This window comes from Flavobacterium sp. AG291 (genome assembly GCF_003350375.1).
Taxonomy (GTDB): Bacteria; Bacteroidota; Bacteroidia; order Flavobacteriales; family Flavobacteriaceae; genus Flavobacterium; species Flavobacterium suzhouense.
In genome coordinates this window covers 1-113306 of sequence record NZ_QQAR01000006.1, presented here as the reverse complement: position 1 = coordinate 113306, position 113306 = coordinate 1, and the positions used below count along the sequence as shown (strand labels likewise).

The following is a 113306-nucleotide window of genomic DNA, read 5'->3' as shown; positions in this document are numbered from 1 at the left end:
ATGTTCTGCACAACGAGCTCGAAGGTATTTATAACGCTGTGGCACCCCATCCGGTTACAAATCATACTTTAGTGGAGCTTGCAGCTAAAGTAATGGACAAGCCTTTTTTCCTGCCGAATGTGCCAAAATTAGTAATGGAACTTATTTTGGGCGAAATGCATACATTGTTATTTGACAGTCAGAATGTCAGCGCAAAAAAAATTATAAGTGAAGGCTATCAGTTTAAATACCTTTCTCTCGAAAAGGCGCTTCAGGTTGAATTGAAATCTTAAGGTATTCCTGAAATGCAGAGACTATATCTATTATTTGATATTTCTCTTTGCAGTTACACTAACTTTTAATTCAATATTGTCATCTATGTATTGATCGCCAAGATTTTCAATAGCACTTTTAGAATTATAGTTTATATTCCACAAAGTTCTGTTTATCTTAAAACTCTCACTATTTAGAATTACAGTTGAGTCATTTACACTAACAAAAGCCGGAAAGATGATGTTTTTTGTGATCTCCTTTATAGTGAGATTGCCTTCAATTAAAGTTTGATTGTTGGCTTTAGCTATATTGGTAATTTCAAATGTGCCTATAGGGTATTTGGTTACATTAAAAAAATGATCCTCGTTAGTTTTGTCTCCCAGTCCTTTTAAATGATTCTCAAGGTTTGTTCTGTTTTTGTCTTCTTTCGGATCGGTCACGGTAATACTATTCATATCAATTGTGAATTTTCCGCTTTCAAGCTCATATTCTTTTATAAAAAATACTCCATCTTTCAGTTTTATTGTTCCGGAGTGACTTCCGGTAGGCTTTGTGCCGATCCAGTTAATATTGGAAACCAAAGTGTCGGCAATATATTTTTGGGAGGCTGGTGCCACGGGTTTTGTTAATTCGGCTTCGGTAATTATTGCTTCGCCCGAAGTGGTTTCTTTTCGGCATGAGGTGGCAAAAAGTATAACTGTTGCTGCCACAAAAAGTTGTTTTTTCATGGTTTTAGTTTAGACTAGGATTGTACTATCTTTTAAAATTAATAAAAATAGCCGTGACAATTTGACATTTTACAGATTTTGGCAATACTTTTGCGTTTCGCTAAAGCGAACGAAAACAAAATAATGTTTAAGAAATTATTTAAGAATATGAGCCAGGAGAATTCTGAAAACGTAGAGAAAGACTTAAATCAGGACGGAGTAATAAATGAGAACCAAGCTACTGAACAACATGAAGGTGTGGCATCTGCTGAAGAATTGTCAGCCGAAGAAAAGCTGAGTGAGGAACTTGCCAAAGAGAAAGATAAGTTTTTAAGACTGTTTGCTGAATTTGAAAACTATAAAAAAAGGACATCTAAAGAAAGATTAGATTTGTTTAAAACAGCTAATCAGGAAGTGCTGCAGGCTATGCTTCCGGTTCTTGATGATTTTGACAGGGCTATGGTTCAGATATCAAAATCTGAAGATGAAGTTTTGCTTAAAGGAGTAGAACTTATACATAATAAGCTTAAAGATACACTTGTTTCTAAAGGACTTGAGCAGGTTGAAATTAAAGCAGGAGATGCATTTGACGCTGATTTTGCGGAAGCTATCACTCAAATCCCTGCACCGTCGGATGATCTTAAAGGCAAGATTGTAGACGTGATTGAAAAAGGATACAAACTGGGAGATAAAATTATCCGTTTCCCTAAAGTTGTTATTGGTAACTAATTTAAAACTGTTAGCATTACAGTAAGATGAAGAAAGATTTTTACGAAATATTAGGCATTGATAAAAGCGCTACTGCGGACCAGATTAAAAAGGCATACCGTAAGAAGGCTATTGAGTACCACCCTGACAAAAACCCGGGTAATAAAGAAGCTGAAGAGAAATTTAAGGCTGCTGCCGAAGCTTATGAAATATTAAGTGATCCGGATAAGAAAGCGCGTTATGACCAGTATGGATCAGCGGCGTTTGACGGTACAGGCGGTTTTAACGGCGGTGGTATGAACATGGACGATATCTTCAGTCAGTTTGGAGATATTTTCGGAGGCGCATTTGGTGGCGGCTTTGGTGGTTTCGGAGGCGGAGGCGGCCAGCGCAGGATGAAAGGAAGTAACCTGCGTATTAAGGTAAAGCTTACTCTTGACGAAATTGCTAACGGTGTCGAGAAAAAAGTAAAAGTAAAACGTAAGGTACAGGCTAAAGGCGTTAGCTTTAAAACGTGTCCTACGTGTAATGGTGCCGGTCAGGTAATGAAGGTAACCAACACGATACTTGGAAGGATGCAAACCGCTGCAACCTGTCATACCTGTGGAGGTACGGGGCAGATCATAGAATCTAAGCCTAACAATGCCGATGCTCAGGGTATGATAATGGAGGATGAAACAGTATCAATCAAAATACCTGCAGGTGTAGTAGACGGTATGCAGCTAAAAGTTGCAGGAAAAGGTAATGATGCACCGGGTAATAACAGCATTCCGGGTGATTTGATCGTTGCAATAGAAGAAGTTGAGCACGAAACACTTAAACGTGAAGGTGAGAATCTTCACTATGATTTATATATAAGCTTTGCCGAAGCTGCACTTGGAACATCTAAAGATATCGAGGCTGTAAATGGAAAAGTTAGGATAAAACTTGAAGAGGGTATACAGTCAGGTAAAATATTGCGACTGAAAGGTAAAGGTATTCCGAGTCTTAATTCTTACGGTAGTGGTGATTTGTTAGTGCATGTAAATGTTTGGACACCAAAGACTTTGACAAAAGAACAACGTCAGTTTTTCGAGAAATCACTTACGGATGAAAACTTTATTCCGCACCCTGAAAAGTCGGATAAATCTTTTTTTGAAAAAGTTAAGGATATGTTTTCATAATTTAAGAAAAAATTATATATTTGAAATTCACTATGTAAATAGTGAATTTTTCTTTTTCATAGCAATTTTTCCCATCTTTATGCAAATAAAGGTGGGTTTTTTTATTTACGAGGTTTTAATACCTGCTAATTATCCGTCATTATTCTTTATTTTTACATTCTCAATCAAATTTGAATGGAACCAATTCTTGAAGTAAAGAATGTTGTTAAGCAATATGGCAATTATACTGCCCTTAACAGCGTTTCACTACAGGTGCCGAGAGGCAGTATATATGGACTTTTAGGTCCTAACGGAGCAGGAAAGACTTCCCTTATCCGAATTATTAACCAAATTACAATGCCCGACAGCGGTGAAGTTTACCTTGATGGTGAAAAGCTCAATCCAAGTCATATTGCCAATATTGGCTATATGCCCGAAGAGCGAGGATTGTATAAAACCATGAAAGTAGGCGAGCAGGCATTGTATCTTGCCCAGCTTAAAGGGCTTACCAAGAAGCAGGCTAAAGATCAGCTGGAGTATTGGTTTGACCGCCTTGAGATAAAAGGATGGTGGGATAAAAAGATCCAGGAGTTGTCGAAAGGGATGGCGCAAAAAATACAATTTGTGGTAACGGTACTACACCAACCCAAACTGCTTATTTTTGATGAGCCTTTCAGTGGTTTTGACCCTGTAAATGCCAATCTTATAAAAGATGAAATACTTGCGCTTCGTGATAAAGGAACTACAATTATTTTCTCTACCCACAGGATGGAAAGCGTAGAGGAAATGTGTGACCATATTGCACTTATCCATAAATCTAACAAACTTATCGAAGGCGAACTTAATGATGTTAAGAAGCAATACCGTACCAATACCTTTGAAGTAGGTATACTGTCAGGGAATAACCATCAGGTCACGGGAGAACTTAGCCAAAAGTACCAGGTGGCTCCGGCAAGTTTTAAAACCCTTGATGATGAACTTAAGCTTCAGATTACCCTGCCGGAAGGTGTTACTTCGAGACAGCTGTTAAGTGACCTTGTACAAAAGGGCGATGTAACTTACTTTGTTGAGAAGATACCAAGCGTAAACGATATATTTATTCAAACTGTAAGCAAACGATAATTATGAGCCTATCCTTAATTGTAAAAAGAGAGTTTGTAGCCAAGGTGCGCAACAAATCTTTCATCGTGATGACTTTTTTGAGTCCGTTATTGTTTACAGCTATGGCGATGCTGGTGGGTTATCTTGCCAGTGTAAATGATGATGAAGTAATAAAAATTGCGATCCATGACGAATCAGGAATGCTGGAGCCGGATTTTAAAGACACTAAGAAAATAGAATATGTAAACTTATCGGAGATGCCATTGGCAGTAGCCAAAGAAAAAGCTGCTAAAAGTTATGAGGGTCTTATATATGTACCAAAGGTTGCCACGCCTCTCGAATTGGAGAAGAAAGTAGAATATATCTCTGACGAAAGCCCATCAATGGATTTTATTGATGGCGTGCAGGATGTTATAAACGATAAGCTTTTCAGGTATAACCTTGAACAGAAAAATATTAATTATGACGAGATAGGTAAGGCAAAAGCTGAATCTGAAATTCATTTGAGCAAATTCTCAGGGGAGGAAAGCCTGAAATGGTTTAATGAAATTAAGATAGGTATTGGTTTTGCTTTTGGTTATCTCATCATGATGTTCATCATCATTTACGGAAACATGGTTATGCGCAGCGTAATCGAAGAAAAGACTAATCGTATCATCGAAATCATTATTTCATCGGTTAAGCCATTTAAATTGATGATGGGTAAAATTATCGGGACGTCTATGGCGGGAATTTTGCAATTCCTTATATGGACTGTTCTTGGATCGGGTCTAATGCTTATTGCAGCTAATTTTTTAGGAATTAATTTAACCGAAGTAGGTGCCGGAGCGCAGTTGAAGGAAGCTTCAGAAAATATATCAAACTGGATGATTTACATTCCGGAAGTTTTATCCTTGCCGTGGGCTACTATGCTAATCTCATTCCTTGTGTTTTTTATTGGAGGTTTCTTTTTATACAGCTCAATTTATGCATCGATAGGTGCAGCAGTAGACAGCGAAACCGATTCACAGCAATTCTTATTGCCTATTATCCTTCCTCTTATGCTGGGAGTGTATGTAGGGTTCTTTACGGTAATCAATGATCCGCACGGTACAGTAGCAACAGTATTCTCAATGATACCGCTTACATCGCCTATCGTAATGATGATGCGTATACCGTTTGGTGTACCGGTATGGCAAATTATAGTTTCGGTAGTATTGTTATTCGCTACATTCTTCCTTGTAGTATGGTTTGCAGCTAAGATTTACCGAATCGGTATTCTTATGTATGGTAAGAAACCAACGTATAAGGAAATATTCAAATGGCTTAAGTACTAGTATGCAGTTTTCAGTCGCAGTATGCAGTACGTTAAAAAATAGCATGGATTTTGTTAATCATAAATAGTAAGCTTTATAAGATTAATATATTTAGCGAACACTCAAAGAATCCATGAATCTAACAATCTAGAAAAGAATGTCCAAAATATTAATAATAGAAGACGAGGCTGCAATCCGCAGGGTATTGGGAAAGATACTTTCGGAGGAAAGCGATACCTATAAAGTTGAAGAGGCCGAAGACGGCCTTGCAGGGCTTGAAAAAATAAAGAACGAGGATTACGACCTGGTGCTTTGTGATATTAAGATGCCAAAAATGGATGGTGTTGAGGTACTGGAAGCGGTAAAGAAGATAAAACCGGAAATTCCGTTTGTGATGATTTCGGGTCATGGCGATCTGGAAACAGCCATCAATACAATGCGTCTTGGGGCATTTGATTACATATCAAAACCACCGGATCTGAACCGTTTGCTAAATACTGTTCGCAATGCGTTGGACAGAAAAGTACTGGTGGTTGAGAACAAGATGCTGAAAAAGAAAGTCAGCAAGAGTTATGAGATGGTAGGTGACAGTGAGCCTATCAATCACATAAAAGAAATTATAGAAAAAGTAGCGCCTACTGATGCCCGCGTATTGATTACCGGCCCTAACGGAACCGGTAAGGAACTTGTGGCACACTGGCTTCACGAAAAGAGCGAGCGCGCTGCTGCGCCTTTTATTGAGGTGAACTGTGCTGCGATACCATCGGAACTGATAGAAAGTGAATTGTTCGGTCACGTAAAAGGTGCTTTTACCAGTGCGGTGAAAGATCGTGCCGGTAAGTTTGAAGCTGCCGATAAAGGAACTATTTTCCTTGATGAGATAGGGGATATGAGTATGCCCGCTCAGGCAAAAGTACTTCGTGCACTTCAGGAGAACATGATTCAGAGAGTAGGAGCCGAAAAAGATATTAAAGTAGATGTTCGCGTTGTTGCAGCAACGAATAAAGACCTGAAAAAGGAAATAGCCGAAGGGCGTTTCCGTGAGGATTTATACCACCGTTTGGCAGTTATTCTTGTAAAAGTACCTGCGCTGAACGACAGAAGGGATGATATACCAACACTTGTAAACCACTTTGCGGAGAAGATAGCTTCAGAGCAGGGCTCGGCTACCAAGAAGTTTTCGGCAGAAGCCATTAAACTATTGCAGGAATATGACTGGACGGGTAATATCCGTGAGCTACGCAATGTAGTAGAGCGCCTTATAATATTAGGAGGCGCCGAAATAAGCGAGACCGATGTAAAGCTTTTTGCAAGTAAATAAAATTTATCACTGTCCCGATAGCTATCGGGAACATAAAGAAACCTCAGAGATTCTCTGAGGTTTTTTATTTTTCTTTTCGTTACTTTGTGGTCTCTTTCAACAATACAGAATTTAAGAGCGCACAAAGTAGTAATTCTCTGTGAATCTTTGTGCTTCTTAGAGAATCTCTGTGTAATAGCAAAAAAATGCATTTAAAAAAAATAAACGAAAAGCTTGCCCGTGCCCTTGAAGAAGCGGGACTTACAGAACCTACCGAATTGCAAAAAGAAACATGGAGTACCATTAAAAGTGGTGTTGACTGTGTATTTCTGGCAGATTCGACACTTGGTAAGACTACAACTATTGTTATCAATGTGATTCAACGTCTTGATAAGCCATTTGAGGAGTCGCCGCGAGCATTGATCATGGTTCAGGATAAAGCTAAAGTGCTGGAAATGATGGAGCTTTTTAAAAAGTATGGTAATTACAATAACCTGCGTGTGTATGGTGTATACGAGCAGGGTGATATTGACTATGATAAAAACCAGATTTCACTTGGTATCGATGTGCTTATCGGTACGCCGGTAAGGCTTAATGAGATGTTCTCCACAGCAGGATTTGATGTAAACAGGCTAAAAATGTTCATTGTTGACGATGCCGAAGACCTGCTTAAAGTAAGGATGGAGCCAAAAATAGCGCGTATATCAAACAGTATTACTAAAACGCAACGACTGTTCTTTACCGATGTAATTACCGATCGTGTTGAGATACTGGCTGATAAAATAATGGTAGAGCCGTTATTCTTTGAATTTGATGATCAAGAGGATGAGGATTACGACGATGAGGAGGAAGATGACAATATTCAGGAGTAATGAATACGTTTAAGGTTTTTACGCCTCCTAAAGTAGATTTGAGAAAACTTTCTGTAAATCATTTTGTAGGTGTTTTTTGGATGGTAGCTATAATTGCTTACACTATAGGCTATATTACAGACAATAAAACCCTAAGGGTAATTTGCTGGTCAATATTTCTGTTGGGTATTATACTTAAAGTAATATCATTTTTTATAAAAAAGCCTAAAAGAATACTTGAAGGTATAATTACCTTCGAAAAAGATAGCATAGCCATAAATGAACATAAATATAATCTTTCTTTAATCAGTAAACTTCAATTTAGTGATCATGGAAACTATTTAAGGAAAGCAGAAAGCTTTTCTACAGATAAAGAAAGCTGGCCAAATGGGAAGGACATAAGCGTTCTTCTGAATTTTACAGATGGTAGTGAAATCATCAAATATTTTGAATTAAACCATAGGGGACAAATGCAGGACATACGCCCGCAGCTTGTATATTATCATAATGAAGGCAAACTTCATTTCCTTAACCTGATCGATATTCTTGGTATTGAAGATTATAATGCCATACAAATATTTAAAAATTCTCTGTCCGAAGGCGGAGATGTAAAAAGCTACTGAGAAATCAGTAGCTTTTTTCTTTATATTCGTGTTCAGTAATCAATTAGTCATGCAAACAATACTCGAAACCCCACGTCTGTTATTTCGTTTAATTCAATCTTCAGATGCTGAGGCTATGTTTGAAATGGATTCTGATCCTGAAGTGCATTTGTACTTAGGTAATAATCCTTTAAAGCATATTGATGAAGTGTACCCTATTATTGAAAACCTGCAATGGCAGTATACCGAATTTGGGATAGTAAGAATGGCTGTAATCCTTAAAGAAACAGATGAATTTGTAGGTTGGGCAGGGCTCAAAAGAGAACGCAACCTGCCGGATAGAGGCATATTTATAGATTTGGGATATCGATTTCTTAAAAAGCACTGGGGTAAAGGTTATGGAAGTGAGGTTGCGAAGGCATTGGTAGACTATGGCTTTAATGTAATGAAGCTAGAGAAAATAAATGCTTATGCTGATACCGGTAATGAAGCATCGCGAAGAATTCTCGAAAAATCGGGTTTAAAATTCATTGAGACTTTTATTGAGGATGGTGTGGAAGAAGCCTGGTATGAAATAAAGAATCCGAATTTATGATTAAGAGCCTCAAATTTATAACGATTATTATTGTTTCTTTTCTTGGGTTTATATAACTGTTTTTGGTTGCTTACTTATATTTTAATCAGGAGGGAATGATTTTTCAGCCTGAAGTTTTGACTAAGAACTATAAGTTTTCATTTGATTCTAAATTTGAAGAGCTTTCTATTCCTGTTGAGAAGGATGTAAACTTGAACGGTTTGCTTTTTAAATCAGCGGAAACTAAAGGACTCGTGTTTTATCTTCATGGTAATGGAGGTTCGGTGAAAGGTTGGGGTGAAATCGCTACGACTTATAACGATATGGGATATGATATTTTCATTCTGGACTATAGGGGTTACGGTAAAAGTGAAGGGAAGATATCAGGGGAACAACAGTTTCTTAATGATGTGCAAAAGGCCTATGATTATGTAAAGGCAGGCTATCCTGAGAATAAAATTATAATTGTGGGTTATTCCATAGGTACTGGACCAGCAGCTAAGCTGGCTTCTGGTAATAAACCTGCAGGACTGGTTTTGCAGGCGCCCTATTACAGTCTAAGGGAAACAATTAGTTCTATGGTTCCATTTATGCCGGGATTTTTAAAGAAATATAATTTTGAGACTCATGAATTCCTTCAAAAAGTAAAAGCACCTGTCTGTATTTTTCACGGTTCTGATGACAAATTGTTGCCTTATAGTAACTCGGAAAAGCTTAAAGCAGAATTTAAAGAGAGAGAGACATTAATTACACTTCCGGGTCAGGGACATAACGGTATCAATGATAACAAACATTTTAAATCGGAATTTAAAAAGTTTGCTGATGATGTTTTAAAGAATTAATGTGCCTTCTTCTTTTTCAGTAAATAACCCAAAATCAAACCTACTACTATCCATAGTGGGATACCCAAAAGTATTTTGGTAATGGTAAAACGTTCGTGGTCAAAAAGGGGAAAAATAATCATGGTGATGATATAAAGGATGCCTCCCCAAACTAGTCCTGATCTAACCCATTTTTTCATTGTATAATTTTTTTGGTTGTTTTCCAAGCATCAGGTATCCCCAAACCAATCCCGACAGTATAAATACAGGTATCCCTATCACTAGGTTTGTGGTGGAAAATGTTCCATCTAATATTGGAAAGGCTATGGCGAGTCCAAAGGCCATAAGAGCTCCCTGGAGCAATCCATATTTAACCCATTTTTTCATCGTTATCTTTTTTAAGTTTCTTTACGCGTCGTTTCTCCATGTAAATTACGAAAAAGCAGACAATTCCCCAAAGAAAAAAGTTGACAACTATCTGTGAGAGGTCAATAGTGTTATTGCTCCAGCCAAGTAAAGGCAATACAAAAGTGGTAAGCACAAAGCAGAAAAAGAACCAGGCTATAACCGCTTTTGTATATCGTGACATAATTATTGTTTTGATTCTTTTTTGCGTGAAACGTAACCAAAGATGAGTCCGCCAACAAGCCAGAACGGAATGCTTACAAGAACTTTCATCGGAACGATATCCGTTCCATCAAATAATGGAAATAATACATTTATGACCAATGCCATAAACATTCCCCAGAACAATCCGAATTTTATCCAGCTTTTCATTAGGAGTCCATTTGTTTTTTAGGCCCATTTTTCTTTTTAGAATTCCAGTATCCGAAAATAAGTCCGCAAATGGTGAATACCACCGCATTAATAACAATTTTAGCTAATGGGAATTTCGGTTCATTTTCATCCTGAAATCCGGTCCATACCAATATATAAGGAGCTATGAATGTCATAAAAACAAACATCCACAACGCCCAAAGCAAACCGGCTTTAACCCAAGGTTTCATCAAAATCAATTAAAAATTATACTTTCAAAAGTAGCCAATCTTTTTATGTTCTGCAAATAAACCCTCTTTGCCAAATCGCCTGATTATCCTATCTTTGCGGCTTCAAAAAAATAATCATGATTACAGTAGATGCGCTTTCGGTACAGTTTGGCGGTACCACGCTTTTTAGCGATGTTTCTTTTTCGATTAATGAAACGGATAAGATTGCCCTTATGGGTAAGAACGGTGCGGGAAAATCGACACTGCTTAAAATTATTGCAGGGGTAAACAAACCTTCGTCAGGAAACATTTCGGCTCCAAAAGGTACTGTTATTGCCTACCTTCCTCAGCACTTGCTTACCGAAGACAATGCTACTGTATTTGAAGAGACATCTAAAGCCTTTGAAACCATCTTTAAGATGAAGGCTGAGATTGATGAGCTTAACGAACAACTTACCATTCGTACGGACTACGAGTCGGATGAATACTATAAGATCATCGAAAGAGTATCAGAACTTAGCGAGAAATTCTACTCTATTGAGGAGGTAAATTATGAAGCTGAAGTTGAAAAGGTACTTCTCGGTATGGGTTTTACCCGTGAGGATTTTGCGAGGCCTACATCTGAATTCAGCGGTGGATGGAGAATGCGTATCGAGCTTGCTAAGATATTACTTCAGAAGCCTGACCTTATCCTTTTGGATGAGCCTACCAACCACATGGATATCGAGAGCATTCAATGGCTTGAGGATTTCCTTGTAAACAGTGCCAAAGCCGTTATGGTAATATCGCACGACAGGGCGTTTGTAGACAATATTACTACCCGTACCATTGAAGTTACAATGGGAAGGATATATGATTATAAAGCAAAATATTCACACTATTTAGAGCTACGTAAAGACCGTCGTGCACATCAGCAGAAAGCTTATGATGAGCAACAAAAGATGATTGCCGAGAATGTGGAATTCATAGAGCGTTTTAAAGGAACTTACTCTAAAACACTTCAGGTGCAGTCGCGTGTTAAAATGCTTGAGAAACTGGAACTTGTTGAGGTTGATGAGGTAGATACTTCGGCGCTTCGCCTTAAGTTCCCGCCGGCTCCACGTTCGGGTCAGTATCCTGTAGTGGTAAATGAGCTTTCTAAATCATACGGTGACCATGTGGTTTTCAAAGATGCTGAGATGGTTATTGAACGTGGTCAGAAAGTTGCCTTTGTAGGTAAGAATGGTGAGGGTAAATCTACGATGGTTAAAGCCATTATGGGTGAGTTGGAATATCAGGGTAAACTGGAAGTAGGCCATAATGTAAAGATTGGATATTTTGCACAGAACCAGGCATCACTTCTTGATGGAGAGATTACTGTTTTTGATACTATTGACCGTATTGCTGAGGGTGATATCCGTACGCAGATCAAAACTATTCTTGGAGCGTTTATGTTTAGTGGCGATGATACAACCAAGAAGGTAAAAGTACTTTCTGGAGGTGAGAAGACACGTCTTGCCATGATTAAGTTATTGCTTGAGCCCTATAATGTACTTATTCTGGATGAGCCTACCAACCACCTTGATATGAAAACCAAGGATATCATTAAAGATGCGCTTATCGCATTTGACGGTACGCTGATACTGGTATCGCACGACAGGGATTTCCTTGACGGGCTGGTAACTAAAGTGTTTGAGTTTGGCAACAAACGTGTAAAAGAACATTTTGAAGATATTAAAGGTTTCCTTGAAATGAAGAAGATGGAAAATCTTAGGGAGATAGAGAAGTAATATCGGGATGAATATAACCTAAAGGCAGAAGTGTTAACTTCTGCCTTTTTTGTTATTTCTTGTTCCATTTGTCAAAGCCTAATATGTCTTGTCGGATATCTTTTATTTCTTCTGTACCATATTTGTCAGCGAGGTAATGTAAGGCAAGAAGATTATAACCCTCATAAAAACTAATATTAGCAGGAGCAAGGCAACCAAAATCATAATACTTTACTTTATATTTTGTCTGGAAATCTAAATCGGTTTGGGTTTTTGCCTTTGGGGCAATTCCGCCAAGTTGGTATAAGGTGATAGTGTTTCTTTTCAGGTCATTTTCAAATTTTTCCTGTGGTGTTTTCTCCTGTGCTGAGACAATAAAAGTATTTACTATAAAAAGTATTGAAATAAATGTCTTCATAGATTGAATTAAAAAAGCCCGGCCGATTATGGCTTCTGCCGGGCTTAGTTGAGTTAAGTAACTAAAAATTTATTTTACCATATCCACCAGTCTTACAAATTCTACTCTGTAACCATCGGGGTCATTTTGTAGTCCTTGTTTGGCAAGCGATTTTATATCGTCAGTTTTTTTGTTCGGAACAAGTTTTGAATCCCTCAGTTTCAGTCCAAACCATGCCACAGCAGCAGAGAATTTAAAATCGCCCGAGGTGCTTTGCAGCGGAATTGGATTATTAGGTATTACCCTTATGATCTCGTTACTCTTATCCTCATCCGGCTTTTTAGACCTGAATTTTATCGTAGCCAGTTCATCGTTGTACTGATTGGCAGTACCTGTTGGTTGGCTGTATTTCAGTTCAGGAGCCGCATTAAAGTAGTCACTTTTTATACCGGTTGGTATAATTTCATAAAGTGCTGTTACGGTATGGCCGCTGCCAAGCTCACCCGCATCAATAGCATCGTTGGCAAAATCCTCGTCACGCAGTTTGCGGTTTTCATAGCCTATCAATCGGTACGACTGCACATGTTTCGGGTTAAACTCAATTTGTATCTTCACATCTTTTGCAATGGCATACATAGAACCTTTGAATTCTTTGTTCAGATACCTGTCGGCTTCCTGCATATTGTCGATGTAAGCATAGTTGCCATTTCCTTTGTCAGAAAGGTTTTCCAGTTTAGAATCTTTATAGTTACCCATACCATAGCCAAGACAGGTTAAGAATACCCCACTTTTACGTTTCTCTTCAATAAGGGTCTGCATGTCGGTGTTCGATGAAGCGCCTACATTAAAGTCGCCATCGGTAGCCAGTATTACACGGTTGTTGCCATTCTTTACAAAATTCTCCTGGGCTGTTTTATAGGCAAGCTCAATACCTGCACCACCTGCTGTACTCCCACCTGCATTAAGGTTATTAAGGGCGTCGAATATCTTTTCTTTCTCGTCACCATTTGTAGAAGGCAATACCAATCCCGCGGCACCCGCATAAACCACAATCGCAATCCTGTCTTTTTTACGCATTTGGTTTACCAGTACTTTCATGCTTTGTTTTAGCAAAGGCAATTTGTTAGGTTCGTTCATAGAACCGGAAACATCAAGCAGGAATACAAAGTTAGAAGCCGGCAGATTATCATCCTGAATGATCTTGCCCTGAAGCCCAATCTTCAATAGTTTATGCTGAGGATTCCACGGTGCATCGCTGTACTCGGTATTGATAGAGAACGGTTCGTTGTTTGCCGGCTGAGGATATTGATACTTAAAGAAATTGATCATCTCTTCTATGCGTACTGCATCCTTTGGAACGGTCTGCCCGTTGTTCAGGAAACGCCTGATGTTCGTGTACGAAGCGTTATCCACATCTATCGAAAAAGTTGATAGTGGAGTAGTGGCAGGGTTTTCAAACTTGTTCTCTTCAAACGATTCATAGTCTTCCTGATCTATTTCTATGGATGCTTGTTTAGGAGCCTCGGTAGTAGTAAAACTCTCCGGATGCTCTTTTTTCTGTTGCTCCAGTTTTTTATTTAGTTTTTCCAGTTTACGTTTTTCTCTGTCACTCAAAGGTTTTTTGGTCTTAACGATGATCACTCCATTAGCACCTCTGCTGCCATAGATTGAAGTAGCTCCGGCATCTTTCAGAACGATGATACTCTCAATATCATTCGGATTTATTTTCCTGAATTTATCTGAGTTTAAAGGAACGCCATCAATAACATACAGTGGTTCGACATTTCCATTTATAGAACCAACACCTCTCAATACAACCGTACTGTTCGCTCCCGGTTGCCCTGAACCTGTGCTAATGTTCAGTCCCGGTACCTGTCCCTGTAATGTTTGTACAAAGTCAGCATTAGGCCTGCCTTCGATGGTTTTAGAGGTTATAGTTGTGACAGCAACATTGCTTTGAGGTTTTGTGGTTGTTCTGTAGGTCTCAGCTACTGCCGGTGCACTAACATAACCCTGTGATGTTGCAGTTGAATTTTTAGCTGCTTCTTTGGCTTCTTTTTTAGCCTTTCTTTCTTCTCTGCGCTCCTCACGCATTGTTTTTCGTTCTTCGGCGCTGCGATATGAGGTTGTTCTGTAAGCTTCTACAATAACTGATTCAAGTGTCGTTGTATCATCAGCCAGTTTAAAATTTACATTGTCTTTTCTTCTGCCAAGTGTAACCGTCTGAGTTTGCATACCAACAAATGAAGCGATAAGCTTTTCACCCTCTTTAGCATCAATCATGTATTTACCGTCAAAATCGGTTTGGGTACCTTTTGTTGTGCCCTGTATTACAACATTTGCTCCCGGTACCGGTAAACCACTACTATCGGTTATAACTCCTGATACCATTTTCTTTTCTACACTGGCAGGATTTATAATAGTTGCAACGGGTTCTGCCACAGGCTGAACAGTGACTAAGGTTGCTGGTTCTATAGCCTGCGCTTTGTCTTTGCTTTTGGCATTTGGTTCGGTATAATTAACATCTCCTGTAGGGCTAGCTGTTGCGGAGCTTTCCACTACATTATCATTTAAGGTTGGTGTATAGGCATCATATTTTACTGAATACTCCTCTTTCGCCTCATTTGTAACAGCATTCATGCCTGAAGCCATAACTTCCATCGGTGCAGTTTTTGCCGTTTTTGTTTCTGTAGTAACAACCGCTTCTCTCTCCTCCGTTTTAGCAGGATCAAAAGTTTGTTTTACCTTTTGGGTGTCAATAACGGTTACGCTATTTTCAGGAGTAACTTTTGGCGCAATAACAGGGTTGTTTTTTTCGTTAGTCAGCATAAAGAAACCAACGCCCATAAACAGTAAGAATACCGCAGCCATGCCTGTGTATTTCCACCAGGCAGCGATCCTGCGCTGTTTTTTATTGTCCAGTTTCTCTTCTACGCGGTTCCATACCGCTTCCATACGGGCAAAATCCTTTTGTTCGGCTTTGCCTGCAGCCTCTTTAAACTGTTCGTATATTTTATCTTGATTTTCCATGACTGTTCTCGTTTTGATAATAAACACTGTTTACTAATTCCTTTAGCTTCGTGCGGGAGACGTTTAATTGTGATTTGGATGTTCCCTCAGAAATATTCAGCATGGAGGCGATCTCTTTATGAGAATAGCCTTCTATGGCATACAGGTTAAATACGGTCCTGCAGCCTTCCGGCAGATGGGTGAGCAGGTTTAGCAGGTCTTCTTCCTCAAGCCCGGCCGACTGGGTTTCGGATGGTTCGCTGCTTCGGCTCATGTCTTCAATGTAGATATTGAAGTTTACGTTTTTCTTAAGGCTCATCAGGCAAAGGTTTACCGCAATTTTGCGGGCCCATGCTTCAAAGGCCTTGTCTTCTTTCAGTTGGTCAAGTTTGGTAAAAATAGTATAGAAGGCATCGGCCATAGCCTCTTCTATCTCTTCCTCGCTTTTCAGGTACCTTTTGCAGGTATGGTACAGTTTAGGAGCCATAAGCTCATACACCTGCCTCTGTGAGTCCCGGTGCATTTTCCTGCATGCTGATATGAGTTTTTCGTCCATCACAATTTGTCTCTTTTCTATATAGATTATAAAAGTGATGAAAAGGTTGGGAAGGGTATGAAATTTTTTTGTTCAGGGTTTAGCGTTTTGTGTTCTGAGTTTTGTGCAGGAGTGAGCAACCCTGAACCCGAAACCCGAAACTCAAAACTACTTCTCAAGCGTAAGCTTATAAATGTTACTTTCTGTAGCATCACTGTCGGTATCTTCGCAAAGAAGGAATTCGAGCTTATCGCCTTGTTTTTTATACAGTGTAAGTCCTTCGAATTTGTTCTTGTTGGAGATTACCTCAGTAAATTCCACTTCCATAGATTCGGTATCCATTCGGCCGATAAGCGTACCCGAAATTTCTCCATCTTTATAGGTAGAGGTTGTTTTTTCGGCAGTTGCCAGAAAATAAAGCTTATCATCTATCAGTATGGCATCGGTAAAGCTGGAGGGCGCTCCGTTTATTAGCGGAAGTTTTACTTCGTTATAGATGAACTGAAACATAGACTCGTTAATATCACCATTCATGGTAAAAACGCCATTCTGGCCTTTAGGGCCATTGCCCCTGTTAAATACATACCAGGTATTACCATCATAGGCAACGGCCTCAATGTTAAAATTCTCAGCATTAATTTCGCTGAAATCCTGCATGGCAAGGTAAAGATCGGTAGCATCTATTGGTGGATACACTTTTTTTGACTGACCGTCAACGTGTACTATGGTGTTGCGTTTAGCCGTAGAACCCGAACCGAAAAGATATAGTTCTTCACCAAAGGAGGTCAGTGCTTCAAAATCCGGCTTGTCTTTTTTAGGGACATTTTCAAGCGGACCCTCGTAGCCTTTTGGCGCAATATTGATTTTGTCCAGTTTTTTATCGGTCAGGCTATAGTCATAAAGTATATGGCTATTGTCAGATACAAGATACAGATTAGTGCCGTTTAATAACAGACCCGATGCAGAGCCTATACCTATGATGTGTAAAAACAGTTCCAGCTGAAACTTTTGCATAACATTATATTTTGAGAAAAATTCTTTACAATTTTAATTCTTACATTTATATAAAGATAAACCAATTATCCATGAAAGCAATCAATCCCGACGATTTTAGAGCCGATCATAAATTCAGTATTAAACACGCACCAACGCACATAGACTTAGGACTGACAGATGAACATAAAAAAGATGCCCTTAAAGAAGTCAGCAAAGAGCTTTCCAAGCAGCAGGACAAGATGTATGCCAATAATCGTTACAGTGTTTTGGTTGTTTTGCAGGGAATGGATACTTCAGGAAAAGACAGCCTTATCAGGGAAGTGTTTAAAAACTTTAATGCCAGGGGAGTAAATGTGTTTAGTTTTAAGCAGCCTACTTCAGCCGAACTGGAGCACGATTACCTTTGGCGCCATTATATAGCCCTGCCCGAAAAAGGTAAGTTTGCAGTATTTAATCGTTCGCATTATGAGAATGTTTTGGTTACCCGGGTGCATCCGGAATATCTTTTAAAAGAAAATCTTCCGGGAATTGAAGATGTAAAAGACATACCTAAGGATTTTTGGCAAATGCGTTATGAACAAATTAATCATTTTGAGAAACATATAACCCAAAATGGAATGATTGTGATTAAGTTCTTCCTGCATTTGGGTAAAGAAGAACAAAGGCAGCGCCTTTTGCGTCGACTTGAGAAGAAAAGCCATAACTGGAAATTCTCGCCCGGAGACCTTGATGAAAGGGAAGTGTGGGGAAAGTATCAGGAATATTATGAGGATATGATACAAAACACATCGCACCATCATGCGCCCTGGTATGCTATACCTTGTGATGATAAAAAAGCAGCACGATTAATGGTTGCCAGTATTATTCTTGGAGAAATCAAAAAATATGATTTCAGGGAACCTGAAGTAGATGAAAAGGTTCTGGATAATATTCATTTTTACGAAAATAAACTTAAGAGTGAAAAGTAATATGTCGGATGTCGGAAGTCCGATGCTCTATTTAGAGTACAAATCCGACAGGAGTGGCAGCCCTAAACCCAATAACTACTCCAGGAGTAAATCCTGAAGTTCTTCCTGAGAAAAGCAAATGCCCATATGCTCGGCTAGCTCGTTTTCGTCTTCAGCACCATCAATAAAATAAATAGGAATTTGTGAAGTTGCTTTCCTTTGACGGATGCTGTCGGCAGTTTGCCTGCCATGAGAGGGTTTGGTAGCATAGTTTATCACTATTACATCAGGTTTTAGTAAACCCGTTTTTCGGTAAGCTTCGCCACCATCACGAAGCTCAATGCCTACCACATCTGCATTTTTTTTACAGAAATCTATAAGGGGTGTAGTAAGCTCTTTAGACCAGTCAATAATAAATAATTTCATGGGTAATGTGTTGGCTATTACAAAAGTAAAAAACCTGCAGCAATATACCGCAGGTTTTTAGCAAAGGTTAGTTCTGCACTTAGGTTATCTTAGGCATTACAGTTTAAAACCGTAAGCAAGTCTGAGGGCAATCTGGTCAGCATGAAAATCATTCATTCCCTCATACCTTACGCTTACGTCAATATGCTTACTTGCGTATCCTATACCCGGAGCCCATAAAAATGAAGTCTCGTCATAGTCGTTAGTTACTGCAAAACCGGCACCTACTTCACCAAGTACGTAAAAACGGTCTTCCCATACAAAGGCTTTAAAACCTGCTTTAACAGGAATAAAACCAAGATCTTTAATTTCGTCATCACCAAACAGATTCGTAAAACCTGTTGTTAATGTTAAGGATGTCTTTTGGGTAAAGTCGTATTGTAATCTTACATCACCACCTAAAGCCCAGTTGAAGTAGTCGCCTGTAGTAACGCCGGCATTAACTCCAAAGCCAAGTTTAAACCCTTGGTCATAACCATCTGTGGAAGATGCACTATCCTGTGCAAAAGCTGTTCCGCCAAATGTTAGCATAGTGGCAAGCAGCAGGCCTCTTAATTTAATTCCCATTTTCATGATCTCTCGTGTTATTGTTAGTTATGGGTAAAATTAGTATGCTTGCATTATTAAAAAACACAACAATTCGTTAATTAGTTGTAATAAATTCATAAAATTAAAGAAATGTAAGGTTAATATTTTGATTAATAATGTTTTAAGTTTTTCGGCTTTCTAATCTCATCCTTCTGCCTACCTTTGCAAAAAAATTGAAGTGAATCTATCTGTTTATACAAAGGAATTTGGAGCTAATATTCGCCTTGCCTACCCTGTAATACTGGGAATGCTGGGACATACGCTAATTAGTGTAGTCGATAATATCATGGTGGGTCGACTAGGTGCTACCGAACTGGCAGCTGTTTCACTGGGTAACAGTATGGTATTTATTGCTATGTCGGTAGGGATAGGTTTTTCTACAGCTATAACGCCAATGGTGGCACAAGGCGATGCTGCAAAAGATACAGCTACGGTGCGTTCTGCATTCCATCACGGATTGTTATTATGTACGATATTAGGTATATGTCTTTTTGGAGTTGTGTATCTTGCCAAGCCTTTAATGCAGCTGATGCACCAGCCACAGGAAGTTATCGAGCTTGCTTCCCCTTTTGTTGATTGGGTAGCATTTTCATTAGTGCCAATGGTTATTTTCCAGGGATATAAACAGTTTGCCGACGGTATGTCGCAAACCAAGTTTGCCATGTATGCCGTTATTGCTTCAAACGTAATACACATTGGTATTAACTACGTACTTATTTATGGCGCGTTCGGATTCCCGAAACTTGGTATTATGGGTGCTGCATTGGGTACGGTAATATCACGTTTGTTTATGCTGGCCTATATGCACATCATGCTTTCAAGGCAGGAGAAAATGAAACAGTATTTTCATGGTTTCAGCTTTAGCGAGATCAAAAAATCAATGCTAAAGAAAATAACAGCACTTGGACTGCCATCGTCTATGCAGATGTTGTTTGAGGTGGCGTTGTTTACCGGAGCAGTGTGGATCTCGGGTTCTATTGGTAAAACCAATCAGGCAGCCAACCAAATCGCATTAAGTTTATCATCTATGACGTTTATGTTCGGAATGGGGCTAAGTGTTGCGGCTATGGTTAGGGTTGGGAACCAAAAAGGATTTGGTGACTACAAGAACCTGCAAATTGTAGCACGTTCAATTTTTCTTCTGACATTGATATTAGAAATAGGCTTTGCATTAATGTTTATTGCACTGCATACCATATTGCCACATTTCTTCCTGAATATGGAAAATGTAGCACAGCTACAGGATAATACTGAAGTTATTGCTATAGCATCCCAATTATTAATTGTTGCGGCGATATTCCAGATTTCTGATGGATTGCAGGTAGTGGTATTGGGTTCGCTGCGAGGCTTGCAGGATGTTAAGCTGCCAACAATTATAACTTTTATTGCCTATTGGGTAATAGGTTTCCCTGTATCATTTTATTTAGGGATATATACAGAGCTAAAAGCTATGGGTATCTGGATAGGACTATTGTCAGGGCTTACCGTTGCCGCAATATTTTTGTATCTTCGCTTTAATTATTTAACGAATAAGATGATTAAATCAGTTGGCAGTGATCAGTCACAGTTAACGGAAATAATCGCATAATGTTTGTCATTCTGAGCGTAGCGTAGCGTAGTCGAAGAATCTTAGAGATTTCTCCACTTCGTTTCACTTCGGTCGAAATGACAGAAACTATAAACTTTACGACTTTAAAACTTTAGACTATATATGGAATTACCAAAATTTGTACTTGCCGATAATACTGATTATCCTGATGATATTTTTATTATCCATTTAGATTACCCTCGTTTTATCATCAATCTTAAAGATGATGAGGTTGAATTCCTTGAAGAGCCGGAAGATCTTGATGAGAACGAGCTTAACGCAGAAATGGAAGGCCTGATCGAAGCGGCAAATAATTTCTACGACAGAGAAGTAGAACGTTACGAAGGACAATAGAAAGTATTCAGTTTGCAGTGGCAGTAGGCAGTATCTTTAGGACTGAAAACTGTGACTGCGACTGAAAACTATTTAAAATACTTTTCCAACAATACCTGAGCGGCTGCAAAAGGCGATAATTCGTTATTTTGCACCGCTTTTTTGTTTTGTTCCAATAATGCAGCTATATCTTCACGGGTGTAGAAATTATTCTTCAGTTGTTCGTTTATGGTTTCGGTAAGCCAGTAACTGTTTTGTTCGCTTCGGCGGAAACCAAAGAATCTGTTCTCTTTTGTCAGGCTTAGGTATTCGTTTATAGTATCCCATACATCAGCAACACCGTCATGGGTAATAGCACTGCAGGTAGTAACCTTTGGCTGCCAGCCTGAATTTTTTGGTGGGAATAAATGCAAGGCACGGTTAAATTCAGTCTTAGCCAGTTTAGCTTTTTTAATATTATCGCCATCCGCTTTATTTATAACGATAAGGTCGGCCATTTCCATGATACCCCTTTTAATACCCTGAAGTTCGTCACCGGCACCGGCAATCTTAAGCAGCAGGAAGAAGTCGACCATACTGTGTACTGCAGTTTCGCTTTGGCCTACGCCAACAGTTTCTATAATAATAGTATCAAAGCCACAAGCCTCGCACAAGATGATAGCTTCACGCGTTTTGCGTGCCACACCGCCGAGCGTGTCACCCGATGCTGAAGGACGGATATAAGCATTCTCATCTTTTACCAGCTCTTCCATACGGGTTTTGTCGCCTAAAATACTTCCATGTGAAAGTGAGCTGCTTGGATCAACAGCGAGTACGGCAACCTTACGTCCAAGTGAAGTCAGGTGTTTACCAAAAGCTTCTATAAAAGTACTCTTGCCCACTCCGGGAACACCTGTAATACCTATACGCACCGACTTATCCGCGTGTGGCAGACATTGGTTAATGACATCATTAGCTTTTTCCAGATGCGAAGGATTAGTGCTCTCCACTAAAGTAATGGCACGGCTAAGCGCGGTTTTGTCGCCGTTTAGTATTCCGTTTACCAGTTCCTGTGCAGTAGGTTGCTTTTTCCTAAGTCGGGTTACATGTTCAATAGATGCTTTACTGATGCTCTCCGGCTGGTCTATGCCATCGACTTCGTGTAGTGCGGTTTTATGGGCTTTGGGCTTATCCACAGTATTAGATTAGAAAAGTAAAATTAAGGTTTTTCCTTGATTTCTTTGCCTCGAATTACACGAATTAGCACAAATTAAAATGTCCTTTGTGGTAAGGTTTACCACAAAGGACACAAGATATATTCACAAGGTTCACAAAGAATAGGTAAGAGTGTCAACTCTAAACTCTAAACCCGATAACCCAAAACTGATTAGTACGCTGCCGTAAAACGTAACTGGTGATGCTTAGGAGCTTCTACCTCGTCAGCAAGTACTACGGCAAGATCTTCCCCTGAAAGGATGCTACGGTTGTCAGCATTAAAAACGGGATTTTCAAGACCAAGACGGTAATGGCCTGTGCGACCTGTATCTATACCCTGATGCATTTCGATAGCCGGGCTGAAGAATGCCCAATCCAGTTCTTTCTCTTCTTTAAGGATGTTCAGGTAGTCTCTGGCAGCAGTTGCTCCTGCATGATATTCTTTAGGGAATTCCGGAGTGTCTACCAGCTGAACATTAGGTGCAATGTAAAGGCTACCGGCTCCACCTATAGTAATAAAACGTTTTACTCCAGATAGTTTAACGGCCTGCTGAATAGATTTAGAACCTTCAAGGAAGTCGTTGTATAGGTTAGGGTTAGTCCAGCCTGCGTTATATGAGTTCACTACCGCATTATGTCCTTTAAGGATATCGGCAAGTGCATCTGTGTTAAAGATATCTGCTTTAACGGTTGAAACATTTGCAGGTACATCTTCCGATGGATTTCTCGAAATTGCAGTAATCTCATGTCCGCGTGATGCAAATTCTTTTACTAATAATGAGCCCAGAAATCCTGTAGCTCCTACGATTGCTATTTTCATAAGTGTAAATGTAATATTTATTGTTACAGTTTTGTGTAAAAAATTTTAAAAGTCTTTTGTAAATTCAAGCAACGAGATTTTCTCAAGCTGCCCGCTAATGTTTTTATTGATATCGGTGTAAAGTGTTTCCAGGTTTTGGTTGATATTCTTCCCAACAGGGCAGGCCGGATTCGGGTCGTTTTTGGCATAGCCAAGGTGAACCGTTTCAAATGTCATGCAAAAAATGTCTTTTAGGGTAATCTCTTTTGCAGGCTTTAGTAATCGTGTGCCTCCATATTTACCTTCACGGCTTTCTACGATGCTATGTTTTTTCAGGTTTGCAATTTCTTTGCGCACCAGTACAGGGTTAATGTTCATACTACCTGCAAGATATTCAGACGACAGAAAGTCTTCCGGATGCTTGGATAGCAACGAAAGAATGTGAACCGTAATGGCGAATTTGCCTGAAATCATACTGTAATAAATTCTGTTACAAATATAAGTAAGTTTTTAATATCTGCAAATTATTTAGTTACAGTATATTTCTACTGTTTTTATTGGGTGTATTGGGCATTGCATCTTAAATTTGTGTCCAAATTATTACACTGCCATATTTAATGGATAACATTATACTGATATTTGTTTGCCTGTTTGCAGGAATCGCCCTGCAGCGTGTGAAAGCTGTTCCGGCGAATGCACACACAGGACTCAACCAGTTTGTTATCAATATTTCGCTCCCGGCGCTTGCACTGTATTATATTCCTAAAATAGAGGTTAGTACAAAACTGCTGTATCCATTAGCGTCCGGCTGGATTGGATTCCTTTTGGCCTGGCTGTTTTTTGGAGTGTTAGGCAAATGGCTGGGCTGGCCTAAAAAACTTATAGGCTGTCTGATATTAACGGGAGGACTCAGTAATACGTCTTTTGTTGGATTTCCTATCATTGAAGCACTTTACGGCAAAAAAGGGCTAGAGACGGCTATTATTGTCGATCAGCCGGGAACCTTTGTGGTTATAGCTACCTTGGGGATTATTGTTGCTGTAGCCTATTCTAACGAAGCTACAGGGGTGTCATCCTTATTCAGGAAGATATTGGTATTTCCTCCATTTGTGGCATTTTTTGTGGGTGTAATCATGAACATTTTAGGTTATGATTTTGCCGATATGCTGCAATCGGTTTTTCAAAAACTGTCTTTTACAGTTACCCCTGTTGCCCTTGTTGCAGTAGGATTACAATTGAAGATACAACGAAGAAACAAACACTGGGGATTCTTATCTCTCGGACTTTTTTACAAACTTATACTGATGCCCGCTGTTTTATTTTTGCTTTACAGGGTAATACTTGGAGGACAGGGCATGGAGGTTGATGTCTCTGTAATGGAGGCTGCAATGGCTCCCATGATATCGGCAGCGATACTGGCATCGTCATACAAACTTAAGCCAAGGCTTGCGGGCATGATGATAGGGGTAGGGATACCGCTTTCATTCATTACACTCGCACTTTGGTATTATATACTGAATACATTTTAATTGCTATGAATAACGTTGAAACGGCTGCTATAAACGGGCAGCGTAAAGAAATAGTTCAAAAAACAGTTTACTCCATACTTTTTTCGGTTGCGATAGCCCACATGCTTAACGACCTGTTACAGGCGGTAATCCCGGCTGTATATCCAATCCTGAAAGACAAATATAATCTGACATTTACCCAGATAGGACTTATCACGTTTTCCTATCAGCTGGCAGCTTCCATACTTCAGCCTTTTGTGGGTTTTTATACTGATAAAAAACCACAACCTTATTCTAAAATGTTTGGGATGTTGTTTACACTTTCAGGGATAGTATTATTATCGTATGCAGCAAGTTTTGGGTTTATATTATTATCGGTAGTGTTGGTAGGTATTGGTTCTTCTATTTTCCATCCTGAGGCTTCAAGGGTTTCATATCTGGCATCGGGCGGAAAGAGAGGCCTTGCACAATCCATCTTCCAGATTGGGGGTAATACAGGTACAGCCATCGGTCCGTTGCTAATTGCGTGGATCGTAGTTCCCCACGATCAGCATTATATTATTTGGTTCTCAGTTATAGCGATAGCGGCAATGGCTGTTCTTTGGCGCATAGGAAACTGGTATTTCCACCATTTGAACCTTAATGCAGGTAACAAGAAAGAAATTGTATTACCGGATCTTTCACAGCGAAGAATCGTTATTTCGGTAATTATATTATTGGTGCTTATTTTTTCTAAATACTTTTATGTAGCGAGTATTACCAGTTATTTTACATTTTATCTTATAGACAAATTCCACCTGTCGGTTCAGGATGCACAATATCATTTGTTTATCTTCCTTCTGTCATTAGCGATAGGTACTTTATTAGGAGGCCCGCTAGGGGATAAATTCGGGCGTAAATATGTAATATGGTTTTCGGTACTGGGTGTAGCGCCATTTGCTTTGATGCTGCCTTATGCTAATTTGTTCTGGACTACAATTCTTTCGGTTATCATCGGAACATTGCTTGCCTCTGCTTTCCCTGCGATATTGGTGTATGCCCAGGAGCTTTTACCTAAAAAACTGGGGATGGTTTCAGGTTTATTCTATGGGTTTGCCTTTGGTATGGGAGGCCTTGGTGCTGCTATATTGGGTTATATGGCGGAGAAAACAAGCATCGATTATGTATACCATATATGTGCTTATCTTCCATTGATTGGTATAATTGCTATGTTCCTGCCTAATCTTAAGAAAAAGAACTGATTTGTTCACAAAACTTTAACTGCCTTTTTGTAACGCATTTCTTAATTTTATAAGATTAAACCAAATCTTATACATTATGTCTACAAAAAAATGGTCAATAGACCCATCGCATTCTGAAATACAGTTTAAAGTAAAACACCTTGTTATTTCTACCGTAACAGGATCGTTTGGTGAATTTTCAGGTGAGGCAACTACTCCCGAAAATACATTTGAAGGAGGAGAGATAGCAGTCAAAATAAATGCAGCCAGTATCAATACAAATAATGCTCAGCGAGACGGACACTTAAAGAGCGCCGATTTTTTTGAAACAGAAGGTCATCCTGAAATAAACATAAAAACGACTTCAATTAAAAAAATTGATGATGATGAATATGCCATTGTTGCCGATGTAACCATGAGAGGGGTGACACAAGCTATTGAGTTTAAAGGAGAATATGGTGGTACTGCCAATGATGCTTATGGAAATACTAAAGTAGGCCTTGAAGTAAAAGGTAAGCTTAACCGTAAAGATTTTGGACTGAACTGGAATGCGGTTGTAGAAGGTGGTGGTCTTACAGTAAGTGAAGAGGTGAAACTGATTGCTAATCTGCAATTCATTCAGCAATAGTCATGTGGTTGTTTGATACGTCAAAAGATAAGAAGCTGTACCATACAGGTTTGTTTCTTATCAGGGTAGTTGTAAGTTGCTTTATGCTTACGCATGGTGCTAAAAAGTATATGATGCTTTTTTCAGGTGAGCCTATACAGTTTGCTGATCCGATAGGAATAGGTCAGGCTAATTCACTTGTACTGGCTTTTGTAGCCGAATTTGTTTGTTCTGTTTTTATTTTGATAGGTTTTGCCACACGATTGGTGGTCCTGCCGCTTATTGCCACAATGGCCATAATTGTGTTTGTAGTACATGCTCCGGATGGATTTGAAAAACAGGAACTACCGGGCTTATATCTTGCTATTTATGTATTACTGCTTATAACCGGAAGCGGTAAATATTCTATAGATCATCTAATCTATAAAAAGAGAAGGCCAAAACTGTATCCTTAAGCTCAAATTATAGTATTTTTGAATCGTAGTTACGCTGATAAAATACCATGGAAAATACAATAATACCACAGGAAATGATTGTTTCACTTGAAAAGATAGTGGGGCAGTCATTTCTTTTTTTAGACGAAGAAACCAGAAAACATTACGGTCATGATGAAACGGAAGATTATAACTTTCCACCATCGGTTGTAGTTAAGCCCGGCAATACGCAGGAGGTTTCAGAAATAATGAAACTTGCAACCGAATATAAAATTCCTGTTGTTCCCATAGGAGGTCGTACCGGATTAAGCGGTGGTGCTCTTAGTATTTATGGAGGTATCGGGCTTTCTATGGAAAGGTTCAATAAAATTGAAATTGATGAGCAAAATCTTCAGGGTATTGTAGAGCCGGCCGTTATTACGCAGGTTTTTCGTGAGGCCGCTTTTGAGAAAGGATTGTTTTATCCACCGGATCCAAGCAGTCAGGGTAGTTGTACCATTGGTGGGAATGTTGCCGAAAATGCCGGTGGCGCACGCGCACTTAAATATGGCGTAACAAAGGACTATGTGCTGAATTTGGAAGTTGTCCTGCCTTCCGGTGAAATTATCTGGACAGGTGCCAATACGCTTAAGAATTCTACAGGATATAACCTGACGCAGCTTATGGTAGGTAGTGAGGGTACGTTAGGAATCATCACTAAAATTGTAATGAAGCTTTTGCCAAAGAACTTGCATAACATACTTATGATGGTGCCTTTCTTTAAGTCTGCTCAGGCGTGTGAGGCGGTAGCTGAAATATTCCGTGCTGGCATAGTACCAAGTGCTTTAGAATTTATGGAGCGTGATGCTATTGACTGGACACTTAAGTATGTTGATGGTGTTAGCCTTGATATAAAAGATGAGGTTGAAGCACACCTCCTTATTGAGGTAGATGGTAATTATCCGGATATGCTTTTTGCTGAAGCGGAAAAGATAATGGGAGTGCTGGATCAGTTTGAGATTGACGAGATTCTTTTTGCTGATAGCGAAGAGCAAAAGAATGCACTCTGGAAAATGCGTCGCGCTGTAGGTGAGGCCGTAAAGTCAAATTCGGTGTACAAAGAAGAAGATACTGTTGTACCACGTTATGAGCTACCAACATTATTAGCAGGAATAAAAGCTGCCGGTAAGAAATACGGATTCCATTCAGTTTGTTACGGACATGCCGGTGATGGCAATCTTCATGTAAATATCATTAAAGGCGATATGAGCGATGAAAAATGGAATAGTGAGGTGCCTAAAGGGATTCGTGAGATATTTGAGCTTACAGTTTCCCTGAAAGGAACGCTGTCAGGTGAGCATGGCATCGGTTACGTACAGAAGAATTATATGGATATTGCTTTTAATAATACTCAACTGCAACTCATGAAGAGTATCAAGAACATATTCGATCCTAACAATATTCTCAATCCGGGGAAAATATTACCGGACAATTTATAATAACAAAACGCTCCTAAAAGGAGCGTTTTGTTATTCGGTAGGTTTAGGAAATGCTTTGGTCGCGACTTTACCAATGGTAAGCCCCTGTACTACTATAGAGAATACCACTACAAAATAGGTTATGGCAATAATAATGTCTTTATACGGACCGTCGTTTATTGATAAGGCTAATGCAATAGATACACCTCCGCGAAGACCTCCCCATACCAATACTTTGATGGTACCTTTGCTGAATTTTTCCCTGAACTTAATGAACTTCGTCGGTAACCATATCGATATGTATCTTGAGAATAATACCAGTGCGATACATGCAATTCCCGGTAACCAGTAACTATTTATATCTTTTATCACCAACAGGTTAAAGCCTATAAAAAGGAAAAGTATAGCGTTGAGTATCTCATCATTCAGTTCCCAGAATTTATCAAGGTAATCTTTAGTTACAGGAGACATTGCAAATCTCTTCTTGAAATTACCAATTATCAGTCCGGCAAATACCATGGTAAGCGGACCCGAGAAGTGCAGGGTAGAGGCAATCAGGTAACCTCCCATAACTACTGAAAGGGTAATGAGTACAGACACCTTGTAATCGTCAATTTTACGCATGGCTCTCGATGCGCCTATACCCAATGCTGTCCCTAACAGGAAGCCACCACCAGCCTCTTTAACTAATAGCCATGCAGCATAACTAAAAGTAGGGTTGGGGCCATCCTGTGCCAACTGTAATATTACAGCAAAGACAACAACAGCTATGCCATCATTAAAAAGCGATTCTCCGGCAATCTTGGTTTCAAGTGATTTTCTTACACCCGCCTTTTTAAGGATACTTAGTACGGCAACGGGGTCAGTGGGTGATATTAGTGAACCAAATAACAGGCAATAGAGGTAAGGGAGTGTAATTCCTAAAAGGGGTAATATATAATATAACAATGTCCCTACCGCAAAGGTTGATATTACTACGCTTACAGTTGAGAATACCATTATAGGGCCACGTTGTTCCCTCAGGTCTTTAAGATTCACATGGATTGCTCCTGCAAAAAGCAGAAAGTTAAGCATGGCTCCCATAAGTACCTGGGTAAAATCGAAACCATGTATGAGGGTAGAGATACGGTGTAAAGTATTAGGGAATGTTTTTCCGAATATAACAAGGAAAATAGAAACTGCCATCGCGAGTACCATAACACCTATGGTTGAAGGCAATTTTAAAAAACGGACATTAAAATAGGCAAAGAAAGATGCCAGTACAATAAGAACGGAAAGCGAATAATATAACTCCATAGGCAAATAAAGAACATGTCAGTCTCAGGTGTCTATTTTCAGCGTGATGATTGATGATGATTTAAAAAGACTTTTTTAGAGACTGTTGCTGAAAATAATAAAAAGTCGATATTTACAAATATATCGAAAAATAGCCTTAAATCCTAATTGAACAGCGTCTGTTTACAAAAAAAAGCCCTGAAATTTCAGGGCTTTGGGGATGAAGTGTATGATGTATTTATGATTTTTTCTTAACCGATTGTCTTTTGGCTTCTTCTGCCTTTTTTGCTTCAGCATATTTAGCCTGTTTAGCTTGTTCAGGTGTTTGTGGTGCGGCAGGAGCTGCAACTTCTTCGATACCTTCGCCATCCAGTTCTTTCCTTATTACTTCATGAAGTGCTTCTCTGGCATTTGGAGCAGAAGGGTCAATGAAAGTCCACTGGTTAGATGTGCTTTCATCTGCAATAGCAATAATATGAAGGCGTTTTTTTACATCAACAGTATTGTTACTGTCATTATAATAAGCATCTTCAGTACCAAATAGTTTTTTGAAAAATGCTTCTTTGGCTGGTACATTTTCCGGAGCTGTTTTTTCTTTTAGCTCTACCGTTAACATAGTGTCATAATTTATAAGACAAAAAGTAGTGTATTCAGCTTTTTTAACTGCTCCATAATCAATTGATGGTTCTACTCTTATTCTGTGAACAACATAATCAGGGCCCTCAATTTTTTTCTGAAGCTGGTTAATATAATCTTCTTTAGTGACTATATTAAAATAACCTGGGTATACTGTTCCTATAAGATCTTCGTAATTTTCCTGATCTGTCAGGTCAATCATTTTTTGGGTAGCTACTTTAAGGGAGTACTTGTCCTGTGCCTGACCGCTAAGGGACAATGCCAGGAGCAATGCAGCAGCAAATAATCTTGTCTTCATGATAGTTTAGTGTTTAGCATTTTCAAATATAGGGAATTGAAAAGAAATCATTGAAAAATGCCTCTTAAAATTTAAATTAAAGTTAAAATTGTCAAGATTGCTTTGTGGTAGGGTTGTAAATAAAAAAAGTCCCCAAAATAATTTGGGGACTTTTCTATACATATAGTTTGGATTACTCGTTAACGATGATCCATTCGCCTGTTGCCAAAAGGCCTTCGGCTTTTTTGAATTTCATTGTTTCCGTTTTTCCGCTCATAACATGTTTTACAGTAACATTGTCGTTGCGGTTAATTTTCGGAGCATCCCTCACAATTGTTTCAACTGTTTGAGGACGACTTTGGCTTTGCTGAGCTACTTCACGTGCCTGCGCAGCCATTTCATCAGTATTCAGTACTTCGTCTTTAGACTCAGTATAGTTTTCCTGAATTACTTCCTGTCTTGCCTCCTGAATGTTATTAGGGTTTTGTGACGGAAGATCTCCTTTGAAAAGGAATGAAATCACTTCACGGTTAATGCCATCCATTGTTTTCTTGAACAGGTTGAAAGCCTCAAATTTATAGATAAGAAGCGGATCTTTTTGCTCGTGAACGGCAAGCTGAACCGATTGTTTTAGCTCATCCATTTTACGAAGGTGTTTTTTCCATGCTTCGTCAACAATGGCAAGCGTGATGTTTTTCTCGAAATCCTTAACCAACGTACGGCCTTCGCTTTGGTAAGCTTTTTCAAGGTCAGTAACTACATTAAGGGTTTTGATACCATCTGTAAACGGAACAACGATACGCTCATATTGGCCATTGTTGTTTTCGTATACATTCTTGATCACAGGGAAAGCTTCGGCAGCATTACGCTCTGTTTTAGCATTATAGTGGTCAAGTACTACTTTGTATATTTTCCCTGCAAGTTCTCTTTCAGAAAGCTTAGCAAACTCTGACTCAGTTACAGGAGAACTGATAGAAAAGGTACGTATAAGCTCAAACTCAAAGTTTTTAAAGTCGTTTGCAGGTTTGTTTGTTTCAACGATAAGCTCAGCAGTATCATACATCATGTTAGCCAAATCCACTTTAAGGTGTTCTCCAAAAAGGGCGTGTCTTCTGCGTTTGTATACTACTTCACGTTGTGCATTCATTACGTCGTCATATTCCAGAAGACGCTTACGTACACCAAAGTTGTTTTCTTCTACTTTTTTCTGAGCACGCTCAATAGACTTGGTCATCATAGAGTGCTGGATGACCTCACCCTCTTTAAGTCCCATGCGGTCCATAATCTTAGCAACTCTTTCAGAACCGAATAAACGCATCAGGTTATCTTCAAGAGATACATAGAACTGAGAGCTTCCCGGATCTCCCTGACGACCAGCACGGCCTCGTAGCTGACGGTCTACACGGCGTGAATCGTGACGCTCAGTACCTATGATGGCAAGACCTCCGGCTGCTTTAACTTCAGGAGTAAGCTTAATATCGGTACCACGACCTGCCATGTTGGTTGCAATAGTTACAACGCCCGGCTTACCAGCTTCGGCAACAATCTCAGCTTCTTTTTTGTGAAGTTTCGCATTCAGTACGTTATGAGGTACATTACGCATTTTAAGCATACGGCTTAATAACTCTGATATCTCTACTGATGTCGTACCGATAAGTACCGGTCTTCCTGCAGCAGAAAGCGCAGTTACATCCTCAATAACAGCATTGAATTTCTCACGCATTGTACGGTAGATAAGATCCTGCTCATCTTTACGTGCAATACCTCTATTAGTAGGGATTTCTACTACGTCAAGTTTATATATTTCCCAGAACTCACCCGCTTCGGTAACAGCAGTACCGGTCATACCGCCAAGCTTGCTGTACATTCTGAAGTAGTTTTGCAGGGTAATGGTTGCAAATGTTTGTGTAACGGCTTCGATTTTTACGTTCTCTTTAGCCTCAATAGCCTGGTGTAATCCATCAGAGTAACGACGGCCATCCATGATACGTCCTGTTTGCTCATCAACGATAAGTACTTTGTTATCCATGATAACATACTCCGTATCTTTTTCAAATAGGGTATAAGCTTTTAGAAGCTGTGTTAGCGTATGGATACGCTCACTCTTAACAGCAAAATCTTTATAAAGTTCTTCTTTAGCTTCCGCTTCTTCTTCTTTAGAAAGTTTTTGTTTCTCTATTCTTGCAATCTCAGTTCCAATGTCCGGAAGTACAAAGAAATGGCTGTCAGTATCCTGAGAAAGGAACTGAATACCGTTATCGGTAAGTTCAACCTGATTGTTTTTCTCTTCGATTACAAAGTAAAGTGCCTCATCAATTTTGTGCATGTCACGATTGTTGTCGGCCATGTACTGGTTTTCTGTTTTCTGAAGTAGTTGCTTAACACCTTCTTCACTTAAGAATTTGATAAGGGCTTTGTTCTTAGGAAGACCTCTGTGTGCACGAAGCAACAGGAATCCGCCATCTTTGGTATTACCTTCACGGATAAGTTTTTTGGCTTCTGCCAATACTCCGTTTATTAATGTTCTCTGAAGGTTTACAAGGTTGTCAATTTTTGGTTTAAGCTCAGTAAACTCATGACGGTCTCCCTGAGGTACCGGACCAGAGATGATAAGTGGCGTACGTGCGTCATCCACTAATACTGAATCGACCTCATCGACAATCGCATAATTATGTTTGCGTTGTACAAGATCGTTCGGCGAATGTGCCATATTATCCCTTAGGTAGTCAAAACCAAATTCGTTGTTGGTACCATAAGTAATGTCTGCCGCATAAGCTTTTCTACGTGCGTCAGAGTTTGGCTGGTGGTTATCGATACAGTCTACTGTAAGTCCGTGGAATTCGAAAAGCGGAGCTTTCCATGAGCTATCCCTTTTAGCAAGGTAGTCATTCACGGTTACAAGGTGTACGCCATTTCCTGTAAGGGCATTAAGGTAAAGCGGAAGGGTCGCCACAAGGGTTTTACCTTCACCCGTTTGCATCTCTGCAATTTTACCCTGGTGCAGTACGATACCACCTATAAGCTGTACGTCATAATGAATCATATCCCAGGTAATTTCTTTACCCGCAGCATTCCATGAGTTAGCCCATACCGCATTGTCGCCTTCTATAACAATATAAGGTTTCGTTGCCGAAAGCTCCATGTCTTTAGGAGTAGCCTTAACGGTGATAGAAGTATTCTCTTTAAAACGTTTTGCAGTTTCTTTTACTACGGCAAAAGCTTCAGGAAGAATTTCCATCAATGTTTTTTCAGATAACTCATAGGCTTCTTTTTCAAGTGCATCGATAGAAGCATAGATGTCTTCTCTTGCATCGATATCCTCGATTTTTTCAACCTCTTCCAGATAAGATGCTATTTTAGCGTCTTTCTCGGCACGAGCCTTACGGATGGTATCTTTAAAATATATTGTTTTCTCCCTTAGCTCGTCATGGCTAAGCTGTGCTAAAGCGCTTTCATAAGACTTGATCTTGTTGATCAGCGGCTGGATGGCCTTAACGTCTTTTTGCGACTTATCGCCTACAAAGGCTTTAAGAATGCTGTTTATTAAACTCATTATTTTGTAATTACTTATATTTAACTGTAATAGGATACAAATTTAGCCAAAAAAAAAGCCTCGCGGAGAGACTTTTCAATTGAATTTTATTTTTTCCTAGTATTCATCCTCGTTCCAAAGATAGTCTTCGTCGGTTGGATAATCCGGCCATATTTCTTCCATCGATTCATAGATCTCACCTTCGTCTTCAATGGATTGAAGGTTTTCTACTACCTCAAGAGGAGCACCGGTCCTGATGGCGTAATCAATAAGCTCATCTTTGGTGGCAGGCCACGGAGCATCACTTAAATATGATGCTAATTCTAATGTCCAATACATCTTCTAAACGATTAAAGTTTATGCAAAAATAAATTTTCTACTGAAATTGTCAAGTAAAAATTTGTTTATTTTATTTAAAAAATTAAGAACGTGTTTTCAGTACCCAGTGTTCAGTAATCAGTATTCAGATTTCTCTATGTTTACTAATAATAGACAGCATGTTCAACTAAATGTCTACTTCTGGAAGTACTGCTAACTGAGAACTGAATACTGTAAACTAAAAACTCCTTAGAGTTTTTCAGGTATCCACTTCACTTCGTCAGCCTTGAGGTCATGGGACAACTTTCGTGCCAATACAAAAAGGTAGTCAGAAAGTCGGTTCAGATAGGTTAAAACCATCTCATCAGTAGGCTCCAGGTCGTGTAAATGTACCGAAAGACGCTCTGCACGTCGGCATACACACCTTGCAATGTGACAATATGACACCGTTGTATGTCCGCCCGGAAGCACAAAATGCGTCATTGGTGGCAGTTCGGTTTCCATGTTGTCAATCTCGTTTTCAAGGAGTTCTACATCGTTGTCGGAAATTTTTGGGATGTTTAGCCTGTCTTTTCCGTTTTTAAGAACTGATTTTTCCGGGTCGGTTGCCAATATGGCACCTACAGTAAACAATCTGTCCTGTATTCTTTCTAATATTTTCTTGTAATCGGGATTAATATCCTGATCTCGGATAAGTCCTATGTGTGAATTTAACTCGTCTACCGTACCATAGCTTTCAATACGGATATGGTGTTTAGGAACGCGTGTGCCGCCAAACAGGGCAGTAGTGCCTTTGTCTCCGGTTTTAGTGTATACTTTCATTTTTATTAGTTTACAGTTAACGGTTCACAGTTAACAGTCTGTTGCGTGAAGCTGTAAACTGTGAACTGTAAACTGAGAACTATTTATGTGGATTAGGGTTTACATTATCGCTTTCTATAATTCCGTCACGGAGGCGGATTACCCTATGGGCATAAGCAGCGATGTCTTCTTCGTGAGTTACAAGAATCACGGTGTTACCGTTAGCATGGATTTCTCCAAACAGTTTCATGATCTCTACAGAGGTCTTACTGTCAAGGTTTCCTGTAGGCTCATCGGCAAGTATGATGGATGGGTGGTTTACCAGAGCTCTTGCTACAGCAACCCTTTGGCGCTGACCTCCCGATAGCTGGTTGGGTTTGTGGTCCATCCTGTCCTGAAGTCCTACCTGAGTAAGTACTTCGGTGGCTCTGGCATTGCGCTCCGGTTTTTTATAACCTGCATATACCATTGGCAGGGCTACGTTGTCAAGTGCTGTGGTTCGGGGCATAAGGTTGAACGTCTGGAAAACGAAACCGATCTCTTTATTACGGATGGCTGCAAGTTCGTCATCGGCCATACGGCTGACATCTTTGCCGTTAAGGATGTAGTTTCCGCCGGTAGGGGTGTCCAGACAACCTAATATATTCATAAGCGTACTTTTACCCGACCCTGATGGTCCCATAAGGGCAACATATTCTCCTTTATTTATATTGAGGTCAATGCCTTTAAGAACTTTTACGATTTCACTTCCTAAAGGGAAATTTCGTGTTATGCCTTTAATCTCTATTATTGGTTCTGACATGATTGATGATTTGAGGCCTAAAAGTAAGGAATTTTTTTATTCTGTCCGAAGTCAGAAGTCCGAAGTCGGATGTCTGAAGATGTTTAGCAATTAATCGTAGTATCCTATACTGATAAGGTAATTTGAGATGGATGCAGCAATTATGACTAATATACTTATTAATAACATTATACTGATAAATCCAAATTTTGAATGTTTTATGCCGGCTTGTTTCTCTTCTTTATATTTTTTGAAGTTAAAATATAGCATCATAATGGCAGCGGGCAAAATAACCCAACTGTATTTTGTTGGATTCACTGCCGTGGGGAACATACTCAGAAACAGAAAGGAAGAGGCTAATTGGCGGCCTTTATCTGTAGCAGATTTAGTTTGCATAGTTGGATTTGTTTTGGCTAATATAAAAAAAAACCACCCGCCTAAACGAATGGTTTCCAATTATAATAGATTAGTTGCTTATTATTTGCAATAAACGGGTTCAGCACTGCGCGGAAAGGTTTTTTCTTCCTGAATACTGCCGTCTGTCTTATGTATTATCACCGAGCATTTACTATGTGTCTTAGCCATAGCTATAGTTCGGTTTATTACATCCTGCTTGTTGCTCCCTGTTACAGATGTCCTTCCGGATTGTTCCAGCATGCTTTTCCAGCCATTAATGCCGTTTTGTAGTATATGATATATTCTGCGTTCCATGGTAGTATAAATTTTAGTTGCATGATAAAAGTACGCTCATTGGATGTATAAAAATCTTAACTATTTGCCAATTAACAGGTTGTCAACAGGCTAAGGATGTTAAAGTTGAAAAGTTTTAAGTTTTCTATAACGTTTTAGTGATATTTTTTTTAACTTTAGATAACACAAAACCAAAGGCTTATGAAAAATATTATATTCTTTATGTCGATTATGGTATCGCTGGCTATGTGTCCGCTTCAGGATGGTTACCCTGTTCCGCCTGATTGTCCTACAAGAATGTTTTATATTCAGCATTCTAATGGTCATAATACTTTTGTGTATGATGCAAATTTTGCCTCGGGTAAAATATTAAAAGAAAACGACCCTATACATGTGTATCGCATTAACTACAATAAAGGAGGTATAAAAGAAGAGCTTACAAATATGCAGCGTAAAATGGCCTATGGTGTCGAGTTTACAAAAACAGGCAGTAATACTTTTGATTTTACGCTTGCGGCCTATCCATCTAAAAAGATGACATTAAAATTGTGCAGCCAGAACAATCCGCGTGTTAGTGTTTATATCAATGGTAAGACAATCCATCTCAAAAGAATGTTCCTTTTCTGTAATAGACTCGGCACTTCTGTTTCATCTATTAATTTTTATGGTAGAGATGCGGCTTCCGGAAAAGAAATAACAGAGAATTATGCTATTGATGATTAACTGGTTTATAATCTTTATTAAAGGCTCAAAGTACACTTTGGGCTTTTTTTATGCTATAAATCATGATGTAATATTTCTTAAAAAGTTAATGAATTCTTAAGTATTCTTAATTTATAGTTAAGTGTATTAAATTATTCTTAATGAATTAAGATATGTTTTGCGGTTTGCTCTAATTTTGACTCATCAAAGTAACTTAAAAAGCAAAACAACCATGAAAAGATTCAATTTAGCATTAGGCGCTGTCCTGATAGCAGCAGGATTTACATCTTGCAAAGACGAGAAAAAAGAAATGGCTAAAACTGAAGTTGACCACTATGTAGTATATGTTGACTCAATAAATGACCTTGATGCTGCTGAAAGAGCTGCAAACTGGGCTGCTATTGATGCAGAGTACCAAAGAAGGGTTACAGAAGCTGAGGCTGCTCTTGCTGCACTTGAAAATGATGCTGATGCACAAAAAAGAGTGAATGACAGCAAAGCTAAATACGATGGCGTAAAAGCACAGGCTGAAACTCAGGCTAAGGCTGAAGCGGTTGTTGCTTCAGGAAATGGATTAGCTGATACACTTTTTGGCCCTGGTAATGTTGTAGGAAATGATATGACATTTGCGTGGGTTAACAAAGACAACATTCTTAGCGTATATCAAAAATTCTACGAGACTTTTGATGCTGAGAAAAACGAATATACAAGACAGGATCTTGATAAAGTTAAAGCATGGTATGAGGCACTTGATGCCCGTAAAAATACTGTAGAAAAACAAGGTCTTAGCGCTGATGATAACAGAAAAATTGCTGGTATCAAATTAAAATTCGCACCTAAATTCCGTTGGGAACGTATGACGGCTAAAGGTGAAGAGAATCAGGATGCTAAAGACAAAGTTAACTAAGAAGAGTTAAGGTTTTTTATAAATTTGTGTGAGTAAAGAGGGGTATGCTTAGGTGTACCCCTTTTTTATGATTATATAAAGCTTGTTTTAACCGTGGTTTAACTCCTACTGTGGTTTTTGATTTATAACTTAGATATGTTAATCAATTAAATGCTATAGTTATGCCGGCTAGAAAATCACCAGTGCCTCAAATTAAGGATATAGACCAGTATGAGGCTTTAAGAGAAAAAGGCTAAAGTAAAGAGAAATCTGCCAGAATAGCTAATAGTAAAGGTGCTGAATACAGAGGTGGTAAAGCAAGAAAATATGAAGGCCTTACCAAACAAAGTCTTTATGATGAAGCAAAAAAAGTAGGTATTGAAGGGCGTTCTAAAATGACAAAGGCTGAACTTATTCATGCGCTCCGCACCAACTAAGATTGTTTGTATAGCAATCCCCAAAGGTCTCTGGCTCCTAATGTGAAGTCGGTGACCTTTGATGTTTTTGTACGGATATTAAAATGCTCTTTGGCTTGTTCCGGTCTGAAGAATACAATTCCTAAATGATATGTATCTATGCTTACGGTAATCCTTGGATTTTTTTTAAGTGTTTCCCAATCGTATTCTGCCTGTGCTGAATTATGTATTTTGCTTATTATGCAAACCGTATTGCTGCCAATGTTTGATGAAAGACTTTCTATCTGAGGTAAAATGGCCTGACTGTCCATTGCGGATATGTAAATCATATCAAGATTACCGCTGATAGGGGCAAATGTTGATAGGAACCATATCTTATGGTTCAGTTCTTCGGCACATTTCCTTATGAGTTGGTTAATTGCAGTTGTGTCCTCACCCAAGGCTACCATTCTTTCACATCTGAGGTTTACCATAATCCTGCAAAGGATCTCTGTTGCTTCCTGACTCAAAACTTGTGGATTGTCGGTCTTTACCGGTGTATTGGTTTTAGTAAGCAATGCCTTAGCGATCTTAAAGACAAAAGGAGAATGTACTCCGTGTAAATTAACCGAGTTCCAGAGAAATGAATTGTATGATAGTATTGCCATAAGTATTCAGTCGCAGTCACAGTTTTCAGTAGGAGTGAACTGTAAACTGTTCACTGAAAACCGTAAACTATTATTCTTCCATTTTAGCGCTTAATTCAAACCAGCGCTCTGTTTTTTCATCTATTTTGTTTAGGATGACCTGTAGTTCATCAGCTTTTTTGGCGATATCTCCCTCAGCAACCGATCCGTCTGAAAATTGCTTTTCTATGGCTTCTTTCTCGCGTTCAAGGTCTTTTATTTCCTTTTCTATCTTTTGATATTCCTTTTGTTCGTTAAAAGTAAGTCCGGCTTTTACATTGCCCTGTTTCCATGCTTTTTTGTTGTCGCTGTCCGGTTTGTTGTCGGTTTTTACAGGTTCAACGCTGTCTTCATATGCGCGGAAGTCGCTATAGTTACCTGGGAAATCTTCAATTTCTCCCTCGCCTCTGAATACGAACAGGTGATCTACAATCTTATCCATAAAGTACCTGTCGTGTGAAACTACTAAAAGGCAGCCCGGATAATCTAACAGGAAGTTTTCGAGTACGTTAAGGGTGACGATGTCAAGATCGTTGGTAGGCTCATCCAGAATCAGGAAGTTAGGGTTTTGGATAAGGACAGTACACAAGTAAAGTCGCTTTAATTCCCCTCCACTCAGTTTTTCTACAAAGTCGTATTGTTTCTTGCGGTCAAAAAGGAAACGCTCCAACAGTTGTGCTGCTGATATGATGCGTCCTTTTGTTAGCGGAATGTATTCGCCAAACTCCTTGATGATATCAATTACTTTTTGTTCCGGTTTAGGGTTGATACCGCTTTGGGTATAGTAACCTAATTTTATGGTGTCTCCCACAACTACTTTTCCGGCGTCCGGTGGCATGGTTTGGGTAAGTATATTAAGGAAGGTTGATTTTCCTGTTCCATTTTTTCCGATGATACCTATACGTTCGCCACGATTAAAGTTATAGCTAAAGTTTTCAAGGATTGTTTTGTCTTTGAACTTCTTAGAAACATTATGAAGTTCTACAACCTTGCTGCCCATGCGTTCCATATTGATCTCCAGTTCCATTTGGTGGTCTTTACGGCGGCTATGAGCTTTCTCCTTGATTACATAGAAGTCATCCTGGCGCGATTTCGATTTGGTGGTACGAGCCTTAGGCTGACGACGCATCCATTCCAGTTCTTTTACAAAAAGGTTTTTTGCTTTGTCTATGCTTGCATTTTCAGCAGCGATACGTTCTTCTTTTTTAGCAAGATAATAAGAATAGTTGCCTTTGTACTGGTACAGTTTTCCATTCTCAAGTTCGATGATCTCGTTACATACGCGTTCCAAAAAGAAACGGTCGTGCGTAACCATAAACAGTGTCATGTTTTCTTTAGCGAAATAATTCTCCAGCCACTCAATCATTTCAAGGTCAAGGTGGTTGGTAGGCTCATCCAGAATCAAAAGATCCGGTTTGCTGATAAGAATGATGGCTAAGGCAACACGTTTTTTCTGTCCTCCTGAAAGGTTTTTGATTTTCAGCTTTATATCTTCCAGTTTCAGCTTGAAAAGTATTTGCTTGTACTGGGTTTCAAAATCCCAGGCATTGTGCATATCCATGCGTTCAAAAGCTTTTTGGTAAGCCTCTTCGTCGGCAGGGTTTTCAAGAGCTTTTTCGTATTGTTCGATCACTTTCAGTATCTCGTTATCCGAAGCAAAAATACTTTCTTCAATAGTCAGTTCCGGGTTTAGGTTGGGTTCCTGAGACAGGAAAGCCATTTTCATTTCCTTGCGCATTACTACCTGTCCGGTATCAGGTATGTCTTCTCCTGTAATGATTTTCAGGATACTGGTTTTTCCGGTGCCGTTTTTGGCTACAAAAGCAATTTTTTGGTCTTTGTTGATTCCGAAAGATAGGTTTTCAAAAAGGGTGCGTTCCCCGAATGACTTAGATATATTTTCTACTGAAAGGTAATTCACTTGTATGCTGTTTTGTGCAAAAGTAAACTTTTTGTTTAAGGTTTAAAGTTTAAAGTTGTTCTGAAAGTTTTTTACTGATAACTATATATAAGAAAGCCACCAGTGTTTGTGTGTGCTCTTGTAATTGTTGTACCATCTGCTCGGGAAGTAACACAATACCAAAACCAGAATCCATATAAGGTATACAATGCCTAATGAGAAGCCAAAGTTTTCTTCAGGCCTGAAAGCAAAACTCATGGTTAGCTTAAAGTTGTCTTCAAAAGAATAGCCTTCTGCAAAGAAAAGGGTAGTGCAAAGTATGTGTATAATATATATGTGTATCAGGTAGTAAAAGAATGGTACGCGTCCAAAAATATTAAAGATGGCGGTAAAGCGGTTCTGAATGTTTTCTATTAGGGCCAAAACTATCAGTGCGGGCCCTAATGTCATACAGGTGTATAGGAGAGATGGCGGGTATTTTGTAACATTCAGAAAGGATAACAAAGTATAAGTGCTATTGCGTTGCGTTTCCCATAGAGCGGGATCACCATAACCGTTCAATAATCTCAATATTAAGAATAAAGCTATCAATAGGCTTCCGGTAATAATAAGAGATTTTCTTCGTGTTTCCGGCCTGACTTCACTATTAAACCATTTCCCTATTCCATAGCCTAAAAGCATAATTCCTGTCCAGGGTAATATGGCGTATGCAGTTATAATACGAATACTTCCTATTGCATAAGGTTCAAATTCGGTAATCAGGAAAAAATTAGCGGCTACATCAAGATGGTCGTTGGTTATTATTACGTAATCCATAATGTTATGGAGTAGAGTGAGTGCTATCCCGATAATGACAATTATCCAATACCTGAAGAAAATCAGTGCTGAAAAAATAACCATACTGCTTCCTATGGCCCATATTACCTGAAGGAAGAAAAAGTCAAAAGAAATATTAAAGCTCCATCCAAAGCCTACAAGGGTAAATTCGGCAAACATGAGCCATAGTCCTCTCGTAAATAAAAACCATGAAAGCTCCTTTTTTGTTTTGCGAAGGCTTTGCAGGTAAATTGATGTTCCGGAAAGTAAAACAAAGGTTGGCGCGCAAAAATGAGTGATCCATCTTGTAAAAAAGAGTGCCGGGGTAGTGGTTTCCATGTCGGTTGGGCTACCGTTCATTCCATTAATATGAAAGTAGTCACGAACGTGGTCTAAAGCCATAATAGCCATAATGATGCCTCGTAACACATCTATCGACTGAATCCTCTTTTTTATAGATTCCATTATTGATTGGTTTTGGTAGTGTAAATATAGATTTTATTCACTTTCAACAAGAGGTTAAGACAAAAAGTCATGTAAAGTGACATTTTGTCTGTAAAAATTACATTGGAATAAAAGTTGACTATTACTAAGCAAATATTAGATATAAAACATTTTAAAAAATAATATTATGAATATAGTAAAACGTAACGGTGCACACGGATTTCCTGTAATGGATCAGTTTTTTAGAGATATTTTAGGTGGTACACAAGCAGCTCATGCATTGGTTCCTCCTGTAAATGTAAAAGAGAGCGAAACAGCTTTTAATCTGGAGGTTGTTGCTCCGGGCTTTAAAAAAGAAAACTTCAATATAGAGGTTGATAACGATTTGCTGACGATTTCTTCTGAGGCGAAAGCGGAGTCAATCGAGAAAGAAGAAGGAAAGTTTACAAGAAGGGAATTTCGTGCAGCTTCATTTAAAAGGTCATTCAAACTGCCTGAAAATGTAAAAGCCGAAGAAATAAATGCTTCTTATACGGATGGTATACTGCACGTTAGTCTGCCTAAAAAAGAAGAAGCCCTGCCTCAGACAAAAAGATTGATAGAGATTTCATAAATAATGATTGGATTTGGTTAGTTAGTTGATAAAAGCGCCCACTCAAGGGGCGCTTTTGTTTTTTAGCCCTTATGGTATAAGTGAATTTTTGAAATTCTTAAATTCTGTTATCTTTGCCAAATGCAGCTTTCCGTAGTCATACTTAATTATAATGTCCACTATTTTCTGGAACAATGCGTGCTGAGTGTTCAGCAGGCTATTAGGGATATTGATGCGGAAATAATTGTTGTAGATAACAATTCTCCCGACGATAGCTGTGCTATGATGAAGTCGCGTTTTCCCGGGGTAACGCTTATCGAAAATAAAGACAATGCCGGATTTCCTAAGGGAAATAACATAGGTGTTGCGGCTGCTAAAGGAGAATATGTGTGTATTCTTAATCCTGATACCGTAGTTGCCGAAGATACTTTTATAAAAGCGCTGGAGTTTATCAGGGCGCAAAAAGATTTTGGTATCTGTGGTGTGAAACTGGTGGATGGTACCGGTACTTTTCTGCCGGAGAGCAAACGAGGGGTTCCTACACCCTGGGTGGCCTTTACTAAAATAGGCGGTTTTTATAAGCTGCTTCCTAAAAAAGAAATATTCAATCGCTATTATGCGCAGCATCTAAACGAAAACCAGAGTGGGAAAGTAGATATTCTTGTTGGTGCGTTTATGATTATGAAACGTGAACTCTATCTTGAAGTAGGGGGGTTTGATGAGGATTGTTTTATGTATAGCGACGATATCGATTTATCGTATACTGTGCTTAAGAAACAGCTTCGTAATTACTATTTTGCTGAAACTTCGGTAATTCATTATAAAGGGGAGAGTACGGTAAAAGATGGTACTTACATGAAACGTTTTCGTGAAGCGATGCAGTTTTTTTATAAAAAACATTTCAGGCGTTCGCCCATGTTTGATGTGATGATGCGTGTTGGTGCTTTCTTTTTTGCTGTGGTTAAGAAGAATAAAACGGCTCCTGCAAGGATACCTGAATATTATGTTTTAATTTCGAATAACGAAAAGCTTCGTTTGTCTTTAGAGCAAAAGCTTGGTAAAAAAGTGGACAGGGTAGAATCGCTGCAAGAAGCACTACTCATGAGCAAAAAAGCAGAGATTGTGTTCGATAATGCGACTGTTAGCTTTAAAGATGCGATAGCTTTTATGCAGCAGCATAAAAATGATGGTTATACTTTCAAGATAAAACCTGCGGAATCTTCATTTATTATTGGTAGTAATAGCAGTAATGACAGAGGGCAGGTGATTTTGTTAGAAGATTTGTGATAAAAAGAAAAAAATATATAGTAAGTGAATAATTATTTTAAAAAAAGCAATGGCTTATTTTTTTTATTAAATTCGCAAACTGAAATAGTAATTTTACCTTTAGGTTATCGATATGGCAAAATTTGAACTAAAATTACCCAAAATGGGTGAGAGTGTTGCTGAGGCAACTATAACAAACTGGTTAAAAAATGTTGGCGATCACATCGCGGCTGATGAAGCTGTGCTTGAGATTGCAACAGATAAAGTTGACTCAGAAGTGCCGTCTGAAGTGTCGGGAACACTTACTGAAATACTTTTTAATGTAAACGACGTGGTTCAGGTAGGCCAGACGATTGCCTATATTGAAACTGAAGGTGGTGTAGTGGTAGATGCTCCTAAAGAGGAAACTACAGTTGCTAATGTTCAGGTTATTGAAAAATCGGTTGAAGCTGCGGCTAATGCAGTTGCTGCTCCGGTAGATTTTTCAGGTTCTGATAAGTTCTACTCACCGTTAGTAAAAAACATTGCAAAAGAAGAAGGTATATCTCTTGCTGAGCTTGAAGCTATAAACGGCTCAGGTAAAGAAGGCAGGGTTACTAAAAATGATATACTGGATTACGTTAAAAATCGCGGAAGCCAGCCTGCGCCAGTTACGGCTCCTGCAGCGCCACAGACAATCCAGCAATCGGCAACCAACAACCAACAACCAGTAGCCGCTAAAGCTGCTCCGGTATCGGTTAATGGTGGTGACGAAATTGTAGAAATGGACCGTATGCGTAAGCTTATTTCAGGTTACATGGTACAGTCGGTACAAACATCGGCTCACGTACAATCGTTCATCGAAGTAGATGTAACGAACATTGTAAAATGGAGAGATAAGGTTAAAAATGCATTTGAAAAGAGAGAAGGCGAAAAACTTACTTTCACTCCAATATTCATGGAAGCTGTAGCCAAAGCGCTTAAAGATTTCCCGGGTATGAATATATCTGTTGACGGTGAATTCATAATCAAGAAGAAAAACATCAATCTTGGTATGGCGGCAGCATTGCCAAACGGTAACCTTATCGTTCCGGTAATTAAAAATGCTGACCAGCTTAATCTGGTGGGTATGGCGAAAGCTGTAAACGACCTTGGTAACCGTGCTAAAGCAGGTAAACTTAAACCGGACGATACTCAGGGTGGTACATATACTGTAACTAATGTGGGTACATTTGGTAGTGTGTTTGGTACGCCAATCATCAACCAGCCACAGGTAGGTATCCTTGCTCTTGGAGCAATCAGAAAAGTACCTGCAGTTATCGAAACTCCGGATGGTGACTTTATTGGTATCCGTCAGAAAATGTTCCTTTCGCACAGCTATGACCACCGTGTGGTAGATGGTGCTCTTGGAGGATCATTCGTTAAACGTGTTGCTGAATACCTTGAAGCCTTTGATGTGAACAGAGATTACTAAGAAATAATATTGATAAAAAAAGCCGGAAATTTTCCGGCTTTTTTTATATTTAACCATGAGGAAAAAATATAGATCAATAACGGTTGACGAGGTTAAGTATAGCTGGATGATAGTTTCACGAAAAAAAGGTGTTATTACCGTCATCGTTAACAAGGATGGGTTTAAAGACGCTAAGATTGAAATTGATGTAGTGTCTGATACAGCTGAATTTTGGGTTGAATTTCCAGATGTAAGTGATCTTGTTATGAGGGTTGTCAGTGTTAAAGAGGTAAGTATGATGATAAGGCAGGCTTTGGAGATGGGATGGGAGACAGAAACCAAAACACAACCTATATTATTTAGTTTCAATGAAGAAAGTTATTCTATAGTAAGAAAATAGAGGTTGTTCTTTATATTTGTAATAACAACATCTTCGCTATGAAAATATTCTATTATGTAACGCTTCTCGTAATACTTTGTTCGTTGTCAGTTTCGCCGAAAAACATCTCTTTCCGCGAAAGCAAAAAAACAATCATTCAGGATACGGTAAAAGAATGGGTTGAAGTGAATTTTGAAGCTCAGGGGATTCAGAATCGTATGGCGTATGCAGATACGGCTAACTTTATGCATCAGAAGATCTATCCGTGTGCGCGTTGTTTTTTACGCCCTGAAGTGGCTGAGGCTTTGGAAGAAGCAAATGAAAGGGCTAAAGAGAAGGGATATACACTGGTGATATATGATTGTTATCGTCCGTATGGCTATCAAAAAGTAATGTATGATATTGTAAACGATCCGCGTTATGTTGCTCCACCGGGAAAAGGATCGAATCACAACCGTGGACGCGCTATTGATCTTTCCCTTGCTAATGAAAGTGGTAATCTGCTGGATATGGGAACGCCATTTGATGATTTTACAGAGCTGTCTCATTATGATGCTGACGGGTTAAGCAAGGAGGCGAGGCGTAACAGGAAGTTGTTGCGTGCTATTATGAAAAAGGCAGGTTTTACGCCTTATAACAATGAGTGGTGGCATTTTGACTATAAAAAACAAAACTACGAAACGTCAAACTTTAGATGGGATTGCAATTAATTAAGGATTATTTGCGGTCTATTTATTGCTAAAAATTTCGGTAGTAAGGCATCTACTCTTATCTTTGTTCTTCAAGACAAATTTTATTTATGGAACTAAAGCTGCATAAGCCTATATGTTTTTTTGATTTAGAAACTACCGGTACGGATATTACTAAAGACCGTATTGTTGAGATTTCTGTGTTGAAGGTATATCCTAATGGTAATAAAGAAAGCCGTACCTGGCTGGTGAATCCGGAGAGGCCCATACCGCCTGCAACAACTGCTTTTCATGGTATAACCGATGATAAGGTGGCTAATGAGCCTACATTTAAAGAACTGGCAAATACCATACACAATATGATGAAAGATTCAGATCTTGGAGGATACAATTCTGACAGGTTTGATATTCCATTGTTGGCGGAAGAACTGCTTCGTGCCGGTGTGGACTTTGACATGAAAAACAGGGTGTCGGTAGATGTTCAGACGATTTTCCATAAAAAAGAGGAGCGTACGCTTAGTGCTGCTTATAAATTCTATTGTGGTAAAACACTTGACAATGCTCATACAGCAGAAGCAGATACCAATGCTACCTATGAAATATTAAAATCGCAATTGGAGCGTTATGATGATCTGGAGAATGATATGAGGGCACTTTCTGAATATACTACTCGTAAAAAAGTGGTTGACTTTGCCGGTTTTATTGTTCTGGATGCTGATGGTGAAGAGATATTTACTTTCGGTAAACATAAAGGTGCAAAAGTTGAGAAAGTGCTTGAGCAGGAACCGGGCTATTTTGGATGGATTCAGAATGCTGATTTCCCGTTATATACCAAGAAGGTGTTAACGGCAATAAAACTCAGAAAATTAAATAATAAATTGGCTTAATAATTTTCCCGGAATAACGATGAAGATAATTTGCATAGGCAGGAATTATGTGAAACACATAGAGGAGCTGCAAAATGAAAGGCCTGATGAACCTGTTATTTTCTTAAAACCTGATACAGCGGTGGTGCAAAAGCAGTTTCCGTTTGTAATTCCTGAGTTTACCAATGATGTGCATCATGAGGTTGAGGTACTGGTGAAAATAAATAAGGTAGGTAAATATATAGATGCAAAATTTGCACATAAATATTATGACGAAATAGGTTTGGGTATAGATTTTACTGCTCGTGACCTGCAGTCTAAACTTAAAGAAAAAGGGCTGCCGTGGGAAAAGGCTAAGGCTTTTGACGGATCGGCGGTAATTGGAGAATTTGTTTCAAAAACTGAGTTTGCTGCACTGGATAATATTAATTTTGAACTTACTAATAATGGTAATGTTGTTCAGAGTGGTAATACGCAGCATATGTTGTGGAAAATAGATGAGATAATAGCTTATGTTTCGCAGTATTTTACATTAAGGACAGGTGATGTTATTTTTACAGGAACGCCTGAAGGTGTTGCTAAAGTTAGTCCGGATGACGTGCTGGAAGGTTATATTGAAGGAAGAAAATTATTCAGGATACAGGTAAAATAATGGCGCTATATTATAATTTATCAAAAGTATACGCAATCTCAGATAACGATGTGGAGTTTGCAAAACAAATAGTAACGCTTTTTCTTGAAGAAGTGCCTGTAGAGGTTGTAAATGTAAGGGAAGGACTTGAGGAAAAAGATTACGACAAGGTGTACCATGCGGCTCATAAGATTAAGCCTACGCTGGATCTTTTAGGGATGGATTTGGCTTACGAGGATGTTTTGGTAATAGAGAGTTGGAGTCGTTCGCGCGGTAAAAGAAAAGAAATTAAGGATACTGTAAAGAGCCTTAAAGATTATATAAGCAAAACGGTAAAAGAACTTAAAAAAGATTACGCCATTTACTAATGAAAGCAGCAGTTGTTACTATAGGTGATGAGATACTGATAGGTCAGATAGTGGATACTAATTCGGCGTATATAGCCAAAGCGCTTGATAAAATTGGTATTGCAGTTTTAGAAACAAGATCTATAAGCGACGAGAGGACACATATTCTTGAAACACTGGCATATTTCCAGAACAGGGTAGATGTTGTAATTGTTACCGGAGGTCTTGGCCCGACTAAGGATGATGTTACCAAAGAATCTTTTTGTGAGTACTTTGATGATCATCTTATTCGTAATGAGGAATTGGAAGCTCATGTTGTTGCGCTTATTGCAAAGGCCATGAAACGACCTGCTTCTCAAATGAACAAGGATCAGGCGTTGGTTCCTTCGCATGCCAGGATATTGTATAATGAAGTAGGGACTGCTCCCGGAATGTGGATGGAGCGTGGAGATACCGTTTTTATTTCGCTGCCGGGTGTTCCTTATGAAATGAAATATATTATAGATAATGCTGTTATACCTGCTTTAATTGAAAAGTATGAACGACCGTATATTATCCATAAAACAATAATTACACATGGGCAGGGTGAAAGCCTTGTTGCAGAACGTATAGAGGAATGGGAGAATAATCTTCCTGAGTTTATAAAACTGGCTTATCTGCCTAATCCGGGAAGGGTAAGGCTGCGCATGAGTGCCAGGGGAACGGACGAAGCTCTTTTACAAAATGCTATTGATGCCGAAGCTGAGAAGTTAAAAGTCCTGATTGGTGATATTATTGTAGGTTTTGATGAAGGAGAAACCATTGAGGTGGTTTTAGGAAAATTGCTAAAAGATAAAGGTAAGACACTGGCTGTTGCCGAGAGTTGTACCGGAGGTAAAATAGCGCAAATGATAACTTCGGTAGCCGGTTCATCAGCTTATTTTAAGGGAAGCGCAGTAACCTATGCGACTGAAGCAAAGGTAAATATATTAAAGGTTGAACAACAACTTATAGATGTGTTTAGCGTTGTTAGTTCACAGGTAGCCGAGAATATGGCTTTAAAAGCTAAACAGCTTTTTGGTTCGGATTATGCGGTATCTACTACAGGTAATGCAGGTCCGCTAAAAGGTGATTCTGCGGTTGAAGTAGGGACTGTTTTTATAGGAATTGCGACTCCCAAAGGTGTTTATAGTGAGAGATTAGACCTTGGACAACCTCGTGAAAAGGTAATTGAAAGGGCGTCTAACAAAGCTTTGGAAAAGATTTATCATGAAATTTTAAAAAACTAACTGATTATGTTTGTGTAATCAGTTTATTTTTCTTTTCTTTGCACCCTGAATTTGAATAACGATATAAAAGCGAGAAATAATGTCAAGAGTTTGTGCCCTTACCGGTAAAAAAGCGATGGTTGGAAACAATGTTTCCCACGCAATGAACAAAACTAAAAGGAAGTTTAGTGTAAACTTAGTGAAGAAACGTTTCTATCTTCCTGAGGAAGATAAGTGGATCACACTTAGAGTAGCCGCTTCTACTATCAAGACAATTAACAAAAATGGTATTGCTGCAGTTTTGAAAGAAGCTAAAGCTAACGGGTTTATTAAATAATCCTTACCTAATAAATATATAGCAAGATGGCAAAGAAAGGTAATAGAATCCAGGTGATTTTAGAGTGTACTGAGCACAAAGCTTCTGGCGTTGCTGGAACTTCTAGGTACATTACTACTAAGAACAAAAAGAATACACCAGACAGGTTAGAGATTAAAAAATTCAATCCTATCCTTAAACGTGTGACTGTACATAAAGAAATTAAATAATTTATAAGTCATGGCAAAGAAAACCGTAGCAACTTTACAAACAGCTTCTAAGAGGTTAACTAAAGCTATCAAGATGGTAAAATCTCCAAAAACAGGAGCTTATACTTTCGTTGAGAGCGTTATGGCTCCTGAAGAAGTAGATGCATTTCTTAAGAAGAAATAATATCGTACACAATATATAGAAAAGCTACTTTCATCTAAGAAAGTAGCTTTTTTATTTTCTATATTTACCACGGAAAAACAAAAAACTACAACTGCTTATATGAACTTCTTTAAAAAAATATTTTCTTCTGAAAAGAAAGAAACATTAGATAAAGGACTTGAACAAACCAAAACTTCTTTCTTTTCAAAATTATCTAAAGCTGTTGCCGGTAAAGCAAAAGTAGATGATGAGGTGCTTGATAATCTTGAAGAGGTGCTTGTTTCTTCTGATGTTGGTGTTAATACAACACTTAAGATTATTGAGCGAATTGAAGAACGTGTTGCCAGGGATAAGTATCTGGGGACTGATGAACTTAATAAGATATTAAGAGAAGAGATTGCTTCATTATTGAGCGAAACCAATAGTGGTGAGGCTTCTGAATTTGAAATTCCTGCCAATAAAAAACCTTATGTTATTATGGTGGTTGGAGTTAATGGTGTTGGTAAAACTACAACTATTGGTAAGCTTGCATATCAGTTTAAGAAATCTGGGTATAAAGTAGTATTAGGTGCTGCTGATACCTTTAGAGCTGCAGCTATCGATCAGTTGCAGGTTTGGGCTGACAGAGTAGGTGTGCCTATTGTCAGGCAGCAAATGGGTAGCGATCCTGCGTCGGTTGCTTTTGATACTTTACAAAGTGCCGTAAGCCAGGATGCCGATGTGGTTATTATTGATACTGCCGGACGCCTTCATAACAAAGTGAATTTGATGAATGAGCTTACGAAAGTAAAAAGAGTAATGCAAAAGGTTGTGGAAGATGCTCCACACGATGTATTGCTTGTTTTGGATGGCTCTACAGGACAGAATGCTTTTGAGCAGGCAAAACAGTTTACAGCAGCTACAGAGGTAAGTTGCCTGGCTGTGACTAAACTGGATGGTACTGCTAAAGGGGGAGTAGTAATAGGAATTTCAGATCAGTTCCAGATTCCTGTAAAATATATTGGTATTGGAGAGGGTATCGAAGATCTTCAGGTATTTAATAAATATGAATTTGTAGATTCGTTCTTTAAATAAAATCACTATACATAATACAAAAAAAAGTAACGCATTGCGTTACTTTTTTTGTTAGGAATAATACTATATTTGAAGTTTGTTAACCAACCTAAGTTCTATTTGTTTTTTATGAGAAAAATTAGCTTACTGTTTTCGTTCTTTTTTACTCTGTTCGCGTTTGCCCAAGATGACTATAAAGGATATTACATAACTGAATCCGGAGAAAAAGTTAATGGCTTTTTTGAATTTTATGATTTTTTCAAAACAGAAAAATTAAAATTTAAAAAGTCAGGAAGTGGAGAATTTTCGCCGCTACCGAAAGATGTTGTAGAATACGGCATTGATGAGGGAAAGCAAAAGTTTGAGAAGCATATTGTTGAAACCGATATGTTGGGTGATAAAACTTACAGTAAAGATCCTCAGTTGTCATCACGGGCACTGTTTCTAAATGTTCTGGTTAAGGGAAAAGCATCGCTTTACTCTTATACTAAAGATTATAATACGTTTTTTTTCTTAAGTAATACTTCAATTAAACAAGGTGCTGTAGAGCAGCTTATTAATAGAAAATATTTACTTCCGGAAGGTAAAACTGTTGATTCTCCAACATACAGAAGACAATTGTACAATTTGGTAAAGTGTGAGGGGCAGCAGGTTTCTGATTTTATTACTATAACCTATGATAAAGATGCAATTGTTGGTGTTGTAAAGAAATATAATGAATGTTCCGGATCTAAGTCTGAAATATTTAGCCTTAATAGCAGAAAAGAATTTGCCTATAGTTTCTTTGCCGGAGTGCATTATGCTAATATGGGTATTTCGTATTATACCCCGGCAGTTGCAGACGAGTCTTCGCTGACTTTTTCTGCAGGAGCAGAAGCAGCTTATATTTTCCCTAATGAATCATGGGAGCTATACGCGAGAGGCGAATTTGAGCCATTAAATTATGAATTGGTTGATTCCAAAGATCAGGGGTATAATGTTTTGGAAAGTACTTTTAAAATGACTGGGTACGCTTTTAACTTCTCATTTGGACCGCGTTATAAATATATCTTATCCAACAGAAGTAATATTTTTCTGGAATGTGGTTTTGGGGTTTATCAACCGATTGGAGGAGAATTAGAATGGTATACTACGTTATATCCGCTTAATGATGGAATACCATATAGGGGAGATAATGGTAAATACAATTTGGCGACCAGTTTTGCTCTTAATTTTGGAGTAGGATATACTTTTAATAAGAATTATAGTGTCGCTGTAAAATACATTACAAACAGAGATTATATGGAGGACGTAGATGGTAGTTTTAATACAAAAGTCGGAAGATTGGGACTAGTATTTAGTTACAGGTTATGATAAAAATAAATGCGGTGATCAATTGATCACCGCATTTATTTTTCCCCATAGTTCGTTGTCAAAACCCGATAGCGCCCAGTTTTCTTCATCGGCGGCATCGCCCATTCGGATCACAACCATTTTTCTGGAAGGTATTACATATATCTTCTGGTCATTTTTCCCGAGTGCCATATACATATCGTTAGCGCCATTAGGTACCAGTGATCCATTGAACTGCAATTGCGATTGAGGTAAATGGTAACTTTCCTCACCATTTATCCACCATAGGTAACCGTATGATTTATTAATTTGCTGTGAAGTAGTTGTTGCAGCATTAAGATATTGTGAGTTTACTATCTGAGTGCCGTTCCAGTTGCCATTATTTAAAGCTAAAAGCCCAAAGCGAGCCATGCTTCGTGTTGTGCTCCAATATACGCTCAGGTCTTCACCACTATTGATCCATGATCCGGACATTCCAATCTTATCCCTTAACCTGTTATTAAAATAGTCACTCCAGGTTTGTCCGCTAGCCGCAGCTATTACATCCTGCAATTTTACATATACATTGTCGTAAGCCCATCGTGATCCTGCATCGGCAAGATATTGCAAATCTTCGGGGGCAACGCTGTCACCGCCTTCGTCGTTCAGTCCTGAGGTCATAGTGAGAAGATGTTTGCAGGTAATAAGGTTTTCTTTATCCAAAGGTGCACTTGTCCATCCTGTTCCTATATAGTCAGATATTTTGTTGTTGATGTTTAATAAACCTTCTTCCTGTGCTATGCCGGTTAAAGTAGAGGTAAGCGTTTTTCCGGCGCTTGCCCAATACCAGGGAGTAGTAGCAGTGTGCCCGTTAAAATACTCTTCCATAACAATACGTCCATTTACAAGGATAATAAACGAGCGTGAATGTTTTGTCTGAAGATAATCTAAAAGTGGTTGTATAGCGGCTTCGTTCCAATTCAGAGACGCAGGTGTTTTTGTTTCCCATGCGTTAGCATCGTTGGGAGGGAAGTACATTGTCTCATTGTCCGGATTTTCTGGTGTAGGGCTGTCATCAGACAAACTGCATGATGTAAAAAGTAAAAGTCCTGATATTAGTAATAAAATGTTTTTCATGATGTTATAATTGGAGTTTAAATGTAATAAATACTTTCGCATGATATTATAAAAATAGACCATGTTTATTACCTAAATTTGCTTCAAATAATCCTTACTACTTATGAAAAAGTCTATTCTGTTCTTATTTGTGTCTTTTATAGCATTCTCGTGTGGTCATACCGTTTCTGATGCTGATTTAGCTAAGCTAAACGGATACTGGGAAATTGAAGAGGCTATTATGGCAGACGGAGAAGCTAAAGAATACAAAGTGAATCCTACGATTGATTATTTTGAACTGAAGGGTAAGGAAGGTTTTCGTAAAAAAGTAATGCCGCAATTTGACGGGACATATCGTGTAAATGATTTGTCTGAGAAAATTGCGATAGTAAATGAAAACGGCAAAACTTATATTAGTTATACCACAGAGTATGCAAAATGGAAAGAAGAGCTTTTAGAGCTTGACGAAGAACATCTGGTAGTAAAAAACCAGCACAATGTAGAATACCATTATAAGAAACCGCAACCTTTTTCAGTAAAATAATGGCAAAACGATTTAATGAAGAACAATCGGTAGGGGATGTACTAAAGCAGTTTATGCAGGAGAACAAACTTCAGACCGGAATGGATAAGATAGATGTGCGTGACGCCTGGAAAAACCTTATGGGTAATGGCGTAAACAATTATACGCGTGATATTATGCTGAAGGGAACAACATTGTATGTTGAGCTTACTTCGGCAGTATTAAGGGAGGAACTTAGCTACGGTAAAGCCAAAATTGTTAAGATGATAAACGAGGAACTGAAACGCGAAGTTGTAAAAGATGTAGTGTTACGATAACAAAAATGCCGCTGTAAAGCGGCATTTTTTATATAAAAGCGTTTGGTTCTGATTAGAACTGCTCTCTTACAGCAAAGTGGAAAGCGCTCTCGATAGCAGCGTTCTCGTCGCTGTCAGATCCGTGAACGGCATTCTCGCCAATTGAAGTAGCATATTTTTTACGGATAGTACCTTCTGCAGCATCAGCAGGGTTAGTAGCTCCGATAAGAGTTCTGAATTCCTCAACTGCGTTTTCTTTTTCAAGGATAGCAGCTACGATAGGACCTCTTGACATGAATTCTACAAGCTCGCCATAGAATGGTCTTGCGCTGTGAACAGCGTAAAATGCCTGAGCGTCAGCTACAGTAAGTTGAGTAAGTTTTAGCGATACGATTTTGAAACCTGCATCAGCTATCATTCCTAAAATACCACCGATATGCCCTTTTTCTACTGCATCCGGCTTGATCATTGTGAAAGTCCTGTTTGTTGCCATTGTAATTTTTAAATTTTTGCAAAAGTAGTGGTTTTTAGCCAATAACTATAACTTTTTGGGTTTCTTAGCTATATTTTTTAAACTGTTAACTCAATGATGTCTATTATCTAACATCTATTGTCTTAAAGTCTTGTTTTTAAAGTACTATTATATTAAACTCATGCTCTAACGGTTTCAGTTTGTCAAAAAGTTCCGCTAAAAGTTTACCATCAAATTCAAGATAGAATTCTGAGAAGTTAGCTTTACGTTCCTGCAGGCTCTGGTTAGGGAAAAGTTCATTTTGTATTTGGGTAATACGTTCCAGTTGCTCGGCATGATTGCGTTTTTCGGCTTTTAGCAAACGTTTTTCAAGATTTTCCAGTCCTTTAAGCTGTTTTAGTTCCTGTGCTTTTACGGCTCCCGTAAACGAAGCATCTGTTTTAGTAGCTATTGCATTCAGGTTTTCAAACTGCTCTCTCAGGAATTCTTTCTGTGCCGAAAAATCAAGTTTAAACTCAGAGAACGACTGAACTCTTTTATTGATAAGTTGCTGCTGTTTTGAGAAAACATCAGCCCAGGTCAAATCTAATTTATCGAGCTTATCGGCTTGTTTTTGAGTAGCTAATAATACTGAGTTACGCAAAAGTAATATCGGGAAAGTAACATTGGCTGAATTAAAATAGGACTTCAATTCCAGCCAATAGGCAATCTCACCACCTCCGCCTATGTAGCAAAGATTGGGTAATATTACTTCTTCATATAACGGACGCATGATAACATTCGGACTGAATTTTTCAGGATTGGATTCTAACAATGCCAAAATCTCAGCTTCAGAGAATTTCAGTTCGGTGTTATTGATGTGATAGATGCCATCCTGAAGGATAATTCGCTCCCTAATATTGTCTTCTATATAAAACAGGTTTATTTCCCTAGGGTTGACCTGTATGCTATAATCTTTAAGAAGGAGGGCTGTCTCTGCTACTTTTTGATGTGATGTCTGTTTTAGCAGCTCTTCCTTAACATGGGGAGCAAAAAGCCTTTTAATCTCGCTGTCGTCACCATCAATTATGACAAGGCCTTCGCTTGCGAATAGCTCATTGGCTAAATAACGGGTAGCGTCGGCAAGGTTAGAGTGTTTCAGGTAAGCATTTTCAAAAAGCTCTTTTAGCCAATTTGCATTTTGTCCGATCCCCAGTTCTTTTTCGAAGACATCAAGAACAGCCGTAAGTCCTTCCGTAGATAGTCTTCCAACAGGACCGGTGCTTTCTTTGGTCCATTTGATCTTCTTATCTCTGAAGTTAAAGTAATTGATTTCCTCAAAATCGTGGTCTTCGGTCGCCATCCAGTAAACCGGGACGAAGTTTTTGTCCGGATAAGCTTCTTTCAGTTGCCTGCTCAGGTTGATTGCCGAAACAATCTTGTACAGGAAGTATAACGGGCCTGTAAATAAATTAAGCTGGTGGCCGGTAGTTACTGTAAAGGTATCGTTGCCGGCCAGCAGTTTTATATTTTGTTGGGTATAAGCCGAAGTGTTTGTTTCTTTATACTGCCTGTTTAAAGCGTTTACAAGCGTTTCGCGAAATGCAGTGGAGTAATTTGCCTGCTTTTCTTCTATCTGAAGTTTAAAATTCTCAAGAGTAGGGAAGCGGTTGTATAAAGGCTTCAGTGTATCTTTCTGGTTAAGGTAATCGTTTATGATTGGCGTGAAATATCCTGAACTCTGGAAGCTGATACAGTCTGATGGCATTTTAGTATAAATTTTCCCGTAAAATTACGCAAAAAACAATTTCAATGTCATTTTTAATGACATATCAAATACGTCATAATTTACGAATTAACGGCTTCTTCCCAAATGTCTTTCAGGCTAAGGAAACTGTTGTAAGCAAATTCGGCGTTAGGGTATTCAATAAGTACCTCGTTTTCTACGTCGATAAGTTCATGAATTCTTTTCTCAGGATTAAAAATATAGTCCTTTTTGGTTTCAAGCTGTATCTTAATGAAGTTCGGCTGAAGTTTAATGTTGGTAAAGCCTTCGCCGTTTACACTTATACTTTTTACCTTGCTGAGTTCTACCAGCGTGCCGTTCAGGTTAATTATTTTTTTCATATTCAGTGGGGGTTTGAGCCGGCAAATATACTAAAAATCTCACCTATTATTTAACAATCAATTGATTATAAAATAATATGGTAAAATGAGATTATGCGGATGTTGAATATGTTGGTTCGGATTATTCCTGTTGCATCCATTTATATTCGCCTTTATCGATATAAATTATTCCGCCTCCACATGATTCTGCCTCATGTATAAATATGCCATCATTTGGGAGTTTTATCCAGGCGTCAGTTGGAATTTGTTCTTCAGTTAATATGCCTCCATCTTCATCTACATTTTCAGCATGTAATTCTCCTGCCGGGACTTTCTTAAATATTCCAGCCCATTCGATATCATCAAACCCTTGTCCTATTATTTCTCTACCCATTCCGAGTGTGTCAATTGTGTGATTGGCAAAAACAAGTTTAAGTCCATATTTTCCATTTATGGGATGTTTTACAAAATATACTGTATCACGTTTTCTATCACCATCAAAATCACCCGCTATGTATTCAGGGCGTATTGGGATTTTATAAGTTTGTTGTTCGGCTATGCTAATCTCAGTTGAATCTTGTTTTTCATTTTTAAGATCTTGGGCTTGATTTTCTGTTTTTCTGCATGAAGTACAGGCTAATAACACGATAAAAGGAATAAAAAATCTCACAGCTCTTTTTATGTAAATATACTCAAATTCCTTCCTCAATGTAAATCCCAAAAATATCCCGTATTTTTGCACTTTAATCCCTGTCTGTTTTGAATACCAAAGCTTTTTTAATAACACCACCTTTTACGCAGCTTAACACGCCCTATCCGGCAACGGCCTACCTAAAAGGTTTCCTGAATACTAAAAACATCGCCTCATTTCAGGCCGACCTTGGTATTGAGGTAATATTAAAACTGTTCTCAAAACAGGGATTAACGGATTTATTCTCGCGTATTGAAGCAGGTAGTCCGAAGTCCGAAGTCCGTGGTGATATGGCTACATCTTTTACTCAAGACCTAACACCTAATGCCCTGAGGATAATCGCCCTTAAAGACGAATACCTGAAAACAATAGATTCGGTTATTCTTTTTCTGCAGGGAAAGAACCCTACGCTATCGCACCTGATATGCAGTGAGGATTTCCTGCCGGAGGCTTCGCGCTTTGCGCAGCTTGAGGAATTGGACTGGGCGTTTGGTTCGATGGGGACGCAGGATAAGGCCAAGCACCTTGCTACGCTGTACCTTGAAGATATATCTGACCTTATTGTTGAGTGCGTCGATCCGCATTTTGGCTTTAGCCGTTATGCCGAAAGATTGGGGCGTTCTGCCAATTCGTTTGATGAGTTGTACGAAAGCCTGCAACAGCCTTATACTTATATTGATGAATTGCTGCTGGATATACTGCATCAGCGCATGCTGGAAGTAAAGCCAAACCTTGTTGGTTTTTCGATTCCCTTTCCGGGGAATTTGTATGCGGCTTTCCGCAGTGCGCAATATATCAAACAGCATTTTCCGGGAGTGAAGATTACCATGGGTGGCGGCTTCCCAAATACGGAACTTCGCTCACTTACGGATATCCGCGTGATGGAGTTTTTCGATTTCATTACGCTGGATGATGGCGAAGCTCCGGTTGAATGTCTTATAGAACATCTTGAAGGTAAACGAAATATCGATCAGCTAAAGCGTACTTTCGTACTGATTAATGGCGAAGTGAAATATATAGACAATTCGGGTTGCAGGGATTACAAGCAGTCTGATGTGGGTACGCCTGATTATTCGGATTTGTTGCTTGAAGATTATATCTCGGTAATTGAGATCGTAAACCCCATGCACCGCATGTGGAGCGATGGCCGTTGGAACAAGTTAACCATGGCACACGGCTGTTATTGGGGTAAGTGTACGTTCTGTGATATATCTCTTGATTATATAAAAGTTTACGAACCGGTCGCGGCTAAACTGCTTGTTGACCGTATGGAAGAACTTATTACCCAAACTGGGCAAAATGGATTCCACTTTGTAGACGAGGCTGCGCCACCGGCATTAATGCGAGAAGTGGCATTAGAAATACTGCGTCGTAATCTTGCTGTTACCTGGTGGACGAATATCCGTTTTGAAAAGAGCTTTACGGCCGACCTTTGCAAACTGCTAAAGGCTTCAGGCTGTATTGCAGTTTCGGGTGGACTTGAAGTAGCATCAGATCGTTTGCTTGATCTTATCCAAAAAGGGGTAACCGTTGCACAGGTGGCACGCGTAACCCGAAACTTTACCGAAGCCGGTATAATGGTGCACGCTTACCTGATGTATGGTTTTCCTACGCAAACCGCACAGGAAACTATTGATTCCCTTGAGATGGTACGCCAGATGTTTGAGGCGGGCATATTACAGTCGGGATTCTGGCATCAGTTTGCCATGACCGCTCACAGTCCGGTAGGTATGTATCCTGAGAATTTTGGGGTGCTGAAAGAAAATGATAGTATTGGTAGCTTTGCTAATAATGATATAGTGCATATCGATAAGTCGGGTGCAAACCACGACAAGTTCAGCTTTGGATTAAAGAAGTCACTCTTTAACTATATGCACGGCATTTGTTTCGACTACGAATTACAGGATTGGTTTGAGTTTAAAGTACCCCGTACCAAAATAGCCCATGATTATATTTACAATGTGCTTCAGGATGATGACAGCTTTAATGTAAAGCCTACTGCCAAAGTAGTGTGGACAGGAGGGAAGCCACTAGTATCTTATTTTACCAAAAATAAAAAAGGAAGGAGTTTTGAAACGGCTTCACTTACTTTTCATGATAAAAAAGAAAGTTTTACAGTTCAGGTAGATAAAGAGCAAGGGGAGTGGCTGGCTTCATTCCTTGTAAAATCAGCAGTATCGGGTAGAGAAGTGATGACGTTTGCCAAAGCAAAACAAAGCTATGAAGATGCAGGTCTTGATGATTTCGAATTGCTATGGTATAGCAAACCCGTAAACACTTTACGCGATTACGGGCTTTTAGTATTGTAAAAGGATTTTTTTAGAACTTTTTAGATTCTTCCATTTTAGTGTATTTCTCGGCTTGTTCTTTAGAGAGCAGTGGCAAAACTTTTTTGTATATCCTTGCAGAGATGGCAGATGCTTTATCTCTTCTTTCATCAGCACTCATGTCTCTGTTTGTATTAAGATTCATAATACTTTCCCTTTCTCCTTCTATGATTTCTTTTATTGCTGCTTTTTGAAAATCGTCAAGAGTAAGTGCTTTGGTAAGATATTCTGTTGATTGTTCTACAAAGTCTACTTTTTCAGGTTTTCTGGAGTCGCGTTTGTATTGGTTTGGGGCAATACGCCTGTCTACCTGTGCGCTTACTTCTGTTGAAAATAAAAATGCAAAAACAATAACTATAAAAGATGCTCTAAGTTTCATAGGTGTTAAATAATAAATTCAAACATACTGAATTTGTGGGAAACAAAAAAGCTAAAGTTTTTAGGCTTTAGCTTCTGTTTATTTAGTTTGACGGTAAATCTGCCGGAACACCATAAAGGTCAAATTCGGTAGCGTCGGTAATTTTTATGTTTACGAACTCACCTGTTTTAAGGTAAGCGACAGAAGCATCAATAAGTACTTCATTGTCTACGTCCGGGCTGTCGAACTCAGTGCGTCCTACAAAGTGAGCTCCTTCCTTACGATCGATGATACAACGGAATGTTTGTCCGATCTTTTCCTGATTCATTTCCCATGAAATCTGCGATTGAATGTCCATGATCTCATTAGCACGTTGTTGTTTAACTTCGGCCGGAACATCATCTTCAAGCAGGTAAGCGTGTGTATTCTCTTCGTGAGAATAGGTAAAGCAGCCAAGACGTTCAAAACGCATTTCTTCCACCCAGTTTTTCAGAATCTGGAAGTCTTCTTCAGTTTCACCCGGATAGCCTACGATAAGCGTAGTCCTGATGGTCATTCCCGGAACCGTTTCTCTAAATTCTTTAAGGAGTTTTGTTGTTTTTTCCTGAGTAGTACCGCGACGCATTGATTTCAATACATTGTCGCTAATATGCTGTAGCGGGATATCTATATAGTTACAGATCTTTGGCTCACGCTTCATCAGTTCAAGAACATCCATAGGGAATCCAGAAGGGAATGCGTAGTGAAGACGTATCCACTCAATACCTTCAACCTTGGCAAGGTTTTCAAGCAGTTCGGCAAGGTTACGTTTTTTATAAAGGTCAAGACCATAGTAAGTAAGGTCCTGAGCGATAAGTATAAGTTCTTTTACGCCATCGCGCGCAAGTCCTTCCGCTTCTTTAACCAGTTTTTCGATTGGCTGTGAAACGTGTTTTCCGCGCATAAGCGGGATGGCACAAAAACTGCACGGACGGTCACAACCTTCAGCGATTTTTAAGTAAGCGTAGTTTTTTGGGGTGGTGGTAAGACGTTCACCCAAAAGTTCATGACGATAGTCGGCGCCAAGGGCTTTTAGAAGTCCCGGTAACTCGGTAGTTCCAAAATACTGGTCTACGTTAGGGATTTCTTTTTCAAGATCCGGTTTGTAACGTTCGCTAAGGCATCCGGTAACAAAAACCTTGTCTACAATACCCTGTTCTTTTTTGTCAACATAATTCAAGATCATGTTTACCGACTCTTCTTTTGCATTGTCAATGAATCCGCAGGTGTTGATTACGATGATGTTACCCTCCTGATCTGCAGGGGCTTCGTGGGTTACATCCTTACCGCTTGCCCTAAGTTGTCCCATCAGCACTTCGCTGTCATAAACGTTCTTAGAACATCCCAGGGTTATTACATTGATTTTATTCTTCTTTAACGATTTGGTTCTCATGTACTTGAAAATTGGAGTGCAAAATTAAGCATTTATTTCTATTTGTGTGGGGTTTAGTCTTCTAAGTTTCGCTTAAGGGTGTTAAAAAAGCCGGCCCTCATGGGAGAACCGGCTTCTTTTCCTTTATATGTAAGATGAAAATTAAAGGTCTATTGTATAAGAAAGCGTTATGTTGTTGTTGGTGCTTTTGATGCGTGCACTGTCGGGGAAAGCTGTTGGAAGCATTTGTGACTGATAACTGCGCTGGTACCATGAGTAAGCAAGGTCAAGTCTTGATATCCCAAAAGAATAACCGATACCTCCGGTAGCACCGTTAAGATCGCCAATTGTTCTGCTTGTTTTATATGGGCTTTCCTCATAGCGGTAACCTGCTCTAAGGCTAAGTTGTTTAATGCGGTATTCTGCACCAACCCTTATCGTGCTGGCAAGATCAAGTGTGCTGCTTAGCTGATCGTTAATAGCACCATAGCCATGGCTTTTGTATTCGGTATTGCTATAATCCTTAAGTGTGTAGTCTACACTTAATAATCCGCTTTTTCCAAAAACATACGCTGCACTTGCAGTCCATTTAGCCGGGTTTTTAATAGTATATCTGTCATAAACGAATACTGTTGCAGGATCAAAGACAAAATTTGAAGCAGTACTGTTTTGGTCGCATTCAGGGCAATAAGAAGCTATTCTTTGCGAAACTTCATTACGTAATGTCATCCAGGTAGGAGACTCGTAAGCTATACCGGCTCTGAAAGCTTCGGTAAACTTGTATATTGCACCAAGATTGAATGAAAAACCGCCTCCGTAAGTGTAACGTTGGTTGTCAAACTGTATTTCCTGCATTCCTGCACCTGAAGTGTTGTTAGTATCTTCGTAAAAGGTGGTGTTTTCGATATAATCGGTAAAATGGGCGTTCAGGTTAATGCCTAAATAAAGACGCTCTTTTAGCTGAGCAGCAAAGTTAAAAGCTACTTTTCCGTTAAAGCCTGATGTGGCAGTATAGTTTTCCTGGTAGTAATTTCCAGTCTGTGGAATGTTGCTTACATATGCCGGTCCGTTCGGATCAGTTCCGGGATTGAAAGCGTAAGCATTGTAGCCTAAATAAGCTTGTTGATCATTATAGCTTAAGTTTTCAAAATAAGCATTATTAAGTGTGTTAAGAGATATGGCTCCTTCATTGCCTACACCGTTAGCGTATCTTAAGAAATATTGGTCTATCGAATTGCGGGTATTAACGCCACGCGAAAAGCTGCGGTTGTAAAAAGAGTTGTTGTTTTCGTAGTTAAAGCCAAGAGTGAATTTGCGTACTGTTGCGGCTTCGTTATTGTTGTTGAATACGAAAATGGCACCAATCTGATTAAGGTCAAAGTTGTTGTAATTCTCCTTTTCGGTATTGCCAAAATAACTGGATTTATTGTTTACATTGTAGGATGACAATGAAGCAGTACCGGAATTATAGTTGAATATTGCAGCTCCGGCAGGGTTGATGGTCATGGCGGAAAGGTCGCCACCTACGGCTCCCATTGCACCGCTCAATCCTCTGAATCGGGCTGTTCCTGTTAGGTTATCTGTAGTGTAACGTACTGCGTTTTCGGCAGTATTTAGTGTTTGCTGAGCTTGCATAATACCTGTAGAAACTAAGCAGGCTGTAAAAAGTAAATATCTTTTCATAACATTGATTTTTAGCTAAAAAATCCCCATGCTCTTTAAACGTAACATGGGGACCTTGTATTGTGTTATCCTCTACGGCCTCCACCGCCACCGCGAGAGCCACCGCCACCGCCGCCACCTGAGCGTCCGCCTCCAAAGCTACCTCCACCGCTGCTGCGTGATGGTGTACTAAAAGTAGGGCTGCTGCTTCTTGTTGGTGCATTGCTTCTTGAAGGAGTGTAAGTATTGTTGCTTCGTGAGGAGTTGTTGTAAGAGTTTCGGCTATTGTTGTAGCTGTTTCTTGAATTTCCTTCACTACGATAAACATTTCCTGATGATCGTACTGTTGCAGAGCCACGAGCAGCTGTATTGAATCGGCTACTGCCATTTACGTTGTTGATACTTCTGCTGCTGTTACCTCTTGAGTAGGCACTGCTTCTGCTGCTATTGTATGCACTTCTGCTGTTTGCGTAAGAGGCTCTTGAACCTGCTCTGCTGCCACTATAGTATTGACCTCTGCTGCCTGCATAATATGCTGTAGAACGTGGGTTGTAGTAATGGCCTCCACCACCGTAGTAGTATCCACCACCATAATATCCGCCGTAGTAAGGGTATCCACCCCAACCCCAGTATGGATTACCCCATCCGTATCCATAGTATGGATAGCCCCAGCCAAGACCCCAGCCCCAGCCGCCTCCCCAACCGAAGGAAAGGCCCCAGCCGCCATAATAGCTTCCGTAGTAAGGGTAACCCCAACCTCCGTAGCCATAGCCTCCATAACCGCCTCCGTAGATATTTACGGTAGTATTGCTGGTTTCTTCACCCCATCCGGGATAAGAGTTGTAGTTGTCGGCATAGCCTTCAGTGCGTACAGTTGTTCCATCAATCGAGTCGTTAGTGCTTTCAGGAAGAGGAAATTCGTTTTGTAATGATTTGAAATAAGCTGAATAGTTCTGGCCTGAATTATCGCCGTCTCTATAATAAGTCACATTGCCGTCATTGTATTTATATACAGGATTACCATTAGCGTCGCGCGGTACAGATCCGTATACGCCATCACTGTCATGCGACGAGGTGTTTTGGTAGGAACTGCAGGAGGTAATAGCCAATCCTAAGATTCCCAATAGGCTGTAAAGGGAAAATCGCTGGATATTGAAGTAATTAGTTTTCATGGCTTTGCTTTTTTTATTGTTGAAGTATTCAAAAATAGTTAGTTTTGCTGAACTATATTATATATATAAAAGTAAAACAATATTTGTGCCAATTTATTTAAAATGAGTAAAAATCTAACTACAAGAGCAGAAGATTATTCCAAATGGTATAATGAACTGGTTGTAAAAGCAGACCTTGCTGAAAATTCAGGGGTTAGGGGATGTATGGTTATCAAACCATACGGCTATGCAATATGGGAAAAAATGCAGGCAGAACTTGATAAGAAGTTCAAAGAAACAGGACACCAAAATGCTTACTTCCCCTTATTTATACCCAAGTCGTATTTCAGCAAAGAGGCAAGCCACGTAGATGGTTTTGCTAAAGAGTGTGCGGTTGTTACTCACTACAGGCTGAAAACAGCCGAAGACGGATCTATAGAAGTAGACCCTGAAGCTAAGCTTGAAGAAGAGCTTATTGTAAGGCCTACATCAGAAACCATTATATGGGATACTTACAGGAAATGGATACAGTCGTACCGTGACCTTCCTATACTTGTTAACCAGTGGGCAAACGTAGTGCGCTGGGAAATGAGAACACGTTTGTTCTTAAGAACTGCCGAATTCCTTTGGCAGGAAGGGCATACGGCTCACGCGACACAGCAGGAAGCTATTGTGGAAGCAGAACAAATGATGAATGTATATGCTGACTTTGCTGAGAACTTTATGGCTATTCCGGTTGTAAAAGGGGTGAAGACAGCTAATGAGCGTTTTGCAGGGGCGTTAGAAACCTATTGTATCGAAGCGCTTATGCAGGATGGTAAAGCGTTACAGGCAGGTACATCGCACTTCCTTGGGCAGAACTTTGCAAAAGCTTTTGATGTGAAGTTTACTAACCAGGAGGGTAAGCAGGATTATGTATGGGCAACATCATGGGGGGTATCTACACGACTTATGGGGGCTCTTGTAATGACGCATTCTGATGATAACGGACTAGTGCTGCCTCCAAACCTTGCCCCAATACAGGTTGTAATTGTGCCGATATACAAAGGTGACGACCAGTTTGCTGCTATTTCGGAAGAAGTAAACAAATTAGTAGCTAAACTGAGAAAATTAAACATTTCGGTTAAGTATGACGACAGGACTACGCAAAAGCCGGGCTGGAAGTTTAATGAATATGAACTGAAAGGTGTGCCGCTTCGTGTGGCCATAGGTCCAAACGATCTTGCTAACGGTACTTTTGAAGTAGCAAGAAGAGATACGCTTACTAAAGAAACTGTAGCTGCTGCCGATGTAGTAACGTATTTACAGGATAAACTGGACGAGATTCAGACTAATCTTTACAATAAGGCGCTGGACTATAGAAACTCACATATAACAGAAGTAAACAGCTTTGAAGAGTTCAAAGATGTGCTTGATAACAAAGGTGGATTTATTGCTGCTCATTGGGATGGTACGCCAGCTACCGAAGAAAAGATAAAAGAACTGACAAAAGCAACAATTCGTTGTATCGCCTTAGATAGGGTAGAAGAAGCGGGAACGTGCATATACACTGGTAATCCGTCAGTTGGAAGAGTTCTTTTTGCGAGAGCATATTAGAAAATAAATTTTTTTTAATTTTTTTTGTTTCAACTCTTGCGGAAGTAAAAAATAGTTGTACATTTGCACCGCATTAGAGAAACAAAATGGCCCGTTCGTCTATCGGTTAGGACGCCAGGTTTTCATCCTGGTAAGGGGGGTTCGATTCCCCCACGGGCTACTGAAATTTTGAGAATACAATGGTCCGTTCGTCTAGGGGTTAGGACGCCAGGTTTTCATCCTGGTAACAGGGGTTCGATTCCCCTACGGACTACAATTACAACATTAACAAGTTTATAAGTTAAGAAAATGGCAAATCACAAGTCAGCATTAAAGAGAATCAGAACTAGCGAAAAGAAAAGAGTGTTGAACAGATATCAGCACAAAACTACTCGTAATGCTATCAAGGCAATACGTTTAGCTACTGTGAAGAGCGAAGCTTCTGCTAAACTTGCATCGGTTATTTCTATGATCGACAAACTAGCGAAGAAAAACATCATTCACTCGAACAAGGCTTCAAACCTTAAGTCAAAATTGACTAAACACGTTGCTTCTCTAGCATAAGCTAAAAAAACAACAATCCAATATAGCAGAGCTCTCCATTAACGTGGAGAGCTTTTCGTTTTGGTGTTAATTCATAATTTTGTTAGATTTGTTTTGAGTTGCGCGGATTGCATCCGAGGGCTTCGTCCGAACTGACTAAGTAAATTCGCGCCATCGGGGGTTAATTACAGCTGCCCGCGCTAGCACCAGTGAGGGAGTCTTCACAATCTTATGAGAACAAATTATAAAATATTAATGCTGTTTCTGTTTTGTGCAGCTTTCAATTCGTGTCATCCTGTTATTCCCGTCGGCGACAAAAATTATCGTAATCTTAAAGATGGTTACGAGCGTATAGATGGGATGATATTTCCTTGCCTTACAAAAAGCAAAATGAAATTAACAATTCCTTCTGACTTTAAAAAGAATAGTGAAAAGACAATAATATATCCTGTACCTGATGATGGTCATTTGAAAATTTCACCTATAAGTAAAATATTTCATTTCGGAGAAGAAGGGATTGAATTGATCCATGAAACCTACACTATGCCTTCCATTATTAAAGATGATCTGTTGGGGAATGAAGCTTATACTTACGAGGTTTATATAGGTTATTATCCTGGTGGACAAATAAAATACTACAAGGTTATTTTATTTGCCAATTTTATATACGAATTAAGAGTAGGGGCCTGGTATCATTTCGATGAAAAGGGAAGGGTTATTAAAAAGATAGCCCATGAAGATTTGTTCAAAACGTCCCTTGCCAAGGTTTTACAAATTCGTAATGATTTCATAAAAGATGAAGTTTTAAACAAAAGAGTATATATACATTTTGAAAATGTTTTAAGAGTTATCGGAGAAGGAGGTGCAGTATGTTCAATTATAAGATACAAGGATTTAAGCGATCATAATTTCAAATCATTAATAATTGATGATGGGAATAATTTTATAAATAGAATGATGGAAGCAGATATTCCGAGGCAGATAAACTCATATAGTCCATACAAGGGTTATTTCGGGTATTATTAAAATGATTAAGCATACAAAAGTTACTACCTATAGCTCGGATATGTAAAAAATATCTCGTGAACGATTGCGCGGATTTACTTCGTCAGTTCGGGCGAAGCTCTCGGGTGTAATCCGTGCCGGTAAAGAGAAGAAAAAGTATTTATATTAGTTAATGTTTATTGAAATAGTTACACGGTTTATAAATCCGCGCCATAGGGTGGGATTAAAATCAGGTATTTCTACGTGGTTTTTGCGTCTAAATAAAAATCATCTTTGCAGATAAACGTGTTGCAAGATGATGTTAGACTACCAAATACCGCCAGCCATGGAACTGAATGCAATTGATGCCGGATTACTTACCGTTACTTTTATTATAGATACCCAATATATACTCACTAATTTCCCTGATGCTGAGTTAAATAAAAAAAGCCCTGTGCGCATCGATGGAAATGCATTTTCAATGTTGGCCGATATGAGATCGGTGGTTACGGGGTACAATACCAGAAACCTTGTTCTGAAAGGGGCAATCGCTGATGTAATTGTTTTCGCAGCAGAACCTAAACATTATATTGCCAGAGAGTGTGTACAATTGTTTTCTGTGAGTCCTATGATTGGAAGGCTCGATATCCAGCCTTTCAATGATGGAATCGAATCCGAAGGGGAGAAACATAAAATACCTGAAGGAAAAAAATTCATGGCTATGATACGCCGTAAAGGCACAGAACAACTGGAGATACGTTTTTCGGTTTATACCTTACAGCCAGATGGTACTTACGGACTTCACGGAATTTTTTACACAGACCAGCTCAAACTCGAAGTGGAATAGTTTTAATGCTCTATGATAGTGTCTGAGCTATCACTTTGGGCAAACTCTTTAATATTTTTTCTTCCGATTAGCAGAATACCAAGTCCTATTAGTGTGGTTGAAGCCATGATAGCCACCATTGGTATCATAGAATCTTTTACCAGTATTCCTACGGCCATAGATGCCAGTGAGCCCATTCCCATTTGCAAAGCGCCCAAAAGTGCCGATGCGCTGCCTGCATTCTTAGAAAATGGTGCAAGTGCTAATCCTGCAGTATTAGGATTGGTTAATCCAAGGCACCCCAGGTAAAGGAACAACATTATTATGGTAGAGTACAATCCTAGCCAGTTGTTTATTGCTGCTATTAAAAAAGCAGTACTTATGATTAATTGCAGTGAAAGTCCTATGTATACTAATTGTTCGCTTTTATACCAGCGCAACAACAATGAGTTGAACTGACTCACGCCTATAAAGCTAACCGACATAAGGGCAAATATCCATCCATAAGTTTCTCCGGATACTTTAAAGATATCCATAAACAGCAGGGGAGAACCTGCTACATAGGTGAACAGACCCGAAAATGCAACGGCGCCCGAAACTGCATAGGTATAAAACTGAGGTGTAGTTAGCACTTTGGCAAAACCTGTTAGTATAGGTTTTGGCTTTAGTGATATTGAGGGGTCGGGTTTGTGGGTATGCGGTACCCCAAAACGGGAGGCAAGCAATACGGCAAATCCCATAATTGCAAGTATAATAAATATGGTATGCCATCCCCATACTGCTATCACATAACTGCCTATGGTAGGTGCAAGCATTGGCGAAAGCCCTAATACAAGCAATAACAGTGAAAATACTTTAGGACTATCTTCAACAGGAAAGAGATCACGTACCATTGCCATTGCGGCTACGGTTGCGGCGCAACTACCAACAGCCTGAATAAAGCGAAGTCCGATAAACATATCTATATTTTTAGTCACGGCACAGCCTAAAGATGCTAACAGGTAAACAGTAAGTCCTATGTATAATGGTTGTTTTCTACCATAGCGGTCTAATAACGGACCATAAAGTAATTGTCCGGCTGATATTCCGATAAAGTAACTGGATAACGATAGTGATACATTATTTACCGTGGTGTTCAGGTCATCGGCAATTGCTGAGAATCCGGGAAGGTACATATCGATAGAAAAAGGACCCAGAGCGGTTAAGAAACCTAATATCAATATGAGTGTAATATATTTTTGTTTGGTCATGATGTTTTCGGAACTTTTTGCAAAGGTAGCTTCTAGGATTGGAATTAATGAAACACAATGTTATTATTAGGGATTTTATAACATAGAAAAAGAAAAGCATCCGCCATGGCGGATGCTTTTGAAGTATTTATTTTTTAGCAAATCCTTTACGGGTCATTTCGCCCCATGTCTTTTTGCCTCTTGCTTTTTCGTAGTAACCTTTTAATGCAGCATATACTGTTATTGGGTGAAAATAGATGGGCTCTATAAAAGCGGCCATCAGCATTTTTGCAAAGTCTGTTCTTTTTCTGTATTTGTGGTAGGTGCGTTCTTCGGTATAGAGTGCCAGTACAGAGAACATCACGGCAAAAGTATAAACAAACAACAGCATCAGTATAAAGTAATGCCAGTTAAGTATACCTAATACCACAAAGGCTACAGTAATAATGATTCCTGCAAATTCAATAAATGGAGCAAGGAATTCAAAAAACGTCCAATACGGAACACTAATCATACCTAAAAGCTTGTACTTAGGATTCATGAACATTTTTTTGTGCAAGAATAGGGTTTCGATGGTACCACGCATCCAACGGCTACGTTGCTTTACAAATATTGATCTTGTTTCAGGAGCCTCCGTCCAGCAAAGAGGATCGGGGATGTAGCTTACGGTATAAGGCATTTTGTTTTCTAGCATATAACGCCTCATACGAACTACAAGCTCCATGTCTTCACCTACGGTTTTAGTATCATAACCCCCAGCCAGTAAAGCGATTTCCTTATCGAAAGCGCCGAAAGCACCACTAATAAGCAGTAGTCCATCGAGATGTCCCCATGCCATACGCCCTAAAAGGAATGCCCTTAAATATTCAAGCACCTGAATTCTTGGCAGCATATTGTCCGGAATGTTTACCTCTACAAGGCGGCCATCACGAATAACACATTGGTTAGCTATACGAACTACACCTCCGGTAGCAATTACTCGTTTGCCATTGCCTTCTAAAAATGGTTTCGAGAGTTTTAGCAGGGAGTCTTTATCCAGTATGCAGTCAACATCAATACAAACCACATAAGGATTACTTGCAATATTTAAGCCTACATTAAGGGCATCGGCCTTACCACCGTTTTCCTTATCTACAACAATCAGTTTTTTAAAAGCTGCATTTTTAGAGGCATAAACTTTACGTATCAGTTTTGTGGGTATCTGCCCGTTGTATCTAAAATTAACAGGTTCCAGTTCGTAACTTTCAATAAGAATTTCCATTGAATTGTCCTTACTGCCATCGTTTACAAGTATTACCTGGTAGTTATTGTAGTTTAGTGAAAGTAGCGAGCGTACATTTTCTTTTATCGTCAGTCCCTCATTATAGGCTGGAGCAATAAGTGAAAGTGCCGGAGCATATTCGCTGGAAAGCAGTACTTCATAATCAACAAAACTATTGCGTTTAAGATAGCTGCGTAATTCTTTAGCCGAAAGGTAAGCCAGTATCAGGTAGGAAGACATGATAAATACGGCATATCCTAAAATCAGGAGAAGATAAATATGTACAAACGCTGATACTTCAGAATTAAAATCGATCATCTCCCTGGTTTTTTGTTGTTAGAAAAAGAAGAAGTTCCTGTGCTTCAAGCTTAATATGTTCGTTAGGTGCATTTTCGGCTAAATCTACTACATAAGGTAATTTGCGCGCCAGCTCCAAGGTATGAATAATCTTTAGCCCAAGGCTGATTACGGTTGTGTTCCCTGAAGTTAGTAATAACTCTATTTCATCATTATCTTCTACATAATTGCGTTTAAAGGCACTTACAATATTTACCTGTTCCCACATATCTATAGGGTCTTTATGGTACACAAGGTGCACAATGCCCTTATTACCATTAAGTTTGGTACAGGCTTTAATAGCGGCAATTTTTATTTCTTTACTTCTTGATTGCGAGAGTTTAACCAGCAGAGGGAAGGCTTTAGTAATTTTCATTTCGGCAAGTTCCTGAATACCGCTGCAAACAATATGCGTTTTACGGTTTTTTAGTTTTGCTAATGAGGTTTCCATCAAACCGGATTCAAAATAAAAAGACTCCAGTATTTTCGCTGATGTACCATCATAATTTTGGTGCATGTTGATGAGGGATTTCATCAGCTGTTTGCGGAAGTGTTTAATTTTAAAGTATTTGCTGTACTCCTGGTCGTTTGCGACAGACGCATAGGAACGTCCTGCAAAAACTACCTGCATAAATATCGTTTCTATAACAGTATTATAGTTGTAATAGTTCTTCCTTCGGGTTATTTTCTCCGATCTGATAACGATTATAAAAAGGAATAGCATACCTGCTACACCTACAAATAGCAAGATAAGCCAAAGCAGAATGGTATCCAGCCATATACCTGATTTGTATGAGTTCCAAATGTGTTCCATTTAAAATCGTTTTGTCAATATTAGCTGGCAGTTAAACCTGTGCCTGTAAGAGCTCGGATAATATTCTTCGTACTCATAGAGAAATACCGGGCGGATAAAAAAGGACTCGCCAAACCTGTGTTGGTATTGTATTCCTGCTCTGTAGGCTCTTAGTGGTTCTGATGTTATACTGTATACTGAACTGTCGTAGATATACAGATAAGGTACTGTGCCATATTGTCCTTCAAGACGAATAAGGTTTTCTTTATCCTCATCATAATGCTGCAGGCTCAATACGTGCGACCATAAATTGTTTTGAATGTCATAGTAGGGCCTGTAAGCAAGCGTATAATTTTGGTATCGGTAGGCTACTTGTCCGGTGGCAAGTTCAACATCGTCATCTTCAAAATGCATATAGCGTCCACCAAGAGAAAAGTCAAACTGCCCCTGAGGAACAAAATAATATTCTGCTCCCAGGCGTATTTTAGGGAAAATGATCTCACCCTGCGACACACCGGCATTGGTGTACAAATAGCTTCGGTTATTGAATTTCTGGTAAAAATCAGCCTCAAGTTGCGCCTCGCCCTTACCATGACGATAACCAAAGTTAGCACGCCCTATAAGCGTAGATTTTGTAAATTTTCTAAGGTACTCAGCATAACCGTAATGGGTAGGGGATTCCCCCGGATCATAAGTCGAAATATTAAGATATGATACCGCAATAGCATTTTTCTTTTTGCGTGAAATGATATTTCTTAATCCGGTTACCCTTTCATTATTGGTGTAATCCGCAGGTAATTGATTGAGAGTTGCAAGCGCTTCTTTGTCCATACCTTTTTTTTCAAGACAGGTAGCTTTGATAATAAGGATGTCTGGATTAGCGGGGTTAAGCGCAAGATATTTGTCACAATAAGTAATGCAGGCATCATAATCATACGACCAGTAGGTCGTGTTAATAATGGCTTCAAGAGCTTCAACATTAGGATTGTTTCTGTCAGTAAGTGGGCGAAGTGTTTTTTTTGCTTTGGCAAAGTCCTTTTTCCAACTGTAAACCCTTCCCTGATATACAATAATGTCTTCATTGCCGGGATAAGCTGCTTCAAGTTTGTCAAGTATATCTATTGCTTCGTTATACTTTTTGCTCTCAGCTTTTTCCCTTACCTGTTTAAATGCCTCATCAATATCCTGAGCAAAGGAAAACTGGCATACGAACAATGTTATGAGCAAAGAAGCTATAATTTTCATCTGTTATTTTCTTTAAGAAGCTTATTAATCCTTACCAGCAATACCGATGGGCTTATGGGTTTCGCCATAAAATCATTGGCACCAATATCAAATGCATCGAGTTCGGTTTGTTCAATACCGGATGATGTAAATATTATTATTGGTGTTTGGCGCCCGAGCGTAATGCGGACATATTGTGTCATTTCCATGCCGCTTATGCCAGGCATGTTAATGTCGGTAAGGATAATATCACAGTCATTATTCTTTATAGCTTCAAGGGCTTCTCGTCCATCAGCAAACTGGTTGACTTCAAAGCCTTTTGATTCTAAAAAGAAAGACAATGACTTTCTTAACAGGTCGTTATCTTCGGCCAGGATTATTTTCATAATAGCAAAAATTGGTTGCAGGAAGACATGTCAATCCTGCTAAAATTGAAGTACGAAATCTAAAAATATGGATTTTATGTCTAAACAGCTAAGTATTTAGCTTTTGTAAGTGCTTAATTTAACAACTGTATCGGTAAGGCCTTTCCTGAGCTTATTCATCTTTTCGTCAGCCTCATCGGTAAAGTTAGTGTCTATAGCCTGCTTTTCTAAAAGAGTAAGATCCTTTAGTAAGTCATCCAGTCTGAATATTGGTAAGCTCGATTTCATGTTATGCGCAATCTTTCTTACTGCATCATAATCTTTGTTATCCACGGCGTTTTCGAGCAAATCAATTTCGTTAGGTACTTTGTTTACAAAAAGAGTAATCATTTCGTTAACAAAATTCTGGTCTTCACAAGACATCTCTAGCAGATAAGACAGGTCAATACCCTTAAATTGTTTAGCAGGTTTTTTATTCATTACCCTGTTAATCTCACCTAATAACTCAACTTGTTTAAAAGGCTTAGGGACATAGCCGTTCATACCAATGTCGAAACATTTTTGCTGTTCGCCTACAAGTGAGTGAGCCGTCATAGCAATGATAGGAATATCCGACTTCAGCTCACAACGAATGTATTCTGTAGTCTGGTAACCATCTTTAACCGGCATCTGTAAATCCATAAGCAACAGATCGTAACGCTTGTTCAGGAACATTTCGATACCCTCTTCACCATTATTAGCAATGTCAAGGTCAAAACCAAACTCGTCTATTACACTTCTTGCAAGTTTCTGATTAAGAATATTATCTTCAAACAGCAATACCGACAAGTGTTTAAGCTTTTTAATAGATTGTTCTGCTTTTTGTACTTTTTTCTCCTGAGTGAAAACTTTATTATAGCTTAGTATGAAATAAAATTCAGATCCTCGGCCAAAGGTACTTTTTACATTGATGACACCATGCTGAAGCTCAACCAGCTGCTTAACAATATTAAGGCCAAGACCAGTACCGCCAAATCGGCGTGTGGTGCTTTCTTCGGCTTGGGTAAAGCGGTCAAAAATAGTTTCAAGCTTATCTTCAGCAATCCCTATTCCGGTATCTTTTACCGAAAACCTCAGGGTGTATGAATTATCATTCTCGGTTATTTTTTTAACCGAAATGGTAATGTCGCCTTCCTGAGTAAACTTAATGGCATTGCTGGTAAGGTTAGTAAGTATCTGATTTAATCTGCCTCTGTCACCCATAACCATATCCGGAAGATCGGCATCAAGGAAAAGATTAAACTCGATGGCATTACTTACTTTTACCTTCATTAGCTCATAAGTATGCTTAAGTGCACTTCTCAAACTAAAAGGTTGCGATTCGATAATTAACTGCCCTGATTCTATTTTTGAAAGGTCAAGGATATCGTTAATTATCAGCATAAGGCTTTCACCTGCTGTCTGTACGTTTTGTATATATTCTTTTTGGGTAGCGTCAAGTTCTGTTTTGCCTATCAGTTCGGTAAACCCGATAATAGCATTTAGCGGAGTACGTATCTCATGGCTCATATTTGCCAGAAAGCTGTCTTTTGCATAAATAGCCAATTCGGCAATTTCTTTTTGCTTATCGAGTTCTGTATTTCTTACTCTGAGTTCTAACTGGCTCATTACATGACGCGCTAAAATCCTAAGGGCATTTTTTTGCTCGTCATTAATGTCCCGCACTATATGGTCAATAGCACAAATGGTACCTATATTATAGCCATCGTGAGTTGTAAGAGGTATACCGGCATAAAAGCGTACTTTAAACCCATCATAAATATTAGGATTATCAATAAGCTTTGGCTCTTTAGTAGCATCGGGCACTACCCACATGTCCGTATCCATTAAGGTATATTGACAAAATGTTGTATCCCTTTCCACTTCTGTAGCTTCAAATCCAACAGTGGCTTTAAACCACTGTCTTCTCTCATCGATAAAAGAAACATGGGCTGCCGGAACATCACAAATGTATGCCACAAGTCGGGCTATATCATCAAATTCCTGTTCCGGAAGAGTGTCAATGATATTATAGCGCCTTAAAGCTACCAGTCTTTCCTTTTCGTTACGAGGTATTGGGAATTTAGTATCAGGCATTTGTAAATTTTAATTTGTTTGGATAAATGGTAACTAAAGACAAAGCTGTAAGGAGCTTGGCGTTGCTTTAGTTTCCATTCAAATATATTAATTAAATAATAAATGAACAAAGTAAAAAAAATACCGCCTGATGTTAAGAAAAATAACCTGATCTATAATAGCGGAGAGAAATAGTATTTAAGTTCTGAATAGCATAAAAAAAAAGCCGGAATATCCGGCTTCATTAACTATTATTTTTTAAGCATCAGTCCGTCAGAGGTCATACGTTCTGAAAGTGCCTTTGCATAACCTTTAAGAAAATCATCTATTGATGATGGGTTGTAAGTTTTAGATTGTGCCGACCATACAAGTTTTTCTGTAGCGGCATCATATACATTGGCTTCAAGGAAATATACTTTATCGTCGGTATAATAACCGGGAGAGTAGAAGTTATCGTAACCATACATATAGTAAGTGCCAAAACCTCCGTAATATGGAACTCCTATAGGATAGTATGGGGTACTTTCCTGCACATATCGGGTTTCATGTTTAGCGTCAATAAGGGCAATGGTCATGATTGCATCGCAACCTTTTTCACGCATTTTTTGAACCACAAGCTCTTTGTCTTTCTTTTCGGCTGTTTTTCTAAAATTAGGAGGCAATACATCCATACTTTTTATTGACGAAACATTTCTGTCCGACAAAAGTTTTGACATGCTGTTTTCCACAGCCTGTTGGGCATATGTATTATCGGTTAAGGCAGCGACAAATACCTTTTTGTAACTTTCGTTTTTTAGATTAGGCTCTTTGTAAGATGCAGTAACAGATGTTGTTGATCCGCAACTAGCCAGAGCAAGAGAAGCTATTGTAAATAGCATGAAGGTTAGTTTTCTCATAACAGTTTTTATTGGTTGTGTTGTAAATGTACTGTTTTTAAAATTATGGAATCTGTTTGAGGATTTATTTTAGCTGTGTTTTTTTTAACATTTATATAATAGTTCTGCATCATCCTATAACCACTCTTTTGCTGCTTTGTAGTTGTTAGGGAGGTAAGTAAGGTATTGTACCATTCGGGGTAATTTTCCGTGGTTTGCAGTAGCGCAATGCGGCAGCCTGTTATCCCAAATAATAAAATCGCCGGCACTGGCTGTTACAGGAACAGGACTCAGCATACGCAATGCTTTATCCCTGGGATTTTCATCCGGGGATAATTGCTCCAGCCAGGATTCAAGCTTGTTGTGAAAGCCCGGTACACAATGAAAGGCTCCGTCATCGGTACCACAATCGGTAAGGTACAGTAGTCCTTGCATGGCAAAAGGGACAGGTGTTTTAAGGCTTACGTCCCAATGCAAATTACTACCCATGAAATGGTATGAATTTGTTTCCGGAGGGTTAAAGCTCACTTTGTCAATAACTTTGTGAATAGTGTCCGATTTGTAAAGTTGTTCATAAGCTTTGCGAATTCTTAGCGATTGCCTGTTTTTATTTAGGGTTTCATGGTCTGAGAAATTAAGCATCAAACCCTTTTTCTGTTCGTGGGTTTTATACCATGATGTTTCGTCGTCAGGTGATGCGTCTAAAAAATCCCATATTGCCTGTTGGGTGGCTAAACAATCTTCCTCGCTTATGACATTTTTTACTATTATGTAGCCGTTGTTCTCCCAAAATTTAAGATCTTCCTTGGTAAGTACATCTTCAATGTCTTTCTCCTTAGTGATGTTATCTTTTTTTCTTTGGGCTAACCATGTTTTAAAGGTTTGCAAATCCGGTTTTTCAAAATAAAGGTATTGCAGGGTATTTTCCATGCTTATTCCGAGTCCATATAATGCTTCCATTTGTTCGTTCCAGGATTCGCCATCATTTTTAATATCCGGATTTTTTGATTTTTCCCATAATTTTTCAAGTATGTCGTAAGGCATGTTTTTTTAATGTTTATTTTCAAAAATAGAAAACAAGGCAATACGGTAACAGCGTAGAAATACCTGAGTTTATCTTAACTAAAATTGATATTTTAAATAACTGATGATATACACCGTAAAACTGAATGCTGTTTGTATTTGATTGTAATATACTTTAACATCTCAGTCTTTTCTTTTAACCTGTTATTAATTACATTGCAGCAGAATATCAATAGGTTGAGGTTTATAGAAGATGAAGAAGCAGGAGTATGCCATAGTAGATATTGAAACCACAGGAGGTAACGCGAGCGGCAGCCGCATTACCGAAATTGCCATTATTATTCATGATGGCATTTGTGTTATTGACCGTTGGGAAACATTGGTCAATCCGGAAAAGGAAATACCTGTTCCTATTTTTGCTTTAACAGGCATCAATAATGAAATGGTACGCGATGCTCCCATTTTCGATGATATTGCCGATAAAGTTTACGAATTGCTGAATAACAGAATTTTCGTTGCGCATAACGTAAATTTCGATTATTCGTTTGTTCGTCACCAGCTTGAAGAATCAGGGTTTAAATGGACAGCACGAAAACTTTGTACTGTTCGCGCTACCCGAAAGATAAAACCGGGACTTGGTTCATACAGTTTAGGGAATCTTTGCCGGTCGCTAGATATAACCATTGAGCACCGCCATCGTGCAGGTGGTGATGCCGATGCTACTGCTATTTTGTTTTCACGTTTACTGGAATGGGATACCGATAACGAGATCGAAAAAATGCTGAAGAAAACAGCACAGGATCAGCGACTGCCACCTAATCTTCCACCATCCGATTTCGAACAATTACCCGAAAAACCGGGAGTGTATTATTTTTATAATGAGGCTAAAAAGGTAGTATATGTTGGTAAGGCTGTAAACCTGAAAAAACGTGTTGCATCACATTTCAGCGGGCATAAGATTACGCCTCAAAGGCAAAATTTCCTCAGGGATATTTACGGAATATCTTTTGAAGTATGTGCTACAGAGCTAATGGCGTTACTTTTAGAATGTTCCGAAATAAAGAAACTTTGGCCGGTTCATAACAAGGCGCTAAAACGCTTTGAGGCTAAATATGGTTTGTATGACTACGAAGCCCGAAATGGTTATCGATATCTTGCTGTTGGGAAGCTGACTAAATTCCAAAATTCTATTCAGACATTTGGCAATCTCTATGAGGGTGTCAACCTTTTACAGAGCCTTTCGAGGGAGTTTGAGATTGATCATCGTTTTTGCAAATACTGTGTAGAAGGTGAAAAGGAAGGTAGTTACAAATACGACGCTGTAGATTTACCCGATGTAGAGGTTCATAATCAGCAGATTCAAAACGTTATCGATTTTATTATTGACAACAGGCCAAGCTTTGCCATTGTTGACAAAGGCAGGTCAGCCGATGAACGCAGTTGTATTTGGGTTGAGAACGGTCATTTTTATGGAATGGGGTATATAAGCACGGATATAGGCATTGAAGAACCTTCTGAAATAAAAAACTATGTCACTCCCTACAGAAGTAATGATTATATCATGCAACTTATAAACAGTTTTGCAATGCGTTATCCCGGAAAGGTTTTAAAAAGCTTAAGCCTTACTAATTAAACGTCTGTCGGAATTCCATTGGTGACATATCGGTTTTCTTTTTAAAGAGTGTACTGAACGATTGTGCGTGTTCAAAGCCAATTGCATAAGCTATTTCACTTATAGAAAGGTTAGTTGTAGAAAGCTTTTCTTTAGCCTTTTCAATTAGTTTTTCGTGTATATGTTGTTGGGTATTTTGCCCGGTGTGTACACGCAGCAAATCGCTAAGGTAATTTGGCGAAAGATTCATCAGTCCGGCAATGTGATTCACAGTGAGCAGTTGTTTTGGAGCGTCTGTAACATCATTAAAATAGCTATCTATTATCTGCTCAAATTTTATGAGTAACTGATGGTTGTTGTTTTTTCGGGTAATGAATTGGCGTTCATAAAATCGTTTAGAATAATTGAGAAGTAACTCGATTTGCGAAAGAATAATTCCCTGGGTATGCTTGTCTATATGGCTATACTCTTTATCAATCTTCTGTAATATTTCGATAAGGTCATTTTCTTCCTGAGCAGAAAGGTGCAATGCTTCGTTTACTGCATAGGAGAAAAAGCCATAGGTATGAATAGTGTTTGCCAATGGATGTTTCAATAAAAAATCCGGATGGAAAATAAGCAAATCACCAGACCCGCATTCTACTGTTTCTAAATCAAGATGCTGAACCTGGTTGGGAGCCGTAAAGCTTAAAACGCCTTTGTCGTAATCATAATGCTGCTGTCCATATTTTATTTTTCCCTTAGCTTCCCTTTTTAAGGCTACACAATAAAAGCGGTTTACAAATCCTTTCCATATATCATCTTCGAGAAAGATACATTCGGCTAGGTTAATAACACTTACCAATGGATGACGCGGTTCAGGGAGTGACAATAACTTGTGAAATTCCGATATGGATTTAATTGCATTCATAGTACTAATTTAGTGATTACATATAACAGAAGAAAGGCTGCATTGTTAAAAATGCAGCCTTATTTTTTTAGTCAATAAGTCCCATACTGAACTCATCATACGGATTGCCGGTATCTGTTCCTAATGGAACAATGCTTTCCAGTTTTGACAATTCTGCCAGGCTCAGTTCAATAGCTGTTGCAGCTATGTTTTGTTCCAGGTATTTTCTTCTTTTCGTACCCGGTATTGGTAAAATGCCTTTACTTATGATCCATGCCAAAGCCAACTGCGAAGATGTAATACTTTTTTCTGCAGCCATGTTCTCTATCGCTTTTACCAGTTCCAGGTTTTTATAGAAATGCTCTTCCTGAAAACGTGGTATTGCACGACGGAAATCATTTTCAGGCAGGTCATCTATACTACGGATTTCACCCGATAAAAAGCCACGTCCAAGAGGAGAGTAGGCAACAAAACCAATTCCCAGATCGTTTAGGATTTTAAGGATGCCACGTTCTTCTACAGTTCGCTCGAATAAAGAGTATTCACTTTGTACTGCCGTAACAGGATGAACGGCATGCGCTCTTTTCACAGTTTCCGAAGACACTTCAGATAGACCTATATAACCTATCTTACCTTCTTTAACCAGTTCGCTCATGGCACCAACGGTTTCTTCTATTGGTGTATTCTTATCAAGGCGGTGCATGTAATACAGATCGATATAATCGGTGTTGAGGTTTTTTAGCGAGCGCTCAACAGCTTTTTTTACATATTCTTTTTTGCCGTTAATGGCCCATGTTACCTGATTGTTGTCGTCTATTTCCCAGCCAAATTTACTGGCAATAATATACTTGTCACGATTGTTTTTAATGGCTTTTGCAATAAGCTGCTCATTTTTAAATGGGCCATACAGGTCTGCAGTATCTAAAAAATTACCGCCCAGCTCTAATGATCTGTGAATGGTTGCTATAGCTTCCTGCTCATCTGCGGGCCCATATATGTTTCCCTCCTGAAAGCCTGTCATACCCATACAGCCTAAACCAACTACAGGAACTGTAAGCCCCTGATTTCCTAATGATATCTTTTTGATTTGCATGTTTTAGTTTTTTACAGGACAAAGTTCGGTATCATTAAAAAGTCAGATGTATGCAAATCCCTGAAGCTTGTATGTAAATCAGGGATAATAAAAAAGCCCTGTAATTACAGGGCTTAAACTTTATCTAATGCCAGATATGCAGAAGGTGTTTTTCCAAATCGCTTTTTAAAGGAATGCGAAAAATGCGAAAGGCTTTCAAAACCAAGGTCAAGATAAATAGACGATGGCTTTTTGTTTTTCTTTTCGATGAGGTGTAATGCCTCTGATAGTCTTTTTTCGGTTAACCAATGCCTTGGCGCCATTCCGAATATCTTCTGAAAATCACGTTTAAAGCCGGCAAGGCTTCTCCCTGTTAAGTAGGCGAATTTTTCAACCGGCATATTAAAATGGTAATTGGTTAGCATAAACTTCTCCAGATCTATTTTATGTGGTTCAGAAAAGTCAAATAGGAAATCCTTTAGCTCTGGCATAGTGTGCAGCAATAATTGTACGGCCTCACGAACTTTAAGTAATCCCATTGATTCGGTTATTCCTGCTTCTGAATTTTGCACATACGGCATTATCGACTGAAAAAAGCCCCGCAAAAAATCATTTCCCGGAATAAGTACGTTAAGCGGCCCATTGTATTTATTTACAGGTTCGGTATGTTGCTCGAGCGCAATTTTTCTCAACATTTCTTCCTGAAGACAAATAACAATGGTTTGGTAATCCCTGCCATTGGTTGGTAGCTTGGTAATTTCGCCCAACTGGTTTTTACGTATCAACAGCATCTGTCCATCGGTCATAGAAACAGTCTGTCCTTCTGTTTCAAGTGTAAAATGTCCCGACACCTGCATTACAAGTGTATTGTGCTCAAAGAATCCTATTTTGTCCTTTCTCATTTTAGAGAGATAAGAATAGAATATTATTCCGGGTACTATTTCGTTGGGATTTGTCATTAGGTAAATATACTAAATTCTTATCGCTGAAGATATGTGCCACCAAGTATAGATCCAACTGCAAAATTGGTGTTTAGTGCATTCATTTCTTCAGGAGTAAATGTAATTTCCATAGCTTTCATATTTTCCGGAAGCCTTGACCTTTTGCTCATACTTACCAATGGCATGATGTGGTCACCCTGAGCATTAACCCATGCAATAGCTAATTGAGTTGGAGTGAATCCTTTTTCGTTAGCAATGGCTTTAAGTACTTCTACCTTTTCAAGGTTTTTTATCAGGTTCTCTCCCTGAAAGCGTGAAAAATGATTTTGGTAGTCATTTTCGGCTAGAGGAGCTTTCATGTTTCCGGTTAACAGTCCTTCTGCAGTATTGGCAAATGCTACTACGCCTATACCGAGTTCTTTTGCTGTAGGCAACAGATCAGTCTCTATCTGGCGGTCAGCTAATGAATAACCTATCTCTAAAGCCGATATAGGATGTATGCTGTTTGCCTTGCGAAGTTGCTCTGGAGTGATTTCCGAAACACCAAGGTGGCGTACTTTACCTTCTTTTATCAAATCAGAGATTGTTCCGATTATATCCTCTAAAGGCACACTGCCATCCATACGGCAAGGCTGATACAGGTCGATGGTGTCTATACCTAAACGGGTAAGAGAGTAATTAATAAAGTTTTTGATAGCCACCGGGCGAAGGTCAAGGCCAATCCATTGTCCGTTGTAAAATATAGCCCCAAATTTAACGCTGATGAAAGCATCATCCCTGCGTCCTTTTATGGCTTTGCCTACCAGCATTTCGTTGTGACCGCTTCCGTAAAAATCTCCAGTGTTTAAAAAGTTGATACCGTTATCCAATGCCTGCTGAATGGTAGCAATGCTTTCGTTTTCGTCATTTTGAGCGCCACCCCATACAGAGGACATACGCATACAGCCTAATCCCAGTTTAGATACTAGGGGGCCATTGTTGCCAAGCTGAATCTTTTTTATTGTTGTCATTATTAATTTTTATTGATGATTAACATTGCAAAGTTCAGCATAATGCAGCGTTGCTGTTTTCGTGCACAGCTCAATTTAGTTGTCTGTACGGCTCACAGAAAAATCTATTTATTATCAAGTAATCTTTTTTTGATGCGGCTTAAAGATTGGTTTTTAATGCCAAGGTATGAAGCTATGTGAAAGGAGGGTACACGCTGTACTATGTTAGGATGCTGCACTAAAAGGTTTTGGTAACGCTTTTCGTGGCTAAAGAACAACAACTCTTCAGAACGCCCTTGTGACTGATTGAAGAAATGTTCTGCCAGTATCCTGCCAAAGCGTTCCCAGGGTTTATGGTTTGCATACAGATTTTGCAAATCGTCATAAGGCAAATACACCACTTCAGCATCTTCAAGTGCCTCAATGTAATATACGCATGGATATTGGTAAAGAAAGCTACGGAAGGATACAATGAATTGTCCTTCGGAGAAAAAGAACATATTTTTCTCTTCATCCGTTTTCTCATCATAATAATATACCCTGAAGATGCCTTTTACAACAATGCCCAAATCTTTACAGACGATGTTCTGTTTGTTGTAAAAGTCGCCTTTATGTATTTCGCGCCTGCGCCATAAAGAGGCGCTAACGGAAATATCGTTTTCCGTTAGCGCCGCAAATGATGTTAATACGCTGTTTAAAATCGCTGTCGAATCAGTACTCATTTTTAATATTCTGCATTTTCGCTTTGCGATAAAAGTAGAAATTAATTTGTTTCAGAAAGGCTTCTGTTAAGCTTTCTTTGTTTGATAAACTGGAAAACCGATCCGGCAATAAACAGTACAAAAAATATAAGTAACACCTGCTGTATTATGGGGGCAGTAGGGTCTTTTGCGAGAGGATGACCCAATGGAACACGCGTCAGGGTCTCGTTTACTGTCGGTACAAGCGACAGGAAGAAACTAAATGACAATAAGAAGTTCTCGAAAAAGCGTACTTTTGTGTTTCCTTTCTTCTTTAAATGAAGGATAAAAGCTATTACTACCAGTACAACGATGAACAGGGAAAAAATATGCCCCGGATTAAACGCTCCGTGTTTGGTAAAGCCTAAAGCTGTTAATGATGTAACTACCGTGGCATAAAAATAGATTTTACCGGATAGTTTACTTAAACTGATCTTTCCGAAATTAATGAATGATATTAATGCGGCAACAATGGCAAGTATACCGATAACTGTGTGAAAAATACCTAAGTTTGAAAGTCCCATATTTTTTTATTGCAAATTTTCACAACAATTAAATATGGGAAATTCACTTAAGTTAATTTACTATAATTTTTTTGGTTTATATAGCTAATACCGGTTTTGACAAATTACATATCCTGTGTAATAAGCTGACGGTGTTTTAGTCCCCATTCAGCAAGGTCGTTAATTATAGTCCTGAGCGTAAGTCCGTATTCTGTTAACTGATATTGCACCGTTATAGGCTGAGTATCGAGTACTGTGCGCTTTACAAGCTTATTCATCTCCAGTTCCTTCAGTTCTTTGCTCAGCATTTTGTTAGAAATACCGTTTACATCATTCAGTATATCCGAAAATCTTCTTTGGTTGTAATAGCAGATAGAAGAGATTATGGATATTTTCCATTTGCCGTTCAATACATCCATTGTATCATGAATTGCCATTATCTCTTTTGTGTGGGCCGGATTACAAGGGTTGTTACTCATAGGTTACTAGGTTTCTCAAATGTTACTGTTACTTTTTGTAACAAAGTTACTTAAATAAACTAAAGTAGCCTAATTTTGCAGTGTAACAATAAAATATTTACAATGAGCTTTAATAATAAAAACGTAGTTATAACAGGTGGAACAACGGGAATAGGTTTTGCCACCGCAAAGGCATTTATTAACGAAGGAGCAAACGTATGGATTACCGGTAGATCTTCAGCTAACCTGGAAAAAGCAGCAGCGGAGATCAATAATTCAAGGTTAAAAACAGTTGTTTCTGATACATCTAAACTAGCAGATATTGCTATTCTTGAAAAAGCAATCGCTGAAACAGGTAACAAGGTTGATGTACTTTTCCTTAATGCAGCGATAGCAACTTTCGGTCCGATAGATCAGGTAACTGAAGAAGAATTTGATGCGCAGTTTAATACTAATGTAAAAGGGCATTTCTTTACGCTGCAAAAATTCATTCCTCATCTTTCTGAAGGAGCATCGGTAATAATTACATCATCGGTAGTGGCAACTGCGGCAAACATAGGTACAAGTATTTATTCTGCAACGAAAGGTGCAATAAACAAGATTGCACATATTGCAGCAAACGAACTTGTAGACAGAAAGATCCGCGTAAACATGGTGAGTCCGGGCCCTATACAAACACCGGGTTTGGAATCTGTTGCGACAGCTGAGGCTAAAGAATACCTTGCTTCTGCGACGGGGCTGCAAAGACTAGGTGAGGCTGACGAAATTGCTAAAACGGTATTGTTCCTTGCTTCCGATGCGGCGAGCTTTATTACCGGAGCTGACATAGTTGCCGATGGTGGTTATACCCGTTATGCAATGAAATAATATCAGAAAGCTTTTAATTTAAAAAGGGCAGAAACATCATAAGGTGTTTCTGCTTTTGTATATAATAAGGTCTGTAATCACGATATGTTTTCTAAATTTACGCCTATGGAATACAATTTTAGAAAAGCGCAGCCTGAAGATGCTTCCCAAATATGGGACATATTACAACAGGCAATAGACAGGCGTAAAGAAGATGGTAGTAAACAATGGCAGGATGGGTATCCTAATCCTGATGTTATACAAAATGATATAGAGAAAGGCGTTGGCTTTGTGCTGACCGATGGGGATAAAATTATTGGCTACAGTGCTGTGTTAATTAATGACGAACCCGCTTATACCGGCATTGAAGGCAAATGGATTACTAATGATGATTTTGTAGTGGTGCACAGGGTTGCTGTTTCTTCGGATTATATAGGGCAGGGCTTGTCGGCTCAAATCTTAAAACATATAGAAAGCTATGCTTTAGATAATAACATCCACAGTATAAAAGCTGATACCAATTTTGACAATCCTGCCATGATGAAGATATTCGAAAAGCTGGGTTATGTATACTGTGGTGAAGTTTTTTTCAGGGGCAGTGCCAGAAGAGCCTATGAGAAAGTATTGGAATAATCCAGATAAAAAACAAGAAACCCGGAAATTTCCGGGTTTTTCTTTATAATTATAAATAAAGATTACTTCTTTACATATTTAGTAAGGATAACAATTTGCTGTCCTTCTATTTTCCCTTCAATTTGTTCGTGGTTGTCGTGAACAAGACGAATATTTCGTACTGCTGTACCAATTTTAGCATTCAGCGTTGAACCTTTTACATCAAGATCTTTAATAAGCGTAACGGTATCGCCATTCTGAAGGATATTACCGTTACTGTCTTTGTGCAATTGCACTTCTCCGTCGCCGGTATGGTCTCCGGTAGCTTTAGCCCATTCCAGGTTCTCATCATCAAGGTACATCATGTCAAGCGCATCGGCTGCCCAGCTTTCGTTACGGAAACGGTTCAGCATACGCCATGAAACTACCTGTACAGCAGGAACCTCACTCCACATAGATGTAGGAAGTACGCCCTGCCAGAACTTACTGTCAAGCTCTTCTTTTTTGTCTATCTGGTTCAGGCATTTTTCGCTGATAAGTATAGAGCCGTCAGCACCCGTATTTTGCGCTGGTGGTACTTCATATATTACAAGGTTATCTGTAGTACCGCTTAATTCACATGTATTTCCGCTTCTTTGTTTTATTGCGTCTTCTAATTTCATTTGATGATCGTTGTATTAGGCTGCAAAGGTACAGAAATAGGGGGAATGGTTATGGTTTAAATACCTGATTAAAGGAATAATCTTATTTTTTTTTATTTTGGTGAAATGTTATTTGAAATGAAAAAGACCTTCATAAAAACAAGTTCCTCATTTCGGCTAAGTTTCTACTCAATTTGGCTACATCTATAATACGCTACCTGCCGAACTTTGTACTATCAATTTTAAAAACATATAAATTATGTCAGATCAAAAAACAACAGATAGTACAAAAGTTTGGTTTATTACAGGAGCATCACGTGGGTTTGGCCGTGTGTGGACAGAAGCAGCGTTAAAACGCGGTGATAAAGTAGTTGCTACGGCACGTAATCTTAAAAGCATTGCTATGCTTAATGAACAGTTTGGCGATAACGTACTTACGCTGGAACTTGATGTTACCAATGCTGCTCAGGCAAAAGAAGCGGTACAAAAAGCGCATGCTCATTTCGGCAGGCTTGATGTAGTGCTTAACAACGCGGGTTATTCATTGGTAGGTACAATTGAAGAAGCCAGTGCCGAGGATGTAAAGGCGATGTATGATACTAATATTTTTGGTGCAGTTGCTGTTATACAGGCTGCTTTGCCTATACTAAGAGAGCAGGGGTATGGTCATATACTGGGAACATCAAGTAATCTGGGACATGTAACACTTCCGGTTATTGGCTACTATGCCTCGTCTAAATGGGCCTTTGAAGCAATACACGAAAGCCTTTCAATAGAGGTTAAAGACTTTGGTATTAAAGTAACCATTATCGAACCGGGTGCTTATGCTACAGAATTTGGCAGTCAGGAGTCGCTTAAGTTTGCGCCGGGAATGGAGGTTTATGAAGATTTTAAAAACAACTTCTTCCAAAACCTGCAAAACCTAGAGCGTGGTAACCCCGATGCTACTCCGGCAGGATTATTTGCTGCGGTAGATTCAGAAAACCCTCCATTGCGTTTGTCTTTGGGTAGTAATAACCTGTCTTGGGTAAAAGGTGCCTATGCTGAGCGTATGGCCGAATGGGAAGCCTGGGAAGATGTGGCTATCGCTGCACAGGGCTAATTAAAACAATGAGGGATAACCGGTAGTCTGCTGATTATCGGTTATCTTTATATAAATTTTGAGGAAATGAAAAAAGAAGAGAACCTGCCGTATAATTTTACTTCGCTAACCGAAGCAGCGAGGACTTTTGGCCTGCCGGAGCCTAATCATCCGCTTATAACTATACTTGGCGCAGAAAGTACTCAGGTGGTGGAGCGTTATGTTCCGCAGTCGCATGTGCTTAACTTTTATAAGATATCCTATAAGCCCCGCCTGAGCGGTCGCATAAAATACGGACAGCATTACTACGACTTTGATGAGGGTGGACTCCTTTTTGCAGCACCCGGTCAGATAATTGGGAAAGACGAAGATCATGGTGGCGTATGTTCGCAGTATACTTTGCTTATACATCCCGATTTTTTACTCACTTACCCTTTAGCAAAAAAGATTAAGCAATATGGTTTTTTCTCCTATTCGGCTAATGAGGCATTGCACTTGTCAGACAAAGAAAAGGCAGTTATAATTTCTATTTTTGAGATTATAGAAGAGGAGTTAAATAGCCGTCTCGACGATTTTAGTCAGGATGTTATTATCTCACAAATTGAACTCTTGCTTAATTATGCCAACCGTTTTTACCGACGTCAGTTTATTACCCGCAAAGCGGTAAGCAACGATTTGCTTCAAAACCTTGAAGAGATACTGGATGAATACTTTGGTGAAGAACAGTCTGCTAATAAGGGGATACCCACAGTACAGTGTCTTGCAGGCAGGTTACATATATCTCCAAGCTATCTTAGTGATATGCTGCGTTCTCTTACCGGACAAAATGCCCAGCAACATATCCATAATAAGCTTATAGAAAAGGCGAAAGAGCAACTGTCAGTAACAAGTCTTTCTGTTAGTGAAATTGCTTATAGCCTCGGTTTTGAGCATCCGCAATCGTTCAGTAAGTTGTTTAAAACTAAAACCAGTCTTTCTCCTGTAGAGTTCAGGAGGAGTTTTAATTAATAAAAAAACCGCTACTGTTGTGTAGCGGTTTTTTTATGACTATGATAAGCTGTTGAGCTAGTGATATTATTTTTTGTCGGTTATATAATTCAGTTCTGTTACTCCCGAAGAAAACTGTTGGCTAGATAATAGTTTTAAAGGCATCTTGTTTTGTCCTTCTGTAAATAATGGAATGCCTTTTCCTAAAACGATAGGATTTACAAAAAGCCAAAAACCGTCAATCAGGTTTAGATTAAGTAATGAGTGGGTTGCTGCCGGACTCCCAAAAAGCAGTATTTCAGAGCCGGACAGCTGTTTAATTTCATTTATACTATTAACAAGATTATCGTTTATGATGGTTGTATTGGTAAAATCCTTTTCGTTAAGCGTATTTGACAATACTATCTTGTGTGCGTTTTTATACCACGCCGAATGTTCAATGTCATGTTGTGAAGCATTTGGTTTGTCTGCTGCGGTAGGCCAGTAGGCTTCCATCATCTGGTAAGTTGTACGTCCGTATAACGCGGTGTCTCCCTGACATATTCTTTTCTCTACATGATTAAAGATTTCGTCGTCAACTTTTATCCAGTCCATCTCGCCATTTGGTCCGGCAACAAAGCCGTCAAGGGATATGTGCATAAATGAAATTATTTGTCTCATAATGTTCGTTTGTTGTTTTTGTAATGACTCAAAGATATGTTATATGAATTATTACATAAATGTGCATTAAAGACAAGCGGGAGGGGAGAATAGGACAAAAATTTAATTTACAAACCTTTCATCGTATTTCGCAATACAGTTCGATGACGTAAATGCCCCTCTTTTTTGGCTCTTTTGTACCTTAGTTATTTAGTGGTTAATGGCTACATTTGAGAAACTTAAAAACAAAAGTAATGGCAATAATCAATCCTCATATTAACTTCAACGGTAATGCCGAAGAAGCGTTTACATTTTACAAATCAGTATTTGGCGGAGCGTTTACAAATGTTATTCGCCTGAAAGATTTGGCCGGTCCTGAATTTCCGGTGCCAACGGAAGACGAAAACAAAATTATGCATATCGCCCTGCCTATTGGTGGCAACCTGCTGTTGGGAAATGATGTCCCTGCATCTTTGGGGAAAGTAAATGAAAATGAGAACAGGAGTAAAATTGCGATTAGCGCAGCGAGTAAAGAAGAGGCCGATAAATTATTCAATGGCCTTTCAGCCGGGGGTAGTGTAGAATTTCCTATTGGAGACAGTCCGTGGGGTTCTTACTTTGGGATGTTCAGGGATAAATACGGTATTGAGTGGATGGTTGATTTTATACCGGGGAAATAATAGTTTAAGGTTATACTCCCAATAACGAATGGGATTCCGCTTTGCGGCTTCCCACAAAGCTCCGCTTAACATGAGATACTTGATGAGGTTTGGGATTAAGAGATATTCACCATATCACAAATGGGTTTCCGCTACGCGGCTTCCCACAAAGCTCCGCTTTGAAAATAAAAACCGCTATAAAAATGCTTTGAGCAAGCTCAGTATTTTTATAGCGGTTTTTATTTATTCGTGACCACGATGGGACTCGAACCCATACGCCTTGTGAGCACCACCCCCTCAAGATGGCGAGTCTACCAATTCCTCCACGTGGCCAAAGGTAGTATAAACAAAAAAAGTTAAGCGTAAGCTTAACTTTTTGTGACCCGGCTGGGATTCGAACCCAGGACCCCATCATTAAAAGTGATGTGCTCTACCAGCTGAGCTACCGAGTCATTGCATTTCAGAAAATAAAATCAGGTCTTATTTGTGACCCGGCTGGGATTCGAACCCAGGACCCCATCATTAAAAGTGATGTGCTCTACCAGCTGAGCTACCGAGTCTGTTATTTCATTCCCTGAATGCGGGTGCAAATATACGCATCATTATTTCATTATTCAAAGCGTTTCTGCGAGAAATTTGCGATTTTTTTCATTATTTTTTTTAACGCCTTTATTTATAGGGGCTTATTGCGAAAGAAAATTTTACTTCATTTTAACCGTAACTTATAATTGAGCATTATTTTGAATGAAATAAGGGCTTCTCACAAAAAAAGTAATTAAAATTGCAGTATGAAAAAAGTGATTTTGTGTGGATATATGGCTTCCGGCAAAACGACAACAGCAAAACTTTTGTCAAAAAAAGCCAATTTAAACTATATCGACCTTGATGAGGTAATAGAAAAAAATACCGGAAAGACCATTTCGAAGTTATTTGAAGAGGACGGAGAGATCAAATTCCGTAAACTGGAACACCAAACCCTAACTACTATAGTAAATGAATCTGAGAGCTTCGTTTTAAGTTTAGGGGGCGGAACACCTGTATATGCCAATAATCATTTGGTAATGCAGCGTGACGATGTTGTGTCGGTATATCTTAAAACGGGAATTGGAGAGATTGTAAACCGCCTTAAAGCCCAAAAAGGTCAGCGTCCGCTGTTAGATGCCCTTAAAGAGGAAGAACTCGACGAGTTCATAGGGCAGCACCTTTTTGAGCGCAGTTATTATTACCATCAGGCAAAGCATGTGGTGGCTACCGACGGTAAATCGCCGGATGAGGTTGTAAACGAGATTATGAAGCTTATTTAGTCTTCCAGATAAGCGTATTGTTCGTTGGTGCCTAAAACTACCTGAACGTTTTCGCGTAATGATGTAGAAAGTGATAATCCTTTAAAGTCAGCTTTAACCGGGTATTGTTTGTGATTACGGTCTACAAGTACTGCTGTCTTGAATTTCTTAAGCGGAACATTAAGAAAATGTCTCACACCATATATCAGGGTAGTACCGCTGTTTAGTACATCATCAACAAGTATCAGGCTTTTATTTGCATATTCTTCAGGTTTAAGCGAGGTCTCAATCGGGTCAAGCGGTTGCTGCTTGTTTATTTTTACCTCACAAAGTGTAGCTTTTATCTCCGATATCTTTTCTACTTCAGCGGCAAGCTTTTGTGCAAACAAATAACCATTGGCTGAAATTCCTGCAATAACAACTTCGGTGTCATCGGGGAAGGTTTCGTATATCTGGTAAGCAATACGTCTTGTTTTATGGTCTATTTCCTGTTGTGTAAGGATGATGTTTTTCATTATAGGGAATAATTTGTATCAAAGATAAAAAAACTGTTGGCTTCCTTTACGGATTTTATTCGTTGTCAAATTCGTCGTCGTTAAAATCCATACCGTATTCGTCAAGATCACGGCGGTCTTTTTTAGTAGGCCTTCCGGTTCCTGTAGCGCGGTAATGCGCTTTGGAAAGTTTAAGTAGTTCCAGATGCTCAAATGCCTCTGCCGGGGTTTCGTCCTTGCGGTAAATGTCTACCAGTTTGGGACCCACACGATTTGCAGGAATGTCTAACACCTGGAGTATATAGTTTATCTGGTCACGACGTACAGTGACTTTATCTCCAGGGAAAACATCGCGTGATGCCTTTGCCTGCTGGCCATTTACAGTTACATGTCCTTTTTGTATGGCTTGTGTTGCAATGCTACGTGTTTTATAGTAGCGAACACACCATAAATATTTGTCAATCCTCATACTAATTCGTAAAAATCGCTGTTATTAGCATTACAAAAATAAGAATTCTAAACGGGTTCCAAATGAAAATTGTATCTTGCGCCCATTAAAAAAAATTACGATGAAGAGATTTTTAAAGGCCTTCAGCCTTATAGCGTTTATTGCCATTTTTGCTTCATGTGGAAATGACGACGATGTTACTGCGACTCCTCCAAGAGATTATGGAGTTCAGAATGCTGCTGATACCGATAGTATAGTTAAGTTCCTGAAGACACATTATATCGTTCTTGACGAAACTAATTATCAGGCAACTTTTCCTGAAATTACTGACGGAGTTACCGAGCCTTCAATATGGGATAATACTACATATCCTTTAAAGAGCACTGTTGTTACAAGAAACAGTATAGATTATACTATTTATTATCTTACTTTCCGTCAGGGCGTTGGAGATGCTCCATCAGGTGTTGATGATGTTAATGTTAACTATAGAGGTACATTGCTTGATGGAACCCAATTTGATATTGCTCCGGTAGTTGGAGGAACAAATTTCTCGTTAAGTGAAACGATTTCAGGCTGGCAGGATATTTTTCCGTTCTTCAATTCAGGAACATATATAGAAGGTAACGGTGGTGAGCCGGCGTCTTTTACAGATTATGGAGCGGGAGCGGTATTTTTACCTTCAGGCTTAGCTTATTTTAATGGTTCAAGAGCCAGTATACCTGCTTATTCTTGCCTGGTATTTTCGTTCCAGCTTTTTGATGTTACTTATACCGATATTGATGGAGACGGGATATTGAATAAGGATGAGTTTGAATGGGGTAAGGATGATGAAACCGGTGAATGGAAAAAAATACCGGTTGTATTTAGTGATACCGATGGTGATGGTGTTCCTAACTATGCCGATGTTGATGATGATGGTGATGGATTTCTTACTAAAGATGAGATAAGAAAAGTAATAAATGGTTTACCAAGCACAAACCAATATTATACTTATGACGAAATGCTGGATGAAAACGGTACCGTTAAAGAAGAATTCAGATGTCCTAACAGCACCAGGGAGATACCGGTTCCTAAATATATGGATGATACCTGTAGAGGCGGAGTTGCCAATTAGGGTAGTGAAAAGCTATAAATGAAAAATCCCATCAGTCGTTGAGGCTGATGGGATTTTTTATTTTATATGTTTCAGTGTTTGGATTTTAGTCGGATTATCCAAATCCTAATATTGTCGTTTATTTATGCCTGGCAAAAATCAGACAGGAAAAGAACAAGAACAAGTGCTGTGTAGTAGTGTTTTAGTAGTGTTTTCATAGTAAGGGGGATTTAGCTAAATTAATCTTCTGTTTTTGGTTACTCAAATAAAGGAAAAATATTAGTCAGAAAAAAGCTTAAAACGACGAAATGCATGAATAATCAGGTGAAATGCGTAGTGGTAAAATTTTGATAACACAGTGATATTAGGCTTTACTTAAAGTTAATATTTGTTTTTAGTTTAAATATTGAATTTTCATGCGTGTTTTTTCTTAAAATACCTACAGTGGTAGCTTTATTCCGCTTAGGTTTTCAAATTCGAGCCTCAGGGCAGATTTAATTCCTATAATCTCAAAGGGGTCGTAATTGAAAAAAGTATATTTTAATCTGGCAAAATGAGTAGTGTCTTTGTTTATTGCTGTGAAGTAACTTATGAGAAGGTTAAAGTTTTCTTCGGCTTTTACTTTATCTTCAGATGTTATAAAAATTGTAAAAACCTCGATTAATTTCTCGTTCATTAGTATAATTTTAAAAATTGGGGCACAAATATAACACCGGCCGCAGCTTTTAAAATTACGTAATCATTAAGGTAATGTTATGCAGATTAAGTTTGTGGTTGTGGGCGAAAGCCAGGTAACAAAAAAATCCCGCTCTTTCGAACGGGATTCTTTATATTAGTAAAAGAAAATTATTTCTTTCTGCTTATTGCTTTTTCAGCAGCTTCAACGATAGCACCATTATTTAGCTTATATTTTTCCATAAGCTGTGCAGGTGTTCCTGATTCTCCAAAGCTGTCATTAACCGCTACGAACTCCTGTGGAGCAGGATTGTTAAGCGAAAGCACACGTGCAACGCTTTCTCCAAGTCCGCCAAGGATGTTGTGCTCTTCAGCAGTTACAATACATCCTGTTTTACCTACTGATTTAAGGATAGCCTCTTCATCAAGTGGTTTGATCGTGTGGATGTTGATAACCTCTGCAGAGATGCCTTTAGCCTCAAGAGCCTCAGCAGCAACAAGAGCTTCCCATACAAGGTGTCCTGTAGCTACGATAGTTACATCAGTACCTTCGTTAAGCATCATTGCTTTTCCGATAACAAAATCCTCTCCTGTTTCAGAAGTGAAGTTTGGTACTGATGGACGTCCGAAACGCAGGTAAACAGGTCCGTGGTGCTCAGCGATAGCGATGGTCGCCGCTTTTGTCTGGTTGTAATCACAAGTGTTGATTACTGTCATGCCCGGAAGCATTTTCATCAAACCTATGTCTTCAAGTATCTGGTGAGTTGCACCATCTTCACCTAGTGTAAGACCAGCGTGAGAAGCACAAATTTTTACGTTTTTGTCTGAGTAAGCAACCGACTGACGGATCTGGTCATATACCCTTCCTGTAGAGAAGTTAGCGAAAGTACCTGTAAAAGGAATCTTTCCGCCAATGGTAAGACCTGCAGCCATACCAATCATGTTAGCTTCAGCGATACCTACCTGAAAGAAACGCTCAGGGTGGTTTGCTTTAAAGTCGTCCATTTTAAGCGACCCGATAAGGTCAGCACAAAGGGCAACTACATTTTCATTTGTTTTTCCAAGTTCAGTTAGTCCCGCACCAAAACCAGAACGGGTATCTTTACTTCCTGTATTTGTATATTTTTTCATCTTTTTCGAGTATTGAGTAGTGAGATTTTAGTATTGAGAAGCTGGATTTTAGTATTGAGAAAAGTTCTCAGGTCTATAATCTATTATCTATGGCCTCAAATCTAATATCTCAAATCTAAAATCTATTAATAATCACCAAGGGTTACTGCATTCTGGTCAAACGCTTTTTGAAGCTGCTCATCATTTGGCGCTTTACCGTGCCATGCGTGCGTATGCATCATAAAGTCTACACCATTACCCATTTCAGTATGAAGAAGCACACATACCGGTCTTCCTTTGCCTGTTCTTGATTTAGCATCTGCCATACCTGCAAGGATAGCCTCGATGTTATTACCTTGTTGAATTTCTACTACTTCCCATCCAAAAGCAACAAATTTTGCACTGATGCTTCCCATGTTAAGTACTTCGTCTGTAGAACCATCAATTTGTTTACCGTTAAGGTCGATTGTAGCGATATAGTTGTCTACTTTATAAGCAGAAGCATACATCATAGCTTCCCAGTTTTGACCTTCCTGAAGTTCACCATCACCGTGAAGGCTGTATACAAGGTGGTTGTCTCCGTTAAGTTTTTTAGCCTGAGCAGCACCCACGGCTACGCTCATTCCCTGTCCAAGAGATCCTGAAGCCATACGTACACCCGGAAGCCCTTCGTGAGTAGTTGGGTGGCCCTGAAGCCTTGAGTTGATGTGACGGAAAGTTGCAAGCTCAGATACCGGGAAGTATCCGCTGCGTGCAAGAACGCTGTAGAATACAGGTGAGATGTGTCCGTTTGAAAGGAAGAATACATCTTCGCCGATACCGTCCATGTCAAATCCTTCTTTACGGTCCATAATAACCTGGTAAAGGGCTACTAAAAATTCTGTACAGCCAAGCGATCCTCCAGGGTGACCTGAGTTTACCGCATGCACCATACGAAGGATATCCCTTCTTACCTGAATCGTTAAATCGTTAAGTTGTTGTGTATTAGGCTTCATTTTATCTGTTAAAGTTAAACTGGTGCAAAGATAATCAGATATTTCGATTTAGGAAGCTGTACATTCCACATTTCCAAAAAGTTATGAAAGAGGTGTTTATAAATAAAAATATTCCCGTAAAACAATGATTTTTACGGGAATATCTCAGTTTTTTTATAAAAAGGACTAATGCATTTAGTCTTCTTTTTTGGTAAAGGTATAAGAACCGCCTCCCTGCTCTATGATAAAACGTTTCGTTTCAGGATAAAATGTTATGGTAATACCGGCAGGAGAGAAGGTGAAAATATTTTTCTCGGCCGATTCTAACGGAAAAGACTGCTGTCCGCTCGCCTGTGCAGATAATATTTTTCCGTTGGTGCTGATAACAAAATTCACAGGCATTTGGGTATTGGTATAAATACCAATCAGTTGATCAAGTTCTGCTGCCGTATAATTGTATGTTTTAAATTCAGGGATTTCGAATGGCTTGCCAAAAGCCCAGTTAAGCAGGTTTATGCTAAGGTCATTGGTGTTCATGTTGGCACCGTTAGATGTCATGGCAAGAGTAACCTTTTCGTTAGGGAAGTAAGCAAGGAACGATGTAAAGCCGTCTATGCCGCCACTGTGTCCATATGATTTCTTTTCTTCAAAAGGAAAACGGAACATTCCCATGCCATATTCATCGCGAAGGGTTTTCATTTGCTCAAGACTTGCCTGTGATACCAGTTTTCCTGAAAAAAGCGCCTCAATAAATTGAGAAAGATCTGTAGGGTTAGATACAACAGCTCCGGCGCCCATTGGTACAGACATATCGGTTTCCATGTCTTTTTCCCATTTCCCCATATATCCGTAAGAGTTAGCTTCGTTGGCAGCAGGATTTATCTTTCCGCCCATATAGGTGTTAGTTAGCTTAAGGGGCTTGATAATTTTTTCGGTAAGCAGTTCCTTGTATGGTTTCTTGTATGTTTTTTCAAGAATGTAGGATAGTAAAACATAATTAGCGTTACTGTAATCGGCTTTCGTGTCAGGTTCAAAATCGCTGCCGCCGCGTGTAATGTTTTCGATCATCTGGGCTTCTGTCTGGGGAATGTTAGACCAGGCATAATATGACGGATCGTTAGTGAAGTTATGGATACCCGAACGATGGCTCAGCATTTGCGCAATGGTAATAGTAGAAGCTTCGGGAATGTTAGGGTAATAAGTGTCGAGCTTGTCAGTCAGCTTCAGTTTTTTTTCTTCAATGGCTTTAAACACCATGGTAGCAGTAAACATTTTTGAGATAGAACCTATCCTGAATTTTGTTGCTGCTGTATTCTTTTTGTTGTTCTCTACATCGGCAAAGCCTGTCGAACGGCTGTAAATTATCTTTCCGTCTTTGGCTATGGCTATACTGCCCATGTATTTGTTGTTAGCTTCAAGAACGTCCATGTACTGATCCAGTTTGGTTTTGTCTGGTGTTTGGGCTAATAGGGTAGTGGCGGTAAGGATGGAGCCTAAGGTAAGTATGATTTTGTTTTTCATTTTTGTTTGCATTGAATTCTCAAATGTAGTGATTTTTGATAGGAAGTCCGATGTCGGAAGTCCGAAGTCGGATGTTGTTGTTTCAAAGTTTCAAAGACCCTATCGTTCCATCTTATCCCCGGACGGTATTCAGTATTCAGTCTCAGTTTGCAGGGCTATGTGCTAAAATCCGCGTCTATCCGCTCAAACCCGCGTCATCCGCGTTCTGTTATTAAGCAACAGTAGTAACCCTAAACCTGACTGCAAAGGTACGAACGATATTTAGCTGTTTACTGAAGTTGCCTTTTCAGCAAAACTTTGTCACTTTGCAACTTTGTCACTTTGCGGCTTTTTAATGGTTTTCTCCCCGCACCCCTCTTTCCTAAAAATTACAATTACAATACCATGTTCAAAATCAAATTCATTTACAATTCCATTTTCAATATCACTTTCATTTTCCATATGTGAAACATATGATGAAAGGAGAGATTTTCAAGGTGTAGCTGATTTTATTGTTTAACGGTTTTGTTTTTAATGAGTTAAATAGGTGATGTTCAATGTCGTGAGCAAAAAGTGCAATATTGTTTTGTGCCATATGTGTTGACATAACAGTTGCAAAGTTGACAGGGACGAAGTCTCAAAGTTTCAAAGTCTCAAAGTTTCAGAGTCACAAAGTTTCAGAGTCACAAAGTTTCAGAGTTGCAAGGTTTGGCTATTATCTAATTGTTGCCATACATTTTCCAGTTCAACTTTATTGCTGAAGATTTTTCAAATTCTCAGATTTTTTGAATTATTGATTTTTTATGTTCGGAACCAATTATAAACACAGTTTGATTATATTGATTTTCTTTGCTGTAATTGTAAATGTTTTGGAGTATTGCGTTTTCATTAACTAAGCAATTATCTCAATGATACATTTAATTTCAGGACTAAAATCTTTAATACTGATTCATAAATGCCTAATATATTGGTATCACTGCTCGTTGCTCTTCTTTTCCCCATTGTACCTGCCATGTTCTTCCGTCAATTTGATCAAGCAGAATGAAATTGTATATGTTAGTTGTTGGATAAAGAAAAAATCTACCATTTTTTTCTTCGTCTTTATTTACTCTTGAAACATTTGATAGGGTACTTTCAAACCTATATTCGTTTCCTTTTGTACTCCATTGAACCTGCCACATTTGCCCATTTCGGGTGTCTAATTTGATAAAAGTGTATATGTTTTGTGTAGAAAAAAGCCTATAAACAACAGAGCTGTCTGTAGAAATATTTTGCTCTGGTGTTACAGATGTATTCTGAGCAAACAAGATTGTTGTGAATAGAAAGAAAATAAAAGTGGTTATTGTAGCTTTCATAATGATTAAATTTTTATTCTCTAGTGTTGGTTATATGTTGAAATCTTTCGTTCTTATGTTTAAAAAGGTTGTAAATTTATAGCTTAATTATTTACTACAAGAATACTTATATGTTACGTAAAAAACAGTTATAACCACATTTCATAAAGTTTAAATAACCAAATCTTAAAAAGCATTAGTGCAAACCTCAAACCCTAAACTCTAAACAACAAACTCAAAACAATTGCCTATCTTTGCGCCCTGTAAAAGAGAGCCATGAAATTTGACTTAATCACTAAAGACCCGCAAAGTAAAGCCAGAGCGGGCAGCATAACCACCGATCACGGTGTTATCGAAACTCCTATATTTATGCCTGTGGGTACGGCGGGTACTGTAAAAGGCGTGCACCAGCGCGAACTTAAGAACGATATCAACCCTGATATCATTCTTGGTAATACCTATCACCTTTACCTTCGCCCGGGTACTGAAATCCTTGAAAAAGCTGGTGGACTGCATAAGTTCATGAACTGGGACCGACCTATCCTTACCGATAGTGGCGGTTATCAGGTATATTCACTTTCGGCTAACAGAAAAATTAAGGAGGAAGGGGTTAAGTTCAAATCGCATATCGATGGCTCGTACCATTTCTTTTCGCCCGAGAGCGTAATGGAAATTCAGCGTACCATTGGTGCCGATATCATTATGGCTTTCGACGAATGTACGCCTTACCCATGCGATTACCGTTATGCAAAACGCTCTATGCACATGACGCACCGCTGGTTAGACCGATGCATCACGCACCTTGAAAAAGTTCCGTATAAATACGATTACAGCCAGGCGTTCTTCCCAATTGTTCAGGGTAGTACCTATAAAGACCTAAGGGCACAATCTGCTGAATATATCGCTAATGCCGGTGCAGTGGGTAATGCCATTGGCGGACTTTCTGTTGGCGAGCCTGCCGAAGAGATGTATGCAATGACCGATGTAGTATGCAGCATTCTTCCGGAAGACAAACCACGTTACCTGATGGGAGTGGGTACACCTATAAATATACTTGAGAATATCGCTCTTGGGGTTGATATGTTCGACTGTGTTATGCCTACACGTAATGCCCGTAACGGAATGTTGTTTACAGCTAACGGAACCATTAATATCAAAAATAAGAAGTGGGCTGACGATTTCTCTCCAATAGACGAAATGGGCATTACTTTTGTAGATACCGAATATACTAAGGCGTATTTAAGACACCTTTTTGCATCGGATGAATTCCTTGGTAAACAGATTGCTACCATTCACAATCTTGGTTTTTATATGTGGTTGGTTCGTGAAGCAAGAAAGCATATCTTAGCAGGAGATTTCCGTGAGTGGAAGGAGATGATGGTGAGAAATATGAGCCAAAGACTTTAAGTATATAATCTAAAAGCATTTATCCTTTGAAAATAATAGACTGGTACATTTTAAAACGTTACCTGGCCACCTTTTTTGTAATGCTCATCATGTTTATACCTATTGGTATTGTGATTGACGTATCCGAAAAAATCAATAAGATATTGGCTAAAAAAGTGCCTTTTATGAAAGTTGCCGGCTATTATGGCGACTTTACCATCTATTTTGCCAATATGCTTTTCCCTATAATGCTGTTTCTTTCGGTAATATGGTTTACCTCTAAGCTTGCCAATAATACCGAGATTATTGCTGTATTAGGTTCTGGTATCTCTTATATGAGGTTTTTAAGGCCTTATATCATGGGGGCATCTATAGTATGCGTGTTGGCATTGGTAATGGGTATCTTCTTTGTACCGAGCGCGAGTAAGGGTTTTAACGATTTTAGGTATACTTATCTGAAAAATAACCCTGAAACACGGCAAAGTACCGAGGTGTACAAGCAAATTAGCGATAATGAGTATATCTATGTAAGTCATTTTAATTATCTCGATAAAATGGGTTACAACTTTAACCTTGAGAATTTTAAGGATAACAAGCTTGTTTATAAGATCAATGCTTCTTCTATAAAATGGAATGAGAAGGACAGCACTTATACATTAACTGGATATAATAAAAGAACAGTTGGGGCTATGGGTGATAAGCTGGAGTCTGAACCAGAGAAGAAATTCAAATTCAACTTTAAGCCGGATGATCTTACACCAACTATATATGCCGCCGAAACAATGACTCTTGGCGAGCTCAACAAGTTTATAGAAAAAGAAAAAGACCGCGGATCGGGTAACATCAATGCCTATTATGTAGTGCTTTACAGAAAGTATAGTATTCCCATTTCAGCATTTATCCTTACGGTTATTGCGGTGGCGGTATCGTCTATGAAACGCCGTGGCGGTATGGGGGTAAACCTCGCTTTAGGTATTGCCCTGGCATTCGTTTATATCTTTGTCGATAAAGTATTTGGTACTCTTGCCGAAAAATCAAGTATGAGCCCGTTCCTTGCTGTATGGATTCCTAACTTTGCTTTCGGAATACTGGCTATATATCTGTTACGCAATGCAAGACGTTAAGCTAAAAAATTACCTGCACCTTCATTTTATAGTGTTCATCTGGGGTTTTACCGCAGTACTTGGTGCACTCATTACACTCGATGCCTTGCCACTGGTTTGGTTCAGGATGTGCATAGCTGTTGGTATTATTGCCATTTATGCGGCAATTACCAGGGCTTCATTAAAAATACCGTTTAAAACACTTATAGGCTTTCTAGTCGCAGGCTTGATTATAGCTCTGCACTGGTTTACATTCTTTCAGGCTATAAAGGTTTCTAATGTATCGGTTACGCTGGCATGTTTGTCTACGGGTGCTTTTTTTACATCGCTACTGGAACCTATATTCTTTGGCAGGAAAGTAATTCTGTATGAAGTGCTTTTCGGGTTGCTTGTTATAGGTGGATTATACATGATATTCCATTTTGAAGGTAATTACCTAAACGGAATATTGCTGGCATTGTCATCTGCATTCCTGTCGGCGTCGTTCTCTATCATCAACGGAAAATATGCAACACAATACAGTCCTGTAACCATCTCATTTTATGAGTTGTTAGGAGGAGTATTCTTTTTCTCCTTATACCTTTTGTTTTCAGGCAGCTTTACACCGGAATTCTTTATGGTATCGGCTAATGACTGGTTGTGGTTGTTTGTACTGGGTTCATTTTGTACAGCCTACGCTTTTATAGCATCGGTGCACGTTATGAAATACCTAACGCCATATACGGTTATGCTAACCATAAATATGGAACCCATTTATGGGATAATTCTTGCTTTGATCGTGTTTAAGGACACTGAAAAAATGAGCTTTTGGTTTTATATCGGGGCGGCTATAATACTGAGTACTGTGATAATCAATGGGATACTAAAAAACAGAACGAAAAAAGTAAAGTAAATGGCGATTGGTATTTCCTAAATCGCTTAAAGTTTTATCTTTGCATTTCGCAATAAAATTAAAAATCTGCCATACTATGGAATATTTAGATTTTGAACTTCCTATCAAGGAACTTGAAGACCAACTGGATAAGTGTACAATTATAGGCCAGGAGTCTGACGTGGATGTATCTGCCACATGCAAACAGATCGAAGAAAAACTGGAAGAGACTAAAAAGAAAATATATAAGAATCTTACTGCATGGCAAAAGGTTCAGTTGTCAAGACACCCTAACCGTCCTTACACGCTGGATCACATTAAAGCACTTGCAGGAGATACTTTCCTTGAGCTTTTTGGCGATCGCAGCTTTAAAGATGATAAAGCGATGGTGGGAGGACTTGCTAAAATCGGCGGACAGTCATTCATGATCATTGGTCAGCAAAAAGGACATAATACAAAAACCCGCCAATACCGTAACTTTGGTATGGCAAACCCTGAAGGTTACCGTAAAGCCCTTCGCCTTATGAAAATGGCTGAAAAATTTGGTGTTCCTGTAGTTACTTTAGTAGACACCCCGGGTGCTTATCCAGGGCTTGAAGCTGAAGAAAGAGGGCAGGGAGAAGCTATCGCAAGAAATATTTTAGAGATGGTACGCCTTAAAACACCTATTATTACCGTTATAATAGGAGAGGGAGCTTCGGGAGGAGCACTTGGTATAGGAGTAGGTGATAAAGTATACATGATGGAAAACACATGGTACTCTGTAATTTCACCTGAATCATGTTCTTCAATCCTTTGGAGAAGCTGGGAATTTAAAGAGCAGGCAGCCGAAGCACTTAAGCTTACAGCTGACGATATGAAAAAGAACGGACTTATTGATGACATTATTCCTGAACCGCTTGGTGGTGCTCACTACGACAGGGAAAATGCATTTAAAGAAGTTGAAAAATATATCCTTAAAGGATTCAATGAACTGAAAGACTTATCAACAGAGGAGCTAATTGCTCAAAGGATGGATAAGTATAGCAAAATGGGCGAATTCAAGGAATAATAAGCCATAATAGCATTAATTAGTCCGAAGCCCTACGGTTTCGGATTTTTTTTGGGTTATCAACAAACCCACCCCTGTTTATTAACAGGTAATGAGTTAGTTATCAACAGCTACTCTTAACAATTGCTTAAAGCAACCCTAATAAAAATTTTTACCTTAGCGATATGGATAATCTCAGAAACGTAAACCCGGTAAAAGTTGATAAGACAACCATTATCAACCTCGAGAAAGGCAAGCTGCCACCACAGGCGCTCGACCTTGAGGAGGCGGTATTGGGTGCCATGATGATTGACAAAAAAGGGGTTGACGATGTTATTGATATCCTGCAGCCGGATGCCTTTTACAAAGATGCCCACAAGCATATTTATGAAGCAATCGTTCAGCTTTTTAACGATACACAGCCTATTGACTTGTTAACAGTATCGGCACAGCTTAAAAAGAATGCAAAACTTGAGCTTGCGGGTGGCGATTTCTATCTTATCCAGCTTACGCAAAAGATATCTTCGTCGGCTCACATCGAGTTTCACTCGAGGATTATACTTCAAAAATACATTCAGCGAAGTCTTATCAGGATATCAAGCGAAATCATTGAAGAATCGTATGATGAAACCGCCGATGTATTCGACCTGCTTGATAAAGCTGAATCAAAACTATATGAAGTTACCCAGGGTAACATCAAACGAAGCTCTGAAACTGCACAAAGCTTAGTTATACAGGCTAAGAAACGTATTGAAGAGATTGCCGGAAAAGAAGGTTTGAGTGGTGTGGCAACAGGTTTCCACGATCTTGATAAACTTACCTCAGGCTGGCAGCCATCCGATCTTATCATTATTGCAGCACGTCCGGGTATGGGTAAGACCGCGTTTGTACTTTCTATGGCGCGTAATATTGCCATTGACTATGGTCACGGAGTAGCCGTATTCTCGCTGGAGATGTCCTCGGTACAGCTTATTACCCGTCTTATTTCGAGTGAAACGGGACTTTCTTCAGAAAAACTGCGTACCGGTAAGCTTGAAAAGCACGAGTGGGAGCAATTGAGTATTAAAGTAAAAGACCTTGAAAAAGCGCCGCTTTATATAGATGATACACCGTCGCTTTCCATTTTTGACCTTAGGGCAAAAACACGAAGGCTGGCATCACAATATGGTATCAGGATGATTATTATCGATTACCTTCAACTGATGACTGCCGGAGGAAGCGGAAAAGGAGGCGGTAACCGTGAGCAGGAGATCTCGACCATTTCGAGAACGCTTAAGGCATTGGCCAAAGAGCTTAATGTTCCGGTAATTGCACTTTCGCAGTTATCGCGTGCGGTAGAGACCAGGGGTTCGAGTAAGCGACCGCTGCTATCGGATCTAAGGGAGTCGGGTGCGATTGAGCAGGATGCGGATATCGTATCGTTCATCTACCGACCTGAATACTACAAAATTGATGAATGGGATGATGAGGAACGTTCGCCAACACAGGGTCAGGCAGAGTTTATCGTAGCAAAACACCGTAACGGTGGATTGGATAACATCAGGCTGAAGTTCGTAGGAAGCCTTGGTAAGTTTGACAATCTTGACGACTTTGGCTCACCATTCGATGAATTGCCTTCGAGTATGAACAGTAATAATGATTTCATCAAGAATCTGCCATCGGCAAATGATGCATTTGGCAGTAACATGAATAGCGGTCCGTCTAACGATGACGATGTCCCGTTCTAAAAAATTGAGATAACCACCTAACCGAACAATATATGGGGAAAACTACACATGACGACTTCGTGATAAGCGAAGCCATACGACAAATGGATGTTAACGGTGCCGAACATATCACTGTAAACGATTAAGACGGCATCATCCATCAACTAAACATCAAACTATAAATGCACCGTGGGAAGCGGTGCATTTATAGTTTTCAGAAAACTAATAATTATTTGTTCCATTTCTTGCCGTTAACTACAACTTTGCAATAATAACAACCACTGGATTCGTTGTTTATATTATACCATTTATGTTGTGCATTTACATTTTGGCAATCATTACCCTTGTCGGCAAAGCCTAAATTTATGAGAAACCATGGTAGTCTTGTTCGTAGCCATAATCTCCATTCATAAGGATGTCTTTTCACTGGATCTAATTTTTTGCTCCAATATAAAAATAAAAAAAGCCGCTTTGTTAAAAGCGGCTTTTTCAATTATTTTTTAGACTCTTCAACAGAAACTTTTCTGAAGTCTTTAAGAAGTTTGCTTAGTTCAAGAGCAGATTTACGAGCTCTTGTTCCAGCTGCTTTGTTACCTTTTTCGATGTGAAGCTCAGCTTCAGCTTTGAATTTTTCGATTTCCGCGTTGATTTGAGAAAACAATTCTTTCATGGTTTGTTTATGATTAAATTAGGTTGCAAAAATAGCGTTTTTACTGTATCTACAAGGGTTTTTACGTTTTTTTGATGTTATTTTCTTCTTAAATTTTCACTTAATTGTTTGTTTTGCTTTCAAACGATAATACGCTTCAATTTCTGTCGTTAGTTTAGTATCTTTGGGTTTACTAAAACAATGAAAATGGCATTCAAAAGAATATGCATTATCCTGCTGCTTGTTATGGGGTTTTCGGCGAAAGCTTCTATGATATTGCTGCCTATGGACGAGACTTCACAGCAGAACCATCTTAAGGCTTACGGGATTACCTATTGGGCGCTTGACAAAAGCTATAAGGCTAACTGGCTCCTGAACTACAGGGGTGGTTCGTTTTTATTGCCGGATGCCGAGCAGATTCGTCGTGAATGCCAGATACGTGGCGTGAGCTTTGAAGTACTGAGCGATGGCGAAGCCAATGCAATCCTTGATGAAATAAGCAGTCCGTCGCAGAATATGGAGAATGTAATTCTCGAAAAAGCTCCGAAGATTGCTGTATATACCCCACCCGGAAAACAACCTTGGGATGACGCCGTGACTATGGTATTGACCTATGCCGAGATTCCGTTTACTGCGATTTATGATGAAGAGGTGCTTAGTGATGCCCTTTTGTTATACGACTGGCTGCACCTGCACCATGAGGATTTCACGGGACAGTATGGTAAGTTCTTTGGAGCCTACCGTAATGCACCCTGGTATATTGAACAAAAGAAAGATGCCGAGGCTCTGGCCGCCAAACTTGGATATGCTAAAGTATCGCAGGAAAAACTGGCTGTAGCTCTAAAAATAAGAAACTTTGTTATTGGTGGCGGATTCATGTTTGCGATGTGTTCTGCAACAGATAGTTTTGATATTGCACTTTCTGCTGAAGGCGTAGATATATGCGAACCAATGTTTGATGGTGATGCCAGTCAGCCGAACTATCAGTCACAAATTGACTACAATAACTCATTTGCCTTTAAGGATTTTATATTGGAACGTAATCCGCAGGTGTATGAGTTTTCAGATATCGATACAACAAATGGGCGAACCATATTAATGGATAAGGACTATTTTACCCTTATGGATTATTCGGCAAAATGGGATCCTATTCCGTCGATGCTGTGCCAAAACCATACACAACTTATAAAAGGTTTTATGGGGCAGACTACTGCTTTTAAGGCCGACAGGGTAAAATCGAATATATTGGTTATGGGTGAGAATAAACAGACTGGCGAAGCACGTTATATTCACGGCACAAAAGGTAAGGGGATGTTTACTTTTTACGGTGGTCATGACCCTGAAGATTACCAGCACAGGGTAGGAGATGCTCCAACGGTTCTCGACCTGCACCCTAATTCTCCAGGTTACCGACTTATCCTTAACAATGTATTATTTCCTGCTGCAAGAAAGAAGAAATTGAAGACATAGTTTTTTGTCCGATGTCGGAAGTCCGATGTTTTTATGGAATTATAAATAGGTAACGGCTCAATTGAGCCGTTTTTTTATTTTATCACCTTAACCGGCAGTCCTCCATAAGCCGAAGAACCGGCAATTTTTTCAAGGTTTACATTTACATTAAGGCTGCTGCTGGTGTTTATGCCGGATACTTTTACGTCAAGGTCGTCGCTGGTACGAATGCCGGTAATGTTTACATCCATTGGTGAAGTAGTTTTGACGGTAATGCTACCATCTTCATTGAGAGGAACGAGTCCGTATTTTGGTTCTGTTGTCGGAAGGGCAGGAGGGGTAGTAGGTGCATTGGCGTATGCCTTAGGTATGATATCGAGTTTATCGAGTGTGTTCACCACAAGGCAAAAAGCAATAATAGTCAGGATGGTTTTAGTGTAGCGGTCGGTTTTCATAGTTGATGATTTAGGGTTGCTACAATAAAAGTAAACAAAAAACCCGTCACGCTTTAGCGGACGGGTTCTTTATGTAAGTAAGAATAAATATATTGTTTATAGACGAATTATTTTACTTGGTTTACGATAGCTGTAAACGCTTCAGGGTGGTTAGCAGCAAGGTCTGCAAGAACTTTACGGTTCAATTCGATACCATTTGCTTTAACTTTACCGATGAATTGAGAATAGCTCATTCCGTGAAGGCGTGCACCAGCGTTGATACGCATGATCCATAGAGCACGGAAGTTTCTTTTCTTTTGTTTTCTGTCACGGTAAGAATAAGCCATTGCTTTTTCTACCGCGTTTTTCGCTACTGTCCAAACGTTTTTACGTCTTCCAAAGAAACCTTTGGCTTGCTTTAATACTCTTTTTCTACGAGCTCTTGAAGCTACTGAATTTACTGCTCTTGGCATAATTTTACTTTTTTTTTGTAGCAGGCGTCCTGAAATTATTTCGGGAACTTAGTGGCCATGCTCCAGGGTTATTAATTTGTTTTAACCGAAACAGCTATTAGATTAATCTTAATTGCTGTTTAACGCTTCTTTCGTCTGTCTTGTGAACAAGCGCAGAGTGAGTAAGCGCTAGCTTACGCTTTTTAGATTTTTTAGTCAGGATGTGACTTTTAAAAGCGTGCTTTCTTTTGATTTTACCTGAGCCAGTAACTTTGAAACGTTTCTTAGCTGAGGATTTAGTTTTCATTTTAGGCATTTTGTTCCTGTATTTGAATTTACTCTTACTTACTTTATTTTTACCCTTACTCCCCCTTTGGGGGGGGGTGGGGGGCTGCTGTTAAGCTTTTTTCTTTTTAGGAGCGATGAACATGATCATCCTCTTACCCTCAAGAACAGGCATAGCCTCTACTTTTCCCCATTCTTCAAGATCAGTTGCAAGTCTTAATAGTAAGATTTGTCCCTGCTCTTTATAAATGATAGAACGCCCTTTAAAGAATACGAACGCTTTTAGTTTAGAACCTTCTTTAAGGAACTTCTCTGCGTTCTTTCTTTTGAACTCGTAATCGTGCTCATCTGTCTGAGGTCCGAAACGTATTTCTTTTACGGTAATCTGCGTAGACTTCGCCTTAAGCATCTTATCGCGTTTCTTTTGTTCGTAAAGAAACTTTTTGTAATCCATAATTTTGCATACGGGCGGTTCGGCGTTTGGCGAAATTTCCACCAAATCCACTTCCTGCTCTTCTGCCATTTGCAGGGCTACAGAAGTTTTGTAAACTCCCGGCTCTACATTATCCCCAACAAGCCTTACTTCAGGGACACGGATTGCAGCATTAGTTCTATGCGCATCTTTTTTTTCTACTCGAGGCTGGTAGCCTCTGTTGTTTCTAATTGCTATGGCTTTAAATATTTAAGTTAAACTTAGAATGCTTTTAATGTTTTATCTATTTCCTGCTGAACTGCAGCAGCAAATTCTTCAATTGTCATTGTTTGGTTCGACTTACCTGAGTCACCGTGGCGACGCACAGAAATCGTTCCGTTCTTCTCTTCTTCCTCACCAACAATAAGCATATACGGCATTTTCTGAACTTCAGCATCACGTATTTTTTTACCTATCGTTTCGTTTCGGTTGTCAATTAGGGCGCGAATTTCGTGATTTTCCAGCAATTGTAAAACTTTTTTAGCATAATTTTCATATTTCTCGCTCAAAGACAATATGATAGCCTGTTCCGGCATTAGCCAAAGCGGGAAGTTTCCTGCTGTATTTTCAAGCAAAATCGCTATAAAACGCTCCATTGAACCAAACGGTGCACGGTGGATCATAACCGGACGGTGAAGTTCGTTATCTGAACCCTTGTACGTCAGGTCAAAACGCTCAGGAAGGTTGTAGTCTACCTGAATTGTACCCAACTGCCACTGACGGCCAAGAGCATCCTTCACCATAAAGTCAAGCTTAGGGCCATAGAAAGCCGCCTCGCCATATTCTACTACAGTGTTAAGTCCTTTGTCGCGTGCCGCGTTGATGATAGCGTTTTCTGCTTTCTCCCAGTTCTCTTCTGAACCGATATATTTCTCCCTGTTCTCTTTATCACGAAGCGAAATCTGAGCACTGAAGTTCTCAAAACCTAATGAGCTGAATACATAAAGCACCAGGTCAATCACGTTCTTGAACTCAGCATCAAGCTGGTCAGGCGTACAGAAAATGTGAGCATCATCCTGAGTAAATCCACGTACACGAGTCAAACCGTGAAGCTCACCACTCTGCTCATAACGGTATACAGTACCAAATTCAGCATAACGCTTCGGCAGGTCTTTGTATGACCAAGGCTTAGCGTTATATATCTCACAGTGGTGAGGGCAGTTCATTGGCTTCAGCAAAAATTCCTCACCTTCGTTAGGTGTGTGGATAGGCTGGAAGCTGTCTGCACCATATTTAGCGTAGTGGCCCGATGTTACATATAATTCTTTCTGCCCGATGTGCGGCGTTACCACCTGCTCATATCCGGCTTTCTTCTGTGCTTTTTTAAGGAACTGCTCAAGGCGGTCACGAAGGGCAGCACCCTTTGGTAACCATAATGGCAGACCCTGTCCTACCTTCTGAGAGAACGTGAAAAGCTCAAGCTCTTTACCAAGCTTACGGTGGTCACGTCTTTTAGCCTCTTCAAGAAGCTCAAGGTACTCGGTAAGATCTTTCTGTTTTGGGAAAGAGATACCATACACACGTGTAAGCTGTTTGTTCTTCTCGTCACCGCGCCAGTAAGCACCGGCAACGCTCATAATTTTGAAAGCCTTGATAATGCCTGTGTTCGGAATGTGTCCGCCACGGCAAAGGTCGGTAAACGTTGCGTGGTCGCAGAACGTGATTGTACCGTCTTCAAGGTTTTCTATAAGTTCCGTTTTATAAGGGTTGTTCTCATTTTTGTAGAATGCAAGCGCCTCCGCCTTAGTAGCAGAACGCATGTTGAACTCGTGCTTACCTCTTGAAATTTCAAGAACCTTATCTTCAATAGCTTTAAAATCCTTGTCAGTTATGGTATTGTCGCCAAAGTCTACGTCATAGTAAAAACCATTTTCGATAGCAGGGCCAATAGTAAGCTTGATGCCAGGGTACATTTCCTGCAACGCCTGCGCCATAACGTGCGAAGTAGAGTGCCAGAAGGCTTTTTTGCCCTCTTTGTCATTCCATGTGTATAATACTAACGAACCGTCCGTCGTCAGTGGGGTCTTGGTCTCAATAGTTGTGCCATCGAAGGAAGCCGATATAACGTTCCTTGCTAATCCCTCACTAATACTCATGGCAACATCCATAGGAGTTACCCCAGCGTCAAATTGCTTGACTGAACCGTCCGGTAATGTAATATTTATCATTAGTAAAAATTTATAAAGCGCAAATATAACGTAATGCCTTTACACATACAATATATAAGTGTAGGCATTACGAATTGTTTTACATTATTTTATAGGGATTTAAAATCGGTGGAGTTTTGATGGGAGCTTTTTCCCGCTTTCGCCTTTATCTCTCCGCTGCGCTTCGAGGATGTCGGCTCTGTCGGGGCTAAGACTTAGCGGTAATCTTCGTGGTTCTGTCATTGCGAGGAGGAACGACGTGGCAATCTCTTATGAATCTGAGTTTTTCTAGCTGACACGAGGCTCTTGCTCGTGCCTTTTAGTTATTTAATGCGAGCGTGAAACTGGGGATCTTACCTATTATTCATCCTGACATATAATATATGCTTGTATTTTTCAGGTCTGAAAACGTTTGGATGTTGAAAATAGAATATATTTCCTCTTAGTTCCGCTGTAATGGTTGTATTGTTGTTTGTGAAAGAAATTGTTGTTTGGGGTTCATATCTTCCTGACGATCCTTTTTGGTAAGAAGATTTTTCAAGTTTCCAGATACCATTTAAAGGGGGATTAGTGCTGTCACCTGATAATTCGAATTCATGATTTTGGTTTAATGTCAGAATTTCATCATGATTTATAGTTGTTTTGTCAAACCAGACAGGGTGGTCAATATGATAATCGCCAATAAATTTACGCTCATCAGGAGTACAGCTAAATAGAGAAATTATTACCGTTAATATAGTTATACCTGTCAGCTTTTTCATTTTGATTTGATTTTTCTGTAGCTTATCAAATATAAACTATTCTGCTGTACTCATGTATAGGTAAATTATTCCCACAATCACTGAATATTGTTTTTATTTGCGATTCCAATAAAACGCTATTCAATGACAACAGTAACATTACCATCTAAGCCACTTACCGGACTTCCCGGAGTACCTTATTATATATATGTGTTGAGGCAGCGATTGTGTTGTTTATGTTTTCTAAGTAGAATTTCTAAATGTTAGATGTTTGTCGGGGGTATATATAGGTATAGATGAATAAAAGGCTTTTTGCTTATCTATACCTATATCTAATAGAGTATAAAGATTGAAAAATTCCTAAAAAAGAGTGTGTGCGGTACGGGTGTATTGAAAAATCCGCAATGCCGGGTGTAAATGTTCAAAAAACCTGAAAAAACTTTTTCTTTCAAAACTACTTATATCAGCAAGTTAAGTCTGAAGGTTAAAAAAATGTCAAAAAAAGGTTTGTAAAAGTTTGCCAAAGTGGAAAAAGGCGCTACTTTTGCACCCGCAATCAAGCACAAGTTCACTGATAACCTGACAACGTCTTAATCCTTGTAAATAAAGGGTTTCTTTGAAAAAAGAAAATAAAAAAAGATGAAAAAAGATTAGGAAGTCACAAAAACAAGCTTACCTTTGCACCCCGCTTAAGGGCGACGGACTTTGAAAACATGAAGCGCATTTTTTTGCCTTATATATAGGAGTAGAAAATAACCGAAAAAAGTTTTGAAAAAAGCTTGGAAGTAAAAGGAAAAAGATTTTATCTTTGCCCTCCCAAACCGAAAGGTCTGGATGCTGAAAAAGTTTTTGAAATTCTGAATCGGCTGAGTTTTTTAGAAAGAATTTTTTTTTCAAAAAAGCTTGCGTAAAAGAAAAGAAGTTGTACTTTTGCAGCCGCTTTGAGAACGAAAGTTCGGAGCGAAAAAACAAGAAGAA

General features: G+C 39.1%; 125 protein-coding genes, 5 tRNA genes and 1 pseudogene (1 of these 131 running past the window's edge). 59 read left to right on the top strand and 72 right to left on the bottom strand.

The window, feature by feature from the left end; all coding sequences use genetic code 11:
• On the top strand, positions 1-272 hold the final stretch of the coding sequence (locus DEU42_RS08490) for a TIGR01777 family oxidoreductase (protein ID WP_114757862.1). It extends 637 nt beyond the left edge of the window; 272 of the gene's 909 nt are visible here — the last part of the coding sequence; its start codon lies off the left edge, out of view; the stop codon is at positions 270-272.
• 30 nt (positions 273-302) lie between these two features.
• On the opposite strand, the gene DEU42_RS08485 is transcribed toward DEU42_RS08490, so the two are convergent.
• Positions 303-980 (bottom strand): YceI family protein, encoded by a 678-nt coding sequence (locus DEU42_RS08485; protein ID WP_114757861.1) that lies wholly within the window; start codon positions 978-980, stop codon positions 303-305.
• Positions 981-1103: 123 nt separating this feature from the next.
• On the opposite strand from DEU42_RS08485, the gene DEU42_RS08480 reads away from it, so the two are divergent.
• The 9 genes from DEU42_RS08480 (at position 1104) to DEU42_RS08440 (ending at position 9374) form a co-directional block, all read left to right on the top strand.
• Positions 1104-1688 carry a nucleotide exchange factor GrpE gene (locus DEU42_RS08480; protein WP_199509073.1) on the top strand — a complete coding sequence of 195 codons (585 nt, stop codon included), beginning with the start codon at positions 1104-1106 and terminating at the stop codon, positions 1686-1688.
• Between the two features lie 26 nt (positions 1689-1714).
• Complete coding sequence (gene dnaJ / locus DEU42_RS08475) at positions 1715-2830, top strand: molecular chaperone DnaJ (protein ID WP_114757860.1); 1116 nt, start codon at positions 1715-1717, stop codon at positions 2828-2830.
• A gap of 174 nt (positions 2831-3004) precedes the next feature.
• Positions 3005-3931 (top strand): ABC transporter ATP-binding protein, encoded by a 927-nt coding sequence (locus tag DEU42_RS08470; RefSeq protein ID WP_114757859.1) that lies wholly within the window; start codon positions 3005-3007, stop codon positions 3929-3931.
• The gene (locus DEU42_RS08465; RefSeq protein WP_114757858.1) at positions 3931-5226 is read left to right on the top strand and encodes an ABC transporter permease; all 1296 of its coding nucleotides are present in this window, start codon (positions 3931-3933) and stop codon (positions 5224-5226) included. Before DEU42_RS08470 ends, DEU42_RS08465 begins: the two co-directional genes overlap by 1 nt.
• Before the next feature lie 136 nt (positions 5227-5362).
• Positions 5363-6526, top strand: coding sequence for a sigma-54-dependent transcriptional regulator (locus DEU42_RS08460; protein WP_114757857.1), 1164 nt, complete (start codon positions 5363-5365; stop codon positions 6524-6526).
• A gap of 185 nt (positions 6527-6711) precedes the next feature.
• Positions 6712-7377: a DEAD/DEAH box helicase gene (locus DEU42_RS08455; RefSeq protein ID WP_114757856.1), complete on the top strand. Its 666-nt coding sequence runs from the start codon at positions 6712-6714 to the stop codon at positions 7375-7377.
• Positions 7377-7979, top strand: a complete 603-nt coding sequence (locus DEU42_RS08450) for an MAPEG family protein (protein ID WP_114757855.1) — start codon at positions 7377-7379, stop codon at positions 7977-7979. Before DEU42_RS08455 ends, DEU42_RS08450 begins: the two co-directional genes overlap by 1 nt.
• Before the next feature lie 49 nt (positions 7980-8028).
• Positions 8029-8553, top strand: coding sequence for a GNAT family N-acetyltransferase (locus tag DEU42_RS08445; protein ID WP_114757854.1), 525 nt, complete (start codon positions 8029-8031; stop codon positions 8551-8553).
• A 95-nt stretch (positions 8554-8648) separates the two neighbouring features.
• Positions 8649-9374 carry an alpha/beta hydrolase gene (locus DEU42_RS08440; protein WP_233506642.1) on the top strand — a complete coding sequence of 242 codons (726 nt, stop codon included), beginning with the start codon at positions 8649-8651 and terminating at the stop codon, positions 9372-9374.
• Here DEU42_RS08440 and DEU42_RS08435 read toward each other — a convergent pair.
• From DEU42_RS08435 to DEU42_RS08415, 5 genes are read right to left on the bottom strand one after another with little or no spacing between them, the layout of a single operon-like run.
• Positions 9371-9553, bottom strand: a complete 183-nt coding sequence (locus DEU42_RS08435; RefSeq protein WP_114757853.1) for a hypothetical protein — start codon at positions 9551-9553, stop codon at positions 9371-9373. The genes DEU42_RS08440 and DEU42_RS08435 overlap by 4 nt on opposite strands.
• A complete protein-coding gene (locus DEU42_RS08430; RefSeq protein WP_114757852.1) occupies positions 9537-9740 on the bottom strand; it encodes a hypothetical protein in 204 nt (67 codons plus the stop codon). Before DEU42_RS08430 ends, DEU42_RS08435 begins: the two co-directional genes overlap by 17 nt.
• Positions 9724-9942: a hypothetical protein gene (locus DEU42_RS08425; RefSeq protein WP_114757851.1), complete on the bottom strand. Its 219-nt coding sequence runs from the start codon at positions 9940-9942 to the stop codon at positions 9724-9726. The genes DEU42_RS08430 and DEU42_RS08425 overlap by 17 nt, the downstream gene beginning before the upstream one ends.
• A gap of 2 nt (positions 9943-9944) precedes the next feature.
• Positions 9945-10130 (bottom strand): hypothetical protein, encoded by a 186-nt coding sequence (locus DEU42_RS08420; RefSeq protein ID WP_114757850.1) that lies wholly within the window; start codon positions 10128-10130, stop codon positions 9945-9947.
• Complete coding sequence (locus DEU42_RS08415; protein WP_114757849.1) at positions 10130-10360, bottom strand: hypothetical protein; 231 nt, start codon at positions 10358-10360, stop codon at positions 10130-10132. Before DEU42_RS08415 ends, DEU42_RS08420 begins: the two co-directional genes overlap by 1 nt.
• A gap of 116 nt (positions 10361-10476) precedes the next feature.
• Between DEU42_RS08415 and DEU42_RS08410 the strand changes: the two genes are divergently transcribed.
• On the top strand, positions 10477-12108 hold the full coding sequence (locus DEU42_RS08410; RefSeq protein ID WP_114757848.1) for an ABC-F family ATP-binding cassette domain-containing protein: 1632 nt from the start codon (positions 10477-10479) through the stop codon (positions 12106-12108).
• A 52-nt stretch (positions 12109-12160) separates the two neighbouring features.
• Here DEU42_RS08410 and DEU42_RS08405 read toward each other — a convergent pair whose 3' ends face one another.
• The 4 genes from DEU42_RS08405 to DEU42_RS08390 all read right to left on the bottom strand — a co-directional run bounded on the left by DEU42_RS08405 (position 12161) and on the right by DEU42_RS08390 (position 17042).
• Positions 12161-12505, bottom strand: a complete 345-nt coding sequence (locus DEU42_RS08405; RefSeq protein ID WP_114757847.1) for a hypothetical protein — start codon at positions 12503-12505, stop codon at positions 12161-12163.
• 69 nt (positions 12506-12574) lie between these two features.
• A complete protein-coding gene (locus DEU42_RS17545; protein WP_114757846.1) occupies positions 12575-15514 on the bottom strand; it encodes a YfbK domain-containing protein in 2940 nt (979 codons plus the stop codon).
• Positions 15498-16016 (bottom strand): RNA polymerase sigma factor, encoded by a 519-nt coding sequence (locus DEU42_RS08395; RefSeq protein WP_114757938.1) that lies wholly within the window; start codon positions 16014-16016, stop codon positions 15498-15500. The genes DEU42_RS17545 and DEU42_RS08395 overlap by 17 nt, the downstream gene beginning before the upstream one ends.
• A 180-nt stretch (positions 16017-16196) precedes the next feature.
• On the bottom strand, positions 16197-17042 hold the full coding sequence (locus tag DEU42_RS08390; protein WP_114757845.1) for a DUF6929 family protein: 846 nt from the start codon (positions 17040-17042) through the stop codon (positions 16197-16199).
• Positions 17043-17113: 71 nt separating this feature from the next.
• On the opposite strand from DEU42_RS08390, the gene DEU42_RS08385 reads away from it, so the two are divergent.
• Positions 17114-17992, top strand: a complete 879-nt coding sequence (locus DEU42_RS08385; protein WP_114757844.1) for a PPK2 family polyphosphate kinase — start codon at positions 17114-17116, stop codon at positions 17990-17992.
• Between the two features lie 75 nt (positions 17993-18067).
• Here the strand turns inward: DEU42_RS08385 and DEU42_RS08380 are convergent, their stop codons facing one another.
• Entirely contained in the window at positions 18068-18397 is a 330-nt protein-coding gene (locus DEU42_RS08380) for a hypothetical protein (protein ID WP_114757843.1), read from the bottom strand.
• Between the two features lie 96 nt (positions 18398-18493).
• Positions 18494-19009 carry an outer membrane beta-barrel protein gene (locus DEU42_RS08375; RefSeq protein WP_114757842.1) on the bottom strand — a complete coding sequence of 172 codons (516 nt, stop codon included), beginning with the start codon at positions 19007-19009 and terminating at the stop codon, positions 18494-18496.
• A gap of 193 nt (positions 19010-19202) precedes the next feature.
• Between DEU42_RS08375 and DEU42_RS08370 the strand changes: the two genes are divergently transcribed.
• Both DEU42_RS08370 and DEU42_RS08365 read left to right on the top strand, forming a co-directional pair.
• On the top strand, positions 19203-20612 hold the full coding sequence (locus tag DEU42_RS08370; protein ID WP_114757841.1) for an MATE family efflux transporter: 1410 nt from the start codon (positions 19203-19205) through the stop codon (positions 20610-20612).
• 123 nt (positions 20613-20735) lie between these two features.
• Positions 20736-20966: a hypothetical protein gene (locus DEU42_RS08365; protein ID WP_114757840.1), complete on the top strand. Its 231-nt coding sequence runs from the start codon at positions 20736-20738 to the stop codon at positions 20964-20966.
• 68 nt (positions 20967-21034) lie between these two features.
• On the opposite strand, the gene meaB is transcribed toward DEU42_RS08365, so the two are convergent.
• The 3 genes from meaB to DEU42_RS08350 all read right to left on the bottom strand — a co-directional run bounded on the left by meaB (position 21035) and on the right by DEU42_RS08350 (position 23412).
• Entirely contained in the window at positions 21035-22120 is a 1086-nt protein-coding gene (meaB, locus tag DEU42_RS08360; RefSeq protein WP_114757839.1) for a methylmalonyl Co-A mutase-associated GTPase MeaB, read from the bottom strand.
• A gap of 191 nt (positions 22121-22311) precedes the next feature.
• Positions 22312-22959 carry an NAD(P)-dependent oxidoreductase gene (locus DEU42_RS08355; protein WP_114757838.1) on the bottom strand — a complete coding sequence of 216 codons (648 nt, stop codon included), beginning with the start codon at positions 22957-22959 and terminating at the stop codon, positions 22312-22314.
• Positions 22960-23004: 45 nt separating this feature from the next.
• A complete protein-coding gene (locus tag DEU42_RS08350) occupies positions 23005-23412 on the bottom strand; it encodes an Rrf2 family transcriptional regulator (RefSeq protein WP_114757837.1) in 408 nt (135 codons plus the stop codon).
• Between the two features lie 143 nt (positions 23413-23555).
• Between DEU42_RS08350 and DEU42_RS08345 the strand changes: the two genes are divergently transcribed.
• The 5 genes from DEU42_RS08345 to DEU42_RS08325 all read left to right on the top strand — a co-directional run bounded on the left by DEU42_RS08345 (position 23556) and on the right by DEU42_RS08325 (position 28185).
• Positions 23556-24467 (top strand): AEC family transporter, encoded by a 912-nt coding sequence (locus DEU42_RS08345; RefSeq protein WP_114757836.1) that lies wholly within the window; start codon positions 23556-23558, stop codon positions 24465-24467.
• A gap of 5 nt (positions 24468-24472) precedes the next feature.
• Complete coding sequence (locus DEU42_RS08340; RefSeq protein ID WP_114757937.1) at positions 24473-25687, top strand: MFS transporter; 1215 nt, start codon at positions 24473-24475, stop codon at positions 25685-25687.
• A gap of 76 nt (positions 25688-25763) precedes the next feature.
• Positions 25764-26294 (top strand): YceI family protein, encoded by a 531-nt coding sequence (locus DEU42_RS08335; protein ID WP_114757835.1) that lies wholly within the window; start codon positions 25764-25766, stop codon positions 26292-26294.
• A 2-nt stretch (positions 26295-26296) separates the two neighbouring features.
• Positions 26297-26728 carry a DoxX family protein gene (locus DEU42_RS08330; RefSeq protein WP_114757834.1) on the top strand — a complete coding sequence of 144 codons (432 nt, stop codon included), beginning with the start codon at positions 26297-26299 and terminating at the stop codon, positions 26726-26728.
• 47 nt (positions 26729-26775) lie between these two features.
• Complete coding sequence (locus DEU42_RS08325; protein ID WP_114757833.1) at positions 26776-28185, top strand: FAD-binding oxidoreductase; 1410 nt, start codon at positions 26776-26778, stop codon at positions 28183-28185.
• Between the two features lie 30 nt (positions 28186-28215).
• On the opposite strand, the gene DEU42_RS08320 is transcribed toward DEU42_RS08325, so the two are convergent.
• The 8 genes from DEU42_RS08320 to DEU42_RS08285 form a co-directional block, all read right to left on the bottom strand.
• Positions 28216-29460, bottom strand: a complete 1245-nt coding sequence (locus DEU42_RS08320) for a cation:proton antiporter (RefSeq protein ID WP_114757832.1) — start codon at positions 29458-29460, stop codon at positions 28216-28218.
• Between the two features lie 217 nt (positions 29461-29677).
• Complete coding sequence (locus DEU42_RS08315; protein ID WP_114757831.1) at positions 29678-30373, bottom strand: hypothetical protein; 696 nt, start codon at positions 30371-30373, stop codon at positions 29678-29680.
• Positions 30374-30545: 172 nt separating this feature from the next.
• A complete protein-coding gene (gene secA / locus DEU42_RS08310) occupies positions 30546-33905 on the bottom strand; it encodes a preprotein translocase subunit SecA (RefSeq protein WP_114757830.1) in 3360 nt (1119 codons plus the stop codon).
• A gap of 96 nt (positions 33906-34001) precedes the next feature.
• A complete protein-coding gene (locus tag DEU42_RS08305; protein ID WP_002986941.1) occupies positions 34002-34223 on the bottom strand; it encodes a DUF2795 domain-containing protein in 222 nt (73 codons plus the stop codon).
• Between the two features lie 228 nt (positions 34224-34451).
• Positions 34452-35024, bottom strand: coding sequence for a cob(I)yrinic acid a,c-diamide adenosyltransferase (locus DEU42_RS08300; protein WP_114757829.1), 573 nt, complete (start codon positions 35022-35024; stop codon positions 34452-34454).
• A gap of 79 nt (positions 35025-35103) precedes the next feature.
• Positions 35104-35805: an ABC transporter ATP-binding protein gene (locus DEU42_RS08295; protein ID WP_114757828.1), complete on the bottom strand. Its 702-nt coding sequence runs from the start codon at positions 35803-35805 to the stop codon at positions 35104-35106.
• Positions 35806-35895: 90 nt separating this feature from the next.
• Positions 35896-36240 carry a hypothetical protein gene (locus DEU42_RS17350; protein WP_147278086.1) on the bottom strand — a complete coding sequence of 115 codons (345 nt, stop codon included), beginning with the start codon at positions 36238-36240 and terminating at the stop codon, positions 35896-35898.
• Positions 36241-36261: 21 nt separating this feature from the next.
• Positions 36262-36495, bottom strand: a complete 234-nt coding sequence (locus DEU42_RS08285; protein WP_114757826.1) for a DUF2188 domain-containing protein — start codon at positions 36493-36495, stop codon at positions 36262-36264.
• Between the two features lie 180 nt (positions 36496-36675).
• Between DEU42_RS08285 and DEU42_RS08280 the strand changes: the two genes are divergently transcribed.
• The 3 genes and pseudogenes from DEU42_RS08280 to DEU42_RS08270 all read left to right on the top strand — a co-directional run bounded on the left by DEU42_RS08280 (position 36676) and on the right by DEU42_RS08270 (position 38499).
• Positions 36676-37197 (top strand): DUF4833 domain-containing protein, encoded by a 522-nt coding sequence (locus tag DEU42_RS08280; RefSeq protein ID WP_114757825.1) that lies wholly within the window; start codon positions 36676-36678, stop codon positions 37195-37197.
• Positions 37198-37408: 211 nt separating this feature from the next.
• Positions 37409-38083 (top strand): hypothetical protein, encoded by a 675-nt coding sequence (locus tag DEU42_RS08275; RefSeq protein WP_114757824.1) that lies wholly within the window; start codon positions 37409-37411, stop codon positions 38081-38083.
• 161 nt (positions 38084-38244) lie between these two features.
• Positions 38245-38499, top strand: a pseudogene (locus DEU42_RS08270) (Rho termination factor).
• Here the strand turns inward: DEU42_RS08270 and DEU42_RS17530 are convergent.
• The 3 genes from DEU42_RS17530 to DEU42_RS08255 form a co-directional block, all read right to left on the bottom strand.
• A complete protein-coding gene (locus DEU42_RS17530; RefSeq protein WP_199509072.1) occupies positions 38496-39125 on the bottom strand; it encodes a hypothetical protein in 630 nt (209 codons plus the stop codon). The pseudogene DEU42_RS08270 and the gene DEU42_RS17530 overlap by 4 nt on opposite strands.
• A 70-nt stretch (positions 39126-39195) precedes the next feature.
• On the bottom strand, positions 39196-41064 hold the full coding sequence (locus tag DEU42_RS08260; RefSeq protein WP_114757823.1) for an ABC-F family ATP-binding cassette domain-containing protein: 1869 nt from the start codon (positions 41062-41064) through the stop codon (positions 39196-39198).
• 81 nt (positions 41065-41145) lie between these two features.
• The gene (locus DEU42_RS08255) at positions 41146-42324 is read right to left on the bottom strand and encodes a DUF1624 domain-containing protein (protein ID WP_114757822.1); all 1179 of its coding nucleotides are present in this window, start codon (positions 42322-42324) and stop codon (positions 41146-41148) included.
• Between the two features lie 166 nt (positions 42325-42490).
• On the opposite strand from DEU42_RS08255, the gene DEU42_RS08250 reads away from it, so the two are divergent.
• From DEU42_RS08250 to DEU42_RS08185, 14 genes are all read left to right on the top strand, one after another.
• Positions 42491-42916, top strand: a complete 426-nt coding sequence (locus tag DEU42_RS08250) for an Hsp20/alpha crystallin family protein (protein WP_114757821.1) — start codon at positions 42491-42493, stop codon at positions 42914-42916.
• A 120-nt stretch (positions 42917-43036) separates the two neighbouring features.
• Positions 43037-44182: a glycosyltransferase family 2 protein gene (locus DEU42_RS08245; RefSeq protein ID WP_114757820.1), complete on the top strand. Its 1146-nt coding sequence runs from the start codon at positions 43037-43039 to the stop codon at positions 44180-44182.
• A 112-nt stretch (positions 44183-44294) separates the two neighbouring features.
• Complete coding sequence (locus DEU42_RS08240; protein WP_114757819.1) at positions 44295-45614, top strand: dihydrolipoamide acetyltransferase family protein; 1320 nt, start codon at positions 44295-44297, stop codon at positions 45612-45614.
• Positions 45615-45720: 106 nt separating this feature from the next.
• A complete protein-coding gene (locus DEU42_RS08235) occupies positions 45721-45993 on the top strand; it encodes a hypothetical protein (protein WP_147278085.1) in 273 nt (90 codons plus the stop codon).
• A gap of 38 nt (positions 45994-46031) precedes the next feature.
• A complete protein-coding gene (ddpX, locus tag DEU42_RS08230) occupies positions 46032-46682 on the top strand; it encodes a D-alanyl-D-alanine dipeptidase (RefSeq protein ID WP_114757817.1) in 651 nt (216 codons plus the stop codon).
• A gap of 89 nt (positions 46683-46771) precedes the next feature.
• Positions 46772-47548: a 3'-5' exonuclease gene (locus tag DEU42_RS08225; RefSeq protein ID WP_114757816.1), complete on the top strand. Its 777-nt coding sequence runs from the start codon at positions 46772-46774 to the stop codon at positions 47546-47548.
• Positions 47549-47567: 19 nt separating this feature from the next.
• On the top strand, positions 47568-48179 hold the full coding sequence (locus tag DEU42_RS08220) for a fumarylacetoacetate hydrolase family protein (RefSeq protein ID WP_114757815.1): 612 nt from the start codon (positions 47568-47570) through the stop codon (positions 48177-48179).
• Complete coding sequence (locus DEU42_RS08215; protein WP_114757814.1) at positions 48179-48526, top strand: Hpt domain-containing protein; 348 nt, start codon at positions 48179-48181, stop codon at positions 48524-48526. The genes DEU42_RS08220 and DEU42_RS08215 overlap by 1 nt, the downstream gene beginning before the upstream one ends.
• Complete coding sequence (locus DEU42_RS08210) at positions 48526-49773, top strand: CinA family nicotinamide mononucleotide deamidase-related protein (protein WP_114757813.1); 1248 nt, start codon at positions 48526-48528, stop codon at positions 49771-49773. Before DEU42_RS08215 ends, DEU42_RS08210 begins: the two co-directional genes overlap by 1 nt.
• 79 nt (positions 49774-49852) lie before the next feature.
• Positions 49853-50089: a 50S ribosomal protein L28 gene (gene rpmB, locus DEU42_RS08205; protein WP_114757812.1), complete on the top strand. Its 237-nt coding sequence runs from the start codon at positions 49853-49855 to the stop codon at positions 50087-50089.
• A gap of 26 nt (positions 50090-50115) precedes the next feature.
• Positions 50116-50298: a 50S ribosomal protein L33 gene (gene rpmG / locus DEU42_RS08200; protein WP_035640032.1), complete on the top strand. Its 183-nt coding sequence runs from the start codon at positions 50116-50118 to the stop codon at positions 50296-50298.
• A 10-nt stretch (positions 50299-50308) separates the two neighbouring features.
• Positions 50309-50461 (top strand): DUF4295 domain-containing protein, encoded by a 153-nt coding sequence (locus DEU42_RS08195; RefSeq protein ID WP_114757811.1) that lies wholly within the window; start codon positions 50309-50311, stop codon positions 50459-50461.
• Between the two features lie 99 nt (positions 50462-50560).
• Positions 50561-51514: a signal recognition particle-docking protein FtsY gene (ftsY, locus tag DEU42_RS08190; protein WP_114757810.1), complete on the top strand. Its 954-nt coding sequence runs from the start codon at positions 50561-50563 to the stop codon at positions 51512-51514.
• Positions 51515-51622: 108 nt separating this feature from the next.
• On the top strand, positions 51623-52846 hold the full coding sequence (locus tag DEU42_RS08185) for a hypothetical protein (protein ID WP_114757809.1): 1224 nt from the start codon (positions 51623-51625) through the stop codon (positions 52844-52846).
• Positions 52847-52864: 18 nt separating this feature from the next.
• Here the strand turns inward: DEU42_RS08185 and DEU42_RS08180 are convergent, their stop codons facing one another.
• The gene (locus tag DEU42_RS08180; RefSeq protein ID WP_114757808.1) at positions 52865-53941 is read right to left on the bottom strand and encodes a serine hydrolase domain-containing protein; all 1077 of its coding nucleotides are present in this window, start codon (positions 53939-53941) and stop codon (positions 52865-52867) included.
• A gap of 103 nt (positions 53942-54044) precedes the next feature.
• On the opposite strand from DEU42_RS08180, the gene DEU42_RS08175 reads away from it, so the two are divergent.
• Both DEU42_RS08175 and DEU42_RS08170 read left to right on the top strand, forming a co-directional pair.
• A complete protein-coding gene (locus DEU42_RS08175) occupies positions 54045-54464 on the top strand; it encodes a hypothetical protein (RefSeq protein ID WP_114757807.1) in 420 nt (139 codons plus the stop codon).
• Positions 54464-54760 (top strand): DUF721 domain-containing protein, encoded by a 297-nt coding sequence (locus tag DEU42_RS08170; protein WP_114757806.1) that lies wholly within the window; start codon positions 54464-54466, stop codon positions 54758-54760. Before DEU42_RS08175 ends, DEU42_RS08170 begins: the two co-directional genes overlap by 1 nt.
• A 52-nt stretch (positions 54761-54812) precedes the next feature.
• Here the strand turns inward: DEU42_RS08170 and DEU42_RS08165 are convergent, their stop codons facing one another.
• From DEU42_RS08165 to DEU42_RS08150, 4 genes are all read right to left on the bottom strand, one after another.
• The gene (locus DEU42_RS08165; RefSeq protein ID WP_114757805.1) at positions 54813-55232 is read right to left on the bottom strand and encodes a nucleoside-diphosphate kinase; all 420 of its coding nucleotides are present in this window, start codon (positions 55230-55232) and stop codon (positions 54813-54815) included.
• Positions 55233-55368: 136 nt separating this feature from the next.
• Entirely contained in the window at positions 55369-56958 is a 1590-nt protein-coding gene (bshC, locus tag DEU42_RS08160; protein ID WP_114757804.1) for a bacillithiol biosynthesis cysteine-adding enzyme BshC, read from the bottom strand.
• An 80-nt stretch (positions 56959-57038) separates the two neighbouring features.
• Complete coding sequence (locus tag DEU42_RS08155) at positions 57039-57317, bottom strand: hypothetical protein (protein ID WP_114757803.1); 279 nt, start codon at positions 57315-57317, stop codon at positions 57039-57041.
• Between the two features lie 121 nt (positions 57318-57438).
• Complete coding sequence (locus DEU42_RS08150; RefSeq protein ID WP_147278084.1) at positions 57439-58038, bottom strand: hypothetical protein; 600 nt, start codon at positions 58036-58038, stop codon at positions 57439-57441.
• A 17-nt stretch (positions 58039-58055) separates the two neighbouring features.
• Here DEU42_RS08150 and DEU42_RS08145 point away from each other — a divergent pair, with 17 nt between their 5' ends.
• Complete coding sequence (locus tag DEU42_RS08145) at positions 58056-60296, top strand: B12-binding domain-containing radical SAM protein (RefSeq protein WP_114757801.1); 2241 nt, start codon at positions 58056-58058, stop codon at positions 60294-60296.
• A gap of 10 nt (positions 60297-60306) precedes the next feature.
• Here DEU42_RS08145 and DEU42_RS08140 read toward each other — a convergent pair whose 3' ends face one another.
• The 4 genes from DEU42_RS08140 to DEU42_RS17450 form a co-directional block, all read right to left on the bottom strand.
• Positions 60307-60693 carry a hypothetical protein gene (locus DEU42_RS08140; protein ID WP_114757800.1) on the bottom strand — a complete coding sequence of 129 codons (387 nt, stop codon included), beginning with the start codon at positions 60691-60693 and terminating at the stop codon, positions 60307-60309.
• A gap of 82 nt (positions 60694-60775) precedes the next feature.
• On the bottom strand, positions 60776-62104 hold the full coding sequence (gene rimO, locus DEU42_RS08135; RefSeq protein WP_114757799.1) for a 30S ribosomal protein S12 methylthiotransferase RimO: 1329 nt from the start codon (positions 62102-62104) through the stop codon (positions 60776-60778).
• A 141-nt stretch (positions 62105-62245) separates the two neighbouring features.
• Positions 62246-63766 carry an OmpP1/FadL family transporter gene (locus DEU42_RS08130; RefSeq protein WP_114757798.1) on the bottom strand — a complete coding sequence of 507 codons (1521 nt, stop codon included), beginning with the start codon at positions 63764-63766 and terminating at the stop codon, positions 62246-62248.
• Positions 63767-63831: 65 nt separating this feature from the next.
• Positions 63832-64917, bottom strand: coding sequence for a hypothetical protein (locus DEU42_RS17450; protein WP_158537861.1), 1086 nt, complete (start codon positions 64915-64917; stop codon positions 63832-63834).
• Between the two features lie 102 nt (positions 64918-65019).
• Here DEU42_RS17450 and proS point away from each other — a divergent pair, with 102 nt between their 5' ends.
• The 6 genes from proS (at position 65020) to DEU42_RS08100 (ending at position 68845) form a co-directional block, all read left to right on the top strand.
• Complete coding sequence (proS, locus tag DEU42_RS08125; RefSeq protein ID WP_114757797.1) at positions 65020-66492, top strand: proline--tRNA ligase; 1473 nt, start codon at positions 65020-65022, stop codon at positions 66490-66492.
• 88 nt (positions 66493-66580) lie between these two features.
• Positions 66581-66652, top strand: a tRNA-Glu gene (locus DEU42_RS08120).
• A 21-nt stretch (positions 66653-66673) separates the two neighbouring features.
• Positions 66674-66745, top strand: a tRNA-Glu gene (locus tag DEU42_RS08115).
• Between the two features lie 35 nt (positions 66746-66780).
• Positions 66781-67035 carry a 30S ribosomal protein S20 gene (gene rpsT, locus DEU42_RS08110; RefSeq protein WP_114757796.1) on the top strand — a complete coding sequence of 85 codons (255 nt, stop codon included), beginning with the start codon at positions 66781-66783 and terminating at the stop codon, positions 67033-67035.
• 369 nt (positions 67036-67404) lie between these two features.
• A complete protein-coding gene (locus tag DEU42_RS08105) occupies positions 67405-68040 on the top strand; it encodes a hypothetical protein (RefSeq protein WP_147278083.1) in 636 nt (211 codons plus the stop codon).
• A gap of 274 nt (positions 68041-68314) precedes the next feature.
• A complete protein-coding gene (locus DEU42_RS08100) occupies positions 68315-68845 on the top strand; it encodes an AidA/PixA family protein (protein WP_114757794.1) in 531 nt (176 codons plus the stop codon).
• Positions 68846-68847: 2 nt separating this feature from the next.
• Here DEU42_RS08100 and DEU42_RS08095 read toward each other — a convergent pair whose 3' ends face one another.
• From DEU42_RS08095 to DEU42_RS08060, 8 genes are all read right to left on the bottom strand, one after another.
• Positions 68848-70074, bottom strand: coding sequence for a multidrug effflux MFS transporter (locus DEU42_RS08095; RefSeq protein WP_114757793.1), 1227 nt, complete (start codon positions 70072-70074; stop codon positions 68848-68850).
• A gap of 127 nt (positions 70075-70201) precedes the next feature.
• Positions 70202-71632: a glycosyltransferase family 2 protein gene (locus DEU42_RS08090; RefSeq protein ID WP_114757792.1), complete on the bottom strand. Its 1431-nt coding sequence runs from the start codon at positions 71630-71632 to the stop codon at positions 70202-70204.
• Positions 71619-72464 (bottom strand): HEAT repeat domain-containing protein, encoded by an 846-nt coding sequence (locus tag DEU42_RS08085; protein ID WP_114757791.1) that lies wholly within the window; start codon positions 72462-72464, stop codon positions 71619-71621. Before DEU42_RS08085 ends, DEU42_RS08090 begins: the two co-directional genes overlap by 14 nt.
• Positions 72465-73688, bottom strand: a complete 1224-nt coding sequence (locus DEU42_RS08080; RefSeq protein ID WP_114757790.1) for a YaiO family outer membrane beta-barrel protein — start codon at positions 73686-73688, stop codon at positions 72465-72467.
• Entirely contained in the window at positions 73685-74053 is a 369-nt protein-coding gene (locus tag DEU42_RS08075; protein WP_114757789.1) for a response regulator transcription factor, read from the bottom strand. The genes DEU42_RS08080 and DEU42_RS08075 overlap by 4 nt, the downstream gene beginning before the upstream one ends.
• A 96-nt stretch (positions 74054-74149) precedes the next feature.
• Complete coding sequence (locus tag DEU42_RS08070) at positions 74150-76147, bottom strand: GAF domain-containing hybrid sensor histidine kinase/response regulator (protein WP_114757788.1); 1998 nt, start codon at positions 76145-76147, stop codon at positions 74150-74152.
• Positions 76148-76377: 230 nt separating this feature from the next.
• Complete coding sequence (locus tag DEU42_RS08065; RefSeq protein WP_114757787.1) at positions 76378-77022, bottom strand: hypothetical protein; 645 nt, start codon at positions 77020-77022, stop codon at positions 76378-76380.
• Positions 77023-77136: 114 nt separating this feature from the next.
• The gene (locus tag DEU42_RS08060) at positions 77137-78045 is read right to left on the bottom strand and encodes a phytanoyl-CoA dioxygenase family protein (RefSeq protein WP_114757786.1); all 909 of its coding nucleotides are present in this window, start codon (positions 78043-78045) and stop codon (positions 77137-77139) included.
• A gap of 232 nt (positions 78046-78277) precedes the next feature.
• Here DEU42_RS08060 and DEU42_RS08055 point away from each other — a divergent pair, with 232 nt between their 5' ends.
• On the top strand, positions 78278-79657 hold the full coding sequence (locus DEU42_RS08055) for an exonuclease domain-containing protein (RefSeq protein ID WP_114757785.1): 1380 nt from the start codon (positions 78278-78280) through the stop codon (positions 79655-79657).
• Here the strand turns inward: DEU42_RS08055 and DEU42_RS08050 are convergent.
• The 7 genes from DEU42_RS08050 to DEU42_RS08020 all read right to left on the bottom strand — a co-directional run bounded on the left by DEU42_RS08050 (position 79650) and on the right by DEU42_RS08020 (position 85249).
• Positions 79650-80546 carry a helix-turn-helix domain-containing protein gene (locus DEU42_RS08050; RefSeq protein WP_114757784.1) on the bottom strand — a complete coding sequence of 299 codons (897 nt, stop codon included), beginning with the start codon at positions 80544-80546 and terminating at the stop codon, positions 79650-79652. The genes DEU42_RS08055 and DEU42_RS08050 overlap by 8 nt on opposite strands.
• Positions 80547-80613: 67 nt before the next feature.
• Entirely contained in the window at positions 80614-81618 is a 1005-nt protein-coding gene (locus tag DEU42_RS08045) for an aldo/keto reductase (protein WP_114757783.1), read from the bottom strand.
• Positions 81619-81731: 113 nt separating this feature from the next.
• Positions 81732-82499, bottom strand: a complete 768-nt coding sequence (locus DEU42_RS08040) for a helix-turn-helix domain-containing protein (protein ID WP_199509071.1) — start codon at positions 82497-82499, stop codon at positions 81732-81734.
• A 77-nt stretch (positions 82500-82576) separates the two neighbouring features.
• Positions 82577-83548 carry an aldo/keto reductase gene (locus DEU42_RS08035; RefSeq protein ID WP_114757781.1) on the bottom strand — a complete coding sequence of 324 codons (972 nt, stop codon included), beginning with the start codon at positions 83546-83548 and terminating at the stop codon, positions 82577-82579.
• Positions 83549-83652: 104 nt separating this feature from the next.
• Complete coding sequence (locus tag DEU42_RS08030) at positions 83653-84249, bottom strand: Crp/Fnr family transcriptional regulator (RefSeq protein ID WP_114757780.1); 597 nt, start codon at positions 84247-84249, stop codon at positions 83653-83655.
• 41 nt (positions 84250-84290) lie between these two features.
• Positions 84291-84791 (bottom strand): hypothetical protein, encoded by a 501-nt coding sequence (locus tag DEU42_RS08025; RefSeq protein WP_114757779.1) that lies wholly within the window; start codon positions 84789-84791, stop codon positions 84291-84293.
• 104 nt (positions 84792-84895) lie between these two features.
• The gene (locus DEU42_RS08020) at positions 84896-85249 is read right to left on the bottom strand and encodes a winged helix-turn-helix transcriptional regulator (protein WP_114757778.1); all 354 of its coding nucleotides are present in this window, start codon (positions 85247-85249) and stop codon (positions 84896-84898) included.
• A 102-nt stretch (positions 85250-85351) separates the two neighbouring features.
• On the opposite strand from DEU42_RS08020, the gene DEU42_RS08015 reads away from it, so the two are divergent.
• The gene (locus DEU42_RS08015; protein WP_114757777.1) at positions 85352-86095 is read left to right on the top strand and encodes an SDR family oxidoreductase; all 744 of its coding nucleotides are present in this window, start codon (positions 85352-85354) and stop codon (positions 86093-86095) included.
• A gap of 105 nt (positions 86096-86200) precedes the next feature.
• Positions 86201-86707 (top strand): GNAT family N-acetyltransferase, encoded by a 507-nt coding sequence (locus DEU42_RS08010; RefSeq protein ID WP_114757936.1) that lies wholly within the window; start codon positions 86201-86203, stop codon positions 86705-86707.
• A 62-nt stretch (positions 86708-86769) separates the two neighbouring features.
• Here DEU42_RS08010 and DEU42_RS08005 read toward each other — a convergent pair whose 3' ends face one another.
• Positions 86770-87348, bottom strand: a complete 579-nt coding sequence (locus DEU42_RS08005; protein ID WP_114757776.1) for a PhnA domain-containing protein — start codon at positions 87346-87348, stop codon at positions 86770-86772.
• 238 nt (positions 87349-87586) lie between these two features.
• On the opposite strand from DEU42_RS08005, the gene DEU42_RS08000 reads away from it, so the two are divergent.
• Both DEU42_RS08000 and DEU42_RS07995 read left to right on the top strand, forming a co-directional pair.
• Complete coding sequence (locus DEU42_RS08000; protein ID WP_114757775.1) at positions 87587-88429, top strand: SDR family NAD(P)-dependent oxidoreductase; 843 nt, start codon at positions 87587-87589, stop codon at positions 88427-88429.
• 66 nt (positions 88430-88495) lie between these two features.
• Positions 88496-89416 (top strand): helix-turn-helix domain-containing protein, encoded by a 921-nt coding sequence (locus tag DEU42_RS07995; RefSeq protein ID WP_114757774.1) that lies wholly within the window; start codon positions 88496-88498, stop codon positions 89414-89416.
• 66 nt (positions 89417-89482) lie between these two features.
• Here the strand turns inward: DEU42_RS07995 and DEU42_RS07990 are convergent, their stop codons facing one another.
• The gene (locus tag DEU42_RS07990) at positions 89483-90055 is read right to left on the bottom strand and encodes a dihydrofolate reductase family protein (protein WP_114757773.1); all 573 of its coding nucleotides are present in this window, start codon (positions 90053-90055) and stop codon (positions 89483-89485) included.
• A gap of 233 nt (positions 90056-90288) precedes the next feature.
• Between DEU42_RS07990 and DEU42_RS07985 the strand changes: the two genes are divergently transcribed.
• The gene (locus DEU42_RS07985) at positions 90289-90714 is read left to right on the top strand and encodes a VOC family protein (RefSeq protein WP_114757772.1); all 426 of its coding nucleotides are present in this window, start codon (positions 90289-90291) and stop codon (positions 90712-90714) included.
• A gap of 229 nt (positions 90715-90943) precedes the next feature.
• On the opposite strand, the gene DEU42_RS07980 is transcribed toward DEU42_RS07985, so the two are convergent.
• The 3 genes from DEU42_RS07980 to DEU42_RS07970 all read right to left on the bottom strand — a co-directional run bounded on the left by DEU42_RS07980 (position 90944) and on the right by DEU42_RS07970 (position 91253).
• Positions 90944-91026: transfer RNA gene (locus DEU42_RS07980), tRNA-Leu, on the bottom strand.
• Positions 91027-91072: 46 nt separating this feature from the next.
• Positions 91073-91145, bottom strand: a tRNA-Lys gene (locus tag DEU42_RS07975).
• Between the two features lie 35 nt (positions 91146-91180).
• Positions 91181-91253, bottom strand: a tRNA-Lys gene (locus tag DEU42_RS07970).
• A 228-nt stretch (positions 91254-91481) separates the two neighbouring features.
• On the opposite strand from DEU42_RS07970, the gene DEU42_RS07965 reads away from it, so the two are divergent.
• Positions 91482-91997 carry a shikimate kinase gene (locus tag DEU42_RS07965; protein WP_199509070.1) on the top strand — a complete coding sequence of 172 codons (516 nt, stop codon included), beginning with the start codon at positions 91482-91484 and terminating at the stop codon, positions 91995-91997.
• Here DEU42_RS07965 and DEU42_RS07960 read toward each other — a convergent pair.
• Complete coding sequence (locus DEU42_RS07960; protein ID WP_114757770.1) at positions 91994-92494, bottom strand: phosphoribosyltransferase family protein; 501 nt, start codon at positions 92492-92494, stop codon at positions 91994-91996. The two genes, DEU42_RS07965 and DEU42_RS07960, sit on opposite strands and share 4 nt — an antisense overlap.
• A gap of 52 nt (positions 92495-92546) precedes the next feature.
• Positions 92547-92939 carry an RNA-binding S4 domain-containing protein gene (locus DEU42_RS07955; protein WP_114757769.1) on the bottom strand — a complete coding sequence of 131 codons (393 nt, stop codon included), beginning with the start codon at positions 92937-92939 and terminating at the stop codon, positions 92547-92549.
• A 100-nt stretch (positions 92940-93039) separates the two neighbouring features.
• On the opposite strand from DEU42_RS07955, the gene DEU42_RS07950 reads away from it, so the two are divergent.
• Entirely contained in the window at positions 93040-94032 is a 993-nt protein-coding gene (locus DEU42_RS07950) for a hypothetical protein (protein ID WP_114757768.1), read from the top strand.
• Positions 94033-94450: 418 nt separating this feature from the next.
• On the opposite strand, the gene DEU42_RS07945 is transcribed toward DEU42_RS07950, so the two are convergent.
• From DEU42_RS07945 to DEU42_RS07925, 6 genes are all read right to left on the bottom strand, one after another.
• Positions 94451-94687: a hypothetical protein gene (locus DEU42_RS07945; RefSeq protein WP_114757767.1), complete on the bottom strand. Its 237-nt coding sequence runs from the start codon at positions 94685-94687 to the stop codon at positions 94451-94453.
• A gap of 170 nt (positions 94688-94857) precedes the next feature.
• On the bottom strand, positions 94858-95817 hold the full coding sequence (locus tag DEU42_RS07940) for a transketolase family protein (RefSeq protein WP_114757766.1): 960 nt from the start codon (positions 95815-95817) through the stop codon (positions 94858-94860).
• A gap of 125 nt (positions 95818-95942) precedes the next feature.
• Positions 95943-96791 (bottom strand): transketolase, encoded by an 849-nt coding sequence (locus tag DEU42_RS07935; protein WP_114757765.1) that lies wholly within the window; start codon positions 96789-96791, stop codon positions 95943-95945.
• 174 nt (positions 96792-96965) lie between these two features.
• On the bottom strand, positions 96966-98291 hold the full coding sequence (locus DEU42_RS07930; RefSeq protein WP_114757764.1) for a serine hydrolase domain-containing protein: 1326 nt from the start codon (positions 98289-98291) through the stop codon (positions 96966-96968).
• 300 nt (positions 98292-98591) lie between these two features.
• Positions 98592-98732, bottom strand: coding sequence for a hypothetical protein (locus tag DEU42_RS17445; protein WP_158537860.1), 141 nt, complete (start codon positions 98730-98732; stop codon positions 98592-98594).
• Positions 98733-99229: 497 nt separating this feature from the next.
• Positions 99230-99625 carry a hypothetical protein gene (locus tag DEU42_RS07925; RefSeq protein ID WP_114757763.1) on the bottom strand — a complete coding sequence of 132 codons (396 nt, stop codon included), beginning with the start codon at positions 99623-99625 and terminating at the stop codon, positions 99230-99232.
• Positions 99626-99880: 255 nt separating this feature from the next.
• Here DEU42_RS07925 and tgt point away from each other — a divergent pair, with 255 nt between their 5' ends.
• From tgt to dnaB, 5 genes are all read left to right on the top strand, one after another.
• Positions 99881-101011: a tRNA guanosine(34) transglycosylase Tgt gene (gene tgt / locus DEU42_RS07920; RefSeq protein WP_114757762.1), complete on the top strand. Its 1131-nt coding sequence runs from the start codon at positions 99881-99883 to the stop codon at positions 101009-101011.
• A 26-nt stretch (positions 101012-101037) separates the two neighbouring features.
• A complete protein-coding gene (locus DEU42_RS07915; protein WP_114757761.1) occupies positions 101038-102114 on the top strand; it encodes an LptF/LptG family permease in 1077 nt (358 codons plus the stop codon).
• Positions 102101-102985, top strand: a complete 885-nt coding sequence (locus DEU42_RS07910; protein WP_114757760.1) for a DMT family transporter — start codon at positions 102101-102103, stop codon at positions 102983-102985. Before DEU42_RS07915 ends, DEU42_RS07910 begins: the two co-directional genes overlap by 14 nt.
• Positions 102986-103061: 76 nt before the next feature.
• Positions 103062-104015 carry an acetyl-CoA carboxylase carboxyltransferase subunit alpha gene (locus DEU42_RS07905; protein ID WP_114757759.1) on the top strand — a complete coding sequence of 318 codons (954 nt, stop codon included), beginning with the start codon at positions 103062-103064 and terminating at the stop codon, positions 104013-104015.
• A gap of 164 nt (positions 104016-104179) precedes the next feature.
• Complete coding sequence (dnaB, locus tag DEU42_RS07900) at positions 104180-105721, top strand: replicative DNA helicase (protein ID WP_114757758.1); 1542 nt, start codon at positions 104180-104182, stop codon at positions 105719-105721.
• 208 nt (positions 105722-105929) lie between these two features.
• On the opposite strand, the gene DEU42_RS17345 is transcribed toward dnaB, so the two are convergent.
• Together DEU42_RS17345 and DEU42_RS07895 are read right to left on the bottom strand one after the other, a co-directional pair.
• Entirely contained in the window at positions 105930-106127 is a 198-nt protein-coding gene (locus DEU42_RS17345; protein WP_147278081.1) for a hypothetical protein, read from the bottom strand.
• Between the two features lie 66 nt (positions 106128-106193).
• Positions 106194-106370 carry a histone H1 gene (locus DEU42_RS07895; protein WP_114757757.1) on the bottom strand — a complete coding sequence of 59 codons (177 nt, stop codon included), beginning with the start codon at positions 106368-106370 and terminating at the stop codon, positions 106194-106196.
• Positions 106371-106556: 186 nt separating this feature from the next.
• Here DEU42_RS07895 and DEU42_RS07890 point away from each other — a divergent pair, with 186 nt between their 5' ends.
• Positions 106557-107819, top strand: a complete 1263-nt coding sequence (locus tag DEU42_RS07890; protein WP_114757756.1) for an asparagine synthetase B — start codon at positions 106557-106559, stop codon at positions 107817-107819.
• 74 nt (positions 107820-107893) lie between these two features.
• Here the strand turns inward: DEU42_RS07890 and DEU42_RS07885 are convergent, their stop codons facing one another.
• From DEU42_RS07885 to DEU42_RS17600, 7 genes are all read right to left on the bottom strand, one after another.
• Complete coding sequence (locus tag DEU42_RS07885; RefSeq protein WP_199509069.1) at positions 107894-108253, bottom strand: hypothetical protein; 360 nt, start codon at positions 108251-108253, stop codon at positions 107894-107896.
• Between the two features lie 107 nt (positions 108254-108360).
• On the bottom strand, positions 108361-108705 hold the full coding sequence (gene rplT, locus DEU42_RS07880; protein ID WP_114757755.1) for a 50S ribosomal protein L20: 345 nt from the start codon (positions 108703-108705) through the stop codon (positions 108361-108363).
• Positions 108706-108802: 97 nt separating this feature from the next.
• On the bottom strand, positions 108803-109000 hold the full coding sequence (rpmI, locus tag DEU42_RS07875) for a 50S ribosomal protein L35 (protein WP_114757754.1): 198 nt from the start codon (positions 108998-109000) through the stop codon (positions 108803-108805).
• Positions 109001-109081: 81 nt separating this feature from the next.
• A complete protein-coding gene (gene infC, locus DEU42_RS07870) occupies positions 109082-109633 on the bottom strand; it encodes a translation initiation factor IF-3 (RefSeq protein WP_114757753.1) in 552 nt (183 codons plus the stop codon).
• A 29-nt stretch (positions 109634-109662) separates the two neighbouring features.
• Positions 109663-111609 carry a threonine--tRNA ligase gene (gene thrS / locus DEU42_RS07865; RefSeq protein WP_114757752.1) on the bottom strand — a complete coding sequence of 649 codons (1947 nt, stop codon included), beginning with the start codon at positions 111607-111609 and terminating at the stop codon, positions 109663-109665.
• Between the two features lie 332 nt (positions 111610-111941).
• Positions 111942-112349, bottom strand: a complete 408-nt coding sequence (locus DEU42_RS07860) for a hypothetical protein (RefSeq protein ID WP_114757751.1) — start codon at positions 112347-112349, stop codon at positions 111942-111944.
• Positions 112350-113000: 651 nt separating this feature from the next.
• The coding region (locus tag DEU42_RS17600) for a hypothetical protein (protein WP_233506641.1) at positions 113001-113306 on the bottom strand (306 nt) is incomplete at its 5' end.

What these genes read in the sequence shown, in the direction of transcription:
- DEU42_RS08180 (WP_114757808.1), bottom strand. Translation starts at nt 53,941, where the DNA reads ATGAAAAACATTTTATTACTAATATCAGGACTTTTACTTTTTACATCA.
- DEU42_RS07950 (WP_114757768.1), top strand. Translation starts at nt 93,040, where the DNA reads ATGAAGAGATTTTTAAAGGCCTTCAGCCTTATAGCGTTTATTGCCATT.
- DEU42_RS08090 (WP_114757792.1), bottom strand. Translation starts at nt 71,632, where the DNA reads ATGATCGATTTTAATTCTGAAGTATCAGCGTTTGTACATATTTATCTT.
- rplT (WP_114757755.1), bottom strand. Translation starts at nt 108,705, where the DNA reads ATGCCAAGAGCAGTAAATTCAGTAGCTTCAAGAGCTCGTAGAAAAAGA.
- DEU42_RS08305 (WP_002986941.1), bottom strand. Translation starts at nt 34,223, where the DNA reads ATGTATTGGACATTAGAATTAGCATCATATTTAAGTGATGCTCCGTGG.
- DEU42_RS08380 (WP_114757843.1), bottom strand. Translation starts at nt 18,397, where the DNA reads ATGAAATTATTTATTATTGACTGGTCTAAAGAGCTTACTACACCCCTT.
- tgt (WP_114757762.1), top strand. Translation starts at nt 99,881, where the DNA reads ATGAAATTTGACTTAATCACTAAAGACCCGCAAAGTAAAGCCAGAGCG.
- DEU42_RS08435 (WP_114757853.1), bottom strand. Translation starts at nt 9,553, where the DNA reads ATGAAAAAATGGGTTAGATCAGGACTAGTTTGGGGAGGCATCCTTTAT.
- ddpX (WP_114757817.1), top strand. Translation starts at nt 46,032, where the DNA reads ATGAAAATATTCTATTATGTAACGCTTCTCGTAATACTTTGTTCGTTG.
- DEU42_RS08440 (WP_233506642.1), top strand. Translation starts at nt 8,649, where the DNA reads ATGATTTTTCAGCCTGAAGTTTTGACTAAGAACTATAAGTTTTCATTT.
- DEU42_RS08405 (WP_114757847.1), bottom strand. Translation starts at nt 12,505, where the DNA reads ATGAAGACATTTATTTCAATACTTTTTATAGTAAATACTTTTATTGTC.
- ftsY (WP_114757810.1), top strand. Translation starts at nt 50,561, where the DNA reads ATGAACTTCTTTAAAAAAATATTTTCTTCTGAAAAGAAAGAAACATTA.
- DEU42_RS08055 (WP_114757785.1), top strand. Translation starts at nt 78,278, where the DNA reads ATGAAGAAGCAGGAGTATGCCATAGTAGATATTGAAACCACAGGAGGT.
- thrS (WP_114757752.1), bottom strand. Translation starts at nt 111,609, where the DNA reads ATGATAAATATTACATTACCGGACGGTTCAGTCAAGCAATTTGACGCT.
- DEU42_RS08410 (WP_114757848.1), top strand. Translation starts at nt 10,477, where the DNA reads ATGATTACAGTAGATGCGCTTTCGGTACAGTTTGGCGGTACCACGCTT.
- DEU42_RS08175 (WP_114757807.1), top strand. Translation starts at nt 54,045, where the DNA reads ATGAAAAAGTCTATTCTGTTCTTATTTGTGTCTTTTATAGCATTCTCG.
- DEU42_RS08045 (WP_114757783.1), bottom strand. Translation starts at nt 81,618, where the DNA reads ATGCAAATCAAAAAGATATCATTAGGAAATCAGGGGCTTACAGTTCCT.
- DEU42_RS07905 (WP_114757759.1), top strand. Translation starts at nt 103,062, where the DNA reads ATGGAATATTTAGATTTTGAACTTCCTATCAAGGAACTTGAAGACCAA.
- proS (WP_114757797.1), top strand. Translation starts at nt 65,020, where the DNA reads ATGAGTAAAAATCTAACTACAAGAGCAGAAGATTATTCCAAATGGTAT.
- DEU42_RS08345 (WP_114757836.1), top strand. Translation starts at nt 23,556, where the DNA reads ATGGATAACATTATACTGATATTTGTTTGCCTGTTTGCAGGAATCGCC.
- dnaJ (WP_114757860.1), top strand. Translation starts at nt 1,715, where the DNA reads ATGAAGAAAGATTTTTACGAAATATTAGGCATTGATAAAAGCGCTACT.
- DEU42_RS08010 (WP_114757936.1), top strand. Translation starts at nt 86,201, where the DNA reads ATGGAATACAATTTTAGAAAAGCGCAGCCTGAAGATGCTTCCCAAATA.
- DEU42_RS07945 (WP_114757767.1), bottom strand. Translation starts at nt 94,687, where the DNA reads ATGAACGAGAAATTAATCGAGGTTTTTACAATTTTTATAACATCTGAA.
- DEU42_RS07925 (WP_114757763.1), bottom strand. Translation starts at nt 99,625, where the DNA reads ATGAAAGCTACAATAACCACTTTTATTTTCTTTCTATTCACAACAATC.
- DEU42_RS08185 (WP_114757809.1), top strand. Translation starts at nt 51,623, where the DNA reads ATGAGAAAAATTAGCTTACTGTTTTCGTTCTTTTTTACTCTGTTCGCG.
- DEU42_RS08390 (WP_114757845.1), bottom strand. Translation starts at nt 17,042, where the DNA reads ATGCAAAAGTTTCAGCTGGAACTGTTTTTACACATCATAGGTATAGGC.
- rpmG (WP_035640032.1), top strand. Translation starts at nt 50,116, where the DNA reads ATGGCAAAGAAAGGTAATAGAATCCAGGTGATTTTAGAGTGTACTGAG.
- DEU42_RS08030 (WP_114757780.1), bottom strand. Translation starts at nt 84,249, where the DNA reads ATGAGTACTGATTCGACAGCGATTTTAAACAGCGTATTAACATCATTT.
- DEU42_RS08480 (WP_199509073.1), top strand. Translation starts at nt 1,104, where the DNA reads ATGTTTAAGAAATTATTTAAGAATATGAGCCAGGAGAATTCTGAAAAC.
- DEU42_RS08070 (WP_114757788.1), bottom strand. Translation starts at nt 76,147, where the DNA reads ATGCCTGATACTAAATTCCCAATACCTCGTAACGAAAAGGAAAGACTG.
- secA (WP_114757830.1), bottom strand. Translation starts at nt 33,905, where the DNA reads ATGAGTTTAATAAACAGCATTCTTAAAGCCTTTGTAGGCGATAAGTCG.
- DEU42_RS08395 (WP_114757938.1), bottom strand. Translation starts at nt 16,016, where the DNA reads ATGCACCGGGACTCACAGAGGCAGGTGTATGAGCTTATGGCTCCTAAA.
- DEU42_RS07995 (WP_114757774.1), top strand. Translation starts at nt 88,496, where the DNA reads ATGAAAAAAGAAGAGAACCTGCCGTATAATTTTACTTCGCTAACCGAA.
- DEU42_RS07985 (WP_114757772.1), top strand. Translation starts at nt 90,289, where the DNA reads ATGGCAATAATCAATCCTCATATTAACTTCAACGGTAATGCCGAAGAA.
- DEU42_RS08005 (WP_114757776.1), bottom strand. Translation starts at nt 87,348, where the DNA reads ATGAAATTAGAAGACGCAATAAAACAAAGAAGCGGAAATACATGTGAA.
- DEU42_RS07910 (WP_114757760.1), top strand. Translation starts at nt 102,101, where the DNA reads ATGCAAGACGTTAAGCTAAAAAATTACCTGCACCTTCATTTTATAGTG.
- DEU42_RS08155 (WP_114757803.1), bottom strand. Translation starts at nt 57,317, where the DNA reads ATGAAAAAAATAATTAACCTGAACGGCACGCTGGTAGAACTCAGCAAG.
- DEU42_RS08210 (WP_114757813.1), top strand. Translation starts at nt 48,526, where the DNA reads ATGAAAGCAGCAGTTGTTACTATAGGTGATGAGATACTGATAGGTCAG.
- DEU42_RS08170 (WP_114757806.1), top strand. Translation starts at nt 54,464, where the DNA reads ATGGCAAAACGATTTAATGAAGAACAATCGGTAGGGGATGTACTAAAG.
- DEU42_RS08105 (WP_147278083.1), top strand. Translation starts at nt 67,405, where the DNA reads ATGAAATTAACAATTCCTTCTGACTTTAAAAAGAATAGTGAAAAGACA.
- DEU42_RS08085 (WP_114757791.1), bottom strand. Translation starts at nt 72,464, where the DNA reads ATGGAACACATTTGGAACTCATACAAATCAGGTATATGGCTGGATACC.
- DEU42_RS08255 (WP_114757822.1), bottom strand. Translation starts at nt 42,324, where the DNA reads ATGGAATCTATAAAAAAGAGGATTCAGTCGATAGATGTGTTACGAGGC.
- bshC (WP_114757804.1), bottom strand. Translation starts at nt 56,958, where the DNA reads ATGCCATCAGACTGTATCAGCTTCCAGAGTTCAGGATATTTCACGCCA.
- DEU42_RS08470 (WP_114757859.1), top strand. Translation starts at nt 3,005, where the DNA reads ATGGAACCAATTCTTGAAGTAAAGAATGTTGTTAAGCAATATGGCAAT.
- DEU42_RS08065 (WP_114757787.1), bottom strand. Translation starts at nt 77,022, where the DNA reads ATGAGAAAACTAACCTTCATGCTATTTACAATAGCTTCTCTTGCTCTG.
- DEU42_RS07990 (WP_114757773.1), bottom strand. Translation starts at nt 90,055, where the DNA reads ATGAGACAAATAATTTCATTTATGCACATATCCCTTGACGGCTTTGTT.
- DEU42_RS08355 (WP_114757838.1), bottom strand. Translation starts at nt 22,959, where the DNA reads ATGAAAATAGCAATCGTAGGAGCTACAGGATTTCTGGGCTCATTATTA.
- DEU42_RS08100 (WP_114757794.1), top strand. Translation starts at nt 68,315, where the DNA reads ATGATGTTAGACTACCAAATACCGCCAGCCATGGAACTGAATGCAATT.
- DEU42_RS07965 (WP_199509070.1), top strand. Translation starts at nt 91,482, where the DNA reads ATGAAAAAAGTGATTTTGTGTGGATATATGGCTTCCGGCAAAACGACA.
- DEU42_RS08240 (WP_114757819.1), top strand. Translation starts at nt 44,295, where the DNA reads ATGGCAAAATTTGAACTAAAATTACCCAAAATGGGTGAGAGTGTTGCT.
- DEU42_RS08350 (WP_114757837.1), bottom strand. Translation starts at nt 23,412, where the DNA reads ATGATTTCAGGCAAATTCGCCATTACGGTTCACATTCTTTCGTTGCTA.
- DEU42_RS08295 (WP_114757828.1), bottom strand. Translation starts at nt 35,805, where the DNA reads ATGTCAGAACCAATAATAGAGATTAAAGGCATAACACGAAATTTCCCT.
- DEU42_RS08315 (WP_114757831.1), bottom strand. Translation starts at nt 30,373, where the DNA reads ATGAAGACAAGATTATTTGCTGCTGCATTGCTCCTGGCATTGTCCCTT.
- DEU42_RS08075 (WP_114757789.1), bottom strand. Translation starts at nt 74,053, where the DNA reads ATGAAAATAATCCTGGCCGAAGATAACGACCTGTTAAGAAAGTCATTG.
- DEU42_RS08165 (WP_114757805.1), bottom strand. Translation starts at nt 55,232, where the DNA reads ATGGCAACAAACAGGACTTTCACAATGATCAAGCCGGATGCAGTAGAA.
- DEU42_RS17450 (WP_158537861.1), bottom strand. Translation starts at nt 64,917, where the DNA reads ATGAAAACTAATTACTTCAATATCCAGCGATTTTCCCTTTACAGCCTA.
- DEU42_RS08320 (WP_114757832.1), bottom strand. Translation starts at nt 29,460, where the DNA reads ATGGAGTTATATTATTCGCTTTCCGTTCTTATTGTACTGGCATCTTTC.
- DEU42_RS08285 (WP_114757826.1), bottom strand. Translation starts at nt 36,495, where the DNA reads ATGGAACGCAGAATATATCATATACTACAAAACGGCATTAATGGCTGG.
- DEU42_RS08035 (WP_114757781.1), bottom strand. Translation starts at nt 83,548, where the DNA reads ATGACAACAATAAAAAAGATTCAGCTTGGCAACAATGGCCCCCTAGTA.
- DEU42_RS07930 (WP_114757764.1), bottom strand. Translation starts at nt 98,291, where the DNA reads ATGAAAAACAAAATCATACTTACCTTAGGCTCCATCCTTACCGCCACT.
- dnaB (WP_114757758.1), top strand. Translation starts at nt 104,180, where the DNA reads ATGGATAATCTCAGAAACGTAAACCCGGTAAAAGTTGATAAGACAACC.
- DEU42_RS08300 (WP_114757829.1), bottom strand. Translation starts at nt 35,024, where the DNA reads ATGAAAGTATACACTAAAACCGGAGACAAAGGCACTACTGCCCTGTTT.
- DEU42_RS08215 (WP_114757814.1), top strand. Translation starts at nt 48,179, where the DNA reads ATGGCGCTATATTATAATTTATCAAAAGTATACGCAATCTCAGATAAC.
- DEU42_RS08330 (WP_114757834.1), top strand. Translation starts at nt 26,297, where the DNA reads ATGTGGTTGTTTGATACGTCAAAAGATAAGAAGCTGTACCATACAGGT.
- rpmB (WP_114757812.1), top strand. Translation starts at nt 49,853, where the DNA reads ATGTCAAGAGTTTGTGCCCTTACCGGTAAAAAAGCGATGGTTGGAAAC.
- DEU42_RS08415 (WP_114757849.1), bottom strand. Translation starts at nt 10,360, where the DNA reads ATGAAACCTTGGGTTAAAGCCGGTTTGCTTTGGGCGTTGTGGATGTTT.
- DEU42_RS07860 (WP_114757751.1), bottom strand. Translation starts at nt 112,349, where the DNA reads ATGAAAAAGCTGACAGGTATAACTATATTAACGGTAATAATTTCTCTA.
- DEU42_RS08455 (WP_114757856.1), top strand. Translation starts at nt 6,712, where the DNA reads ATGCATTTAAAAAAAATAAACGAAAAGCTTGCCCGTGCCCTTGAAGAA.
- DEU42_RS08130 (WP_114757798.1), bottom strand. Translation starts at nt 63,766, where the DNA reads ATGAAAAGATATTTACTTTTTACAGCCTGCTTAGTTTCTACAGGTATT.
- rimO (WP_114757799.1), bottom strand. Translation starts at nt 62,104, where the DNA reads ATGAGAACCAAATCGTTAAAGAAGAATAAAATCAATGTAATAACCCTG.
- DEU42_RS08080 (WP_114757790.1), bottom strand. Translation starts at nt 73,688, where the DNA reads ATGAAAATTATAGCTTCTTTGCTCATAACATTGTTCGTATGCCAGTTT.
- rpsT (WP_114757796.1), top strand. Translation starts at nt 66,781, where the DNA reads ATGGCAAATCACAAGTCAGCATTAAAGAGAATCAGAACTAGCGAAAAG.
- DEU42_RS08420 (WP_114757850.1), bottom strand. Translation starts at nt 10,130, where the DNA reads ATGAAAAGCTGGATAAAATTCGGATTGTTCTGGGGAATGTTTATGGCA.
- DEU42_RS08020 (WP_114757778.1), bottom strand. Translation starts at nt 85,249, where the DNA reads ATGAGTAACAACCCTTGTAATCCGGCCCACACAAAAGAGATAATGGCA.
- DEU42_RS08140 (WP_114757800.1), bottom strand. Translation starts at nt 60,693, where the DNA reads ATGAAACTTAGAGCATCTTTTATAGTTATTGTTTTTGCATTTTTATTT.
- DEU42_RS07955 (WP_114757769.1), bottom strand. Translation starts at nt 92,939, where the DNA reads ATGAGGATTGACAAATATTTATGGTGTGTTCGCTACTATAAAACACGT.
- DEU42_RS08050 (WP_114757784.1), bottom strand. Translation starts at nt 80,546, where the DNA reads ATGAATGCAATTAAATCCATATCGGAATTTCACAAGTTATTGTCACTC.
- DEU42_RS17445 (WP_158537860.1), bottom strand. Translation starts at nt 98,732, where the DNA reads ATGGAAAATGAAAGTGATATTGAAAATGGAATTGTAAATGAATTTGAT.
- DEU42_RS07940 (WP_114757766.1), bottom strand. Translation starts at nt 95,817, where the DNA reads ATGAAAAAATATACAAATACAGGAAGTAAAGATACCCGTTCTGGTTTT.
- DEU42_RS17530 (WP_199509072.1), bottom strand. Translation starts at nt 39,125, where the DNA reads ATGGCAATACTATCATACAATTCATTTCTCTGGAACTCGGTTAATTTA.
- rpmI (WP_114757754.1), bottom strand. Translation starts at nt 109,000, where the DNA reads ATGCCTAAAATGAAAACTAAATCCTCAGCTAAGAAACGTTTCAAAGTT.
- DEU42_RS08325 (WP_114757833.1), top strand. Translation starts at nt 26,776, where the DNA reads ATGGAAAATACAATAATACCACAGGAAATGATTGTTTCACTTGAAAAG.
- DEU42_RS08025 (WP_114757779.1), bottom strand. Translation starts at nt 84,791, where the DNA reads ATGGGACTTTCAAACTTAGGTATTTTTCACACAGTTATCGGTATACTT.
- DEU42_RS08195 (WP_114757811.1), top strand. Translation starts at nt 50,309, where the DNA reads ATGGCAAAGAAAACCGTAGCAACTTTACAAACAGCTTCTAAGAGGTTA.
- DEU42_RS08280 (WP_114757825.1), top strand. Translation starts at nt 36,676, where the DNA reads ATGAAAAATATTATATTCTTTATGTCGATTATGGTATCGCTGGCTATG.
- DEU42_RS08445 (WP_114757854.1), top strand. Translation starts at nt 8,029, where the DNA reads ATGCAAACAATACTCGAAACCCCACGTCTGTTATTTCGTTTAATTCAA.
- DEU42_RS08485 (WP_114757861.1), bottom strand. Translation starts at nt 980, where the DNA reads ATGAAAAAACAACTTTTTGTGGCAGCAACAGTTATACTTTTTGCCACC.
- DEU42_RS07885 (WP_199509069.1), bottom strand. Translation starts at nt 108,253, where the DNA reads ATGAAAACCGACCGCTACACTAAAACCATCCTGACTATTATTGCTTTT.
- DEU42_RS08220 (WP_114757815.1), top strand. Translation starts at nt 47,568, where the DNA reads ATGAAGATAATTTGCATAGGCAGGAATTATGTGAAACACATAGAGGAG.
- DEU42_RS08340 (WP_114757937.1), top strand. Translation starts at nt 24,473, where the DNA reads ATGAATAACGTTGAAACGGCTGCTATAAACGGGCAGCGTAAAGAAATA.
- DEU42_RS08460 (WP_114757857.1), top strand. Translation starts at nt 5,363, where the DNA reads ATGTCCAAAATATTAATAATAGAAGACGAGGCTGCAATCCGCAGGGTA.
- DEU42_RS17545 (WP_114757846.1), bottom strand. Translation starts at nt 15,514, where the DNA reads ATGGAAAATCAAGATAAAATATACGAACAGTTTAAAGAGGCTGCAGGC.
- DEU42_RS08335 (WP_114757835.1), top strand. Translation starts at nt 25,764, where the DNA reads ATGTCTACAAAAAAATGGTCAATAGACCCATCGCATTCTGAAATACAG.
- DEU42_RS08250 (WP_114757821.1), top strand. Translation starts at nt 42,491, where the DNA reads ATGAATATAGTAAAACGTAACGGTGCACACGGATTTCCTGTAATGGAT.
- DEU42_RS08430 (WP_114757852.1), bottom strand. Translation starts at nt 9,740, where the DNA reads ATGAAAAAATGGGTTAAATATGGATTGCTCCAGGGAGCTCTTATGGCC.
- DEU42_RS08450 (WP_114757855.1), top strand. Translation starts at nt 7,377, where the DNA reads ATGAATACGTTTAAGGTTTTTACGCCTCCTAAAGTAGATTTGAGAAAA.
- DEU42_RS08060 (WP_114757786.1), bottom strand. Translation starts at nt 78,045, where the DNA reads ATGCCTTACGACATACTTGAAAAATTATGGGAAAAATCAAAAAATCCG.
- DEU42_RS08095 (WP_114757793.1), bottom strand. Translation starts at nt 70,074, where the DNA reads ATGACCAAACAAAAATATATTACACTCATATTGATATTAGGTTTCTTA.
- DEU42_RS07890 (WP_114757756.1), top strand. Translation starts at nt 106,557, where the DNA reads ATGGCATTCAAAAGAATATGCATTATCCTGCTGCTTGTTATGGGGTTT.
- DEU42_RS08000 (WP_114757775.1), top strand. Translation starts at nt 87,587, where the DNA reads ATGTCAGATCAAAAAACAACAGATAGTACAAAAGTTTGGTTTATTACA.
- DEU42_RS08225 (WP_114757816.1), top strand. Translation starts at nt 46,772, where the DNA reads ATGGAACTAAAGCTGCATAAGCCTATATGTTTTTTTGATTTAGAAACT.
- DEU42_RS08365 (WP_114757840.1), top strand. Translation starts at nt 20,736, where the DNA reads ATGGAATTACCAAAATTTGTACTTGCCGATAATACTGATTATCCTGAT.
- DEU42_RS08235 (WP_147278085.1), top strand. Translation starts at nt 45,721, where the DNA reads ATGATAGTTTCACGAAAAAAAGGTGTTATTACCGTCATCGTTAACAAG.
- DEU42_RS07895 (WP_114757757.1), bottom strand. Translation starts at nt 106,370, where the DNA reads ATGAAAGAATTGTTTTCTCAAATCAACGCGGAAATCGAAAAATTCAAA.
- DEU42_RS08015 (WP_114757777.1), top strand. Translation starts at nt 85,352, where the DNA reads ATGAGCTTTAATAATAAAAACGTAGTTATAACAGGTGGAACAACGGGA.
- DEU42_RS08275 (WP_114757824.1), top strand. Translation starts at nt 37,409, where the DNA reads ATGAAAAGATTCAATTTAGCATTAGGCGCTGTCCTGATAGCAGCAGGA.
- DEU42_RS08245 (WP_114757820.1), top strand. Translation starts at nt 43,037, where the DNA reads ATGCAGCTTTCCGTAGTCATACTTAATTATAATGTCCACTATTTTCTG.
- DEU42_RS08385 (WP_114757844.1), top strand. Translation starts at nt 17,114, where the DNA reads ATGAAAGCAATCAATCCCGACGATTTTAGAGCCGATCATAAATTCAGT.
- DEU42_RS07935 (WP_114757765.1), bottom strand. Translation starts at nt 96,791, where the DNA reads ATGAAGCCTAATACACAACAACTTAACGATTTAACGATTCAGGTAAGA.
- DEU42_RS08425 (WP_114757851.1), bottom strand. Translation starts at nt 9,942, where the DNA reads ATGTCACGATATACAAAAGCGGTTATAGCCTGGTTCTTTTTCTGCTTT.
- DEU42_RS08375 (WP_114757842.1), bottom strand. Translation starts at nt 19,009, where the DNA reads ATGAAAATGGGAATTAAATTAAGAGGCCTGCTGCTTGCCACTATGCTA.
- DEU42_RS08040 (WP_199509071.1), bottom strand. Translation starts at nt 82,499, where the DNA reads ATGAGAAAGGACAAAATAGGATTCTTTGAGCACAATACACTTGTAATG.